Source organism: Sphingomonas flavida (assembly GCF_036663655.1).
Classification (GTDB): Bacteria; Pseudomonadota; Alphaproteobacteria; order Sphingomonadales; family Sphingomonadaceae; genus Sphingomonas.
Genome location: NZ_JAXOJH010000002.1, coordinates 169,272 through 282,376 on the forward strand (window position 1 = coordinate 169,272; position 113,105 = coordinate 282,376).

A 113,105-nucleotide genomic window follows, 5' to 3' on the forward strand; every position below is an offset into this window, starting at 1 on the left:
GGCGACTTTCGGCAACGGTGACGGGGCCAGGCTGGAGAGATTCGAACCGACGCCGACAAGTCAAGGTCGCCCAATGCCGGAGCAGACGAGCCGATGAGCCGCAAAATCCTGATCGTCGAAGATGACGCCTCCACCGCCGCCTATGTCGCCAAGGGGCTGGGCGAGGCGGGTTATGCCGTCGAACAATGCGGCGATGGCCGCGACGGCCTGTTCCTGGCCAGCGAGGGCATATTCGACCTCATCATCGCCGACCGGATGCTGCCGCGCCTGGACGGGCTGGCGATGGTCAGCGCGATCCGCGCGGCGGGTATCTCGACGCCGGTTCTGGTTCTATCGGCGCTGGCCACGGTCGACGACCGGGTGGACGGGTTGAAGGCGGGTGCGGACGATTATCTGTGCAAGCCCTTTTCCTTCGCCGAATTGTCGGCGCGGATCGAGGCGCTGGTCCGCCGGTCCGATCGTGCGGCCTCCGAGCCGACCCGTACCAAGTTGAGCGTCGGCGATCTCGAAATCGACCTGCTGGCACGCACCGTGACGCGGGCGGGCAAGATCATCCCGGTCGGCGCGCGCGAATTCAACCTCCTGGAATTCCTGGCGCGCCATGCGGGCCAGGTCGTCACCCGCACGATGATGCTGGAGAAGATCTGGAACTATCATTTCGACCCGGGTTCCAACGTGGTCGACGTCCATATCGGCCGTCTGCGCCGCAAACTTGAGGAAGGGTTCGGCAGCCCGATCCTGCATACCGTGCGCGGCGCGGGTTACAGGCTGGCCGTCGAAGGGTGAAGTCGCGGCTGACGATCTCGGCGCGGATCGCGCTGCTGTCGATCGCATTGGCGCTGGTATCCAATCTGGCGCTGGTGGGCTTCATCTGGAAGCAGACCAGCGCCGATGCGGTGGCGGCCCTCCACCGCGAGATCGTCGAGCAGGCCGACGCCCTGCGCGCGGTCTGGCGCACCGGCGCGCTGCCCGCGCTGGCCGATGCCATCAAGGAAGCGCGCGAGCCGGGCGACGTATCGCTGGTCCTCGCCATCTTCGATCCGCAGGGGCACCGGATTGCCGGTTATGCGCCCAGGCATCTGGCGGTGCCATTGTCCGACACGCCGTTTCGCATCGCGGTGCTGGGCCGCGAGGGCGTCTGGAACGCGCGCGAGGCCGGCTATACGCTCCACCCCATCGGCAAGGACTGGTTGCTGGTAGGCCGCCCGCTCGACCTGATCGAGGCGCAGCAGGTCGCGATCGAACGCGCGCTGGCGCTGGCGGTGTTCCTGTCGCTGATGCTGGGGGTGGGCACCGGGCTGGTGCTGGCCCGTTACGTCACCGGGCGGCTCAACACGATCGTCGCGGTGATCGACGCGGCGGGCGAGGGCGACCTGACCCGCCGTGTCCGGCTGGTGCGTGACGGCGACGACAAGGGCGACGCCTTCGACCGGCTGGCCGAGCGACTGAACGCGATGCTGGGCAAGATCGAGCAGTTGATGGCGGAATTGCGCGTCGTCACCGACAGCCTGGCGCACGACCTGCGCTCGCCGCTTGCCCGCTTGCGCACCAAGACCGAGCAGGCGGTGCTGATCGCCGACCCCGGCCAGCGCGAGGCGGCGCTGGGCGGCCTGCTGGTCGAGACCGACCTGATCATGCGGATGCTGACCATGGTGATCGAGATCAGCCGGTCCGAATCGGTGACCCGCGACCGCTTCACATTGGTCGCACCCGCCGAACTGGTCGAGGAGATCGGCGAACTCTATGCCCCGGTCGCTGAGGATGCGGGGCTGCGCTTCCTGATCGAGGTCGAGGCACGCCCCGCGCCGCTGCCCCTCCACCGCGAACTCATGAGCCAGGCGCTCTCCAACCTGATCGACAATGCGCTCAAGCATGGCGCGGCGGGCGGCCAGGTGACGTTGCGCCTGCGCGACGGGGCGGAGGGAATCCTGTTCCAGGTCGAGGATCACGGCCCCGGCATCGCCGAGGCCGACCACGCCCAGGCGCTCAAGCGTTTCGGACGACTCGATACGGCGCGCACCACGCCGGGTGCAGGGCTGGGCATGGCGCTGATCGAGGCGGTGGCCCGGCTGCATGGCGGCCGGTTCGAACTGGGCGACAATGCCCCCGGCCTGGTGGCACGGGTGGTGATTCCGTGAAGACGCTATTCCTCCCCCGCAAGGGGAGGAATAAGGTTTGCCCCTTTCCGTCAGGGCTCTACACCCCGCGTCATGGATAATCTCTCCCTGTTCGGCCTGGCCGCCGTATCGTTCACCCTGGTCTGCTATGCCATGGAGGCGGGGACGCACTGGTGGACGCTGGGGTTCGTGCTGGGCTGTATCGCGGGCTCGGTCTATGGCTTCATGCAGGGCGCCTGGCCGTTCGGGGTCGTCGAGATCGTCTGGGCGATCGTGTCGTTCCGCCGCTGGCTGACCCTGCGTCGCGTCCAGTCGGGCAGGTTTCGGGAACCGATCGCTTGACAGGGTGTTGCGCGGCCTTTAACGGACCGTCCTTCCAGTGCACCCGATGGACGACGCGCGACTTGCGTGCGTCGCGATCGTGCGTGGTGGAACCATCGCGTTGAGATGGAGCGTGTGCGGCCATGCCATGCTCCGTGGAGCTAGGAGAACAAGTTTCATGGCACGTATTGCGGGTGTCAACCTCCCGACCAACAAGCGCGTTCTGATTGCGCTGACTTATATCCACGGCATCGGTCCGACCAAGGCGAAGCAGATCACTGCCAAGCTGAACATCGCCGAAGATCGTCGCGTCCAGGACCTGTCGGATCAGGAAGTTCTCCAGATCCGTGAAACCATCGACGCCGATCATACGGTCGAAGGCGATCTGCGTCGCGAAACCGCGATGAACATCAAGCGCCTGATGGATCTGGCCTGCTATCGCGGCCTGCGTCACCGCAAGGGCCTGCCGGTCCGCGGCCAGCGCACGCACACCAACGCGCGCACCCGCAAGGGTAAGGCAAAGCCGATCGCGGGCAAGAAGAAGTAATTCGCCCCGGCGAATTACTCCGCCGGAGGGCAGGCTTGTGGCTGACCGCCCGCCGCTCTCCGCATCAGGATACCAGGTCAGGACTTTCATATAATGGCACGTGAACCGCAGCGCATTCGTCGTCGCGAGCGCAAGAACATCACCGCCGGCGTCGCTCATGTGAACGCCAGCTTCAACAACACCATGATCACCATCACCGACGCGCAAGGCAACGCCATTTCGTGGTCGTCGGCTGGTGCGATGGGCTTCAAGGGTTCGCGCAAGTCGACCCCGTATGCGGCGCAGGTCGCAGCGGAAGACGCGGGCAAGAAGGCCGCCGAGCACGGCGTCCGCACCCTGGAAGTCGAAGTGAAGGGTCCGGGTTCGGGCCGCGAGTCGGCACTTCGCGCGCTGCAGGCGGTCGGTTTCCAGATCTCCTCGATCCGCGACGTCACCTCGATCCCGCACAACGGCGTGCGGCCTTCCAAGCGTCGCCGCGTCTGATGCTTCCCATGGCCGGCTGACGAGTCGGCCATGCCTCTCTCCATGGCTGGAACCGTCCCCGTTCCGGCCCACAACTCAGGGGAACCACGTGTCTGTCAACGCAAAGAACTGGCAGGAACTGAAGAAGCCCAACGCGCTCGAGAAAAAGGGTGGCGATGGCAAGCGGAAGGCGACGTTCGTTGCCGAGCCGCTGGAGCGTGGCTTCGGCCTGACGCTGGGCAACGCGCTTCGTCGCGTGCTCCTCTCGTCGCTCCAGGGCGCGGCCGTGACCTCGATCAAGATCGAGAACGTGCTGCACGAATTCTCGTCGCTGGCTGGTGTGCGTGAAGACGTCACCGACATCGTCCTGAACGTCAAGCAGCTCGCCATCCGCATGCAGGGCGAAGGTCCCAAGCGGCTCCAGCTGTCGGCAACCGGCCCCGCCACCGTCAAGGCCGGCGACATCGCCGTGTCGGGCGACATCGAGGTCATGAACAAGGACCTGGTGATCTGTCATCTCGACGAAGGCGCGACGTTCAACATGGAACTGACCGCCGACATCGGGAAGGGCTATGTCCCCGCCGCATCGAACCGTCCGGCCGATGCGCCGATCGGTCTGATCCCGGTCGACGCGCTCTATTCGCCGGTCCGTCAGGTGTCGTACAAGGTCGATCCGACCCGCGTCGGCCAGGACCTCGATTATGACAAGCTGACGCTGTCGATCGAGACCGACGGCACCGTGACCCCGGAAGACGCCGTGGCCTATGCCGCGCGCATCCTCCAGGACCAGCTGGCGCTGTTCGTGCACTTCGACGACTCGGCGCTCACCCGCGCCGCGCCGGTCGGCCAGGCGGCGATCCCCGCCGCTGGTGGCGAGCCGCAGAGCGACGCGCAGCAGATCAACCGTTACCTTCTCAAGAAGGTCGACGAGCTGGAACTGTCGGTGCGTTCGGCAAACTGCCTCAAGAACGACAACATCATCTATATCGGCGATCTGGTCGGCAAGACCGAAGCCGAGATGCTGCGCACTCCCAATTTCGGTCGCAAGTCGCTGAACGAGATCAAGGAAGTGCTGTCGTCCATGGGTCTGCGCCTGGGCATGGAAATCCCCGGCTGGCCGCCCGAGAATATCGAGGAAATGGCCAAGAAGCTGGAACAGGAGATCATGGGCTGAGCCACGCGCGGATAGCATCGCTATCCGCGAGACGGCGAAAGCCCGGCCGGCGGGTCGCCCATGGGCGGCCCGTTCGACGTCAGGATCGCGGCTTCGCCGTGATCCGGTCCGGCCGCTCCCAGCTTTGCTGATCCGCTCCCCGGCTCATGCCGGAGAGCCACAAGACAGGCGAAGGTGACGGCCTTGACGGTCACCGGCTCTGGGGTTCCGTGACACGGCCCCTTAACGAACGAAGGAAATACCCATGCGTCATCGCGTCGGCGGCCGTAAGCTGCAGCGTACCTCGGCTCATCGTATCGCGCTGTTCCGCAACATGGCGGCAGCCCTGATCAAGCATGAGCAGATCACCACCACCGTCGCCAAGGCGAAGGAACTGCGTCCCTACGTCGAAAAGCTGGTGACCCTGGCGAAGAAGGGCGGTCTCTCGAACCGTCGTCTGGCCCATGCCCGTCTGCTCGACGACGCACAGCTGGTGAAGCTGTTCGACACCCTGGCGACCCGCTATGCGGACCGCAACGGTGGCTATACCCGCATCATCAAGGCCGGCATCCGCGCGTCGGACGCCTCGCCGATGGCGATCATCGAGTTCGTCGACCGCGACGTCTCGGCGAAGGGCCAGGATTCGGGTCCGGTCATGAACGACGAGGACTTCGACGAAGCCGCGTAAATCTACGCGTCTTTCGAGACACCTTCGAGAGGGGGTCGTGCCAGCGATGGTGCGGCCCCCTTTTCGTTGGGCCAAGCAGTTTTCTGCAGTGTCGCAGCATTGAACGCGGCCGGGATGCGATGCGATACACCGGAGCAGGCCAGAGGAGGGGACATATGCGGGGGTTGATGGCGGCGGTTTTGGCGATGGGGGTGACCCTGTCGCCCGCAATGGCGCAGAGTGGCGCGGTGCAGAGTGATGCGGCGCAGGCGGACACGGCACCGACCGATACGCAACGCACCAAGACCAGGGCCGCGTTCGTGCCGATGCTGCCCAGCGACGCCAATCGTCCCTGGCTGGGCCCGCAGATGCGCGAACAGGGTGGTGCCGCGACCACGGGCTTCGTGGCGGGGGCCGTGCTGTCCACGGCAGCGGCGCTGGTCAAGGGACGCAAGCCCGCATCCGGAGTCGGGCCGGTCGACCCGTCGCGACCGGTGCGTGCGGCCGAAGCGCCGTCCTCCTATCGTGCGGAAACCGACAGCGAGGCGGCCGTCCATGCCTGTGCCAAGGCGATCGAGGCGGAGGGGCGCCGCAGCTTCCCGCTGGCGCAGGTCGGGCAGGTGCACACCGCAAATCCGCTGGGCAATGGATATGACGTCCAGGGCGACGTGCTGCTGCGCGCCAACTACCGCGAGGCGGGGGTGGCGCACGGCTTCCGCTGTCGCGTCGACGCCCAGGCCGTACGAATGGTCGCGATCGAGTCGCTTCAAACCGGTCCGACCCGGTAGCTTTTCGCCAAAGACCTCGCTATCGGACCGCCATGGAGCACCCGGACAGCATCCTCATCGTCGATTTCGGCAGCCAGGTCACCCAGCTCATCGCGCGCCGCGTGCGCGAGGCGGGGGTCTATAGCGAGATCGTACCCTTCCAATCCGCCGCCGAGGCGTTCGCGCGGATCAACCCCGCCGCGGTCATCCTGTCGGGTGGCCCCGCCTCCGTCGTCGACGAGAATTCCCCGCGCATTCCGCAGGCGATCCTCGACAGCGGCCTGCCGATGCTGGGCATCTGCTATGGCCAGCAGGCGCTGACCGAGCAGCTTGGCGGCAAGGTCGAAAAGGGCGACAGCGGCGAATTCGGTGAGGCCTTCATCACCGTCGAGGGCGAATGCACGCTGTTCGACGGCCTGTGGGCGACGGGTGAGCGGCACCAGGTGTGGATGAGCCATGGCGACAAGGTCACGGCGCTGGCCCCCGGCTTCCGCGTCGTCGCGACCAGCCCCGGTGCGCCGTACGCGATCATCGCCAATGACGAGCGCCGCATCTATGCGATGCAGTTCCACCCTGAGGTCGTGCACACCCCCGACGGGGCCAAGCTGATCGCCAATTTCGTCCGCCATGTCGCCGGGCTTTCCGGCGACTGGACCATGGCCGAGTTCCGCGCCGCCAAGATCGCCGAGATCCGCGAGCAGGTCGGCACGGGCAAGGTGATCTGCGGCCTGTCGGGCGGGGTCGACTCGTCGGTCGCCGCACTTCTGATCCATGAGGCGATCGGCGACCAGCTGACTTGCGTGTTCGTCGATGGCGGCATCCTGCGCCAGGGTGAGGCGGAGCAGGTGGTCAGCCTGTTCCGTGGTCACTACAACATCCCGCTGGTCCATGTGGACGCGCAGGACCTGTTCATGGACGGCCTGGCGGGCGTCACCGACCCCGAGGCCAAGCGTAAGTTCATTGGCAAGACCTTCATCGACGTGTTCGAGGCCGAGGCCAAGAAGATCGGCGGCGCCGAGTTCCTGGCCCAGGGCACGCTCTATCCGGACGTGATCGAGAGCGTCAGCTTCACCGGCGGCCCGTCGGTGACGATCAAAAGCCACCACAATGTCGGCGGCCTGCCCGAACGCATGAACATGAAGCTGGTCGAGCCGCTTCGCGAGCTGTTCAAGGACGAGGTTCGCGTGCTGGGTCGCGAACTGGGGCTGCCCGACGTGTTCGTTGGCCGCCATCCGTTCCCCGGACCTGGCCTGGCCATCCGCATCCCCGGCGAGGTGACGCGCGAGCGCTGCGATATCCTGCGCAAGGCGGATGCCATCTATCTCGAGGAAATCCGCAAGGCGGGTCTGTACGACGCGATCTGGCAGGCCTTCGCGGTGCTGCTGCCGGTCCGTTCGGTCGGCGTGATGGGCGACGGTCGTACCTACGATTCGGTCCTGGCGCTGCGCGCGGTGACCTCGGTCGACGGCATGACGGCGCAGGCCTTCGACTTCCCCGGCGACTTCCTGCCGCGCGTGACCACCCGGATCATAAACGAGGTGAAGGGCATCAACCGCGTCGTCTATGACTATACCAGCAAGCCGCCCGGCACGATCGAGTGGGAATAACCAAGATTCGCGGCCCCGCGGGGCGGGGCTGCGGCTTGGTTATTCGGTGCCGCAAGGCACCGTTCACAGTATGATATGCGAGAAGCGCCTCGGCCCATGCCGGGGCGCTTTTTCATTGCGAATGGAAGAAATGGCGCGCCCGGAGGGATTCGAACCCCCGACCGAGGAGGTAGAAGCTCCTTGCTCTATCCAACTGAGCTACGGACGCGCGGATGACGGGCTCCCTAGCGTGGTTTGCTTGAGTTGGGAATGGCGATAAATGTCGCCCCTCACGGTGGAAGGGATGGGCATGGGCGTGGAACGGGTGGTGGCGAGCCGGGATGTCGGCCACGGGGCGTTCCGCTGGTTCGACTTCGTCATGGCGGCCTTCGTGACCATCCTGCTGCTGTCGAATGTCATCGGCGCTGGCAAGGTGGCGGTCATCACCTTGCCGCTGGTCGGCCAGTGGCCGTTCGGCGCGGGCATCCTGTTCTTTCCGCTGAGCTATGTGATCGGCGACGTGCTGACCGAGGTCTATGGCTATGCCCGTGCGCGGCGGGTGATCTGGGCGGGAACGGCGGCAGTGCTGTTCATGGCGTTCATGAGCTATGTTGTCGTGGCATTGCCGCCCGCGCCGACCTGGACCAACCAGGCGGCCTATGAGGTGATCTTCGGGCAGGTGCCGCGGATCGTGCTGGCCAGCGTGTGTGCCTTCTGGGCAGGCGAGTTCGCCAACGCCTATGTCATGGCGCGAATGAAGGTTTGGACCAGCGGGCGGCATCTCTGGTCGCGGACGATCGGTTCGACGCTGGTGGGGCAGGGGGTGGACAGCCTGATCTTCTATCCGCTGGCGTTTTGGGGCGCGGAGGGCTGGACGACGCATCTGGTGGTCGTGGTGCTGTTCACGCAATGGGCGTTGAAGGTGGGCTGGGAGGTGCTGCTGACGCCGGTAACGTATCTGATCGTCGGCTTTTTGAAGCGTGCCGAGGGTGTCGACGTATTCGACGAGGGCACGGACTTCACGCCATTCCGGGCGAAGGTTTGAGTTCGCGCGAAGCCGCGATGACGCGAAGGGTTCAAGGAAGATTTGTTCGCGCGGAGGCGCAGAGGACGCGGAGAGGGCGAATAAGGCGTCGGCTGCATGATCTCCCAAGCCGCCGTAGTGAGGCGGGAAATGCTCTTCGTGCGCGAAACGCCTCTGCGTCCTCTGCGCCTCTGCGCGAACCAGCCTTCTTGGCGCCATCGCGGCTTCGCGTGAATCCAAAATGAAAGGGGAGGCGAGTTGCCTCGCCTCCCCATAAATCGTCCTGTTCCCCTTCGACCGCCTGCCAGGGCAGGCGCTCAGGGTGGGCTAAAACGGACGGGGGTTTACGCCCCGACCATTTCCAGCAGCCCCTCGAACAGGCGGCGGCCATGGTCGCCGCCGTGCGCGGCTTCGATACGACGCTCGGGGTGGGGCATCATGCCCAGCACGTTGCGACGCTCGTTCAGCACACCCGCGATGTTCCGCGCCGAGCCGTTGACGTCCTCGGCATAGCGGAACGCCACGCGGCCTTCGCCTTCCAGCCGGTCCAGCGTCTCGACATCGGCGAAATAATTGCCGTCATGATGCGCGACCGGAATCCGGATCGTCTCGCCCTGCTTGTACAGCCGCGTGAAGGCGCTGTCGGTGTTGGCCACCTCCAGATCGACGTCGCGGCATACGAAGTTGAGCGAGCGGTTGCGCATCAGCGCGCCTGGCAGAAGCCCGGTTTCGGCCAGCACTTGGAAGCCGTTGCACACGCCGAACACCGGCGTGCCCTTGTTGGCCGAGTCCACGACCGCACGCATGATCGGCGAGCGGGCCGCGATCGCGCCGCAACGCAGATAGTCACCATAGGAGAAGCCGCCCGGCACGCCGATCAGCCCCAGTCCTTCGGGGAGTTCGCTGTCGCCGTGCCAGACCATGGCCGGCTTGACGCCCGTCACCGCCTCCAGCGCAACGGCGAGGTCGCGGTCGCAGTTCGAGCCCGGAAAGACGATCACGGCGGTCTTCATCAGGCGCGCTCCACCCGGTAATTCTCGATCACGGTGTTGGCCAGCAACTGGCGGCACATCTCGTCGATCTGGGCGTCGGTCGTCTCGTCGGCGACCTGCATCTCGATCAGCTTGCCCGCGCGCACGTCATCGACGCCGGCAAAGCCCAGGCTGCCCAGCGCGTGCTGGATCGCCTTGCCCTGCGGGTCCAGCACGCCGGGCTTCAGGGTGACGAAAATCTTGAGCTTCATTTACTTGCCCCGGCTCTTGCGGTGTTCTTCCAGATCGAGGACGGCGGTGTCGCCCCCCTCGGGCAGCAGGCCCAGACGGCGCGCCACTTCCTGATAGGCCTCGACCTCGCCGCCCAGGTCGCGGCGGAACCGGTCCTTGTCCAGCTTCTCGTTGGTGGTCATGTCCCACAGGCGGCAGCCATCGGGGCTGATCTCGTCGGCCAGGATGATGCGACCGAAGTCGTTGTCCCAGATGCGGCCGAATTCCAGCTTGAAGTCGACCAGGCGGATGCCGATCGCGGCGAACATGCCCGACAGGAAGTCGTTCACGCGAATCGCCAGGTCGGCGATGTCGTGCATCTCTTCCTGGCTGGCCCAGCCGAAGCAGGCGATATGCTCGTCGGTGACCATCGGGTCGCCCAGCGCATCGTCCTTGTAATAATATTCGATGATCGTGCGGGGCAGCTTCACGCCCTCTTCGATGCCCAGGCGCTTCGACAGCGAGCCTGCCGCCACGTTGCGCACCACGACCTCGATCGGCACGATCTCGACCTGGCGGATCAACTGCTCGCGCATGTTCAGGCGGCGGATGAAGTGGGTGGGAACGCCGATATGGTCGAGCATCGTGAAGACATGCTCGGAGATACGGTTGTTCAGCACGCCCTTGCCGTTGATCGTGCCCTTCTTCTGGGCATTGAACGCGGTGGCGTCGTCCTTGAAATACTGGATCAGCGTGCCGGGCTCGGGGCCCTCGTACAGGATCTTGGCCTTGCCTTCGTAGATTTGGCGGCGGCGAGCCATGCGGCGGTCCCCTGAAATGAGTACAGCCCCGGCGCCCCCATGCTGAGGCCCGAGGCGGGATGGCGCGGCCTATAATGGATGCGGCGCGGCGGCGCAATGGAAGCGTGCGGGCCACCGCGGCATGAGCAATGTGTTGGCATGGACAGTAAAGCCAACATTACGGCCATGTAATTATCCGTACATGATGGAAGAGATTTTAAGAGAGCATGAAAAAAATGTAAGGTGGAAAGAACAGGAAACCGATCTCCAAAGTCGTGGGTTTAGATGGTGCTTGCAAAGGAGGAAGTCATGAACAAGCTGATGATCGGTGTTGTTGGTGGGGCTCTGATGCTGACGGCGGGTGCTGCCGTTGCACGGCCGATGCACATGGCGCAGCAGCCGCAGATCTGGGAGCAGGCCCATGTGCCGCTCGCCAACGGCATGGAGGCCATCGCGGTGGTGAAGAACGGCAACAAGGAACGCACGGTCGCCTGCCGCGACACCGCGGACGTCCTTGCGACCTTCCGCCCCGAAGTCGTCGCCTTCGCACCCGGCCACACGGCCAAGGGCAAGGCGGTGACCGACGAGGAGGTCGCCGGGGTCGAGACCTTCACCCCCGTCGCCTTCCAGAACTGCACCGTCGCCGCGGGCGATCACTTCCAGCAGGATGTGAACCAGGCGCAGGCGAACCGGACGTAAGCCGACCGGTATCGCCGGACATGAAGCGGGCGCGATTCCCATCGCGCCCGCTTTGCTTTTCAGGGGCTCGCCTCAGAAATCGGCGAGCAGCCCCACGAACAGCGTCCGTCCATAGTTGACCGTGCCATAGGTCGCGTCGTCCAGCCGCTTGTCCGCGACATTGTACACGCCGCCCTTCAGCGTCAGGCCGCGCGTCAGACGCTGGGTCGCCAGCAGGTCGGCGGTGGCATAGGGCGGGGCGGGGGAGCCCGTCACGGTCGCCTCATATTCCTTTCCGTAATAGTTGAACGCGGTCCAGATCCGCGTGTCGGGCCCGGCATCCCAGTCCAGCCGCGCATTGCCCTTGAAGCGTGGGGTCAGCGCTAGCGGCGCACCCCTGTTGGGGCCGCTCTTCTGCTCGGAATCGAGATAGGTCAGGTTGCCCCGGATCGACAGCGTCGGATCGATCCGCCAGCGGCCCGCCAACTCGACACCCAGGATCGAGGCGCGGTTCAGATTGACCCGATCCATGATCTGCAGGCCCTGCCACCGCCGGGTGGTGGTGACGGTCGACAGCGCGTCGCGGAAGTCGTTGTAGAAGATGGTCGCGTTGGCGGAGATGCCCGAGCGGTTCGACCAGGCCAATGTCGCCTCGTAATTGACGCTGCTTTCGGGGCGCAGCGCCGGATTGCCGAACTGGACGAAGCGGTTGCGCCGGATCACGGCATAATCGGGAATCACCGCGCGCAGCTCGGGCGCCTTGAAGCCGCGCGCGACGCCGCCCTTCACCGTCCATTGGCTAGTCACATGCCACACGGCATAGGCGCGCGGGTTCAGGTGGCGACCATAGAATTGATGATCGTCCAGCCGGATGCCGCCGGTCAGGCTGAACCCCGGCAGCACCCGCCATTCATTCTCGGCGAAGATCGCCTTCTGCACCACCGAATAGCGTTCGTATTCGCGCTGGTTCGGGCGGCCGACATTGGCCTGGTTCCAGTCGCGCAGGCCAGTCTTCAGCCATTGTGCGCCGATGGTCGTGGTATTGTGCGCGGTCGGCAACACCAGCTTGCCGTCCGCCACGCGGTTGCGCACCTCGGGTCGACGGCCGAACACGTCGGTCTGGTCCGGCGTGGCCAGTCCCTCGCGGCTGGTATGCTCGTCCAGATAGGATAGCAGCGACGACAGCTTGCCCCAGCGGCCATTGTGCATCAGCGACCAATAGTCGCGGTTGTTGTCCTGTTGCCGCGTCGCCCAGTTGGGGCTCAGGCCCTCGCCGTTGCGGAGGCGCGACAGGCCACCCTCCAGGATCACCTCATGACCCTGGGCCGGCGTCAGGACCAGTCGGCCGGTCGCGTTGCGTTGGCGGGCGCGGGTAAAGCCGTTGGTGACGACGACATCGTCGTCCGCGCCGCGCGCCAGATAGCTGCCCCAGGCCTGCACGCCCAGCAGGCCGGGGACGACCGGGCCGCTGACAAAGGCTTGCGCGTTCAGGGCATTGCCCTGGTCGCCCGACGGGCGCAGCGACAGGTCATAGGACACGCTGCCGCTCCAATTTGGGGTGGGGCGGCGGGTGATGATGTTGATGACGCCGCCGATCGCATCCGATCCATAGAGCGAGGACATGGGTCCGCGCACCACCTCGACCCGCTCGATCGCGGCGGCGGGCGGGGTGAAGCTCTGCTCGTAGCCGCGATTGCCGTTGACGCGGGATTCGCGTCCGCTCTGGCGGCGGCCATCGACCATGATAAGCGTATAGTCGCCGGGCATGCCGCGAATCTGGATGTCGGTTTCGTTGGCGCTGCCGTTGACCGTCACGCCCTCGACGTCGCGCACCGCGTCGGCCAGGCTCTGGATCGAGCGGCGGCGCAGGTCGTCGCCGTCGATGATCGTGATGGACGCCGGGGCATCCTCCTGCTTCTGGCTGTAGCCGGTGGCGGTGACGACGATGTCACCGTCCGTGCTGCCGGCCTTTTCCGATCTGGTCGGCGCCGTGCTTTGCGCCCAGGCCGGCGTTGCCAGGATCAAAATGGAGAGCGGCGCGCAAAGCGACGGGACACGAAGGTGCCGCCGCCGCGACCCCATGGTCGAGACGTTGGTGAGCATGATTCCCCTTTTGGAAAAGACCTGCTGGCGAGGCCTGGGATCGAATTAGTTAGTAATGAGAATCGATTTCAACAGTGAAATCAGCTCGGAAATAGTATGTTACAAAGTCCCTGAAAAAAGGCCGTGAAAAGAATGGATCGCCCCATCACCCGGCTTTTGGGGCCAAGCCGATCAGATCGGCACCCGGCGGGCAGGGTAGGGTAAGTCCATACAATGTTCCTGATTTGATCCGAGTGATTGCCCCGGCTCCACGGGCTTGCTAGAAGCTGGGCTTCCATGGCGATCGATCTCCGCGACAATCCTCCCGTCGGCATCCTCGATGCCCCGTTCGACAGTGCGCTGTCCGAGCGGTATCTGGTCTATGCGCTGTCGACGATCACCGCGCGCTCGCTGCCCGATGTGCGCGACGGCCTGAAGCCGGTGCACCGGCGGCTGCTCTGGGCGATGCGGCTGCTCAAGCTCGATCCCGCCTCGGGCTATAAGAAGTGCGCGCGCGTCGTCGGCGACGTGATCGGTAAATATCATCCGCATGGCGACCAGTCGGTCTATGACGCCATGGTCCGCCTCGCGCAGGACTTCGCGCTGCGTTATCCGCTGGTCGACGGACAGGGCAATTTCGGCAATATCGACGGCGATAACGCCGCCGCCTATCGTTATACCGAGGCACGGCTGACCCAGGTCGCGATCGACCTGATGGACGGCCTGGACGAAGATGCCGTCGCCTATCGCCCGACCTATAATGGCGAGGAGCAGGAGCCCGAGCTGTTCCCGGGCCTGTTCCCCAACCTTTTGGCGAACGGCGCGAGCGGCATCGCGGTCGGCATGGCGACCAGTATCCCGCCGCACAACGCCGCCGAACTGCTGGAGGCCGCGATCCTGCTGGTCGATCAGCCCGAGGCGGACGACGATGCGATCCTGGCGCTGGTCAAGGGGCCCGACTTCCCGACCGGCGGCAGCGTCGTCGATGCACCCGCCATCCTGCGCGAAAGCTACACGACGGGGCGGGGCGGTTTCCGCGTCCGTGCCCGTTTCGAGATCGAGCGCGAAAAGGGCGGCGGCTGGCAGATCGTTATCAGTGAAATCCCCTACGGCGTCGCCAAGGGCAAGCTGATCGAACAGATCGCCACGCTGATCAACGACAAGAAGCTGCCGATCCTGGCCGATGTTCGCGACGAATCGGATGAACAGGTCCGCATCGTGCTGGAGCCGCGGGCGCGCACCGTCGATCCGCAGGTGCTGATGGACGGGCTGTTCCGCTTCTCCGACCTGGAGACGCGGGTCAGCCTGAACCTCAACGTGCTGGACAAGGACCGCACGCCGCGCGTCATGTCCCTGCGCGAGGCGCTGGCCGCCTGGGTCGAGCATCAGTTCGTCGTGCTGCGTCGCCGGTCCGAGCATCGGCTGGGCAAGATCGCCGACCGGATCGAATTGCTCGACGGTTATCTGGTCGCCTATCTCAACCTCGACCGGGTGATCGAGATCATCCGTACCGAGGACGAGCCCAAGGCGGTGATGATCGAGGAGTTTCGCCTGACCGACCGTCAGGCCGAGGCGATCCTCAATATGCGCCTCCGCTCGCTCCGCCGCCTGGAAGAGTTCGAGATTCGCGGCGAGCGCGACAAGCTGGACAAGGAACGTGAGCAACTGACCCTGCTCCTGGGTTCCGACCAGCGGCAGCGGACGCGGATGAAGAAGGATTTCGCAAAGCTCCGCGACCGCTATGGCCTGGAGACGCCGCTGGGCGCGCGCCGGACGCTGATCGAGGAAGCCGCGCCGACCCGCGACATCCCGCTGGAAGCGATGATCGAGCGCGAGCCGATCACCGTCATCCTGTCGCAGCGCGGCTGGATCCGCGCGATGAAAGGTCATGTCGACCTCGCCTCGGCCGACACCGCCAAGTTCAAGGAAGGCGACGGCCCCGCCTTCGCCTTCCACGCGCAGACGACCGACAAGCTGCTATTGGCCGCGGCGAACGGGCGGTTCTTCACGCTGGCCGCCGACAAGCTGCCGGGCGGACGTGGTTTCGGTGAGCCGGTGCGGGCGATGATCGATCTCGACGGTTCGATCGGCATCGTCGGCTTCCTGCCCGCCGCGCGCGCGCCCAAGCTGCTGGTCGCGGCATCGGACGGGCGCGGCTTCATCGTGCCGACCGCCGACACCATCGCCGAGACGCGCAAGGGCAAGACCGTGCTGACGCCGCGCGCGGGCTCCACCTTGAAGGTCGTGCGGCCGGTGGGCACGGACGACGACTATGTCGCGGCGATCGGGGACAATCGCAAGCTGCTGGTCTTCCCGCTGACCGAGTTCGTCGAGCTGTCGCGCGGCACGGGCGTGCAGTTGCAACGCTATCGCGACGGCGGGCTGTCGGATGCGACGACCTTCGTCTTCAAGGACGGGCTGAGCTGGCCGATGGGCGGCGATACCGGGCGAGTGCGGACCGAGCACGACCTGTCCGCCTGGCGCACGGCGCGCGGGGCGGCGGGACGCATGCCGCCGACCGGCTTTCCGCGCGACAACCGCTTCGGCTGATCGCACCGACTCGGCTTCGGTCTGGTCGGTGCGATGATGGTCCGACGGCGGGGCCACGACATTCCCTGCCAGGCGCTATTCGAATTGATGTATCGCAACCGTTTTCGGTCTAGATTTCTGCCCAAATTCAGAAGCCCTTAACGATCCTGCGCTACATCATATGAAGATGGCTTCGATCGCGTATCCGGCGCAACGCCCCCCAAACCATGCGGCTGCGTCGCTTACATCGTGCGCGATCGGAATCATGGCGATTCCCGCCGCCGAGGTCGCGCTGGTCGAGGGGCAGCCGGTGATCGGCACCGCCAACGATGCCTTCCGCCGCGCCTGCCTGAACGACCAGCTTTATCAGGCGATGCTGCTGGCCGAACTGACGGATCGGGTCGAATCGTTCCTGTCCTCCGGGCGGACGTCGATCGAGTTTCCGATGCAGTTGGGCGACGCCATCGACTGCCGCTATTTTCAGGCGACGCTGACCCGTTCGGCGGAGACGGCGGTCGAGGGGCAGGGCGAATCCTGTGTCCTGATGCTGGTCGACCAGACAGCGCAGCATCACACCGAACGCAGCCTGCGCCGGGAAATGACCACCGACAGCCTGACCGGCCTGCCGAATCGCCAGGGTTTCGGCGATCTGATCGAGGCCGCGATGGCGACCGGCCAGCGCCATGCGGTGCTGGTGATCGACATCAACCGCTTCGGGCGGCTGAACGCCTGCATGGGTTCGCTGGTCGGTGACGAGTTGCTGATCACGGTCGCGCGCCGCCTGAAGGGGGCGCTGCGGTCGCGCGACTCGATCGGGCGGATCGGCGGCAACGAGTTCGGCATCCTGATGATGCTCGACGGCTCCGAGGGCGAGGCCGAGGCGCTGGCCGATCGGATCGACCGGGCGTTGCGCGCGCCGTTCCGGCTCACCGATTACGAGGTGAATGTCGAGGGTTCGGTCGGCATCGCCTTTCACGATGGGTCGGACGACGACGCCGAGGAGCTGATCCGCCACGCCCAGTTTGCGGTCAAGCGCGCCAAGGCGCAGGGCCGCACCGAAATCTATCACCCCCAGGCCTTCACCATCGCGCGGGCGCAATTCGCGATGGAAACCGCGCTGCGCCGCGCGATCGAGAGGGACGAACTGCATCTCGCCTATCAACCGATCTGCGACCTGTCCTCGGGCAAGACCGTCGCGTTCGAGGCGCTGGCACGGTGGCGCGATGTCGAGGGGCGGGATCACTCGCCCGCCGATTTCATCCCGGTCGCCGAGGAATCCGGGCTCATCATGCCGCTCGGTCGCTGGGCGGTGAACAAGGCGCTGTCGCAGCTGGCGGCATGGGACCGGGCGGCGGGGGGGCATTGCGGCGTCCGCCTGTCGGTCAATGTCTCGGCCATCCAGTTGCAGCGCGACGACATCCCCACGATGATCCAGGCCGCGCTGGCGGACACGGGTATCGCGGGCGATCGCCTGACGCTGGAGCTGACCGAAAGCGCGATCGTCGGCGATGCCGCGCGCATGACCGCGATCATGGATGCCCTGAAGGCGGTGGGCACGACGATCGCCATGGACGATTTCGGCACGGGCTATTCCAGCCTCGCCTATCTTCAGAAGTTGCCGATCGACGTGCTCAAGATCGACCGCAGCTTCGTCTCGGGGATGCTGGCTGATCGCGACAAGATCGCGATCGTCCGCGCGATACTGGGCTTGGCGCAGGCGCTGGGCATGAAGACCACCGCCGAGGGGATCGAGGCGGTCGAGCTGGGCCAGACCCTGGCCGCGCTCGGCTGCACCTATGGCCAGGGCTATTATTATGCCCGTCCGCTCGACCCCGACGCCGCCTGGGCGATGATCGCGGCTCAGGCCTGAGCGACGGCGGCGTCGGCCAGTTCGCCGACCCGCGTGGCGTCGGGAAAGCCCTCGGCGATCCACTGCGTCTCGACCTGTCGCAAGAGCCGTGCGACCTCTGGCCCCTTGCTGATCCCGCGCTCGACCAGCGCGCCGCCGGTCAGGGGCAGGGCAGGGGGCGTCCAGTCGCGGATCGACTCGATCGATTCGCCCGCTAGCAGCAGCCGGTCGACCGCGCCGCCCACCCCGGTCCGATAGGCCAGCGCGCGCGCCCCTTCGTCACCCGGACCCGCTGTCGCGGCGATCAGCCGTTTGCGATCGGTGTTGGACAGCTTCAGCCGCGCGCCGACGGCTTCGGCGGCATTGGGCGGCAACATTGCGGCGAGGCGCCGGATCGCATCGGGTGCGACCCCGGCTTGCTCCTCTCGCTCGGCCAGGGCGCGCAGGCGCGCGACCCCCTCCATGTCGATCTCGGGCAGCACCGCGCGGAAGATACCATGTTCGACCATCAACGAGACGACCGAAACGGCGCGCGCTGCGACCAGCAGCTTGAGCAGCTCGGCCGCGATCCGCTCGCGCGACAGGGCCATCAGGTCGTTGGCGCGGGCGGCGCAGGCGGCCAGTCCCGCCTCGTCGATCGCCTGGCCGAACCGGGCGTGGAAGCGGAAGAAGCGCAGGATGCGCAGGTGATCTTCGGCGATACGCTGCAAAGGATCGCCGATGAAGCGGACGCGCCCGGCCTTCATGTCGTCCAGCCCCCCGAAATAGTCGAACAGCGCGCCCGTGGTCGGATCGGCATAGAGGGCATTCATCGTGAAGTCGCGCCGCGCCGCATCCTCGCGCCAGTCGTCGGTGAAGGCGACGACGGCATGGCGGCCATCGGTCGCCACGTCGCGGCGCAGCGTCGTGACCTCGACCGGACCATCGGGCAGGACGGCGGTGATCGTGCCGTGCGCGATCCCGGTGGGTACGGGCTTGAAGCCGCCCTCGCGCACCCGCTCGATCACCGTTTCGGGCGACAGCGGCGTGGCGAGGTCGATATCGGCGACCGCCAGCCCCAGCAGCATGTCGCGCACCGCCCCGCCGACGAACCGCGCGTCCAGCCGCCGGGCCAGCGCGATCAGTTCGGGCCGGTTCGCCCAGGGGGTGGCTTCCGGCGTCATGCCGCCCATTGCAGCCGCCGCGACAGGTTGACGATCATCGCGGCTGTCGCGCCCCAGATGCGCCGGTCGTTCCATAATATCTCGTAGAAATGGCGGGTCCGCCCGCGCCACGGCGCGCTGACCCGGTGGTGATGGGCAGGATCGAGCAGGAAGGACAGCGGCACCTCGAACAGGGCCGCGACCTCCGCCTCGGCGGCGGTCAGGGGCAGGTCGGGCGGGATGACGCCCAGGACGGGCGTCACCTCGAACCCCGTGACCGTGCGATACCGGTCGGCCAGCCCCACGACGGTGACCGCGCGTGCCGGCAGCCCGATCTCCTCCTCCGCCTCGCGCAGCGCGGTCGCGACCAGATCGATATCGCCCGGATCGGCGCGGCCGCCCGGAAAGGCCACCTGGCCCGCATGGTTGCGCAGGGTGTCGGTCCGCTGGGTCAGGATGACGCCGGGCTCGGCACGGTCGGTGACGGGGACCAGCACGGCGGCGGCGGTGGACGGACCGGTCACCTCATGCGGCTCGACACCATCGCCGGTCAAAAGGTCCTGCGCCGGGATCCGCGCCATCGCCTGAACCAGCCTTTCGGCCAGCGTCATGCAGGTTGGGCCGGGGCCAGGGGAAAGAAAAGGCCATCGCTCCAAAGGCCGGGCTGGGCATCGTCGCCGCTCAACGCGTGTTCGGCCAGTTCGTAATAGACCGGCCGGGCGATCAGGGCCTCCAGGCCGTCGCGCACGTGCAGATAGGGGCGCGGGCCGTCCTCACCCTCGACGAAGCGCAGGCCGTGATCGGGCCCGGCGGCGACCAGATCGCCGGTGTTGAGCTGGAACATCAGCCGCGCCGTCGAGCCTTCGCCCTCGATCTTGACCGCCGTCGCGACGAAGGGAGCGTCCTCGACCGCGATGTCCAGCTTCTCGACCGGCGTGACCAGCACATGGCGGCCATCGGGTTCACGGCGCAGGATGGTCGAGAACAGGCGGACCATGGCGGGGCGGGTGATCGCGCCGCCCTGATGATACCAGGTGCCGTCGCGGGCGATCCGCATCTCGCTGTCGCCGCAATGCGTCGGATTCCAAAGCGCGACGGGCGGCAGCTTCTGCGCCTCCATCGCCTGGACGATTTCGGCCAGGCTGAGCGCGGACAGGTCGGGGGGCGGAGCCATCGGCATGATCGGTCTGAGTTAGGGACGCCGCGCGCTCAGGTAAAGGTCGGCCATCATCCGTCCTGTCGAAGGGCCGCCGGATCGGGCCCCAGCATTCCCGCCAGCGCAGGCACGTCGGGCCCGCGCGCCAGCAGGCGGTGCCGCTCGACCGGGCCGGGCAACCGCCAGTCGGCGGTCCGCTCGGCGGAAAAACCGAAGAAGCGACCATAATATTCCGGATCGCCGATCAGCATCATCGCCCGGTCGCGCCCTTGCGCGGCGGCGGCGTCCAGCATGTGACGCAGGAGGTCGCGGCCGATCCCGCCCTGCTGGTGCGCTGGATCGACCGCCACCGGGCCGACCATCACCATCGGATGTGCCGTGCCCCGGTCGTCGATCAGCGCGACCGGCCAGCACTGGATCGAACCGATCAGCGTGTCGCCCGCCATCGCGGCGAAGCACAGCCCGGCGATCGGCGTGACGCGCCCGCGCACCTTGTAGGCGGTGCGGGTCTGGCGCCCCGGTGGAAAGGCGCGGTCGAGCAGTGCCTCGACCCTATCGGTGGCAACCGCGTCGAGCGGGGCGAGAGCAATTCTCAACGTCAAGCGGACGGTCCGGTGCCAGAGGAGGGGAGGGGGGACGCGCGCCCTTAGCCTGACGGCGGGGCGATGCAACCCCTCGTGCCTCACGGCCTTCCCCTTTTCTTGCGCGCCCGCTCTGCTAGGGGGGCTAGCATGGAAGACCGTCTCCAGCTCGAAGTCCACGACCTCGAAGTCCAGGTGCTCACCGGCATCTATTCCGAGGAAACCCATTTGCCGCAGCCGTTGCGCATCTCGCTGACCGTCGATCTCGACTGTCCGGCGCGGTACACGCCCGACAGCCCGCTGACCGAGTCGAAAAATTACCTCGACCTGAAACACGCCGCGACCCAGCTTCCCGAAGGCGTGCATTTCACGCTGATCGAGGGGGTTGCGGACCATATCTGCGACACGCTGTTCCTGCAGGACAAGCGCGTGACCCGCGTGCAGGTCAAGATCGTGAAGCTGGCCATTGCCGAGGATGGCGAGGCGATCGGCATCACCCTGGTCCGTCACCGGCGCTGAACCCATGACCGCGCGGCGAGTCGAGCTGACCCCCGACGACGATATCACGCGCGTCGTGGCGGATCATCCGGGCGTCGACCTGGTTCTGATCGTGCGGCCGGGGCGCGATCCGCTCGGCCAGGCGCTGGTCGAGGCGGCGGTGGGGCCGCTCGCCGTCGCCGCCGCGCCCGGCGCGCGGATCAATGCGATCCTGGTCAGGGATGGTGCCGAAGAAGCCGCCGTCGCGGCGGCGGCGGCCTATCTCGCCGCCGCGCACGCCGTCACCGGTCAGCTGCTCGCGGTCGGCACCTGACGTTCCCGCTGGCACGGACCCAGCTTTTGCAGGACGAAGCGATAATCCTCGCGTGCGGCCTCGGCATCCTCGGGTGACAGCGACGCGGTGCTGCGATCGGGGAGCGACGCCGGAAGCGCGCAGGCCAGACGATACCAAAGCAGTGTGTCGCGCGCCGGAGGGGCGGCCGACTCGTCCACGATCTCGCTCAGTGCAACCGCATAGCGGCGTTCCTCGCCCGGACGGCGCAGTACCGACAGCGAGACGGGGCGGTTGTTCGCCGTCGTCAGGAAAATCTGCGTCTCGCCCTCGCCGGGCAGGCTGCCGGGCACGAAAAAGGCGTTGCCGACCCCGGTGATTACCGGCGGCGCGTCCGCGGCCAGGGCGTCGCGCGCGATCGTGCGGCTGCGCTGTTCGGTATCGGGGGCCCAGGGAAGCTGGGCATCGGGGGCGACCAGCTGCAACTGGTCGGCGGCGTTGGGCACGCGCCGCGCATAGATCAGGACGCGCATCTTCTTCAGCCGGGGCGCGCGACCCCGCGCATCGACCGCCGCGTCGAACAGATAGCCGACCCGCGAGGGCAGGCCGCCCGCGCCACGGATCAACGCGCCGACATCCGCCTCGATATAGAAACGCTGGTGACCGGGGGCGACGCCCGCCGCTTCGGCACCCTTGATCGCGGTGGCCGATCGGATCGTCACATCGGCGATGACCGGCGCCGACAGGACCAGGTCGGCCAGGTCGGCGTAGGCCGGTCCTGTTTGCGCTAACACCGAATCACCCGGCCGGGTCGAGGGTGCGGTCTGGACCTGGGCGAAAACCGGGGTCACGAGCGTGGGGATCGCCAGCGTCAAAACGCAAGCGCGAGTGGCGTGGAGTAGCGAAAACATGCCTTTGCGCTACTCTTTCGACCGTTAACGGTACAGAAATAATTTCGTCATGTGTCGGTTGTACGTTTATTACGTCCGACAAACTGATTGCACCGCGCCACCCGTGACGATAGGGTTCAAGGCTCTGCCGCATGCCGAAAGAGCATGGCAGGAGTTTCCCACGTCCCCACGCTACGGCGAGGCGAAACTGGCAGACTGAGGAGTTTCGTTGCTGAATGGCCTATACTGACCAGAAGATGTCCGGGGGCAAGGTGGTCGCGATCGTTATCGTCGTGCTCATCCATGCTGCTCTGGGCTATGCCTTCGTCACGGGGCTGGCTTACCAGTACGTGAAGAAGGCGACCGAAAAGCTCAACACGTTCGACGTGCAAGAGCCCCCGCCCCCACCCCCGCCGGAGGAGCCGCCGCCCCCGCCGCCGCCGGAGCAGCCCAACCTGCCTCCGCCGCCGACCACGGTGGTGACGCCGCCGCCGATCGTCAACGTGCCCACCCAGGCGCCGACGATCGCGACGACGAGCGTGATTCCGCTGAGCCAGCCGACCGCGCCGCCGGCCCCGCCTGCGCCGCCGGCCCCGCCTGCGCCGCCGGCACCCGTGATCTCGAAGGCGGCTGGTCTTCGCGGTAACCCGGGCCAGTATTTCGGTCCCGACGCCTACCCGCCCTCGGCCCAGCGCGAAGGCGCGGAAGGTCGCGTGTCGGCAAAGCTGTCGATCGGTACCGATGGTCGCGTCACCGACTGTTCGATCCTGTCGAGCAGCGGCAACCGGGCCCTGGACGATGCGACGTGCCGCATCTCGAAGGCGCGCGTTCGCTTTACCCCGGCACAAGACACCGGCGGCAATCCGATCGCATCGTCTTACACGCTTAACATCCGTTGGCAGCTGCCACAGGAATAACGGCTAAACGCCGAAACAACCCAACGCTTTAGTCAGAGGACCTACCAACCATGCTCACCACCATCCTCGCCGCGGGCGGCGCCGCGGCCGGTGCCGAAAACCCCTACGGTCTCGGCCAGGCCCTGAAGGAAGGCGGCCTCATCTCGCAGTCGGTGTTCACCATCCTCTGCTTGATGTCGATCGTGTCGTTCTACATCCTGTTCTCGAAGCTCTTCGAGCAGCAGAAGATCATCAACCAGTCGAAGCGCGTTCGTCAGGGCTTCTGGTCGTCGAACTCGCTGCGCGAGGGCTCGGCCAAGCTCGAGAAGAACTCGGCGTACAAGCAGATCGTCGACGACGGTCTGGCCGCGCAGGACCAGCATTCGAAGCTGACCGATCCGGTCGAAGCGCATGACTGGCTGCACGGCTCGCTGGCGCGTTCGGAAGCCGCGATCAACTCGAAGCTGGGTGGCGGTCTGGCCTTCCTGGCGACCGTCGGTGCGACCGCGCCGTTCATCGGTCTGTTCGGTACCGTTATCGGCATCTACCGCGCGCTCATCAAGATCGGCTCGTCGGGCCAGGCCTCGATCGACGCCGTCGCCGGTCCGGTCGGTGAAGCGCTCATCATGACCGCTCTGGGTCTCGTCGTCGCGGTTCCGGCCGTGCTCGCCTTCAACTGGCTGCAGCGCCGTAACAAGGGCATTGCCGAAGACCTGTCGTCGTTCTCGAACGACGTGCTGGGCTTCCTGGCCTCGAACGGTGCGGTTCGTCCGGCCATTGCCGGTGCGGCCAAGCCGACCACCGTCAAGGCGACCCCGGCGACCACCACCGCCGGTCAGGCCGGTGGCGTTCAGACCCGCGCCTGAGCCTAAGGGGGCGGGGACCGGTCCTTCGGGACACGGCCCCGCCACCCCCCGCCGAGCCAATTCGGATCGGCGATAGAATGCATGGATAGGATAGCTCTCTCATGGCGATGAGCGTTGGCGGGGACTCCGCCGAGAAACCGATGTCGGAGATCAACACGACGCCCCTCGTGGACGTCATGCTCGTTCTCCTCATCATCTTCCTGATCGCGGTGCCGGTCGTGATTCAGACGGTCAAGCTGAAGCTGCCGGACGTCCGTTTCGACCCGACCACCACGAAGCCGGAAAACGTGTCGCTCTCGGTCACCAGCGAGAACGGCCAGTGCAAGGTGTACTGGAACCTGACTCCGGTCACGTCGACCGAGCTGCGCGATCGCGCCGTTCAGAAGCTGAAGGCCGAAGTCGAGCGTCTGGGTAACAACATCACGCCCGACCTGCTGCCCGAAGCGCATATCCGGGGCGACGTGAACACGCCGTACCGGTGCATCGGTGGCACGATCTATACGATGCAGTCGGCGGGTTTTGCCCGTGTCGGCTTCATCTCCGAGCCGCCTCCCGGCGGCAACCCCCGCGCCTGATCGGCCGGGCGGACAGAATAGGAGTTAGCACGCCATGGCAATGAGCGCCGGATCCGATGATGGCGAGCCGATGATGGACATGAACACGACGCCGTTGATCGACGTCATGCTCGTGCTCCTCATCATGTTCATCATCACCATCCCGATCCAGACTCACGCGGTGAAGGTCGACCTGCCCGTCAACTCGCCAAACAATCAGCCGATTGTGAACAGCGAGAAGAACAAGGTCGGCATCGACGCCGCCGGGATCGTCACCTGGAATGGTGCCCCGGTCGACGAAGTCACGCTGCGCCAGTATCTGGACCAGACCGCCGCAATGAACCCGGAGCCGGAACTGCACTTCCAGCCCGCGCCCGACGCGAAGTACGCCAAGGTCGACGAGACCCTGGCCGTCATCAAGCGTTCGGCGGTCAAGAAGCTGGGCTTCATCGGCAACGAGCAATATCGCAACGACTTCTGATCCTATCGGGATCACGATGTCGACGAAATCAGGCGGTCTCCCCGGAGGCCGCCTTTTTTCATGGCCGATGGGGCTGGTGATGATGGGTTGAGGGCGTAGCTTGCGACGCCGCTGTCGGGGAAGGGCTGCGAAACTCAGCCCGCTATTGTCGATGTCGCGACCGGGGTGGTGGGCTTGCCGTCCGGTTGCGTGACGCGCAGTCCTAGGTCGGGTCGGCATTCATTTCATTCCTCCCCTGGAAGGGGGGTGGTAGGGCGCAGCCCTGGCGGAAGGGTGTCCCGGTTGGAGATTTTGGGGATCACTCACCACTGGTGACACCCCTCCACCAGCTTTGCTGGTCCCCCTCCGCTTGCAGGGGAGGAATTATAGGGGACTGAATGTCGATCCGCCCTAGAGGGCGAGTCTGGCGTCATGGCAGTGCGTTCAGCGGGCCATCATTTGGGACTGGCATCGATACCAAATGCCGTTCAGCTTGAACGAAGTCGGAAGCCACGCCAAACGCGTCCGGACAGGCGTTTGAGGTCTACGCCATCATCGTGGCAAGAACGGCGCATGGCATCTCCGCAACCCGTTTGGCGGGCGAGCGCAATGCGACCATTCAGGCCGCTGATCCGTCGGTGGCCTATCAACTAAGCTGCAAGGCTCTGATGGCTTGGCGCATGTTGAGCGCGTCGCCGACGCTCCAGAACGCAATCTCATGAGGTGGATGCGCAGAAGGCCCCTCTTCTTCAGGCGAGGGGGCGGGGTGTGGCATCGCCCCGCGCTTGGCGTTTGCACAAGCGCCCCACTCCCGGAAGTGGAGGGGGGATCAAGCTGACGTCATCGCGCTCTCACCCGCCAAATCCAAGCGCGGCCAAAACTGCCGCCTGCCCCAAATCCGCGCATCTTTCCCCGCTTGCGCACGTTTCACAAAAGTGACACTCTCAAGTCACAAAAGTGAAATATAGGAGATTGGACATGCGTGGAGTGTTTTCGGTGTTCCTTGTGGCGGCGGCGGGCATGGCGGCCCCGGCCATGGCCCAGGATTCCTGGCCGCAGCGCACGGGGTTTCAAGAAATCGCAGCAGGCAATTTCGACGCCGCCGAGCGAACCCTTTTGCAGGAACGCCGCGCCGATCCGAACAGCCCGGAGCTGATGCTTAACCTGGCCGCGGTCTATGCCAAGACCGGCCGCACCGCCGATGCGCGCGCGCTTTATGATACCGTGCTTCAGGAAAAGGCGATCGCGATGGATATGCCGTCGGGCGCGATCTTGTCGTCGCACACCGTGGCCCGCACCGGCCTACGCCACTTGCCGCAGACGATCGCGGCACGCTGAATCCAAGAGGCAGGTCCGGGCGAATAGGCGTCTGGACTTGCCCCGCTGCCGGGGTGCGACGGACCATCACGTCGCGCCAGCTGATCCTTTTGCGGTAGCCCATCCGGTCCGGCGGAAATTCGGCCACTCGACGGGCAGATTCATCCTTAAAAGCGAGCCGTTCCTACCTCACAGGCGCGGCAGGGTCACTCCGCGCTGGCCCATATATTTGCCCGCCCGGTCGGCATAGCTGACCTCACAGGGCTCGTTGCCTTTCAGGAACAGGAACTGGCACGCGCCTTCATTGGCATAGATCTTCGCTGGCAGCGGCGTGGTGTTGGAGAACTCCAACGTCACATGGCCTTCCCAACCCGGCTCCAGCGGGGTGACGTTCACGATGATGCCGCACCGCGCATAGGTCGACTTGCCCAGGCAGATGACCAATATGTCGCGCGGCACCCGGAAATATTCGACCGTGCGGGCCAGCGCAAAGCTGTTGGGCGGGATGATGCAGACATCGGTCTTGCGGTCGACAAAGCTGTTCGACGCGAAATCCTTGGGGTCCACCACCGCGCTGTCGACATTGGTGAAGATCTTGAACTCGTCGGCCACGCGCGCATCATAGCCATAGGAAGACAGGCCGTAGCTGATGCAGCCGTCACGGCGCTGGTTCTCGACGAACGGTTCGATCATGCCTTGGGTCTGCGCGGCTTCGCGAATCCAGCGGTCGGACAGGATCGACATCTTCATTTCCTTCACGTTTGGCCGCTCATTGCCGGATCGCAGGGACAGGGCAAGCGCCAACGTCCAAAAAGGGGCTTGCGGTTGACGTAACGTCAAGCGGTACGGTGCCGCCATGACCATGATGCTCGACATTGCCGAGATCGCCCGCGCGACCGGGCTGAGCAGCCGGGCGCTGCGCTTCTACGAGGCGCGTGGCCTGATCCGGCCGCTGCGCAGCTAGGGCGGGCGGCGCATCTTCGGCGCGGGCGAGCTGGAGCGGCTGCACGCGATCGTCGCGCTGAAACGCGCCGGATTCACCCTCGCCGCGATCGGGCGGATGCTCGACCGGCCGAGCGCGGCACTGGGCCCGATGATCGCCGCCCAGACGCGCGTGGTCGAGGCGGAGCGCGCGGCGCTGGCGGAAACCGCCATGCTGCTCCGATCCATTCAGTCCCGCATCGATGCCGGCGAGCGCATCGACGTCGCGACGCTTTGCTCGCTGATTCGAAAAGGGAATGCCATGACGACGACACAGTGGAAATCGGTGGTCGACCGCCATTTTACCAAGGACGAACAGGCGCTTTGGGCGGAGCGGATGCAAGCGGTGGCTCCGGATTTCGACCAGAATGCGTATCAGGCGAGATGGGCCGATCTGGGCCAGCGCATCGCGGCAGCGTTGCCGATGGCCCCGGATTCGGAAACCGCGCGCGGCTTCGTGCGCGAATGGCATGCGCTGCTGGCGCCGTTTCGCGCGGTGGCGACGCCGGAAATGTTGGCGGGCGCGACCCGGCTGCACGAGAATCGGGCGGCATAGGATGGTCAGGCCGATCCCGGTTTCTCGTCCGAGGTCTGGCAATTCATCCAGGCAGCGGGCGCGGCCATGAAGGCGCGGGGGGAGTCGCCGGAGGGGTGATATCGTTCACGCGAAGCTGCGATGGTTTTTGAAGAAGAATGATGTTCGCGCGGAGGCGCGGAGGCGCGGAGAACGCGGAGGTGTCGTCTACTATGGCAGGCGGCGGCCGGTCATCGTCAGCGGTTCAGGGGCTTTCTGGCCTGAATCTCCTCTGCGTCCTCTGCGCGAACAGTCTCATGGTGCTTTCGCGGCTTCGCGCGAAGATGTCAGCCGATCCCCAGATCCGCCGGGCCGAACGCGTCGGGAAGCAATTCGGACAGGCGATAGGTGCGCACCGCATCGCCCTCGGCAGATCCGCAATGGACCGGCAGGTCGCGGCCGCCCATCTGCGCGGCTTCGTTGATGACCTGTCGACAGCGGCCGCAGGGGCTGACCGGGGTGTTGCCGGTGGGCACGCCATCGGCATCCATCGCGCCGCCGATCACCCCGATGGCCACGATCTCGCGCAGCCGCCCGGCGGCCGAGGCGGTGGCGATCGCGACCGTCTCGGCACAGAGCGACAGGCCGTAGCTGGCATTTTCGAAATTGGCGCCGGTGATGACCGATCCGTCCTGCATCAGCAGCGCCGCCCCGACCGCGAAGCGGCTGTACGGCGCATGAGCATGACGCGCGGCGTCGCGGGCGGCGGCGATCAGGTCTTGCGGCAGGACCTGTGGATCGGTGGTATTCATGGCGTGACGACGTCCCAGTTTACGGGGCCTTCCACCCCATCGACCCGGCGGAAATCGCTGGCACGCCACATGCGCCAGGGGCGCGCGGCATAATCGGGCTTGAACAGATTGCCGGTCGCCCAGACAGGGCGGGGCAGGGCGGCGGTGATGCTGTATTCCGACTCGAACGCCTTGGACACGCGCAGCATCACTGGCTTGGCGGTATGCGTCTCGACCATCGCCACGAACCGGGTCAGGTCGGCGATCAACTGCGCGCGGTCAGGCCGTGCGGTGCAGTCGTCGTGGAAGGACAGGTCGATCGCGGCGGGCAGGGCATCGCCGGTGCGCGGCACGAAGATGTTGAAGGCATCGGCCTGCGCCGCGGCGGGCTGGCACAGCGAATAGATATGGATCGCGCCGCGCCGCATCCCCGCCTCGGGCAGCGCGTCCCAATTGCCCTCGAACGAGGGATCGCGGCGATCGGCGCCCGAGGTCGCGACCAGATAGGCGAAGTCGGCCCCGTTCGCGCGCAGCGTTCGCCATTCGACGGCGGGCGGCTTTTCGGGCAGGTCGATGCCCTGCAACGCATAATGCTCGGGTGAGGGGTGCCAATGCGTGACCCAGTGCCGCCCGCCCGCACTGATCGCGCCAAGGGCCAGCAGCCCCGCGCCGATTTTCCAGAGAATCGCCATTAGTTGCGGATATGCAGGACGCAGAGCAGTGTGAACAGACGGCGCGCGGTGTCGAAATCGACCTCGATCTTGCCGGTCAATCGGTCCTTCAGCATCTGCGCGGCATCGTTGTGGATGCCCCGCCTGGCCATATCGATCGTCTCGATCTGTTGCGGGGTGGCGGCGCGGATCGCCTGGTAATAGCTGTCGCAGATCGCGAAATAATCGCGGATCGGCCGCCGGAAACGGCCGAGCGCCAGCACCAGCGTCTCGATATGCGTGCCGTCCTCGCGGTGCATGTGGATGCCGAGGCGGCCCTCTTCCGACTCCAGCTTGATGCGATAGGGCCCGGCATAGCCGTCCGCCTGCGGCCGTTGCGGCGCGAAATAGTTTTCCTCGATCAGGTCGAAGATCGCGATCCGCCGCTCCTGCTCGACATCGGCCGAGCGCCAGCCCAGGCTGCGCTCGTCCAGGTCGATAGAGATGATCCGCGGATCGGCCATCCGGCAGGGATAGTCGCGAAGCGCGTGCGCCGCAAATCCCTCGCTGATCGACGCAATGTGTTTTCATCCGGCGGCGCTCCGCGCTAACGCCAGAGGAATGGCCTCCCTCGCTTTTTCCAATCCCGCTGCCGCCACCGAGCCGCAGCAGCTCCCCCGCAATATCGAGGCGGAAGCCGCGCTGCTCGGCGCGATGATGATCGACAACCGGCTGGCCGACGATCTGGTCGACCGCATCGACGCCGACCATTTCTTCGAGCCGGTGCACGGTCGCGTGTTTGCCGCGATCAAGAATCTGCGCGCCACCGACATGCTGGCGACCCCCGTCACCCTGCGCCCGATGTTCGAAGCGGACGAGGGGATGAAGGCGCTGGGCGGCCCGTCCTATCTCGCCCAGCTGACCGGGTCCGGCGCGGGCCTGATCGGTGCGCGGCAATTCGCGACGCAGATCTATGACCTCGCCATGCTGCGCGCACTGGTGACGGTGGGGCGCACGCTGGTCGACCGGGCGATGGACACCTCCGAAGAGGTGAACCCGCGCGCGCAGATCGAGCTGGCCGAGAACGAGCTGTTCAAGGTCGCGGCGGACGGCGGTTCCGAGAATGCGGTGAAGAGCTTTGCCCAGGCCACGACCATGGCGGTCAAGAATGCCGAGCGCGCGCTGAATTCGGGCGGCCATGTCTCGGGCATCACCACGGGTCTCGACTCGGTCAATGCCAAGATCGGCGGTATGCACCGGTCCGACTTGATGATCCTGGCGGGCCGCCCGGGCATGGGCAAGACCTCGCTGGCGACCAACATCGCGTTCAACGCCGCGCGCCGCTGGATGCGCGACATGCAGGACGGCATCCCGCCTTCCGAGTCGGTGGGTGCCAAGGTCGCGTTCTTCAGCCTCGAAATGTCGGCCGACCAGCTGGCGACGCGTATCCTGGCCGAGCAGTCGGGGATCAGCTCCGAAGCGCTGCGCATGGGCAAGATCAGCCGCAACGAGTTCGCCCAACTCGCCGCCGCTGCCGCCGAACTGGAACAGTTGCCGCTGTTCATCGACGATACCGGCGGCCTGTCCATCTCGGCGCTGCACACCCGCGTCCGGCGGCTTCAGCGGCGGCATAACAACGAGATCGGGCTGGTCGTGGTCGACTATCTTCAGCTGCTGACCGGCTCGGGCAAGTCGTCCGAGGGCAATCGCGTGCAGGAAATCTCGGAGATTTCGCGCGGGCTGAAGACGCTGGCCAAGGACATGAACGTGCCGGTGCTGGCGCTGTCGCAGCTCAGCCGTGCGGTCGAGCAGCGCGAGGACAAGCGGCCGATGCTGTCCGACCTTCGCGAATCGGGCTCGATCGAGCAGGACGCCGACATGGTCTGGTTCGTGTTCCGCGAAGACTATTACATGATGCAGCGCGAGCCCAAGCGCCCGATGGAAGGCGATGACGGCAAGGTCTTCGAGGATCATGCCAAGTGGGCGACCGAGGTGGAGCGGGTCTATGGCCTGGCCGAACTGATCGTAGCGAAGCAGCGTCACGGCGCCACGGGCAAGGTCGTCATGAAGTTCGACCCGACGATCACGCGGTTCACCGACTTCGCGGGGTATTGATCCGCTGGCGGTCGGCGGAAGGCTTCGGGACGGGTGGCATAGCGTGCACTTCGACTTCGCTCAGTGCGAACGGAGGGTGGCGAGTGGGGCGTGGGCAAGGCACGACGCTTGCTCATCCCTCCGTTCAGCCTAAGCGCAGTCGAAGGCCACGCCCCAACATCTCATCCGGGTCGGTATATCTGCGCGATGGCCTCGCCCGGAAAACGTATCACCTCGACCAAATCCAACGCCAGCGGTGCATCCAGCTCCGAAAACAACGCCTCGCCGCGCCCCAGCGCCACGGGCACGACCAGCAGCGCGAACTGGTCCACCAGCCGCTGTTCGATCAGGCTGCGGGCGAAGCGCACCCCGCCATGCGCGATGATCGGTCCGCCAGGCTCGGCCTTCAGCGCCGCGATTTCTTCGCCCAGGTCGCCGCTCGCGACATAGGCATCGGCCCAGCTTTCGCCGCCCGGCGGCATGGTCACCGCGGACGGGGCGATCGAATCGCCTTCGCGTGAGAAGACGGCCTTGGGGATGGCGTTCATCGGCTCGGCGAACGGGTCGCTGGAGCCGGGCCAATGGTCCGCCATCGCGTGGAACGTCTCACGCCCCATGATGTGCAGCCCGGCCTGGCCGAGATAGTCGACGCTCCAAGCTTGGGCCGCCGGGTCCTGTCCGAACATCCAGCGGTTGTCGCCGTCCACGGCGCTGACAAAGCCGTCGAGCGACATCGTCATCTTCAGGATCAATTCGCGCATAGGCACCTCCGGTCAGGAGGCTCAACGGCTGGGACAGGCGGGAGTATCCCGAACGGCCCCGAACGGTAGGTGCGCGGTCAGCCCGCCGTGACGGGCCGGTGGATGCCGCATTCGACCTTCGCAAAACCACGCCAGCGGCCCGCGCGCGGATCCTCGCCGGGGGCGACCTTGCTGGTGCATGGCGCGCAGCCGATCGACAGATACCCCTCGGCCTCCAGCGGATGGCGCGGCAGGTCATGGGCGGCGAAATAGCCGTCCAGCGCCGCCTTGTCCCAATCGGCCAGCGGGTTCAGCTTCAACCGGCCATCCTCGACCTCGAAGCGCGGCAGGGCGCGGCGCGTGCCCGCCTGAAAACCTTTGCGACCCGAAATCCACGCCTCGAACGGCGCAAGGCCACGCGCCAGCGGCTCGACCTTGCGCAGGTCGCAGCAGCCATCGGGGTCATAACCGTGGCGGATGCCGTCCGGGTCTTTTGCCGCCAGGGACGCCGGATCGGGGCGGATAACCCGAACGTCGAGCAGGCCCAGCCGCGCGACCAGCGTGTCGCGGTAGAGCAGCGTTTCGGGAAACATCTTCAGCGTGTCGGTGAACACCACCGGCGTCGCCGGATCGGCCTGCGCGACCATGTGCAGCAGCACGGCGGACTCGGTGCCGAAGGACGACACCGCTGCGATCTGGCCGTGCAGTTCTCCGGTCAGCAGGGTGCGCAGCATCTCGGGCGCGGGCACGCCCGCGAACCGCGCCTCGTAAGCCGCGGCGTCCTCCGCCGTGTAGGCGGGACGCACGTTGATCCGGTCGAGTGCGCGCTCAGCCATGGCGCAGCTTCCACACCGGCACGCGGGCATCCGCCGCCTTCTGATAGGGTTGCGGGTAGAGGGCCAGCAACTTGGTCAGCGTGGGCTCGTCGATCGGCTTTTCCGGCGCGAAGCTGTCGAAGCCGCAGCGGCGCATGTGCGGGATCTGGTCGACCAGTACGTCGCCCGCCGCGCGCAACTCGCCCTCGAACCCAGCCTCGCGCAGGATGCGCGCCGCCGAATAGCCGCGCCCGTCGCGAAAGGTCGGGAAGCTGATCTCGACCAGCGCGATCTGCCCCAGATGTGCCAGCAGTTCGCGCGCGTCGTCGCCCGCCTCCAGCCGGACGGCGGTGGCATTGGTCTGGCCCAGAAACGCATCCAGCGTCACCGCCGGTTCGTCATGCACCACATCGTCTCGAAAGCGCAGCAGGGTCGCACCCGCATGGGTGTTCACGGTGATCGGCTCAACCATAAATGGCTTCCTTGAACGGCTGCATGCCGACGCGGCGATAGGTGTCGAGGAAGCGTTCGTCCGCCTCGCGCAGTTCGACGTAACGGTCGGTCACACGCTCGATCGCGTCGACCACGCCGTCTTCGTCGAAACCGGGACCGGTGATCTTGCCGAGCGACACATCCTCCGCCCCCGATCCGCCGAGCAGCAGCTGGTAATTCTCGGTCCCCTTCTTGTCGACGCCCAGGATGCCGATATGTCCGGCATGATGGTGGCCGCAGGCATTGATGCAGCCCGAGATCTTCAGCTTCAACTCGCCCAGTTCGCGCTGCCGCCCGGCGAAGCGCTCGCCGATCTTCTGCGCCAGCGGGATGGAGCGAGCATTAGCCAGGCTGCAATAATCCAGGCCGGGGCAGGCGATGATGTCCGAGATCAGGTCGAGGTTCGCCTCGGCCAGCCCGGCGTCGCGCAAAGCGGTCCAGATGGCGTACAGGTCGGCCTTGCGGACATGCGGCAGGACGATGTTCTGGGCGTGGGTGACGCGCAGTTCGTCATGGCCATGCCGCTCGGCCAAGTCGGCCATCAGGTCGATCTGGTCGGCCGAGGCGTCGCCGGGGATGCCGCCGATCGGCTTCAGGCTGATCGTGACGATGGCATGGCCGGGCCGCTTGTGCGCCGCGACATTCTGGTCCAGCCAGACCGCGAAGTCGGGGTCGGAGCGGTCAATCGTGTCGGGCGCATCGCTTGCGAAATCGGGCCCGGCGAACATCGCGGTGATCCGCGCCAATTCGGCGACCGGCGGGTCGATACCGAGGTCGCGGATCGCGGCGAACTCCGCCTCCACCTGGTCGCGATACGCATCGACGCCGATCTCGTGCAGCAGGATCTTGATCCGCGCCTTGTAGATGTTATCGCGGCGGCCATAGCGGTTATAGACCCGCAGGCACGCCTCCAGATAGCTCATCAGATGGTCGGCGGTGATGAAATCCTTCACCTCATGCGCGATCATCGGCGTGCGGCCCATGCCGCCACCGACGAAGATCTTCGCGCCGAGCACGCCGTTGCGCTCCAGCAGCTGGATGCCGATATCGTGCAGCCGCATCGCCGCCCGGTCCTCGTCCGCCGCGATCACCGCGATCTTGAACTTGCGGGGCAGGTAGGTGAATTCGGGGTGGAAGGTCGACCATTGGCGCAGCAATTCGGCCCAGGGGCGCGGATCGGCGACTTCGTCGGCGGCGGCACCGGCGAACTGGTCGGACGAGATGTTGCGGATGCAGTTGCCCGACGTCTGGATGGCATGCATCTGCACCGTCGCCAGCTCGGCGAGGATGTCGGGCGCATCGGCCAGCTTGATCCAGTTATACTGGATGTTCTGGCGCGTGGTGAAATGGCCGTACCCACGGTCATATTTGCGCGCGATATGGCCGAGCATCCGCATCTGGCGGCTGTCCAGCGTGCCATAGGGCACCGCGACGCGCAGCATATAGGCGTGAAGCTGCAAATAGAGGCCGTTCATCAGCCGCAGCGGCTTGAACTGGTCCTCGGTCATCGCGCCCGAGAGGCGACGGCTTACCTGGTCGCGAAATTCCTCGACGCGGGCATCGACGATGCCCTGGTCATATTCGTCATAGCGATACATGGCGGTCTCTCAAATCACGCGCTTCAGATTACCCAGGCACCGGCGTCCGCATCGGCGGGCTTCAGTGTCAGGTCGGGGCGCACCGTGGGGCCGAGCGCGCGGATACGGTCCTTGATATGGGCGGGGCGGGGGCCTTGTTCGGTGGCCTCGGCATCGATCAGATAGGGGACGTTGACCCGACGCGCGCCTTCCTCGGCCCGCAGGATCGCCTCGCCGGTCGCGCCGACATCGACCGCATCCTCGACATGGCGCGACCAGTCGCGGCCCGTCCACCAGACCACGTCGCCGGTCGCCAGATCATTGCCCGTCAGCAGTTTCATGCACCCATTCCTTCCGCCACGCGGGCCCAACGCGCGAGCTTGTCTTCGGCATCCGACAGGGTGACGACCTCGCCCACGACGATGATCGCCGGGCTCTTCACCGCTTCGCGCTCGACCATGGGGCCGAGATCGGCGAGCAGGGTGCGGATGGCGCGGTGGCCGTCCAGCGTCCCGCGCTCCAGCACCGCGACCGGCATGTCGGGGGCGACACCGTCCGCCATCAGCTTGTCGGCGATCCCGTTGGCGGTCGCCACGCCCATATAGATGACCAGCGTGCGGCCCTGGCCTGCCAGCCCCGACCAGTCCTGATCGGTCAGCCCCTTGCACTGGCCCGCGACGAAGGACACCGCCGAACTATGGTCGCGGTGCGTCAGCGGCAGCATGGCCTCCGCCGCGCAGCCAAGCGCGGCAGAGACGCCGGGGATCACCTCGACAGGGAGCCCGGCGGCACGCACCGCCTCCACTTCCTCGCCGCCACGCCCGAAGATGAACGGGTCGCCGCCCTTCAATCGCACGACGATCGCGCCGGTCTTCACATGCGCGACGATCAGGGCGTTGATCGCCTCCTGCGACAAGGTGTGCCGCGCGCGCCGCTTGGCGACCGAGATACGTTGCGCCTCTGGCGGCGCCAGGTCGAGGACGCGGCTGTCGATCAGCCCGTCATGGACCAGGACGTCGGCGGTCTTCAGCGCCTCGACGGCGCGGACGGTCAACAGGCCCGGATCGCCGGGGCCTGCGCCGACAAGGATCACGCGTCCGCGTGCGGTGGGATCGAGGAGACTGACCATGCCCTACAGATGATCCCGGCGGCCATCCTCCACAACCGAGCGATGCTTGGGGAGGCGGTAGATCAGCTTGGGACAGTCGATGCTGCAACGCATATAGTATAACATATTTGCCTATCCCCCCAATTTATGATTGAATGGATTCGCAAAAATCAAGGCGGGGAAGAGTCGAATGGGGGAATATCGTTACGCCAAGTGTCTGTTGGGGGCGTCGTTAATTGCGCTGGCATGGTCGGGCGTTGCATCGGCTCAGGTGGCGGATGGCAGAGTTGCCAATCCGGGCGTTCAGGACGACGCGCCCCTGACCGGTGTGGCCGCCTCGACCGACAAGATCGACGCCCGGCAAGACAAGCGCGATCCATCGGATGTCATCGTTACGGGCACGCGGATCGTCCGCCCCAACATGACCAGCAACGCGCCGATCACCACCATCGACTCGACCTATCTCAAGGAGCGGGGCCTTGCCCGGGTCGAAGATGCGCTGGCGCAACTGCCGCAGGTCACGCCGATGCTGGGCTTGCAGGGCCAGAACTGGACCTCGGGCGCCGCGCCGGTCGGCTTGCGCAACCTGGGAGCCGGGCGGACGCTGACGCTGCTCAACGGGCAGCGGATGGACAATGATGTCAACATCATCCCCGGTGCGCTGATCGAGCGGATCGACATCATGACCGGCGGCGCCTCGGCGGTCTATGGCTCGGACGCGATCGCGGGCGTGGTCAACTTCATCCTGAAGCGCAAGTTCAACGGCATCGCCTTCGATGGCGAGGTCAGCGGCTTCAACCACAATAACAACAACCCGCTGCTCGCCACAGCCGCGCAGAATGCGGGCTATACCTATCCGCGCGGCACCTATCTGGGGGGCGGCAACTATTTCGCATCGCTGGCGGCGGGAAAGAACCTGCTGGGTGATCGGCTGAACATCAGCGGTTTCGTGACCTATAAGAAAGCCGATCCGATCCAGTTTCGGAATATCGATACCGTCAACTGCCCGCTTCTGATGTTCGATCCCAATAATCGCGATGCGGGCAATACGAAATGGGCGTGCGACGGCACCACCTACAATCCGTATAATTATTTCAACATCAATGATCAGGACCGGACCAATGCGCGCGACGGTTCGCGCAGCTTTCGCCCCTACGACACGGCGGACGAGGTGCGTGTCCAGCGCGTCGACTCGATCCAGCGGCGCAGTGAAACGGTCAACAGCGGCGGCTTCCTGACGGCGGAACTGCCGCTGGGGATGCGGCTGAACGGCAGCTTCCTGTACAGCCGTATCGTGGAGACCGGGGCCAATTCGGTCAATGGCGGGCTGTGGACGCCTGCCGCGCCGGTCAATTGCGACAATCCGTTCCTCAGCGCGTCGCAGGCCCAGGAAATCTGCGGCGCAGCGGCGGGCAGCACCGCGCTCAGCAAGCCCATCGCGCTGTCGCTGTTCCGCCCCGGCATGATGGTGAACTTTCGCAACACGACCAACGATTGGCGCGGCTCGCTCAATTTGTCGGGGATGATCGTCGACAAGATCCGGTTCGAGCTCAGCTATCAGCAGACCCGCAACATCATGAATGGGTCGGCCGATCATCTGTATGTGCCCGATCAGGCCGATCGACTGGCACGCGGGCTTCAGGTTCGCAACGTCAACGGCGTGCCGACCTGTCTGTCGAAGATCAACGGCACGGACCCGAACTGCCAGCCGATCGATGCCTTTTCGTCAAACACCTCGATCAGCGATGCGGTCTATAACTGGGTGACAGGACCGGGCAGCCGACGCCAGCAGAACGACCTGCAGGTCATCAACGGCATCGTGTCCGGCACGCTGGAGGATTACGGGATCAAGAGCCCGTTCGCCACCAACGGCGTCGGTTTCGCGATTACCGGCGAATATCGGAAATATCGCAACCAGTCGCAGGGCTTCGGCTCATGGTCCAACTTCACGACCTTCGACGGGCGAACCAGCGTGAAGGAGCTGGGCGGCGAAATCGACATTCCGTTGGTCGAGGACAAGCCCTTCATCAAGGAACTGAGCATCAATGGCGGCTATCGGATTTCCGATTACGACGTCTATCAGAGCCTGATCCATAGCTGGAAGGCGGAGGCGAGCTGGGCGCCGGTGGACGGCCTGCGTTTCCGGGGCAGCTATAACCGCGCTGTGCGGGTGGGCGTGCTCCAGCGCCTGGAGGGTGAGAACCGCTATCCCAACACGCTGATGCTCGATCTATGCGCGCCGCCGCGCGCATCGAGCGACGGAAAGGGCGCGACGCGCTATACGTTCGATCGGTGCTCGATCGGCATGACGCGGGCGCAATATGATGCGCTGACCAGCTATACCGGCTGTGATTCCAACGGCTTCTGCCCGACGACGTTGGTCAATGGCGGCAATTCTGCCCTGCAGCCCGAACGCTCGCGCAGCAAGACGCTGGGCGTGGTGTTCCAGCCTCGCGCCATTCCGGGCCTGACCGCCTCGGCCGACTGGTACGACATCAACATCCAGGGCGCGTTCGAATGGACCCGCATCGGCATGGCGTTCAACCAATGCTATGACAACAAGGTCGAGTTCTTCTGCCAATTCTATAAGCGCGACCCCCAGACGGGGCAGCTTCTGATCGCCGACGCCCGCTATAACAATTCCGGCTATACCGCCACGCGGGGCATCGATTTCAGCACCAATTATGCGCTCGATCCGAAGCGGTTCGGCATGAAGGACAATATCGGCACCTTCGGCCTGAACTTCAACGGCACGCTGACCACCAAGTACGAACGCCAGTTCGCGCCAGGCAATACGCCCTGGTCGTGCCTGGGCTATTTCGGCTTTGCCTGCGGCGATCCGATGCCGCGCTGGCGCCATGTCGCGGGCGTCAACTGGCAGTTGCCGTGGATCAAGGGCGGTCTCGGCTTCACCTGGCGCTATACCGGCCCGACGAACAATTCGAAGCTGTCGACCAATACGGTTCTGGCAGCGGCACCGGGCCAGAGCTATCCTCTGGCCAATCGCATTCCGGGCTACAGCTATTTCGACTTCAACACCAACGTCACGCTGGTGAAGGGGATCGACGTGCGGTTCAACGTCCAGAATCTCTTCGACAAGGACCCGCCGCTGATCGGCGACGATCTGACATATAGCACTGGTCAGTTTTTCAATACCTTCCCGACCTATTACACGGTACGGGGACGGACCCTGCGGGTCGGCATCTCCGCCCGCTTCTAAACGACGGGATGGCCCGGAACCTCGGTTCCGGGCCATTTTCCTATCGGCGCACTCCGATCGGGATCGTCGCGGCGACCTGCTCCGTTTCCGCGCTGGCGACCGGATAGGCGCAGTAATCGGCGGCGTAATAGGCGCTGGGGCGGTGATTGCCCGACCAGCCGATGCCGCCGAACGGCGCGCTCGATGCCGCGCCGTTGGTCGGGCGGTTCCAGTTGACGATCCCGGCACGGATGCCGGTCCAGAACTGCTCGTACCGGTCGCGTGACGGTGAGATCAGCGAGGCGGACAGGCCGTAGCGGGTGGCATTGGCCTGTTCGATGGCCTGCGCGAAGTCGCGTGTGCGGCAGACTTGCAGGACGGGGCCGAACAATTCGTCGTCGGGGCGGTCGGCGACGGTGCTGACGTCGAGGATGGCAGGCGTCAGCAGCGGCAGGCCGGGCGTCACGCGCTCCAGCGGGCGAATGACCTTCGCGCCCAGATCGCCAACGGCCTTCAACAAATGGTCCGCCGCGGCATTGTCGATCACCGGCCCCATGAACGGCGCGGGGGCGTCGTGCGGCGCGCCGACGATCAGCCGGTCGATGAGGCGGGTCAGCGCCGCCATCAGCGGATCGAACAGCCGGTCCTCGACGATCAGCCGCCGCCCGGCGGTGCAGCGCTGCCCGGCGGTGGTATAGGCCGACTGGACGATCAGCGCGGCGGCGGCGTCCAGATCGGGATCGTCCCAGACGATGATCGGATTGTTGCCGCCCATCTCCAGCGCGAGGATCTTTTCCGGCCACTCGGCGAACTGGCGATTGAGCGCGAGGCCGGTCCGTGCCGAGCCGGTAAAGAGCAGCCCGTCGATCTCGTCATGCCCGGCGAGCGCACGGCCCTGATCGGGGCCACCGACCAGCAGCCGGACGGCCCCTTGGGGCACCCCCGCCGCATGATAGCATTCGACCAGGAACGCACCCGTCGCGGGTGTCTTTTCGGACGGCTTGAAGACCACCGCATTCCCGGCGAGCAGGGCGGGCACGATATGGCCGTTGGGCAAATGCGCGGGGAAATTATACGGCCCCAGCACCGCCAGCACGCCGTGCGGCCGGTGGCGCAGCGCCATGCGCCCGCCGCCCGGCTGATCGGTGAACCGCTCGCCGGCGCGCTCGGCCTGGGCGGTGATCGAGATGGCGACCTTGGCGATGACCGTGTCGACCTCGGTCTTCGCTTCCCAGAGCGGCTTGCCCGTCTCGCGCGCGATCAGGTCGGCAAAGGCGACGGCGCGGTCCCGCACGACCTCCGCGAAACGGCGCAGCATGTCGATCCGCCCGGCCAGCGGCGTCGTCGCCCAACCGGCCCATGCGGCGCGCGCGGCGGCCACTTCCCGGTCTGCGTCACCGATGGGAAGCTCGGCGATCAGCGCGCCGGTGGCGGGTTCATAGGTCGACAGACATTCGCTCATGAGGGAAGGCTAGGCCCCCGCCGCCGGGTCGGCAAGCGCCCGGCCCATCGCCCGTACGCGGGCGACCTTGTCATGGAGCAGGGTCCAGTCGTCACGCTCGGCGATGGGGGCCCAGATCGCCTCGACCTCGTCGATCAGCATCGATTCCGGGCTACCCTGCCAATAGGCGTCGTCGCGGGCGCGGCGTGGGTGATAAGGCTCGATCAGGTCGCGAAGCGGGTTCCAGCTTTCGTCATAGTGATCCGGCACCTGCCCGCCGAACAGGTCGAAATAGGTGCGGTCCAGGCCGGCCTGGCTGTCGCGCAGCGCGCGCTCGAAGGTCTGGACCAATGCGCGGTCCTCGGTGCCGCCGCGTGGGGTCAGTCCCAGCCGCCAGAGGATCGCGGTGACGATCTCCGCCTGATAGGTCGTGGCGAACCCCTCGAGCGCGGCGATCAGCGGATCGCTCTCCGCGATCAGGCGCAGGCTGGAGGCGAGTTGCATCACGTCCCACTGGATCGCCTCGGGCTGGCGGGCGAGGGCGTAGAGGCCCGTCTGGTCGAAATAGGCCGCGGTGAACTCCGGGTCCCAGGTCGGCGCGAACCGCCACGGGCCATAGTCGAAGCTTTCGCCCGTCACGTTGATATTGTCGGAATTGAGAACGCCGTGGACGAACCCGGCGGCCATGTAGCGCGCCGCCAGCGTCGCGGTCCGCTGCGCCACCAGGGTCAGCAGCCGGACGGGATCGTCCGAATCCTCGCCGTAAAAATGCCGGAGGACATAGGCGACCAGCCGCTTAATGCCCGCCTCGTCGCGCTCGAAGGCCAGACGCTGGAAACTGCCGATGCGGATATGGCCATGGCTCATCCGCACCATGACGGCCGAGCGGGTGGGGGAGGGTTCGTCGCCCCGGTGCAGCGCCTCGCCCGTCTCGATGATCGACAGCGTGCGCGAGGTGGGGACGTTCAGCGCCTCCAGCATCTCGGTCGCCAGGATTTCGCGCACGCCGCCCTTCAGCGTCAGGCGACCGTCGCCCGAGCGGCTGTACGGCGTCTGCCCCGACCCCTTGGTGCCGAGTTCGAGCAACCGGCCATCGCGCGCGGTCATCTGCGCGAAGGTGAAGCCGCGCCCGTCGCCCAGGTCGGAATTGTAATGGCGGAACTGATGCCCGTGATAGCGCATCGCGAACGGCCCTGGCAGCGTATCGGGCAAGGGGGCGAACCGGCCGAGATGCCGTGCCCATTCGTCATCGGTCAGCGTCTCCAGCCCGATCTCGGCCGCCGCGCGGTCGTTGCGGAAGCGGATGATCGTCTGCGGGAAATCGGCGGGCGCCACGGGATCGGCGATGAAATCGGCGATCTCGGTGAGTGCGGATGCGGGGCGATAGGCTTGCGGGGATACGGGCATACCGCGATATGGAGGTGGCACCGGAGGACCTTCAAGCATGATCCCTCATGAGAATCGTTATTGGTGGTCGAAGGACGGCCTGCGGCTCCATGCGCGCGACTATCCCGGTTCGGACGCATTGCCCCCGGTTATCTGCCTGCCCGGCCTGACCCGCAACGCCCGTGATTTCGAAGGGCTGGCGGAGGCGCTGGCGGGCCGCGCGCGGGTGATCGCGGTCAGCTTTCGGGGGCGGGGCGAGAGCGCCTATGCCAAGGACCCGATGACCTATGTGCCGCTGACCTATGTCCAGGATGTCGAGGCGATGCTGGACGAATTCGGCATCGGGCGCTTCGTCGCGGTCGGCACGTCGCTGGGCGGGATCGTGACGATGGTGCTGGCCGCGACCGCGCGCGGGCGGCTGGCGGGGGCGGTGCTGAACGATATCGGGCCGGAGATCGAGGCGGCGGGCCTGGGGCGCATCCGCGGCTATGTCGGCAAGGGGCAGAGCTTCCCCACCTGGCTGCACGCCGCGCGTTGCGTGCAGGAGACGAACGAGGACGTCTATCCCGGCTGGGGCATCGAGGACTGGCTGGCCATGGCCAAACGCACCCACCGCCTGACCAGCGCGGGGCGGATCGTGCTCGATTACGACCTGAAGATCGCCGAGCCGTTCCGCGTGCCCAATACGGAGGGCGGGCCGGACATGTGGGCCGCGCTCGACGCGCTGAACGGCGTGCCGACCCTGGTGGTGCGCGGCGAGCGCTCGGATATCCTGGGCGCGGGTGTCGCGGAGCGGATGGTCGAGCGGTTGGCCCCGTCCGAGCTGGTGACGGTGCCGAATGTCGGCCACACGCCGCTGTTGACCGAGCCGGAGGCACTGGCGGGGATCGAGCGGCTGCTCGACCGGGTGGCGGGATAGGAGAGAAACGCCTTCAACACCCCAGCGCCACCATCCCGGCGAAGGCCGGGATCCAGTTGGGGAAGCGCCAAAGATCTGCGCCCATCGAGCAGCAACTGGACCCCGGCCTTCGCCGGGGTGGTGCACGATTGGGGCATGGGTTGACCATTGCGATGACGCTTCGTGGTTCGGACAAAGGTGAGTGCGCGGAGGCGATGGCGGTTTTCAACACCGCCGCCGCCCGCTAATCCGGCGACCATGGCCCGTCCGCTCCACATCCTGCATCTCCACTCCTCCTTCTCGCTGGGCGGCAAGGAGGCGCGCGCGGTCGCGTTGATGAACGCGTTTGGCGACGCCGCGAAGCACACCATCGTATCGGGCATCCCCGATCAGCTCGGCGCGCGGCATGCCATCGCGAAGGGTGTTCGCTACGAGATCGCGCAGGATGCCCCGCCGCTGACCGGCAAGCCCTCGGTCAAACGCTATGAGGCGATCGCCGCCTATATGCGCCGTTTCGACCTGGTGCTGACCTATAATTGGGGGGCGATCGACGGCGTGATGGCGCGCCGCGTCTATGCCAAGGGCGCGCCGCCGCTGGTGCATCACGAGGACGGCTTCAACGCCGACGAGGCGCGCGGCCTGAAGCTGGAGCGCAACATCTATCGCCGCATCGCCCTGTCGGCGGCGGATGCGCTGGCGGTGCCGAGCCATATCCTGGAGGGCATCGCCCGCCAGACCTGGAAACAGCCCGCCGAGCGTGTTCACCGCATTCCCAACGGCATCGACACCCGGCTCTACACCCGCGATCCCGATCCCAAGGGCATTCCGGGTTTCGTGCGACAGCCCAAGGAGATCGTGGTCGGCGCACTGGCGGGCCTGCGCACCGTCAAGAACCTGCCGATGCTGGTCCGCGCGATGGGCGGCATTCCCAACCGTTTCCGCCTGGTGATCGTCGGCGAGGGGCCCGAGCGCGCGAATATCCAGCAGGCCGCCGCCGCCATGGGCATCGCCGACCGGCTGGTGATGCCGGGCTTCCTGGAACGGCCATATAATTACATCCGCCATTTCGACATCGTGGCGCTGTCCTCCATGTCCGAACAGGCGCCGATCTCGGTGCTGGAGGGGATGGCCGCGGGCCTGCCCATCGCCTCGCTGCCGGTGGGCGATGTGCCGATGATGGTGTCCGAGCCCAATCGCCAGTTCATCGCCGATGCGCCCAACGAGGTGCGCCTGCGCGACGTGATCCAGGCGTTGATCTCGCACCCCGACCTGCGCGCCGAGGCGGGGGCGGCCAACCAGGCGCGGGTGCGCGCCGAGTTCGACCAGGCGCAGATGGTCGCGCGCTACAAGGCATTGTACGAACAGGTCCTGGGGCGGCCCGGCGCTCTGGGCTGATCGTCCGCACCGGGGCGTGCTGTTAATTCCCCTCGCTAAGCGTTCCCAACACGCTATATGAGGCCCTTTCGGACAGACAAGGTAACGACGTGTTCAAAGGCTTGAGCCCCATCCTGTACAACGGCCGCGAAGTCTGGCCGCTGATCGAAGGTGGGAAGGGCGTCGCTGCGACCAATCACGCCTCGGCGGGAGCCTGGGCGGCGGCTGGCGGCGTCGGCACCGTGTCGGCGGTCAACGCGGACAGCTATGACGCCGAGGGCAAGATCATTCCGCAGATCTACCGTGCGCTGACCCGGCGCGAGCGGCACGAGGAACTGATCGAATACGCCATCGAGGGCGCGGTACAGCAGGTCAAGCGCGCTTGGGACATTGCCGGTGGCAAGGGCGCGATCAACATCAACGTGCTGTGGGAAATGGGCGGCGCGCAGCGGGTGCTGGAAGGCGTGCTGGCGCGGACCAAGGGCCTGGTCGCGGGCGTCACCTGTGGTGCCGGCATGCCCTACAAGCTGTCCGAGATCGCGGCGCATCACCAGGTCAGCTATCTGCCGATCGTCTCGTCGGGCCGCGCCTTCCGCGCGCTGTGGAAGCGCGCCTATTCCAAGGCGTCGGAATGGCTGTCGGCGGTGGTGTACGAGGACCCCTGGCTCGCCGGTGGCCATAACGGCCTGTCCAACGCCGAAGACCCGTTGCAGCCGCAGGACCCGTATCCGCGCGTGAAGGCGCTGCGCGACACGATGCGCGAAGGCGGGATTTCGGACGATGTGCCGATCGTGATGGCGGGCGGCGTCTGGTACTTACGCGACTGGAACGACTGGATCGACAATCCCGAGCTGGGCAAGATCGCCTTCCAGTTCGGCACGCGCCCCCTGCTGACGCAGGAAAGCCCGATCCCGGAGGACTGGAAGCAGCGGCTGATGACGATCGAGGAGGGCGATGTCCTGCTCCACCGTTTCTCGCCGACCGGTTTCTATTCCAGTGCGGTGCGCAATCCGTTCCTGCGCAGCCTGGAAGCGCGGTCCGAGCGCCAGATCGCCTTTTCGACCCAAGAAGCCGGCGACCATGTCTTCCAGCTCGACGTGGGCGTGAAGGGCAAGAATTTCTGGGTGACCAAGGGCGACCTGCTGCGCGCGCGCGAATGGTTCGGCAGTGGCTTCACCATGGCGCTGAAGACCCCCGACAACACGCTGGTCTTCGTGAGCCCCGAGGAAGCCAAGGAAATCCGCAAGGACCAGGCCGACTGCATGGGCTGCCTGTCGCAGTGCCTGTTCTCCAGCTGGGCGGACAGCGAGACCAATTCGACCGGCCGTCTGGCCGATCCGCGCAGCTTCTGTATCCAGAAGACGCTGCAGGAAATCGCCCATGGCGGTGACGTCGAGCAGAATCTGATGTTCGCGGGCCATGCCGCGTACAATTTCAAGCGTGACCCCTTCTACTCGAACGGCTTTGTGCCGACCGTGAAGCAGCTGGTCGATCGCATCCTGACCGGTGACTAAACGCGGATGATGACGCCGGAACTCTGCGGGACGCTGCGTAGCGTCGCGAGAGTGATGGCGTCATTTCCCGAAGGCTGGTCGATCATCGGCAGTGCGGCGATGGTCCTGCACGGCGTCGATGCGGGACCGGTCGGGGATGTCGACCTGCTGGTCGAACCCTGGCTGGCGGATGCGGTGTTCGAGCAGATGGGCGTGACGCCGCTGACACTGCCGCCCGACCCGTTGTTTCGCTCGGCCGCTTTTGCCAAATGGGATAAGCCGCCAGTCCCGGTCGAGGTGATGGCGGGGCTGCACGTTGCGGTCGCCGGGCAGTGGCAACCGGTCGCGCTGTCCACGCGCAAACGGATCGATATCGCCGGTCAGCGTCTGTTCGTGCCGGAGTCCTCGGAATTGCTGACGCTGTTCCGGCTGTTCGGTCGGCCCAAGGATGCGCCGCGCATTCGGGCTTTGGCGGCGGCGGAGGCGGCGGTACGACCGACCGCCTCCGCCTGACCCGATCAGTCGGCGACGGTGCCGACCACCGCGCCCGCCGTCCCGCCGACCGCTGCACCACGCTCGACGCTACCGCCGGTCGCCGCCGCGACGCCTGCACCACCCGCACCACCGATCGCGGCACCCTTCAGCGTCGAGCAGGCCGAGATCGACATGGCGGTGGCGGCGAGGGCAAAGGTAAATGCCAGCTTTTTCATGGTGGTAGCTCCCGTTGAAATGACAGGGAGGGAATGCAGACGCGCCGCCACGGTTCCGCACCGCAATATTTTGACATGGTTTCGGCGGCGCGCGACCATGCCGCAACGCATCATGACGGTGATGACAGGACATGGTTGATCCATGTCACCCGCTGTGTCAGGCAAAGGTCATGCAATCAGATATCCGTGCGATCGTCGCCGCCTCGTCCCATGCCCTCGTCACGGGCAACAAGGTGGCCGGACTCTACGACCAGTCGGCGGACCGGCATCTGCGCATCGCGGCGGAGGCGCGCGGCCAGCATCTCCAGGGGCTGGACGGAGACCGCGGCGTGAAGTTCGGCGGCACCCTGCCCGAGCTCAGGGAAACCGGGGCAGGGGGATCGATCTATATGGAGATCGGCGACGGCACCGCGCGCGGCTTCGACCGGACGACGTCGAGCCATTTCACCTGTCGCAGCGATGACGACGTGGTCCAGCTCTACGACCACTCGGTCAGCGCGTGGTTCAGCTACCGCGTGCAGACCGTCTGATCCAGACGGGGAGGGGGATTTTAGGGCGGATCAACATTCAGTCCCCTTCTAATTCCTCCCCTTTCAGGGGAGGAATGAAATGGATGTCGACCCGGCCTAAATCCATCCTTCCAGCACCTGGTCCGGCGGGCGATGGCCGTCGGCCCAGCTGCGGATATTGGCGATGACCCGCTCGCCCGAGGCGACCCGCCCCTCCAGCGTGGCGGAGCCCATATGTGGGGTCAGCACGACATTGGGCAGCGCCAGCAGACGGGGATCGATCTCGGGCTCGTGCCGCCACACGTCCAGCCCCGCACCCGCCAGGCGACCGCCCTCCAGCGCGTCGACCATCGCATCCTCGTCGACGATCCCGCCACGGCTGGCGTTGATCAGATAGACGTGCGGCCGCATCAGGGCGATGCGGCGGCGGTCGATCAGGTCGTGGCTGTCGGCGTTGAGCGGCGTGTGGATCGACACGATGTCGACCGTGCCCAGCATCGCGTCGAGATCGTCATGCCAGGTCGCGCCCAGTTCGGCCTCGATGCTGGCGGGCAGGCGGCGGCGGTTATGATAGTGGATCGTCAGGCCGAAGGCGCGCGCGCGGCGTGCGACCGCCTGTCCGATCCGCCCCATGCCGACGATGCCCAGCGCCTTGCCGCCGATCCGGTGGCCCAGCATCCCGCCGGGGCTCCAGCCCTTCCACGCGCCGGAGCGGACCAGCTTCTCGCCCTCGGCCAGGCGGCGCGGCACCGACAGGATCAGCGCCATCGTCATGTCGGCGGTATCCTCGGTCAGGACGCCGGGCGTGTTGGTGACGATGATGCCGCGCGCGCGCGCCGCCTTCAGGTCGATATGGTTCACGCCCGCCCCGAAATTGGCGATCAGCTTCAGGCGTGGGCCCGCACCTGCGATCAGGTCGGCGTCGATCGCATCGGTCACGGTCGGGACCAGTACGTCGCAATCCGCCATTGCCGCGGCCAGTTCGTCGGGCTGCATCTTCTCGTCGGATCGGTTCAGCCGCGTATCGAACAGCGCGGCCATCCGCGCCATGATCGGATCGGGCAGTTCGCGGGTGACGACCACCCTGGGGTTCAGGCAGCGGCGTGGATCGACCATGCGTCATGGATTGGGGCATGGCCGTGCGTCCGTCAACCGGCCCCGTCAACTCGGCAAGCCGCTTGCGAACATGGTTGAAGCGCCGCCCCGGCTCGGCGTAGAGGCGGGATGGGCGGGCAGGTAAAGGGATAATGGATGCGCAGGTCGATCGCCGGACTGGTACTGATCGCGACAATGCTGTCGACCGGCCTGGCCGCTCCCGCCGCCATGGCCGCGTCGGAAAAGCGCGCCATGCCCTATTACGGCTCGATCGGCGCGACGGTCGCCCGGATGCGGACCGGCCCGGCACGCGCCTATCCCGCCAGCTGGACCTATCGCCGTCAGGATTTGCCTATCAAGGTGCTGGCCGCGTTCAAGGAATGGCGCAAGGTGCAGGACCCCGACGGCACCGAAGGCTGGATGCTCGCGGTCCTGCTGCGCAACACCCGCACCGCGATCGTGCGCGGCACCGAACCACTGCCCATGCGCTCGGCCCCGAGCGAGGGCGCCAAGACGCTGTGGCGTGCGGCGCCGGGTGTCGTCGGGCGGATCAGCGAGTGCAACGGCGGCTGGTGTCGGCTTGACGTGAAGGGACAGGCCGGGTTCGTGCCGGTGGGGTCGATCTGGGGCGTCGAGCCGGGCGAGACGGTGCCGTAATTCGTTCTTGGGGCACCCTCAATCCCAGGCACGCCCCTCCCGCAAGCGGGAGGGGATGGGGGAGGGAAGGCCACAAGCGATGGTCTTGGTGAGACTCCTTGCCCTCCCCCGACCCAGCTTCAGGTAAACGATGCCCCGCATCGCTTAGAGTTTGATCCATCCAATCCGAAGCGCCACCCCGGCGGAGGCCGGGGCCCAGTTGCGAAAGCTTCATTGATGGAGCGCGCTGGACCATCACAACGGCACCCCCGACTGGACCCCGGCCTCCGCCGGGGCGGTAACGCAACAGGTCTGGTCTGGTGGATCAAACGCCAGGTCATGCCGGGGGCATGACCGACCTGAAACTCGCCTGCGGAAGGGGAGAAAAAGGGGGAGCGCGGCCTTAACGCCCAGGCACCGCCTTACATCAACTCCACCGCCATCGCGGTCGCCTCCCCGCCACCGATGCACAGCGACGCGACACCCCGCTTCGCGCCCTTCGTCTCCAGCGCCGACAACAGCGTCGCCAGCACGCGCGCGCCGCTTGCCCCGATCGGGTGGCCCAGTGCGCAGGCGCCGCCATGGACGTTCAGCCGGTCATGCGACAGGCCCAGGTCGTGCATCGCGATCATCGCGACCGCCGCGAATGCCTCGTTCACCTCATAGAGATCGGCATCGCCGGTCGACCAGCCCGCGCGCTCCAGCGCCTTGCGCATCGCAAAGACCGGGGCGGTGGTGAAGCGGGCGGGCGCATGGGCGTGTCCGGCCTGCGCCACGACCCGCGCGATCGGGGTCAGGCCCAGCCGCTCCGCGACGCTCAACCGCGTCATGACCAGCGCGGCCGCACCGTCCGAGATGGACGAGGCGTTGGCCGCCGTGATCGTGCCGTCCTTGGCGAAGGCGGGCTTGAGCGTCGGGATCTTGGCGGGATCGCCCTTGGCGGGCTGCTCGTCGAGCGTCACCTGTTCCTCGCCCTTGCGGGTCTTGACCGTGACGGGCACGATCTCGCGGTCGAACGCGCCTGACCCTTGCGCTGCCTTGGCGCGCTCCAGCGAGGCGATGGCGAAATCGTCCTGGGCGGCGCGCGTGAACTGATACTCCTGCGCCGCCTCTTCGGCGAAATGGCCCATCAGCCGTCCGCGTTCATAGGCGTCTTCCAGCCCGTCGAGGAACATGTGGTCGTACAGCGTATCATGGCCGATGCGCGCGCCGCCGCGATGCTTGTGGCTGAGATAGGGGGCGTTGGTCATGCTCTCCATGCCGCCCGCGACGATGATCTCGGCCGAACCCGCCGCCAGCGCCTCGGCCGCCATGATCGCGGCCTGCATGCCCGAGCCGCACATCTTGTTGACCGTCGTCGCCTCGACATGCTCGCCCAGCCCGGCAAAGATCGCCGCTTGGCGCGCGGGCGCCTGGCCCAGCCCGGCGGGCAGGACGCAGCCCATATGGATACGCTCGACCAGGGCGGGGTCGACACCGGCCCGCTCGACCGCGCCCTTGACGGCGGCGGCTCCCAGCTGGGTCGCCGACAGGCCCGACAGGCTGCCCTGGAACGATCCCATGGGGGTACGGGCATAGGACAGGATGACGATGGGGTCCGTCATGGCATACTCTCCGATAGGTCTGTTTTGATGTCGTTGTTTGCCGCGCGCCTTACGCCTTTTGCTTGAGGGCGCAAAGGGGGGTAGGGGCGGGCCATGACGTTCGGGGCGGCATCGGCGGCATGGGCCGCGATCTATGGCGGGGCGGGGGCGATCACGGGCTCGTTCGTCGCCGCGCTGGTGCTGCGCTGGCTCGACGATCGCTCGGTCCTGGTCGGCCGGTCGGCGTGCGACGGGTGTGGCGGCACGCTGCGCGCCTGGGAACTGGTCCCCGTGTTCAGCTTCGTCCTGCTGCGTGGTCGCTGTGCGCGCTGTCGCCAGCCGATCGACCCGGTGCACTGGCGGATCGAGGTGCTGGCGGCGCTGATCGGTGCGGTGGCGGGCTGGGTCACCGGGGCGGACGGATGGACCGGCGCGCTGTTCGGCTGGTCGCTGCTGGCGCTGGGCGCGCTCGATGCGCTGGCGCTCTGGCTGCCCGATCGGTTGACCGCGTGGCTGGCGGTGACCGGGCTGCTGACCGGCCTGGTCAGCCCCGTGCCCCCGCTGGACGACCGGATCATCGGCGGCGTGGTCGGCTTCGGCGCGCTATGGGGAATCGCGGCGGGCTATCGCTGGTGGCGCGGGCGCGAGGGCATGGGCGGCGGCGATCCCAAGCTGATGGGTGCGATCGGCCTGTGGCTGGGCTGGCGGATGTTGCCTGCCATACTGCTGGTGGCGTGCGTGATCGGGCTGGGCTTCGTCGCGTTCCGGCGGCTGCTGGGGCATCGAACCGGCGCGCAGGACATGGTGCCGCTCGGGCTGTTGCTGGCGCTGGCGGCTTACCCGGCCTGGGTGGTGATGATAGGAGGGATGCCATGATGCTGCTGTCGATGCTCGCCCTGGCGCAGGCCGTCGCGCCGCCCGTGCCGGGTGCGCTTCCTCCACAGGCGCTGCCGGACAAGGGCTGTGCCGCGTATCTCTGGGCGGTTCAGGACCAGCGTTTCGTGGCGATGGCCGAACCGGGACGGCTGCGCCTGGTGCTCGACGGCAAGCCGGTCGACCTGCCCGCCACCGAGGCCGGGGGCGTCGGAACTTTGGGGCTGGCCAGCACGACGCGTTATGCCGGGGCGGGCGTCGTCGCCACGTTGGACATGACCATCGTCCGCAGGGAAACGTTGCAGGATGGGGCAATGGTGTCGGAGGCGGCATTGCGCCTGACCCGCGGAAATCAGGACGAAATCATCGTGCCGGTCGGTGGTCTTGTCGGGTGCGCCGCCACATCGCGTTGATCCTGCAAGGGAACTTTGCGCCCTGTCCCGGCGTTTGCTGATCGTTGGGGGATCGTTCCGAATACGGAGGAGCCCTGTCGGAAAGGGGCTTTTGACAGCGTGGCGGAATGGAACGGTAGACACACCTGGCTTGCGTTCGCGCTGATTGCTCCCACCCTGTTTTCGTCGCCCGTGCATGCGCAGCTGGCCAAGCCGGGCACCGCGCCCGCCCAAGGTCCCAGCGTGCCGCAGGACCAGCGCGACGGTACGGCGGCGCAGGACAATGCCCCGATCGTTCCCGACGCGCAGTTCGACGCCGCCTTGCCGCCGCTGAGCGGCAACATCAACGCGCCGCTGGAATCCATGGCGACCATGGAGAAGAACCAGCCCCGCGCGCAGACCATTCCCGTACCGCAGGCCGCGCCCCCGCTGCCCAGTGCCCAGACCGCGCAGCCGCTGGCCACCGGCGATACCATCGGCCCGATCGCGCCGGAGGACCCGCAACTCGCCCAACCGCTGACCCCGCTGGCCAGTTTCGATACGACCCCGCTGGAAACCGCGACCGATCCCAAGAGCGGGCGGGCGCCCGAAATCCGCTACGACATCGACATACGCGGCCTGGCCGAGTTGAAGCTGGACGACGAGTTCAAGGGGCTGTCGGCCCTGCGCGAAGGCAAGGGCAAGGCCGCGAACGCCACCCAGGTCGCGGCCCGCGCGCGTGAGGACGAGCAGCTGGCGATCCGGCTGATGAAGTCGCTCGGCTATTACGACGCCACCGCCATCTCGACCCTGCAACGCGAAGGGGTGGGCGAGGATGCCAGCGGCGAGGCAGGCCGGTTGAAGGTCGTGCTGACCGCGACGCCGGGGCGGCTCTATCGCCTGTCCTCGTTGACGGTGAAGGCCGATCCCACGACGCCGGCCGATCTCGTCCGCAAGAACCTGCCGCTCAAGGTCGGCGATCCGATCGAAGCGGCGCGCATCCAGGGCGCGGAGGCCAATGTCAGCCTGGTGCTGCCGCAGCGTGGTTATCCCTTCGTCAAGGTCGGCGATCGCGACATCCTGCTGGAGGATCAGGGGCCTGAGCCCGTCGGCGCGTATACGCTGCCGGTCGACACCGGGCCGCGCTCGGCGTTCGGCAAGCTGACGACGACCGGTGATGCGGTGTTCGACCTGGATCACCTGAACGTCTTCCCGCGCTTCGACGAGGGGCAACTCTACGACTCGCGGCTCACCGACGATCTGCGTAACGCGCTGGTCGCGACGGGCCTGTTCAACGGCATCGCGGTCGAGCCCAAGCGAACCGGTCGCCTGAACCCCGACGGCACCGAGGCGATCGACCTGCAGGTGACCCAGACCAAGGGGCCGAGCCGGACCCTGTCGGGCGAGGGCGGTTATTCGACCGGTCAGGGCGTGCGCTTGCAGGGCAGCTTCACCAATCGCAACGCCTTCAAGCCCGAGGGCGCGCTGATCGCCTCGGTCATCGCGGGTACACAGGAACAGGGCCTGAGCGGCACCTTCCGCCGCTCCAACGCCGGGCGGCGCGACCGGACGTTCCAGGTCATCGCCTCGGCCAGCCACCAGAATTACGACGCGTTCGACGCCTTTATCGGCACCGTCGCCTTCCGCTGGAGCTACGATTCGACGCCGATCTGGCAGAAGAAATTCACCTATGCCTTTGGCGGCGAGCTGACCGGCACCAACGAAAGCGTCTATGATTTCGCGCGCGGCGAGCGGGTGCGCGGCACCTATGGCATCGCCGCCATTCCGGGACAGGTGGTGTTCGACCAGTCCAACGACCTGCTCAACCCGACGCGCGGCTATCGCCTGAAGCTGAACCTCAGCCCCGAAACCTCGGTGCGCGGCGCGGTGCGGCCTTATGCGCGGACCATGATCGAGGGGACGTTCTACTATCCCTTCAACGACAGCCTGGTCATTGCGGGCCGGGCGCGGGCGGGCGCGATCTTCGGGATCGAGCGCGACGATCTGGCTCCGTCGCGGCGCTATTATGGCGGCGGCGGCGGCTCGGTGCGCGGCTATGGCTTCCAGCGGCTGGGGCCGTTCGATCCGCAGGGCAATCCGGTCGGCGGGCGCAGCCTGAACGAGTTCGCGCTGGAGGCGCGCTACCGCTTCGGCAATTTCGGCATCGTGCCGTTCGTCGATGCGGGCAACAGCTATGAGAGCACCTTGCCGACGGGTAAGGACCTGCGCTTCGGCGCGGGCATTGGCGGGCGCTTCTATACCAATTTCGGTCCGCTGCGCGTCGACGTCGCGACCCCGCTCAACCCGCGTCCGGGTGACGGCAAGGTCGCCCTCTATATCTCGATCGGGCAGGCCTTCTGATGGCGGACGAACAGACCATGTCGCCCGAACCCGCGAACGAAACGGTGATCGTGCGCCGCCCGCTGTGGCAGCGCGTGCTGAAATGGATCGGCATCACGATCCTGGGCCTGATCCTGCTGGTCGGGGTGGTCCTGCTGGGCATCAATACCGATCCGGGGCGGCGCTTCGTCGCGGACCAGCTTGGCGGCTATACCACCGCCTCGGGCCTGAACATCAAGGTCGGGCGGATCGAGGGTTCGCTCTATGGCCGGATGCGCCTGGTCGACCTGCGGGTCAGCGATCCCAAGGGCGTGTTCCTGTCCAGCCCACGCCTCGACGTGGACTGGCGGCCCTTTGCCTATACCAAGAACCATGTCGACGTCCGTTCGCTGAACGCCGACCTGGTCACGCTCGCGCGGCGGCCCGAACTGAAGCCGACGCCCAGCGACCCGAACGCGCCGCTGCTCCCCGATCTCGACATCGATGTGAACCGGCTGACGTTGAAGCGTTTCGTGATCGGTGCGCCGGTGACGGGGCAAAAGCATGTGCTGGCCATCGACGGCAAGGTGCATATCGCCGACCGGCGTGCGCAGGTGACGGCCAGCGCCGATGCCCTGCGCGGCCCCGGCGTGGCGGGCGGTGACCGGCTGCGCCTGGTCCTCGACGCGGTGCCCGATGCCGACCGGCTGGCAGTGGACGTCAAGCTGACCGCGCCGGCCGGCGGCGTGGTCGCGTCGATGGCGGGGCTGAAGGCGCCGCTGACCATGACGGTCGACGGGCGTGGCGGGTGGAAGGCCTGGAGCGGCCGCGCGATCGCCACGCTGGGCGGCGGGCAGCTTGCCAATCTCAACGCCACCGCGCGTGACGGGCATATCGAGGTGCGAGGCGTGACCCGGCCGGGCCTGTATCTGGAAGGACCGGTCGAGCGTCTGACCGCGCCCGCGCTGCAGGTGGCGATCGATACCACGCTGAACGAGCGGCGTGCCGACACGCGGATGAAGCTGCGCTCCTCGGCGCTGATGGTCGATGCGGGTGGCCTCATCGATCTGGCGAACAGCCGGTTCGGCAATTTCGCGGTCGATGCCAAGCTGCTGACCCCCGGCGCCATCGCACCGAACCTGCGCGGCCGCGACGTGCTGGCGCGGGTGGTGCTGGACGGCGCATTCGCGACGCCGACCGTGGATTACAAGATTCGCGCCGCCGCACTGGGCTTTGGCGAAACCTCGGTCGAGAACCTCTATGCCGAGGGGCTGGCCAAGGTGAATGCCGACCGCATCCTGGTGCCGGTCAAGGCGAAGGCGAAGCGGATCGCGGGGTTGAACGCCGCGGTGGGAGGGCTGACCAACAACGTCGCGATCCAGGGCGACTTTGCGATCGCCATGCCCAACATCCTGTCGGACAATCTGCGCATCCGTTCGGACAATATCGATGCGACCGCGGTGGTCGTCGCGAACCTGAACACCGGGCGCTATACCGGCGCGCTGAAGGGCCGGGTCAACAATTACCGGGTCGAGAGCATCGGCATCATCAACCTGACCACCGACGCCAATCTGGTGGCGACGCCGGGTGGCTTCGGGATGAAGGGCCGGGTGGTCGCGCGGACGCAGCAGATCTTCAACGAAGGCGCGCGCAACTTCCTGGGCGGCAACGCCGTCATCCGCGCGGATGTCGAGTACAGCCCGCAAGGCATCGTGACGTTCAGCGGCCTGCGCATGGCCGCGCCCCAGTTCCGCGTGATGCGCGGCAGCGGGCGCTACAACCCGGCGAACGGCGCATTGGCGGTCGAGGCGGATGCCTATTCCAGTCAGTATGGCCCGATCACCGCGCGGGTGACGGGTTCGCAGACCAATCCGGTGGTCGTGCTGCGCGCGGCCAGGCCGGGGGTCGGCGTGGGGCTGGCCAATCTTCAGGCCCGGATCATCGGCCGGAATGGCGCCTATGCCGTCAACGCTCGTGGCGATACCAATTACGGTCCCTTCACCGCCGATGTGCTGGTCAGCACCGGGCGGCAACTGGCGGTCGACATTCGCAGCCTGGTCTTTGCCGGGATCAACGCGAGCGGTCGGGTGGTCCAGACGGCGGCGGGGCCGTTCGCGGGCGCGCTGCAATTCGCCGGGCAGGGGATCAACGGCCGGGTGCAACTGGCCGATCAGGGCGGCAACCAGCGTGCCGACATCGCCGCGCGCGCTTATAACGCCCGCGTGCCGGGCATGGTCGACTTCACGATCGGCCGCGCCATCGTCAACGCCAGCGTCGTCATGGCCCCGAACGCGCCGCAGATCGTCGCCGACGCGCAACTGGCGGACACCCGCTATGGCGAGGTCGTGATCCAGTCGGCACGGGCGAAGGTCAACTATGCCGGTGGGCGTGGCACGGCGCAGGCGGTGCTGACCGGATCGTCGAGCATCCCGTTCAACGTCGCGCTGAATGCGCAGCTGTCCCCCAACAACTATCTGGTGGCGGCAAAGGGGCAGGCCAACGGCATTCCCTTCCGCACCGCTAATCCGGCGCGCGTCCAGAATGCCAAGGGCGAGTGGCAGCTGTCGCCGACCCGGATCGACTTCGGTCGCGGATCGGTGCTGATGGCGGGCACCTATGGCAATGGCCTGAAGGTGCAGACGCGGCTCGACAAGTTGCAGCTGTCGATTCTCGACGCCTTCGTGCCGAACCTGGGCATCTCGGGCCAGGCGAGCGGTGCGCTCGACTTTGCCCAGGCGCGCGACGCCAGCTTCCCGGCGGCCGAGGCGCGGCTGACCATCGCCAATTTCCGGCGTACCGGGCTGGCGGCGGTGTCGGAGACGGTCGACATCGTGTTCGCCGGACGGCTGGTCTCCGACGGCGGTGAGGCGCGCGCGCTGATCCGGCGTGGGCAGATGGTGGTCGGCCGGATGGTCGCCAACCTGCGGCCGTTGCCGCCGGGCAATGGCGGCTGGGTCAATCGGCTGATGCAGGCGCCACTTTCCGGCGGCCTGCGCTATAACGGCCCGTCGGCGGTGCTGTTCTCCTTCGCTGCGCTGCCCAACCAGCAGCTTAACGGCCCGATCGCGGTCGCCGCCGATTTCGGTGGTCGGGTTTCCGCGCCGCAGCTGAACGGCCTGATGCGCGCCGACAACCTGACCTATGACAACGAGGCGTATGGCACCCGCCTGACCAACATGCAGCTGGCGGCCCGGTTCAACAACGACCGGCTCGAGATCACCCGCCTGCAGGCCAAGGCGGGCGAGGGCACCATCCAGGCGCAGGGCTCGATCGGGCTGGCGGCGGATAGCGGCTATCCCGTCGACATCCGCGCGCAGCTCAACAACGCCCGGCTGGCCGACAGCGATGCGCTTGCCGCCACGACCAGCGGCACGGTGCGCCTGACGCACAACCGCGATGGCGGGTTGATCCAGGGCGACCTGACCGTGCCCAACGCCCGCTATCAGATCATCCGCCAGGGCCAGGCCGAAGTGCCCGAGCTGACCGGCGTGCGCCGTCGCAGTGAGATCCGCACGCCGCGTCCGACCGACCGGCCCGCACCGGCCGCACCGTCGGGACTGTTCCGCCTCGACCTGCGGGTGCGTGCGGCCAACCAGCTGTTCGTGTCCGGCATGGGGCTGGAGTCGGAATGGGAGATGGACCTGCGCATCGGCGGCACCAGTGCGGCGCCGACGATCAATGGTGGCCTCGACCTGGTGCGCGGTACGTACAGCTTTGCGGGCAAGCGGTTCGACGTGAATCGCGGCACCATCCGCTTCCGTGGCGGCGCGCTGACCGATCCGGACATCAATATCCAGGCGACGACGACCACCGACGGCATCACCGCGGTCATCAACGTCACCGGCACCGGCCAGCGTCCGCAGATCAGCTTCACCTCGACACCGACCCTGCCGCAGGACGAGGTGCTCAGCCGCCTGTTGTTCGGGACCAATCCGGAGAATCTGTCGGCGACCGAGGCGATCCAGCTGGCCGCTGCGCTCAACTCGCTGCGCGGGTCGGGTGGCGGTGGGCTGAACCCGTTGGGCAAGCTGCGCTCGGCGACGGGAATCGACCGGCTGCGCGTGCTGGGGGCGGATGACGCCACCGGCCGGGGCACCAGCCTGGCGGCGGGCAAATATCTGACCGACAATATCTATGTCGAGATCGTCACCGACGCGCGCGGCTTTACCGCGACCCAGTTGCAGATCGCGCTGACCCGCACGCTCAGCCTGCTGACCCAGACCGGCTCGTTCGGCGGATCGGCGGCGAGCCTGCGTTACTCGCGCGACTTCTGACCGAAGCTGATGCCCTCATCCTCCCTTTCCCCATGTGGCAGTGCGGGTGGGGGCATCAATCGGGGTTTCGCCAAACTGTAACATCCGGCAGTGTGGTCGCATGACCCCGGACCAGCTCGCCGCCCAAGCCACTACCATCCTGGCCGACCTGATCGCGATCGACACCACGTCGCGCGAGTCGAACCTGGACCTGATCGCCTATGCCGAACAGTATCTGGGCAGGATCGGCGTGACCGGGCGCAGGGTCTTCAACGACGATGGCCGCAAGGCCAATTATTACGCCACGGTCGGCCCGATGGAGCCGGGCGGCGTCGTCCTGTCGGGGCATAGCGACGTGGTGCCGGTCGACGGCCAGCCTTGGACCAGCGATCCCTGGCAACTGACGCGGCGGGGGGAGCGGCTGTTCGGGCGGGGTACGTGCGATATGAAGGGCTTTCTGGCGCTGTCGCTCGCGCTGGCCCCGCACGTCGCGCGCAACGGCGCGGTGCGTCCGCTGCATCTGGCCTTTTCCTATGACGAAGAGGTGGGTTGCCTGGGCGCACCGTCGATGATCGCCGAAATCGTCCGTGAAGTCCCGTCCCCCGCCGCCGTCGTGGTGGGCGAGCCGACCGAGATGGTGGTGGTCAGCGGCCATAAGGGGATCGCGACCTGGATCGTGACGGTCACCGGGCACGAGGCGCATTCCAGCCTGATCCATCTGGGGGCCTCCGCCAACATGGTCGCGATACGGCTGATGCAACAGCTTGCGGACCTGGCCGATCGGCTGGCGGGGGAGGGTGATCCGCACGGACCCTTCTGTCCGCATCATGCCACGCTGACCGTCGGACAAGTGAACGGCGGCACCGCGGTCAACATCCTGGCGCGCGAATGTCGATTCGCCTTTGACCTGCGCACGCTGCCGGGGCAGGAGCCCGAGGCGATCCTGGCACCGTTCTTTGCCGCGTGCGACGCGGCCGACGCCGCACTGCGCGCCCGTTTTCCGCAGGTCGGCGTGCGGGTCGAGCGTCGCTCGCGCACGCCCTCCTTCGCGCCCGAGGCGGACGGCATGGCAGAGCGGCTGGCGCGCCGCTGGGCAGGCGACAATGGCCCGGCGCGCGCCGTCCCCTATGCCGCGGAGGCGGGGCAGTTCCAGGGGGCGGGGTTTTCGACCGTCATCTGCGGTCCGGGCTCGATCGCCCAGGCGCATCAGCCGGACGAGTATATCGAGATTGCGCAGATCGAGCGCGGCGCCGCTTTCATGCTGCGGCTGGCGGACGATCTGGTCTGCTGAGGCCGGGGGCGGGGCCCGGCCTTTCAAAAAATCACGGGGCGGTGGGACGGCTTTCGCACGTCACACCGCCCCGTGACGTAACTGGAATTACCAGGGGCGGATCGACTCGCCGTAGATCAGCGCCAGAATGAACTTCAGCATGGGGTTTCTCCCTCGTACACGCCGTTACCCGGCGCATGCCAATGGTTAATAGCCTATTAACCAATCCGCAATGGGCAGGTGTTTCGCTTGGATTAGGTTTGTCCGTCTCGCCAAAAAGGCCTGCACGGGCGATACTTACGGGGTTAATACCTTGTTTAACGCTGCCCCCTAATCTGGGGGAGTGAAGAACGGCCTCCCTCGAATCGCCTCTGGTGACCCGTCGCCAAATGGTGCGGTCGATGCCGCCGCGACGGCTGTCGGGGCGCAGTGGCAGTTGCTCGTCCTGGTCGGGCTGGCGAATTTCACGGTACTGCGCCGCCATCTCGGTCGGGCGGTGGTCGGCAAGCTGATCGATGCGGTCGCGGGTCGGGTCGCGCACGTCATTCCCGATGCGGTCGCGCGCGCCGCGTCGCCGTCCGAGGTCGAGGTGATGATCCGCGCAACGTCGCGCGAAGCACTGGACGCACATCTGCTGACGCTGGGCGAGGCGCTGCGCTATCCCTTCCTGCTGCCCGAGGGCGAGTGTCGAATCGATCCCGTGCTGGGTGCGGCCTTGGCCACCGTGCCGCATGACGACGATATGCGTCTGCTCGAAGAAGCCGAGCAGGCGCTGGCCGATGCGCAGATGGAGGGACGGGTGGTCGTTCGCGAACTCGCCGCCCGCGCCGATCGGCTCGACCGGATCGCCCTGGCGCGCGAGCTGACCCGTGCGATCGAAGAAGGCGGCCTGTCGGTCGACTATCAGCCCAAGGTCCATGTCCGCCAGCAGCGCGTCACGAGCGTCGAAGCGCTGCTGCGGTGGCGGCATCCCTATCATGGGCCGATCAGCCCGGTGGAATTCATCCCGGTGGCCGAGGAGGCGCGGATCATCGGCCCGCTCACTTTGTGGGTGTTGCGCCGGGTCATCGCCGATCAGCGGGTACTGGCCGATGCCGGGCATGACCTGCGTGTGTTCATCAATATCTCGGGCATGTTGCTCGGCGATCAGGACTTCGTGCGCGAAGCCTGCGCGATCGTGATCGACAGCGGTGCCAGGATCGGATTCGAGATCACCGAAACGTCGGTCATCCACGACCCCGAAAGCGCCATCGCCAATCTGAAGTCCGTGGTCGACATGGGCATCGCGGTGGCGATCGACGATTATGGCTCGGGCCTGTCCTCGCTGGCCTATCTCAAGCAGCTTCCCGCCTGCGAATTGAAGATCGACAAGCTGTTCATCACCCAGCTGACCAGTTCCAACCGCGATCCGTTGATCGTGCGCTCGACGATCGATCTGGCTCATGCCCTGGAGATGGAAGTGGTGGCAGAGGGCGTGGAAACGCCCGCCACGCTCGCTCTCCTGACCGTCATGGGTTGCGACATGATCCAGGGCTATCTGATCAGCCGCCCGATCGGGCTGGAGGCGCTGCTCACATTCCTGAGCGAGCAGGCGCATCAGGGGATCACGGCACTGGCTGCGCCGACGCCCTTCGCCCGCCTGGTTGCCAGTGCGCGCGGTTAGGTTCGCGCTGATCTTCATCGCGCTCGTCATGGCGGGTGCGCAGCTTCGCGCTGCCTCCGAACCCGCGATGCCCATAGCCTATATGCGGGCGATCGACGCGGCGAAGGGCGACATGCTTCGCGATCCCGCCATGGCGATGCGCAGGGCCGACACCGCACGAGTAGCGGCGCGCGGAATCGCGGATGGACGTCAACGGGCGCTGGCGCTCGCCACCGCCGACTGGCTTCACGGCGAGGGGGCGGTTCGCATAGGGCGGCCCGACGACGCGAAAGACGTCATCGCCGGAGCGCTCAAGAGCGTGCAGGCGCTGGCACCGAAATCCGATCTGATGGCCAATCTCCTGCTTTCGCAAGGCGGGCTGAACCGCACCGATGGCAAGATCGCCGAGGCGCTGAGTTCCTATCAATCCGCACACCGGGTTTTCCAGCAGCTGAACGACACACGCGGACAGGCCAAGGCACTGGTGCAGATCGCGGACCTGTACAATGACGGCAAGGACTTCACGTCGGCCCTCCGCTATCTGGAACAGGCCAGCAGCACCTACCGTGGTGATGACAGTTTTCGACTGGCGATCCTGAACAACCGCTCGCTCACGCTGGCTGAATTGGACCGTCCGGGCGAGGCGCTGGTCCAGCTACGCGAGGCGATGCGACTGGCGCGGGAGATCGACAGTCCCGCCCTGCAAGCGGTCATCGGCCGCAATATCGCGCGCGCCCAGTTGCGCATGGGGCGGATCGCCGATGCCGAGGGAACGATTGCCCAGGTCCGGCGGGTCGATCCTCGTCCGGGCGATGAAGACACGCGCGCCCTGCAAAGTGTAGCGGCGCAGGCCGCCTTTCAGCGTGGCCGCAAGGTCCAGGCCGCCCAACTGATCGACCAGAGCTTCAAGGGCGTCGATCTGGCGACGACCACCGTGTTGCAGCGGGATGCGCATCGCAGCGCGTATGAAATCTATAGCGCCGTCGGACGTACAGATGACGCACTGCGCCACCTCCAGGCGCTGAAGCGGATCGACGACGAATCGACCCGGCTGGCGACATCGACCGGCCTTGCGCTGATGGGGGCGCGGTTCAATTTCGCCAATCAGGAACTGCGGATCGCGCGGATGAAGGCGGCCGACCTGCAACGCAACATCGCGTTTGAACGGGAGCAGCTTCGCACCGAGCGTGTCATCCTGATCGGCTCGGTCGGTGCGATCATCATCGTGCTGGCGCTGCTGGGCATATGGCTGGTGACGCTGGGGCGCAGCCGCAACCGGATCCGCGCGGCGCATGGCGAACTGGCGGTGACCAACGACCAGCTCGAGCGCGCGCTGGCGGTCAAGACCGAGTTCCTTGCGACCACCAGCCATGAGATCCGCACCCCCCTGAACGGCATATTGGGGATGACCCAGGTCATGCTGGCCGATACCGGCCTGCCCGCGCCGCAGCGTGAGCGGGTCGAGGTGATGCATGGCGCGGGCCTGACGATGCGCGCTCTGGTCGACGACCTGCTCGACGTCGCCAAGATCGAGAATGGCCGCCTGACCCTGGAGGAGGCACCCTTCGACCTCGCCGCGACGATCCACGGCGCGTCCCGCCTGTTCGAGGATCAGGCGGCGGCCAAGGGGATCGCCTTTGTCCGCGACCTGGCCGATTGCCCGGCGATGGTGGTCGGGGACTCGGCGCGAATTCGTCAGATCGTCTTCAACCTGCTGTCCAATGCCCTGAAATTCACGAGCACCGGCGAGGTCCGGCTGGACGCGCGGCGGACGGCGGACGGCGTCGCGGTGCGGGTCACAGACAGCGGCATCGGCATTTCCCCCGACAAGTTGGAGGAGATTTTCGAGGCCTTTCGCCAGGCGGATGCCAGCACGACCCGGCAGTTCGGCGGCACCGGCCTGGGCCTCGCCATTTGTCGCCGTCTGGCCCGCGCCATGGGGGGCGACGTGACGGTGGTGAGCGAACCGGGGCGCGGTTCGTGCTTTACGCTGACGCTGCCATTGACCGAACTTGCCGTGGAACCTGCACCGGAACGGCCGACCCTGTTGATCCTCGAGCGCAATCCGATCCGCCGTGCCATGTGGACGAAACTATGCGCCGACCATGCCGTCCCCCTTTTCGCGGGGCAAGCGGAGGAAGCGGTGACCAGGCTGGGCGAGGGGGGAATCGCGCAGGTGCTGGTCGACGACGGCGCGATCCGCGATGAGGGCGTTGCAACCGCCCTGGCCGCCATCGTTCGTGCGGCGGGGCCGACGATCCCGGTCCACGTGTTATGGCCGCAAGCGGAGTCATTGGAAGGGAACGATTTTTTCGACAGCGCATTGGTCAGCTTCATCGGAAAGCCTGTCGCAGGGAGCGAGGTGATGAGTAAGTTGTTCGGCTACTCATCGCAAACCGCCAACACGGCACTTGTAACGCAAGCGGCATGATCGTTAGGGCGGAACCATGACCTGCGCCTCGAATGCCACGACATGCACGATGCGGAAGGGGCGGCGATGAACGTCCTTTTCATCGAGGACGATCGTATGAACCGGCGGGTCGTTCGCGACATGCTGGACGTCGCAGGGGCGCAGATGGCCGAGGCGGAAAATGCCGAGATCGGCCTCCAGATGATCGACCGCGACGATTATCACATGATCCTGATCGACCTGCGCATGCCCGGCATGGACGGGATCACCGCCATCCGCCACATCCGCGCGCGCAACGATGGGAAGGCCGAACTGCCGATCATCGTCGTGACTGCCGACAGCGGCGTGGACTTGCGCGAACGCTGCCTGACCGCAGGCGCGGACGATGTCATCGTCAAGCCGGTCGCGATGGATCAGCTGTTCGAGGCGATCGGCCGTATCCTGGCGGGCGACCGCGGCGGCGCGATCATCGGCTGATCATTTCGCGTCGGGCGGGGCTGCCTCGGGCTTCACGCGCAGCGCGTCGGCCAGCGAAGTGGTGGCACTGCCGCGCTTGGCGGGCAGGGGCTGTGACGGGTCCGGGGCCCAGCCGGTCAGGAAGACCAGGTTGAACTGCTCGGATACGCGGCCATCGGGATCGGCCATGTCGGCAAAGGCCGCCGCCGCCGTCGCCAGTGCTTCACGCGTGATCGGCCGCCGCTCGGCCAGCAGATTGTTCGCCGCCATGCCACGCAGATCGCCCAGCAACCGGCCGAAGTCGCGGTAGCGCACCGCCAGCGTCTCGATATCCGCGACCGGCAGGGTAAAGCCCGCCCGCATCAGCAGGTCGCCCGCCGAGCGCACATCGACCTGTGGATGCAGCCGCGCGACCGGCCGCTCGGCCTCCGCCACCCGCAACGCCGCACGCAGGCGGGGCAGCGATCCGCCACCGACAAAGGCGCCCAGGAACAGGCCATCGGGCCGGAGCACGCGGCGGATCAGTGTCAGCGCGCCGGGCAGGTCGTCGATCTGGTCGAGGACGCCTGCGCTCACCACCAGGTCGAAGCTGCGATCGGCGAAGGGCAGGCGATCCTCGTCTCCCTGCACACCGCGCGCGCCCCGCGCAAAGGCGAAGCCGGGGTCGAGCCGCGCTACCTTGGCGCTCGGCGGGGGCAGGAAGCCGCCATCGAAACAGCCCAGGTCCAGGATGTGGCGAAACGGCCGCGTCACCGCGTCCAGCCGCTCGGCAATGCCGTCGAGCATGGCCGCGCGCAGGAAATCATGCTCGGCATAAGCGGGCTGGGCGCGGTCGCGACGCAGGCGGCGCGCATGACGGTCGAAGATGGTGGGGCTGCTCACCCCGGCGCTTGTGCGCGTTCGCGCGATCGGGAACAAGGCAAAGCCGATGGGGGCTCGCACGAAATGGCCGGGATTTGCGATGGAGCGGGCCGGACCGGCCGCGTTCGCCATCCTGGCGGGCGTGGTCCGCTGGGCTTTGCCGCCGCGCTGCCCCGGATGCGCCGAGCCGGTGGAGGCGGACCATCGCTTCTGCGCCTGCTGCTGGGGACAGTTGCGCTTTCTGGACGATGCGGGCTGTGCGCGGTGCGGCATACCGCTGGACGGCGACGCGATCGGCGAGCGCTGGTGCGGGCCCTGCCTGGCCCGACCGCCGCGCCATGCGGGTATCCATGCGGCGGTCGCCTATGGTGCGATTGCGCGGCAACTGCCGATCCGGCTGAAACATGGCGGGCGGATCGGCGTCGCCCGGACCATGGCCGGGCCGATGGCGCGGCGCTTGCCGCCGGATGCCGACCTGCTGGTGCCGGTGCCGCTCCACCGCTGGCGCTTGTGGCGGCGTGGCTTCAACCAGGCGGTGTTGATCGGCGAGGGCGTCGCACGGCTCGGCGGGGTGCCGATCGCTCGCGATGCCCTGGTTCGCGTCCGTGCCACGGCGCTGCTGCGGGGGCTGTCGCCGCGACAGCGGCGCGATGCGGTGACCCGGGCCTTTCGCGTCGCCGATCCGGCGGCGGTGAAGGGGCGGCGCATCGTGCTGGTCGACGATGTCTATACCACCGGGGCGACGGCGGGGGCGTGCGTCCGCGTGTTGCTGGCGGCGGGGGCGGCGTCGGTCGCCATCCTGTGCTGGGCGCGGGTGATCGACGGGGCGGGCGATTGACAAGCCGCCCCGCGCGCCACACCTGAGAGGGATGGCAAAGGTTGAAATCTACACCAAGGCGTTCTGCCCCTATTGCACTCGGGCCAAGGCGCTGCTCGCCTCCAAGGGCGTCGAGCCCCAGGAGTATGACATCACCATGGGTGGCCCCCAGCGTGCCGAGATGATCGACCGCGCGAACGGCCGCACCACCGTGCCGCAGGTCTTTATCGACGGGCAGCATATCGGCGGGTCGGACGATCTGGCCGCGCTCGACAAGCGGGGAGGGCTCGACCCGCTGCTGGCGGCATGACCGCCGTCGCGGTGTTGCAGATGACGGCGGGGATCGATCCCGCCGCCAATGCAGCCACGCTGGAACAGGCGATTGCCCGCGCGGCGGCGGGCGGCGCGGCGATGCTGTTCACCCCCGAAATGTCCGGCTTGATCGACCGGGATCGTAGCCGCGCCGCGCCGCATCTGGTCGGCGAGGACAAGGATCCGGTGCTGGCCCGCGTCCGGGCCGCGGCGGCCGAGCATCGCCTATGGGTGAATCTGGGATCGCTGGCCGTGCGCGAGGCGGACGGGCGGCTCGCCAATCGCGGCTATGTCATCGACGATACCGGCGCGATCCGCGCCCGGTACGACAAGATGCACCTGTTCGATGTCGACCTGCCCAGTGGCGAAAGCTGGCGCGAGTCGGCGTCCTATGGGCCCGGTGAGCGGGCGGTGGTCGTCGACACGCCCGTCGGGCGGCTGGGGCTGGCCATCTGTTACGATCTGCGCTTCCCGGCGCTGTTCGCCGCGTTGACCGAGGCGGGAGCGACGATCCTGTCGGTGCCCGCCGCCTTTACCCGACCGACGGGGGCGGCGCACTGGCACATCCTGCTGCGTGCCCGCGCGATCGAGGCGGGTGTCCATCTGGTCGCCGCGGCGCAGACCGGCGAGCATCAGGACGGGCGCACCACCTATGGCCATTCGCTGGTCGTCGGGCCATGGGGTGATGTGCTGCTCGACATGGACGATCCTGCGGGGCTGGGCTTCGTGACGATCGACGCGGGCCAGGTCGATGCGGTGCGTGAGCGTCTGCCCGCCATCCGCCATCGCCGCGCCATTCCGCCGGTGGAGCGGGCATGATCGTCTTCGACCTTCGCTGTACCAGCGGCCATGTGTTCGAGGCCTGGTTCGCCTCGTCCACCGCCTATGCCGATCAGCGGGACGGCGGGCGGGTCGAATGTCCGCTGTGCGGCGACCGGCAGATCGAAAAGGCGGTGATGGCGCCGCAGATCGCCGCCAAGGGCAACCGCAAGCCCGACACGCCCAACCTCCCGTCGCCCGATCGTCGGTCGGTGGACCCCGTGGCGATCAAGGCCGCGCTGGAGCATCTGGCCCAGGCGCAGGCCAGGATGCTGGAAAAATCGACCTGGGTCGGGACCGGCTTTGCCGATCAGGCGCGCGCGATGCACGACGGCGACACGCCGGTCGCCCCGATCCATGGTCAGGCGAGCCTGGCCGAGGCCAAGGCGCTGGTCGAGGAAGGCGTACCGGTCGCGCCGCTACCCTTTCCCGTGGTGCCGCCCAAGCTGACGAACTGATCCGCACGGGCGGACGCCAAACCGCTCTGGACCCCATCGCCTCTGCCGGTTATCACCGCGCTCGCGTGGGGCCCCGTAGCTCAGCAGGATAGAGCATCAGATTCCTAATCTGGGGGCCACTGGTTCGAATCCAGTCGGGGTCACCACGCGTTTGCAGGCATCAGCGAACGGTATCGCCCGCGTCGAACGGGCCACTTGCGCGCCATTCCGGGTCGCGGGCGTCGGCGCGCTGTTCGATACCGAGTTCGGAACGCTCCGTCGCCATGCTCTCGCTCTCACGTGGCATGGCCGGGCACCCCGAAGCTGGAGCGGGCGAAAGTGCGTTCGTCACAGTCGCCCGATCACCTCTCCTGCCCGGATCGCCTGCCCCTCGACCAGCGTCTCGGCCAGCGCCATGCCCTTGGGAAGGAACAGGAGGATCGTCGAGCCATGTTCGAACCAGCCCATCTCCTCGCCCTTGCCGATCCGCGCCGAACAGGTGGTGCGGCCCGGGCCATGTTCGCGCAGGGTTCGGACGGTGTCCACGCAGTGGAGACGGATGCTGGCAACCAGGATCGCGGCGACCGGCACGATCAGTAGCGGATGGCCCGACATCAATGTCCGCGCCTCGATCACCGCGCGCTCGTTGCGGCAGAACAGCCGCTCGACCCGCTTGAGCGCGATCGGGTTCACGTTCCAGCAGTCGCCCGACAAATAGGTCACGCCCTCGACCACGATATCGGTCGGCGCGTGGAAGCGGTGGTACATACCCGCCGTCAGCCGTAAGGTCAGGAAAGACCCGTCGCGATACCGCTCGACCAGTGCGGGGTCGGGGATCAGGTCGCCCAGCGTGTAGGGAAACCCCTTCACCTGATAGAGCCGATCATCGTCAATCCGGCCATGCGCGCCGACCAGTGCGTCGCAGGGGCTGGCGATGCTGTCGGGATCGGCGTCGAACTCGCGCGCGCCGTCACGCAGCGGGCGGACAAAGCCGTCGCGCAGCGACCGGAACCGCGTGGTGCGCGCGTCGGACAGGTCGACCCCGGCAAAGAATTTCCACAGGCTAAGGCTGGGTTTCGCGATCAGCGGATGCTCGATCCGGGCGATCCGCCCGACCGCCTTCGTCGCGAAGCGGCGCGGCAGGCGGTTGGTCAGGAGGAAATTGATGTCCTCGTTCAGCAAGAACCGCATGATGGGTCCGCGCATTGTCATGCCTCCGTCATGGGTACGCGGTCAAAGGCCGCATGAACCCGATTCTCACTGGCCTGCTGGCCGCTTCCGCCGGTGCCGTTGCCCTGACGAAGGGGCATCGGCGACTGACCCTGTCGCGCGCCAAGCATCCGGGGCTGGGCGGCCATGTCCGCATGGCCAAGCGCATCGCCGGGCAGATCCCGTTCTACAGCTATGACGAGGATCGCTTCTTTTGCGTCGACGATGCGCCCGACACCGTCGCGGCCCGGCGGCGTGCCGGGTTCGAGCGGCTGGGCGGCCTGTTCGCGGAGCGATATGCAAAGACCCTGGCGCTGACCCGCGAGACGCGGCCCGGCCTGTCCGACCTGCAGTTCACTGGTGCGTACCGCGTGCCGTTCCAGTTTCGCGAGAAGGTTCGCACGACCCTGGCGACGGGCGCCTTTTACGAGCGCTGCGAGGGGCCGATCCTGATCGACCTGGACGGCAACCACCTGATCGACCTGACCGGTTCCTACGGCGTCAACCTGTTCGGCAACGACTTCTACAAGCAGACCATGGCCGAGGGCGCGGCGATGGTGAGCGATCTGGGCGGGGTGCTCGGCTCGTTCCACCCGGTCGTCGCCGACAATGTCCGCCGCCTGACCGCGCTGTCGGGGATGGACGAGGTGTCCTTCCACATGTCGGGCACCGAGGCGGTGATGCAGGCGGTGCGGCTGGCGCGCTACCATAGCAAGCGGCCGCGCCTGGTGCGGTTCGCGGGCGCCTATCATGGCTGGTGGGGCGATGTGCAGCCCGGCATCGGCAACCCGGTCCCCGCCGACCGCACGCTGACGCTGGCCGACATGTCCGAGCGGACGCTGAAGGTGCTGGCGACGCGCAAGGACATCGCCTGCGTGCTGGTCAATCCGCTCCAGGCGATGCACCCCAATGGCTCGGCCCCGTCCGACGGTCAGCTGGTCGATGGCGGGCGCAAGGCGGGGGCGGATATGGCCGCCTATCGCGACTGGCTGCACCGGTTGGTCGAGACCTGCCGCGCGAACGGCATCGTCCTGATCTTCGACGAGGTGTTCATGGGCTTTCGCCTGGCGAAAGGTGGGATGCCCGAATATTTCGGGGTGACGCCCGACCTGATCACCTACGGCAAGACGCTGGGCGGCGGTCTGCCGGTCGGCGTGCTGTGCGGTCCGGCACATCTGATGAAGCGCTGGCGTGAGGATCGCCCCGTCGACATCTGCTTCGCGCGCGGGACCTTCAACTCGCACCCCATGGTGATGGGGGCGATGAACGCATTCCTGCGGCGGCTGGAAACGCCCGAGGTGACGGCTCTGTATGACGGGCTGGACGCGCGTTGGAACGCGCGCGCCGCGATGTTCAATGTGCGCATGGCGGAGGCCGGCCTCCCGCTGTCGGTCGCGCATGTCCAGACGATCTGGACCATCCTCTACTCGGTCGCCTCGCCCTATAACTGGATGCTGCAATATTATCTCCGGGCGAACGGTCTGGCGTTGAGCTGGGTCGGGACCGGGCGGCTGATCTTCAGCCTCGACATCGACGACCCCCTGTTCGCCGATATTTGCGACCGCTTCGTTGCAGCGGGACAACAGATGCGTGACGATGGCTGGTGGTGGACCTCGCCAGATGCGCCCGCCGACCCGAAGCAGGCGAACAAGGCGATCCGGCGGCGGATATTGAAGGAGTCGCTGGCGGTGCGGTTGGGGCGGGGCAGGTAAGTCCCCTTTTCCTGCTAAAGCCCCTCCCGCAGGCGGGAGGGGTTTTGGGAGGGCGGGACGTCTCACCGAGACCAGCGCTTGTGGCCTTGCCCTCCCCCGACCCCTCCCGCCTGCGGGAGGGGAGCAAAAAGAAGGGCGGCGGTCCTTCTCGAACCGCCGCCCCGTCCGTCAAACCAAGGTCGACCTTACGCGGCCTTCAGATCCTCGAAATCATCGGCATCGTGATGATCCATCCGCTCGCCCTTCATCAGGCGGCGCGGCGCGCTCTTGTACATCTTGAAGTCGTTGAACGGGTCGGTAACGATCTTCGTCGCCCAAACCAGCCCGGTTTCCAGATCGCGCTGCACCCAGAGCTGCATGACCCGCACGAAGATCGCGCTGACGCCCAGGCCAAGCCAGCCGATGCCGACATGGCGCAGATAGCCCATGAAGCCATCCGGATATTCCAGCGTCCCGAACAAGGTGGGCTGGAACAGCAGCACGACCGGGATCGCGCCCCAGATGGCCATCAGCACATATTTGCGGGCCAGGTTATAGCCGACCTTGATCTCTTCCTTATGCTCATGCGTCGCCTTGTTCACATGGTCATAGCCCTTGGGCTCGAAGAAAAAGTGGCCTGCCTGGCGGCTGGTCATCGCGACGCCCCAGGCGAGCAGGCTGGCGACCGCCGGGTCGATGAACAGCAGCACATACGCGGTCAGGAAGGTGCAGGCGCTGACGAAGTGAAGGCTCTGGTTGACCAGGCTGTGGTGGTAATAACGATGATCGTCCCACCGCTGTTCGGCGAGCTGCGCGCGAAAACCCGTCATTGCACATGTCCTTGGAGGATGGGCTGGCGCTTGGCGAAGCGGACCAGCGAGAAATGGCCGAGCGGGGGCAGGGGGCGGCTTTCGACCAGCTCCACATCGCCACGCGTCGCGGCCCAGTCGGTATAGCGTTCGAACGGGAAGTCGGTGCGGAAGCCCAGGCGGCTGGTGACCGGCATCAGCGTCTTCTCGATCCGCCCGCGCAGGCCGTCGCCCGCGCCGACGCGCGTGGTGATGACGATCTCGCCACCGGGGCGGCAGATACGTGCGAACTCGTCCAGCGCCTTTTCGGGGTTGGGCACGGCGGTAATGACATATTGCGCCACCACCACGTCGAAGCTGTTGTCGGCGAACTGCAGCGCCTCGGCATCGCCGTAGGCGATCTGCTCGACATGGGTCAGCTTGCCGCTGCGCACCCGTTCGCGCGCCTTGTCCAGCATCGGCTCGGACAGGTCGACGCCGACGATGCGGTTCCGGTTGGAATACTGGGGCAGCGAGATGCCGGTGCCGACCCCTACCTCGATGATGCGGCCGCCGATCCGTTCGGCGGCGACGATGGCGGCGGAGCGGCCCTTCTTGAAGACGGGGCCGAAGACCAGATCATAAACCGGGGACCAGCGATCATAGGCCTTGGTGACGCTGGCGGTACTCATCTGCGTTGCCATCGAAGGGGCATCCCGTTGTGCGACGATGCCAATCCTGTTCGCAGCAGGCGGTGACATTTTCGCGACAAAGCCTGCTTGCCATGCGAGAATTTCTCAATAGCGAAACCAATATGTCATCATCCCGGCATGAATTTGTCGTATCAAGCCGCTACATATTATTGTGTCGGTATCCGACCAAAATGGATTTAGCCTGCAAGGCAAGGTTATGCCTTGTCGGCGATGGTCCTGTTTACTGTTAGACATTTCCTTTGAACTTGGAGTTGGCGCCTGAGGATTCGGGATATCCGGCCTTGCGCCTTTTGTATCACTCGTCCGGCAGGCGGTCTCGGGGAACGCGTGAAACAGCGCAGCGATGTGCGCCGCGCAGGCATCGCATCGGTGATAATATGCCAAGCGATCGGTGAAATTTCCCAGACTATGGCGATTCATGCCTAACCCTAAATCGCTAAGTGGCTGAAAACATACATTCGAAGTGTGTGGCACGACTAATGCAGTAACTCACATGCCGGGGTCATCCGGCACCAGGGAGTTACCACCATGTTGCTGACACTGCTGATCGCATCGACCGTATCGACCGCCGCTCCGGTCCGGGAGGCCCCCACCGTCACGCTGGAGGCCGTCGCCGTTGTAACTGACCTTCGCGGCCGTCCCGCCGCGCCCGATGCCAAGACCCGTTACTGCATCGTCGATCGTCTGCCCGGATCGCTGATCCCGACCCGGTTCTGCCACACGGCCAGCGAGTGGATCGCCATCGACGGTGCGGTTCCCACCGGCCGTATCGCGCGCCGCTGATCCTACCTCATTCCGATTTCTGGAGACGTCCCATGATCCTCGCCCTGCTCGCCGCCACCGCCGCCCTAACCGCCGCATCGCCGCGCGATGACGTCGTCAAGCCCGCCGCTGCTCCCGTCGCCGCCACCGCCGACGCCACCGCTCTGCCGACCGCGCCGGCCGCCGCCAAGCCGACCCGCTACTGCTTCCTGAATGTCGAGGAAGACCACATCATGCGTGGCAAGGTGTGCAAGACGCGCAAGGCCTGGCTGTGGAACGGCGTCGACCCGCTCAACTATATCGGCCGCAACAAGTGAGGAAAAAGGGTGGGGGCCGTCCATGCCGGGCAGCCCCGCCCGCCGCGATCAGACCAGATCGCGCGAATAGACGTTATAGGTCTTGTTGACGTTGCTGTTGATGGTCTCGGCGATCGAGCGCATCCCCTGATTGTCGTCGAGGATCCAGCCGATCTCGCCGCGCGACGCGCCATATTTGGTGATCGAGGCGCGGCGGATATATTCGATCATCATGAAGGCCAGTTGGCTGGCCATGCGCGACGACTGCAATTCCTTGACCACCCCCATCAACGGCACGCGCATCGTGCGCACCTTGGGCGCGCGCAGCCATAGCAGCAGCTTGGCCCAGCCGAAGGGAAGCAGGCTGCCGTTCAGTGGCTTGATCGCCTCGTTCAGGTCGGGGAGCGTGATCATGAACGCCACCGGCTTGCCGTCCAGCTCGGCGATGCGGATCAGGTCGTTAAAGACGATCGGCTTCAGCTTGACGCCGACATCCTTGATTTCGGGCGGGGTGATGGGAACATAACCCCAATTATCCGCCCAGCTGTCGTTGAAAATACCCAGGATGATCGCGGCCTCTTCGTCGAACTTGGCCTTGTTCACCTCGCGGATGCGGATGCGTTCGTTCTTCTCGCCCGACTTGATGATGCGCTGGACGATCGGGGGAAATTCCTGCGTGATGTCCAGCTCATAGGTGAAGAGCTGCTTGACGACGCCGTACCCCGCCGCCTCGATCCAGCCCTGATATTCGGGGCGCGCATGGCCCATCATGATCGTCGGGTCCTGATCGAAGCCCTGGACCAGCAGGCCCGGTTCTTCCCACACCGATTGCGACACGGGGCCGATCGCCCGCGTCATGCCCTGTTCGCGCAGCCAGCCCTCGGCGGCGGCAAGCAGGCTGCGGAACACGTCCTGGTTCGTCGCATCCATCAGGCCCCAGAAGCCGACACCGGGCCCGAAGCCCTTGGCCGGGTCCATCTCCAGCGCCAGCGTGTCGAGATGCGCGGAGATGCGGCCGACGACCGTGCCATTGTCCTCCGCCAGGAAAAGCTGCGCCTTGGCATGGCTGTACCAGCCATTCTTTTCCGGCGTGATCAGGCCCAGCGCCTCGCCCTTCAGCGGCGGAACCCAGTGGGGGTCGTTGGCGTAGAGCGAAAACGGGAAGTCGACGAACGCCTTGCGATCGCGCTTCGACGAGATGGGACGGATGGAAACGGTCATGGAATGCGGTCCGGCAATGATTTTGCCGTCATTCCTAACCGTCTCGCTCGATCATAGCGAGTGAGGATTCCGTCATGGCGGGGCGTGGGAATGCCACCGTGTCGCCACTATGTGGGGGCAAAGGATAAACCATGGATTCGACGCTTTCTTTCGACCGCGCCTCGGCCCCGAACGCCGCCGTTGCCACGCCCCGTGTCCCGATCATGGACGACAAGGCCATGCTGCGGGCGGCCGCCGAGCTGACCCGCGACCTGATCGCGCCGCGCCCCAGGCTCTATTGGGCCGACATGGCGGGCAGCGCACTGCTCGGTTACGTGGCGCTCGGCGTCGCGGTGACGGCGTCGTCGACTGGCGTGATCGTCGTGGCTTCGGTCGTGGCGGTGCTGGCGCTGTATCGTGCGCTCCTGTTCATCCATGAAGTCAGCCATATGAAGCATTCGGCGCTGCCGCGCTTCCGCGAGGGCTGGAACGCGCTGGTCGGCGTGCCGCTGCTGACCCCCGCCTTCATGTATGAAGGGGTGCACAATCTGCACCATGCCAAGACGCGTTACGGCACAGCGGAGGATCCCGAATATCTGCCGCTGGCGCTGATGAAGCCGTGGACGCTGCCGGTGTTCATCCTGGTGTCCACGCTGGCGCCGCTGGGCCTGCTGATCCGGTTCGCGATCCTGTCGCCGCTGTCGTGGGTGATTCCGGGCCTGCGCAAGATCGTCGTCGAGCGTTATTCGGCACTGGCGATCAACCCGAATTTCCGTCGCCGCATGCCCGAGGGAGAGGCGCTGGTGCGCTTCAACCGCACCGACGCGGCGGCCTCGATCTGGGCGATCGCGCTGGTGGCGATGGTCGTGACCGGCGTCATTCCGGTGCGCGGCTTTGCGATCGGGTTCGCGATCGGTTCTGCGGTGGCGGTGCTCAACCAGGTCCGCACGCTGGTCGCACATCTGTGGGAGAATGAGGGCGAGCAGATGACTGTCACGGCCCAGTATCTCGACTCGGTCAACGTGCCGCCGCCCGCGCTGCTGCCGGGGCTGTGGGCGCCGGTGGGTCTGCGGTATCACGCGCTGCACCACTTGCTGCCGTCGCTGCCCTATCATGCGCTGGGTGAGGCGCACCGCCGGATCAGTGCGGCGCTGACGCCGGACTCGCCCTATCACAAGGCCAGCTACAAGGGCCTGCCGGGGCTGGTCGCCAAGATCGGTCTGAGCACGATCCGTCGGGGGAAGTAATTTTCTCCAGACCGAGCGAGGCGCGGGGCGTGCGCTTCGACCCCGCTCGGTGCGATCGGAGGTCAGGTATTCCTCAACTCTCGTTCAGCCTGAGCGAAGTCGAAGGCCAAGGGAACACCGCCGTCCAGCCGCCATGCCTGGACCGTGCACTTCGACGTCGCTCAGTGAGACGGGGACCAAGGTAGAGGGCTAATCGCCCTCACTCCTCCGTCCGGAACAGCACCGCTTCCCCGATCAGGAAGAACAGCAGGATCGGTGCCCAGGCGGCCAGAAACGGCGGGTAGGCGCCAAGATCGCCCATCGCCATCGAAAAATTGTCCGCCACGAAATAGGCGAAGCCCAGCGCCATGCCGACCACCGCGCGGAGGAACAGCTTGCCCGACCGCGCGACGCCGAAGGCCGCGACCGCGCCCAGCAGCGGCATGAGCATCGCCGACATCGGCGCGGACAGCTTGTGCCAGAGCGAACCCTCCAGCGACTTGGTCGGACGGCCCGCCTCCTGCAGGTCGGTGATCGCGCTGGACAGCGCGCCGAAGGACAGATTGTCGGCGCTGACGCTGGCGAGCGTCAGCTGTTCGGGCGTAACCCCGCGCCCGACGATCAGCGAGGGATAGCGGGTCAGCTTGCCCGACTGCACCTCGAACCGCGTCGCAGGACCGATCTGCCAGCCATCGCCGGAGCGAATCCCGCGCGGCGCGCGAACGATCGCCCGCAGGCTGCCGCCCTCGCGGTCATAGAGGGTCACGCCGCCCATTTGGGTCTTAGCCCCGCGGCCCTGGATCAGGTCGACCGAGATCAGGTCGTCGCCGTCGCGTACCCAGACATTGGCCCGGTCGCCGCTGTCGATGGGCAGGGGGCCATATTGCACCTTCTGCCAGGCGCTGAGCGTCGCGCTGGCACGCGGGACGATGCGGTCGTTGAAGACGAAGCTGAACGCCGCCACGCCCGCGCTGGCGATCAGCAGGGGGGCGAGCACCTGATGCGCCGACATGCCCGCCGCCTTCAACGCGATGACCTCGGAATTCTGGTTCATCGTGAAGAAGGTCAGGATCGTGCCGAGCAGCACCGAGAAGGGCAGCAGGAACGAGATGATCTGCGGCGCGCGCAGCGAGACGTAGCGCCACACCTGCGCCTGCCCGTTGCCGGGTGCGGCCAGCACCGCGCCGGACTCGCTGAGCACGTCGAGCGTCTGGAGCACCAGCGCCACCGCGAACAGGATGGCGAAGGTACGGACCAGGAACATCTTCGCCATGTAGATGGCGATCGTCCGGGACGGGAAGATATTAGACAGGCTCATGCCGTATGCGCCTTCTTGCGGCGGCGGCCGGGCAGCCAGCGGCCGATCGCCTTGGCGGTCTTGGCCACCCCACGCTCCAGCGCGCCGATCGGCTGGCCGCCGGGGACATAGGCGGTGACGTAATACATCCACAGCACCAGCCCGGCGAAGACCGCAAACGGCCCCCATAGCGCCAGCACCGGGTTCACCCGGCCCAGCGCACCGATATCCGCGGCATATTGGTTCACCTTGAAATAGGTGACGAGCATCACGATCGACAGGAATACGCCCAGCGCCGAGGTCGATCGCTTGGGCGGGATGCCCAGCGACACCGCCAGCAGCGGCAGCAGGAACATCGTCACCACCTCGACCACGCGAAAGTGGAATTCGGACCGGCTTCCCGCACGCGCCTCGGCGCTTTGTGCGTCCTGCCCATGGCGGGCCAGTTCGGGCAGGGTGAACTCCAGGTCGCGGCCGCCGCGCTGGCGGAAATTGTCGAACTTGGGCAGGTCGATGGGCAGATCGTGGCTGGAGAAGGTCAGCACGCGCGGTGCCTTGAACTCGGGCCGGTTGTGGATCAGCGTGCCGTTGGTCAGGCGGAAGATGATGACGTTGGGATCATCGGTCGCCAGGAAGCGCCCGCGCGCCGCCGTCACGCCGATCCAGTCGCCCTTGGACGTGTTGGCGTGGACGAAGATGCCCGACAGGTCGCGGCCATTCTCGCGGCTTTCCTCGATGCGCAGGGTCATGCGGTCGCCCAGATGGGTGAACTCGCCGACCTTGATCGACGCGCCCAGCGCACCGGTGCGCAACTCGTAGCGCAGCCCTTCGTAATAATAGCGGGCGACCGGCTGGATATAGCCGACGATCGCGAAGTTCAGCGCGGCCAGCACGATCGCGTACATGTACGGCACGCGCAGCAGGCGGGTATAGCTCATGCCCACGCCGCGCATCACGTCCAGCTCGGACGAGGTGGCCAGGCGACGAAAGGCGAGCAGGATGCCCAGCATCAACCCGATCGGAATGCCCAGCCCCAGATATTCGGGCAGCAGGTTGGCGAGCATCCGCCACACCACGCTGATCGGCCCGCCCTCGGTCGCGACGAATTCGAACAGGCGGCGGATGCGATCGAGCACGAGCAGCATCGCAGAAATGAGCAGCGTCGCGAACAGCGGCAACGCGATCAACCGGGCCATGTAGCGATCGATTGATTTCATGCGGGGGACTTCATGCCGGGGACATCACTCGCGCGCTAAAACGGCCATGGCTATACGAGGGCGGGCAGGGCGCGTCACCCCTTGATTGCGATGGATTTCCGTGGCCTTCGACTTCGCTCAGGCTGAACGGCTTCTGGTATCAAGCCCCACGCCTCTGCCTCCGTTCCGCCTGAGCGAAGTCGAAGGCCATGCCCCAAGCTCAAGCCGCCGCGCAGACCAGCCCTTCGCAACGCTTCAACGCCGCCGCCACCGCCCGCTCCAGCCCGGCGAGCGTGAACGGCTTGCGCAGGACCTCATGCCCCTCGAACCCCGCCGCCTGCACGTCACCCGCAAAGCCGGTGACGAACAGCACCGCCACATCCGGGTGGCGGGGGCGCAGCGTGGCGATCAGTTCGGGCCCGGTCAGATGCGGCATCAGCACGTCGGACACGATCAGGCGCACGCCCGGATGACGCGCCAGCAGCCCCTCGGCCTCGCGCGGGTCGCTGCAGGGGATGGGGTCGTGGCCCAGTTCGCGCAAGGCCTCCAGCGTCGCGGCCAGCACCCGTGGATCGTCCTCGACCAGCAGGATGCGCAACATGCCCGTATCGGCGGCCTCGACGGGTGCAGGCGCCTGTGCCTCGACCGGCGCGGCCACCGCTCTGGCTACATGGCGCGGCAGGTACAGGTTGACCGTGGTGCCCTCGCCCGGGGCGGTGCGGATGGTCACGTCGCCGCCCATCTGGCCGACCAGTCCGAAGATCTGGCTGAGCCCCAGGCCGGTGCCCTTGCCCGCGGGCTTGGTGGTGAAGAAGGGTTCGAACACGCGCTCGACGATGTCGGGCGTCATGCCAGCGCCCGTATCGGTGACGGACAGGATGACATAGTCGCCCGCGCCCGCGCGGGGCAGCGTGTCGACGGCAACCGTCGCTTCGCTGGTGGTGATAGTCAATTCGCCGCGCCCGTCCATCGCGTCGCGGGCATTGACCGCCAGGTTCAGGATGGCATTTTCCATCTGCGTCCGGTCGCCGAACAACAGCCAGTCGGTGGTCGCGTCCTCGACCGTCACCTTCACCCCGTCGCCCAGCGTCCGGTCGAGCAGGTCGCGCATGTCCGCGACCAGCTGGCGCGGTTTCAGCGATTCCGGCGTCAGCGCCTCCTCGCGGCTGAACATCAGCAGGCGGCGGGTCAGTGCGGCGGCGCGGTGCGCGCCCTCGGTCGCGCTCTCGAGATGGCGGCCAAGATCCTCGGCCTTGCCGGTGCGCCGGGCAAGCTCCAAGCCGCCCAGAACAACCGCCAGCATGTTGTTGAAGTCGTGCGCGATGCCACCGGTCAGCTGGCCCAGCGCATCCATCTTCTGCGCCTGGCGCAACCGGGCTTCCTGAACCTTCAGTTCCTGGGTCGCGGCCTCGACCGCGCTGGCCAGTTCCTCGGCCCGCGCGCGTTCGGCCCGCGCCTCCGCCCGCGCCTCGGCCCGTTGGGACACCGCGCGCAGGATCAGCCAGCCCAGCACCATGCCGCCGAATGCCAGCGCGATGACGAACAGCGCCAGCCCCCCCGCTATCCGGTTGGAATGGAGGACGGTGTCGCGCGCGACCGTGCTGCGTTGATCGAGGAGGATGCGTTCGCCGTCGATCAGCGCATCGAGCGTCCGCCCGATCTGCACCAGCGCCCGCGCCTGTCCCGCCTGATAGAACAGCGCATAGGCCTGGCGATTGTGGTGATAGGTGGTCGACAGTGCGATCGTGGCCAGTTGCTTGCCGCGTTCGTCATAGACCCGGCGCAGCCGGTCGATCAGCCGTTGCTGCGCGGGGTCCTCGACCAGCTGGTCCAGCCGGTCGAGCTGTGCGCCCGCCAGCGTCCATTCGTCCGAATAGATCTGGCCCGGCTTGTTGTCGCCCGAGATGACATAGCGGCCCAGCGACGCTTCCGACCGGGCGATCGTGCCCGCCAGCGTGCGCGCCAGGATCATCACGTCGTAACTGCGCCGCTGCCGCTCCAGCGCGCTGTCGCGTTCGCGATTGGCGTGGCCCAGCGTGAGGATGAGCATGACCAGCGTGATCGCACCGGCCAGCGCCACCGCGATCAGGGCCAGGGTCTGCCACCGGCTCCCCTCTCGCTGGTCTTCCTGCTCGGTCACGGTCGCCACGCTAAACCCAAGCCCCCCCGTTTGCCAAGCGGGTCAGGGGAGATCAGCCGATGACGCCCACCGCCTGTCCCGCCGCGCGGAACATGCCCAGCACCGTCTGGATCTGCTCGGGCGTATGCTCGGCACAGATCGAACAGCGCAGCAGATAGGTGCCCGCCGGGGTCGCGGGCGGACGCGCCATGTTCACGTACAGCCCGCCATCGAGCAGCGCCTGCCACATGACGACCGCCTGTTGCTGGTCGTCCAGGATGACGGCGACGATCGCGCTGTCGCAATTCTCGGTGCCCAGGCGGAAGCCCATGTCCTTCAGACCGCTATGCAGCGCGCGCGCGTTCGACCATAGCCGCTCGCGCTTGTCATGGGCGGTCATCAGCTTGCGGATCGATGTCGTCGCGGTCGCGACCACCGAGGGCGGCAGCGAGGCGGTGAAGATATAGGGACGGCAAGCGAGACGAACCGCCTCGAACTTCGGATGGTTGGACACCACGAAGCCGCCGACCGTGCCGACCGACTTGGAGAAGGTGCCGACGACGAAATCGACCTGGCCTTCCAGCCCCTGCGCCTCGTACACGCCGCGCCCGTTGGGTCCGAAAAAGCCCATCGAATGCGCCTCGTCGACCAGCACCATGCAGCCATGCTTCTTGGCGACCGCGACCATTTCGACCAGGGGCGCGATGTCGCCCAGCATCGAATAGACGCCCTCCAGCACGACCAGCTTGGCAGGCTCCTTGGGCAGGCGACCGAGCCGCTTGTCCAGATCCTCGACCGAATTGTGGCGGAAGCGGACGATCTCGGCATTGCCCTGCTGGCAGCCGTCATAGATCGACGCATGGCTGTCGGCGTCGAGGATGACATATTCGCCCTTGCCCGCCAGCGTCGAGATGATGCCCAGGTTCGCCATGTACCCGGTCGAAAAGACGATCGCGCCGGTCATGCCGTAGAAATCGCGCAACGCCTGTTCGACTTCCATATGGTCGTGGAAGGTGCCGTTGAGCATCCGGCTGCCATTGGTGCCCGAACCGAACTGCTCCAGCGCGGTCTTGCCCGCCGCGATGACGTCGGCGTCGAACGTCATGCCCATATAGTTGTACGTGCCGAGCAGGATCGTGTCCTTGCCGCGGATCACCGCCTCGGTCGGCGATTTCACCTGTTCCATCACGATCGCGAAGGGATCGGTGACGCCCGAGTCGAGAAGCGCCTGCCGTTCGGCGATCAGGCCGTCGAACTTGGAAAGCAGGTCGCGTTCCGGCGCGATTTCGGGCGCGTCGGTGGGCAGGGCGTGGGGCTGGGCAGCGGCTTCGGTCATGGGAAAGTCCGTCTCGGGCGCTTCAGGGTCAGGCTTGCTTCAGCTTTTCGACCGCGTCGACCAGCTGGCCGACATTCTCGATCTCGGCCTGCATGTTCATCGTGATGATGATGTCGAATTCGTCCTCGATCGCGGCGACGAAGTCCATCACGGTCAGGCTGTCCCACTCCAGGTCGCCCTGGAAGGTCGTCGCCTCGGTCAGCGCCACGCCCTTTTTGTTGAAGGGCGCGATCTGGGCCGCGACGGTGTCGAAAATGGCTTGGCGGTCGCTCATGGTGATCCTTTCAGTCGGGGGCCCAGTGGCACCCAAATGCGGCGGCTTTTCGACCGCGCGTCTATGTGTCTGCTATAGCAAGCCGTTGGCGCGATACCACCGCGCCGTATCCGCCAGCCCCTTGGGCAATGATATGGCGGGCTGCCACAGCGCCGGATCGGGCCGCAGGGCGGGGTCGGCGGTCCAGTCGGGGTGGCAGAGATAGCCGACCCGGTCTGCGGTCAACTTGGCGCGGGGCCCGCGCAGGCGGCGGTCGATCCTGGCGCCCAGGCTCAGCAACCCCTTGGGCAGATGCAGCGTCATCACCCGCCGCCCGACCGCCGCACCCATCGCGGCGGCCAGTTCGGCATGGGTCAGGACCTGGCCGTCATCGACCTCCAGCACCGCGCGCGGGCCGTCGGTTGCGACCAGCGTGGTCAGCAGCCGCGCGAAATCCTCGACCGCGATCAGCGAAAGCCTGCCCGGCGGCGGCATGAAGGCGAGGCCGAGCTTCGCGGTACGAAACACGTCCAGCCATTCGGTGTCATGGGGGCCGTAGATGCCGCTCGGCCGGACGATAGTCCAGTCGAGGCCGCTATCTGTCACCACATCCTCGGCCTGGCGCTTGGACCAGCCATAGACGGACAGGTCGGGCTCGCGCGCGGACAGCGAGGACACGTGGACGAAGCGGCGGATGCCCGCCGCCTTCGCCGCCTCGACCATCGCGCGGGTGCCGTCGATATTGCCAGAGACGAAGCCCGCCCGGTCGGGCGCGTTCACCACGCCCGCGATATGCAACACCGCGTCCGCGCCCTCGACCAGCGTGGCCAGGCTGTCCGGCCTGTCGAGCGCGCCCGCGATCCAGGTGATGCCAGCCCGCGACGGCTGGGCACGGCGGGTCAGCGCCCGCAGCGACAATCCCGAACCGGCGGCACGATCGACCACCGCGCGACCGACAAAGCCGGTCGCTCCCGTCACCGCCACGATCATAGCAGGGCCAAATGGTTGCGATGGATCAGCGCGGCGCGCGGTGCATGGCCCAGAATTTCGGCCTGCTGGTCCGACCGCGTGCCCACCAGCGCGCGTGCCTCGGTCGAGTCATATTCGCTGAGGCCGCGCGCGATCGTGCCGTCCGGCCCCTCGACGGTGACGAGATCGCCGCGCGCGAAATGCCCCTGCACGGCGGTCGCGCCCGCCGCGAGCAGGCTGTTGCCTTCGGCCAGTGCCTTCGCCGCGCCCGCATCCACGGAGATCGCCCCGCGCGCGGTCAGGCCGCCCGCCAGCCATGCCTTACGGGCAGGGGCGCTCTTTTCGGCGACAAAGATGGTGTGGCGTGCGGACGTCGACAGCGGATGGTCGATCCGGCCCGACGCGATGGCGAGGTGCGCGCCCGCGCTGACCGCAATACGCGCGGCGGCGATCTTGGACACCATGCCGCCCGAACCCATGCCCGAGGCGGAGCCGCCATCGGCCATGCCACTGACCGCCTCGATCCGCTCGACGCGTTCGATATGCCGGGCGGTCGGATTGGTGTGGGGATTCGAATCGTACAACCCGTCGACGTCGGAGAGCAGCAACACGCCGTTCGCCCCGGCCGCCTGACCCACCCGCGCGGCGAGTCGGTCATTGTCGCCGAAGCGGATTTCCTCGGTGGCGACGCTGTCATTCTCGTTGATGACCGGCACCACGCCCAGGCCCAGCAACCGCCCCAGCGTCGCGGCGGCGTTCAGATAGCGGCGGCGATCCTCCAGATCGTCCAGCGTCACCAGCATCTGCGCGGCGGTGAGGTTTTCGGCGTGGAGCAGCTCGGCCCAGGTCTGGCTGAGCGCGATCTGGCCGGTGGCGGCGGCGGCCTGTGCATCCTCCAGGCTGGCGCGACCGCCCTTGGGCAGGCCCAGGCGACGCGCGCCGAGCGCAATCGCGCCGGACGAGACGATGGCGATCTGCTGCCCCTGCCGCACGCGCGCGGCGATGTCGGCGACCAGACCGGTCAGCCAGTCGCGGCGCACATCGCCTTCGGGCGTGACGAGCAGGGCCGAGCCGACCTTGACGATCAGGCGCTGGCAAATGGTGGGGGGGAAGATCATTGTGAGGGGAAGCACCACGATTGTCGGTCTCTGCGAGGCTCTTTTCCCTCCCCCATCCCCTCCCGCTTGCGGGACTGGCGTGATTGGGGCGAACGGCCCGCCAGGTATCGCTCCCCTCCCGCAGGCGGGAGGGGATGGGGGAGGGCCGGATGTCTTACCGAGCCCATCCCCCGACACCTCAGGACAAGGGCGACCACGTAATCTCGTCCTCGCCCACGTCCCCCTCGGGCACGGCGTCCGGCCCCGGGCCCATCTGCTCCAGCAGCTTGTCGAGCACCCAGTCGATGCCGGTGCCCGCCGCGCCCGACAGCGGGATCACGTCCGCGCCGCTCGCCTCGGCCAGTTCGGCCGACAGCGCCTCGATCAGTTCGTCGTCGAGCGTGTCGATCTTGTTCAGGGCGATGATATGCGGCTTGTCGATCAGGCCCGCGCCATAGGCCTCCAGCTCGTCGCGGACGATGCGGTAGCTCTCGGCCACATCCTCGTCATTGGCGTCGACCAGATGGAGCAGCACGCGGCACCGCTCGATATGCCCCAGGAAGCGATCGCCGATCCCCGCGCCGTCGGCGGCCCCCTCGATCAAGCCGGGGATGTCGGCGACGACGAACTCGCGGTCGTGATGGCGCACCACGCCCAGCTGCGGGCGGGTGGTGGTGAAGGCATAGGCGCCGACCTTGGCCTGCGCATTCGTCACCGCGTTGATGAAGGTCGACTTGCCCGCATTGGGCAGGCCCACCAGGCCCGCATCGGCCAGCAGCTTCAGGCGCAGCCAGACCCACGCCTCTTCGCTGGGCCAGCCGGTGCCGTGCTGGCGCGGCGCGCGATTGGTCGAGGTCTTGTAGGTGGCATTGCCCCGCCCGCCGTCACCACCGCGCAGGAACACCTCGCGCTGGCCGACCTTCGTGAAGTCGAGCAGCACCTCTTCCTTGTCCTCGGACAGGACCTGGGTGCCGACCGGCACCTTGATGACCAGATCGTCGCCGCCGCCGCCGGTACGATTCGACCCCGACCCGCCCGAACCGCGTGGTGCCCGGAAATGCTGGGTGTAGCGGAAGTCGATCAGGGTGTTCAGGCCTGCGACCGCCTCGAAGATGATATCGCCGCCCTTGCCGCCGTTGCCGCCGTCGGGACCACCATATTCCATGAACTTTTCGCGGCGAAAGGACACTGCGCCGGGGCCGCCCGAGCCGGAGCGGACGAAAATCTTGGCCTGATCGAGAAAATGCATGGGGTCGCCTTTACCGCTGACCGCCGCCACTGACCAGCCTTGCTGCGCTCAGGCGACCAAGGTAGCCCCGCCGCAGCGCACGCCGTTGACGGTCAGGTCGGCCTGCCCGACATGCAGGCCCAGCAGATCGGTCAGGTTGCCGATCATCAGGTCCAGCGCGGGCGCGACCGGGGTCAGCGCCGCACCGACCGTGCCGGACAGGCCGCCCAGGCCAAGGCCGAGGCCCAGAATCTCGGTGCGCAGGCTGACCTGCCCGATCAACGCGCTGGCGATTCCCCGCACGGCGGAATTGGCGGTCACGGTCTTGGACGTCAGGTTGGTGATGTCGTTCTGGCTGAAGCTGACCCGCTGCCATGCGCTGTCGGCGGCCAGGTTGATCCTGGCATAGCCCTGCACATTGGCCAGCGGCACCTGGAGCAGCGGTACCTCGCCACCGATCGGCGAACGGCTCATGTCGTTGAAGCGGCTGCGGTCGATCTGCGCGATGGCGATCGTACCGGGGGAGGGGAGTACGTCCAGGCTGACGCTCGGGATGCCTGCCGTACAGGTGACGCTGTTCAGGCGCGCCTGGGCCGAGGCGGTCTCGACGAAGATCGGCAACTGGACATTGGCGACCAGCGGTACGCCGATCTGGGTCTCGATCAGCAAACGCTGCTGCGCGGTGCGGACGATCGCCGATCCGTTCGGCGCGACGGCCAGCCAGGGCGAATTGACTGGCCGCTGGCCGATCGCCAGCAGCACCTTGGTCGAGAGGAGGCCGGGCACCGACGCGCCCAGGTCCAGCGCGACCTGACGCTGGCCATTGGCGACCGACAGCGATTCGCGCAGCATCGAGTAAGCATCCATGGTGATGACATCGCGCGAGTTCGACTTGGTCAGGTCGCCCAGCGGCCCCAGGTCGATTAGCCGGGTCAGCGGCACCGTCGATCCCGGCAGGCGGGTCGACAGGTTGCGCAACAACGCGGCCGTTCCCGCATTGCCGGCGGCATCGGCCATCGCATTGACCAGCGAGGGCAGGGCGACGTCGGTCGCCAGGATCGTGTCGAAGCTCGCCCCCGTCAGCCCGATCCGGGTGCCGAGCGACTCGCTCATCTTCAACAGGTCGATCCGGCCGCTGATCAGCGCCTGATAATCGCCCAGCGACAGTGACAGGTCGCTGCCCGCCAGCCCGTTGAGCAGCGCGCCGGGCAGACCGCCCGATACGCTGGCCAACCGCGTCCCCATCGAGAAGGAAGCCAGGTCGATCCGCCGCGCCGTGGCGCTGGCGGCGACGGGCGTGCTGTTCTGGCCCGTCAGCAGCCGGCCGAAGAACAGGGGCACCGGGCGGCTGAGCCGGACGCGCAACGCACCCGCATCGGTTCCGGCCACGAATCGGTTGGCGGGCGCGATGCCGGTGTTGGCCTGATAGCTGCCGGTGGTGATCGTGGCGGTCACATCGCTCAGGCCATTGGCGGCGATCAGGCGGTTGATCGCCTCCGCCCGGCGATCGACGGACGATGCGACGGCGGCAAGCGCGGCTTGGTCGGCAATTCCCTGCAACCGGCGTTGCGATAGTGACATCATGCCGACGTCGATGCCTAGCGCGGCAAAGCCGATGATCGCCATCGCGGCGATCGCGGTCAGGATGCTGACCGCCCCGCGCCGATCCCCCCAGAGACTGGGCATCACAGGCCCCCGATCATCGCGACACCGCGCGCGGTCAGGGTGGTGCCGGGAGAGGGCACGAAGGGCAGGCTGAGCAGGGGGTCGGCGGATGCATCATAGCGGACCGACACGGTGATCAGATTGTCGACCTCGACCGTGTCCACCTGTCCCCGATCGCGGTGCAGGACGCCGGTCGAATCGAGCATCCGCTTGGCGGTGTCGACCGCGATGCTCTTGCGCTCGGTGGCATTCATGCCGGCAAGCGACGCGCGGGCCGCGTCATGCGCCGCCTGCTGGACCAGATGGGCGGTCAGGAAATAATCGCCATAGCTGACGATGCCCATCAACAATGCCAGCAGGAAGGGCAGCACCAGCGCCATCTCGACCGCAGCGACACCGCGAGGGCATCGTGTCACGCCACCCGGGCCATGGGGGCGGCAGATTCGAAAGGGGCACGACGCGACGACGCGAACGGACATAAGGGCCACCGGACAATCCCCTGCGGCAGTGAGCACGACAGAAGAAAGCGGTTTCAAACCTTATCAATTTCCTAATAATTCCGCATGCATTCGTATACTGTCATTTTAAAATAAAAGCATGACCAGAATGGTCGGTGCACCCAAATTCAACGGCATGCATCCTGCCCAATTCGAGCAGGACCGTGCGACAGAGCCATGTCGTGCAGTACTGTGCGAAATGGGGCTCGTACGAGTCGCGAGACGTTGGCTGATGCGATTCGATCCGCAGATTTGGGACCGATCGCCATTCAAACTGCAAAGTCCTTATTCTTCCCCCTGTAAGGGGAGGGGGACCATGCAAAGCATGGTGGAGGGGTGTCCCCGGCTGCGAGCTTTTACTGCCCTTTCCTATCGGGACACCCCTCCGTCAGGCCTTCTGCCTGCCACCTCCCCTTACAGGGGAGGAATGGAGTAAGTATCGATTTTAGAGCACGATGACGTCAGTTCGACCCACCCCTCCCCTTCAGGGGAGGGGCCGGGGGTGGGGCGCTTCCACAAACGACAAGCCTTGGGGTGATGCCCCACTCCAACTCCTCCCCTAAAGGAGAGGGGCTTTCTTCGGATCAACCTCATGTCATCGCGTTCCAGGACCGCGCAACGAACGCGGTCCCGTCAGGGTCAGGCGGCCAGCGGCATCATCGTCCGTCGTTCGCTTTCCAGGTCGAGTGCATAGTGCAGGCTGGGCGACAGGCCCGACCGTCCAGCCGACGCCCGCGCCATGCGCTGTCCGGTGGCGCGAAAGCCCAGCTTGCCCAGGACGCGCCCGGATGCCGGGTTGTCGACGAAGTGCCACGCGCCCAACCGGCTGATCGGCAGGGCATCGCGTGCCATGGCGACGACGGCGCGGCCCGCCTCGGTCGCATAGCCGCGACCCCAGGCCGATGGGGTCAGCCAATAGCCGAGTTCGTGGCCGGTATCGCCCGCGATGATCGCGATGCCGCCGATCAGGTCCGGCGCACCACCACGATCGAGCGCGGTGATCAGGAAGCGCGGCTCGGTCGGTCCGCAGGACTGGGCCAGCCAATGCTCGGCATCGGCGCGGGTATAGGGATAGGGGACACGCGCCGCCATCCGGGCGACGTCTTCATGGCCGATGGCCTGGGTCAGGGCGGCGGCATCTTCCGGCCAGGCTGGCCGCAACAGCAATCTTGGTGTCCGCGCGAACATCACTCGACAACTCCTCGTCACGCCCGGCGCCTCTGGCACACGCCCATGACGGGACGGAGACAGACGCCGCAAGCGGTGGAGGGAGCATGAAAAAAGGGAGCCGGGGTGACCCGTCTCCCTTTTTTGCTGGTTCCTGCGCGGAACCCGGGTCACCCTGGTGGGCAACCCGGCGCGGTTGCCCGATTATTCGGCCGCTACGGCCAGTTCGACCGAGCAGAATTTACGGCCCAGCTTGCCCTCGTGGAACGCGACGCGGCCATCGACGAGCGCGAACAGGGTATGGTCCTTGCCCATGCCCACGTTGCGACCCGGATAGAACTTCGTCCCGCGCTGACGCACGAGGATGTTGCCGGCGATGGCTTCCTGGCCACCGAACTTCTTCACGCCAAGGCGACGGCCGGCCGAATCACGACCGTTACGCGACGAACCGCCTGCTTTCTTATGTGCCATTGCGAACTACTCCTGGATTTCGTTGGGGTGGCGCGGCTGAAATTCAGGCGCCGACCGACACGATCTTCAGGATCGTGTGCTGCTGACGGTGGCCGTTGCGGCGGCGATAGTTGTGACGGCGACGCTTCTTGAAGACGATGACCTTGTCGGCCTTCGCCTGAGCGATGATCTCGGCGGCGACCGTGATACCGTCGACGGCCTTCAGCTCCGAGCCTTCGCCCGCCAGCAGGACGTCACCCAGCGTCACCGACGCGCCGGCTTCGCCCTCGATCTTCTCGACGACGATCTTATCTCCGGCGGCGACGCGATACTGCTTGCCGCCCGTGCGCACGACTGCGAACATGGCTCTCATCACTTCCCAAATGCATGGCTCCCGCGCGGGGATGCCCGTCGGGAAAGAAGGGTCAGCTAGGCAAAGGGGCGGCGATTGTCAACCGGGGAATCCGGTTTTCGCCCCTGTCAGGCGATCCCCATGCCCCTCAATGGCGGTGTTCGCGCCGCAAGAGGTAGCGGCCATCGGCGTAGCCGGTGAACAGGCCGGGGATCGCGGGATGCTCGATCGGCTCGTCGCTGTCGTCGCGCAGCAGGTTCTGCTGGCTGACATAGGCGACATAGCTCGATTCGGCGTTCTCGGCGAGCAGGTGGTAGAAGGGCTGGTCCTTGGCGGGCCGGATATCCTCCGGGATCGCGTCATACCATTCGTCGCTGTTGGCGAAGACCGGGTCGACGTCGAAGATCACGCCGCGAATATCGAACATCCGGTGACGCACGACGTCCCCGATCGCGAACCGGGCGGTCGCAACCATCGGCGCCTCCACATCCAGGCGCGAGGTGAGAGGCAGTGTGTCGATACGATCCATGCAGCCGATTTAATGTCTTTGTCGCGTTGCACAAGTTTAGGCGCTTGCAATGCATAAAAAGCTGATCTAACAGCGCGCCTCCAATCGATCAGCCCCAGCGGTTTTCCACCGCTCGGACGTCCTCGCGGAGAGGTGGCAGAGTGGTCGAATGCACCGCACTCGAAATGCGGCGTACCGGCAACGGTACCGAGGGTTCGAATCCCTCCCTCTCCGCCACTTACCCTGCTGACGATCGGGACACGGATGGAAATCCCGGTTCCCCAAGCTTCATGACCATCACCCCGTCATCTTGCGCCCATGCGCCTTTTTCCCGGTGCGATGCGTATTGGAGAAGGGGTGGCGCGATCACCCGGCCATCATGAGGTTTCCGCAATGACCCACATTCCTTTCGCCCTGGGTGCCGCCCTGCTGATCCTGTCGCCGGGTATCGCGGCGGCGCAAGGGACCCCCGATCAGGGCAAGAAGGCCTGTGTCGCCGAGGCGCGGCGGCTGTGTCCGATGGAAATGAAGTCGATGAGCCGCAAGAAGGTCGAGGGCTGCATGATCCAGAAGATCGAGCAGACCTCGCCGACCTGTCATGCCGCCATGTTGCGGATCAAGGCCGAGCGTGAGGCGGCGTCGCCCCGGCGTTGAGCCCCAGCGCGCGGTTCTCCGCGCCGATCCGGACATAGAGCATCGCCGCGTTGAGTATCGTGAACAGCGCGGCGATGCCGACCAGCCCGAAGGTCAGCGGCAGGACCGCGATCTCGGCGGTGACGACGGCGTAATTGGGATGGCGCAGAAAGCGGAACGGCCCCTTGGCGACCAGCGAGACGCCGGACAGGACGATGATCCGCGTGGTCCAGCGCGGACCCAGTGTCGCCAGCACCCAGATTCGCATCCCCTGCAACACCACGAAGACCATTAGCAGCGGCCAGGATACCGGCTGGTCACCGACGCTGAACCACAGGGCGAGCAGCCAGGCGGTGTGCATGGCCACCATCACCGGATAGTGATTCGCACCATATTCGCGCGCGCCCGCCGCCATCAGCCGTGCGGTATTGCGCCTGGCGATGACCAGTTCGCTCAGGCGCTGAAGCGTGACGAACGCCATGATGGCATAGGGCAGGATCATCGGTCGCACTCCAGCACCAGCGAGGAGGCGGTGAAGCCCGGCCCCAGCGCGCTCAGGACCGAACGGGGCGGCAGGCCCCGTCGGCGATACCGGTCCAGCACGAACAACACGGTCGGCGCGGACATGTTGCCGTGATCGTGAAGGACCGTGCGTTCCTCTGCCAGCGCACCGCGTTCCAGTTCGAGCGCGTTTTCCAACGCCTCCAGCACGCGCGCGCCGCCGGGGTGGCAGATGAAGCGATCGACGTCGGACAGCGCCAGCCCCTGAGCGCCCAGCATCTCGGTCACCGCCTGGCGCATCTCGCGCTCGACAAAGGCGGGGATGGCGCGGTTCAGGACGACGGCCAGACCGGTTTCCTCGGTGCGCCAGCCCATGATGTCGAGCGTGTCGTTCCACGTCTTCTCCGCACTGCCGACCAGGCGAGCGAAGCCCTGCGCACCGGTTCGCAACACACAGGCCGCCGCGCCGTCGCCGAACAGCGCTGTCGAGATCAGGTCGGCCTTGTCCGCGCCGTTGGTCCGCAAGGCGAGGCTGCACAGTTCGACCGTCACGAACAAAACGGTCGATCCCGGCCGCGCCCGCGCCAGATCGGCGGCCAGCGCCAGCCCGGTGGCACCGCCCGCACAGCCCAGGCCGAAGACCGGCACGCGGCGGACATCGTTCCGAAACGCCAGCCGCGCCATGGCGCGCGCCTCCAGGCTGGGCGTCGCGATCCCGGTCGACGAGACGGTGACGATCGTATCGACCTGATCCGCCGTCACGCCCGCTTCGTCCAGCGCTGCACCGGCCGCCGCGACGAACAGGTCGAGCGCCACGTCGAGATAGGCGGCGCTGCGCTCCTCGAACGAGCGGGGGGTGCGATACCAGTCGAGCGGCATGGCCAGCTGACGCTCGGCAATGCCCGCATTGGCGAAGACCGGGGCAAGCCGATCGAAATCGGTGAAGCGATCGCCGATCAGTTCACGTGCGGTGGCGAGGGCCTGATCCTGGGAGAGTCGATGGCGGGGCGTGCGCGTCGCAAGCGACAAAAGGGCAACCGGTTGAGACATGCACCGTCCGAGTAGCCGGGCGACCGGCGGAAATGGATACTGGTGCGCAACGATCCGCGTCGCGGCTGGTTCATCCTGTCGCGAAATAGAGGAGCGGACCGAGGGTATGCGAAGCGACGACAGGACAGCGGCGGTCGCATCGCCCATCGCCGAACCGCAAAAGACCGGGCTGGCCTCCTGGGCGGGCTTCACCTTCATGTGCCTGGGCATGTTCATGGCGATCCTGGACGTGCAGATCGTCGCGACCTCGCTTCCCACGATCCAGGCCGCGCTGCGGATTCCGACCGACCAGATGGTGTGGATCCAGACCGCGTACCTGACCGCCGAGATCGTCGCGATTCCGCTGACCGGTTATCTCACCGACGTGCTGGGGATGCGGCGGCTGTTCGTCGGCGCGGTCAGCCTGTTCACGCTCGCCTCGATCGGTTGTGCGATGAGCGACCATTTCGAGAGCCTGATCCTGTGGCGCGTCGTCCAGGGCTTTTCGGGCGGCACTTTGATCCCGATCGTGTTCTCTGCGGTGTTCCTGCTGTTTCCGGTGCGGGTGCAGGGGCTGGCGACGACGATCGCCGGGGTGGCGGCGGTGCTGGCGCCCACCATCGGGCCGATCGTCGGCGGTTGGGTGACGCAGTCCTTTTCCTGGCACTGGCTGTTCCGCATCAACATCGTGCCGGGCATCGCCGCGGCGATCGGCGTCGCTTGGCTGTTGCGAGGGCAGGCGGCGGTCGAGCGATCGGGGGGCGCCCGGGCGATCGATATCGTGGCGCTGGTCCTGCTCGCCGGGGCGCTCGTCGCGTTGCAGATCGGGTTGAAGGATGCGCCGACGCGGGGGTGGGGCGATGCGCGGGTGCTGGGCCTGCTGGCGGTCTTCATCGCGTGCGGCATCGGCTTTGTCGTGCGGACGTGGCGTGCGGCGTCGCCGCTGGTCGAGTTGCGGTGCTTTGCCGACCGCAATTTCGCCATCGGATGTTTGTTCAGCTTCGTCCTGGGCTTCGGCCTGTTCGGTTCGACCTATCTGATGCCCTTCTTCCTGGGGCTGGTGCGCGGGCACGGCGCGCTGCGCATCGGGGAGATCATGCTGGTCACCGGCATCGCGCAACTCGTGACCGCGCCGATCGCGGTGTGGGCGGAGCGGCGCTTCGATCCGCGCTGGCTGACCGCCTTCGGCTTCGCGTTGTTCGCGGCCGGCCTGCTGATGAGCATGGGGCAGACGGCGCAGACCGACTTTCATGCGATGATCCTGCCGCAGATCGTGCGTGGGGCGGCGATCATGTTCTGCCTGTTGCCGCCGACCCGCATGGCGCTGGGCCGCCTGCCACGCACATTGGTCGCCGATGGCAGCGGGCTGTTCAACCTTATGCGCAATCTGGGCGGCGCGGTCGGACTGGCGCTGGTCGATACGATGATCTTCAGCCGGGCGGCGACCGAGGGCCGCCACATCGCCGGCCGGCTTCAGGCGGGCGACCTCGACACCGCGTTGCGCATCGGCATTCCTAAGGACGCCTTTCTGGAGCAGCGCGGACAGCCGGTCGACGACTTCGCCATGGAGATGGTGCGGCCGCTGGTGGAAAAGGCCGCGCTGGTGCCATCGATCAATGCGGCCTGGGCGATGTGCGGGATATTGACCGCGATCGCCCTGATCGCGGTCTTCTGGGTACGCCGCACGCCGACCGAATGAGTGGCCGGAAACGCGGAGTCCCCGGCCTTTCCCATTACCGGCCCGCCGCCAGGAACCGGTCGGCGGTGCGCAGGCTCATCGCCATGATCGTCAGCGCGGGGTTTGCGGCCAGCGCGCTCGGGAACACCGAATTGTCGCAGATCAGCAGGTTGGGGATGTCGAAGCTGCGGCCATCGGCATCCACCACGGCCTCGTCGCCATTGTCGCCCATGCGGCATGTGCCGATGGTGTGCGCCGAGCGGTCGACCGCGAAGATGTCGCTGGCGCCCGCCGCTTCCCAGATCGCGGTCATCGTGTCGCGCGAATGGCGGTCGATGGCGCGTTCGTTGGCGTGATAGCTGAAATCGATCCGCGCCTTGCGCTGGCCGAAGGCGTCGGTTTCGTCCGACAGGGTCAGGCGGTTGTCGGGATGCGGCAGGCAGTCGCCGTTGATCCCGATCCCCGCCATGCGGTTATAGCCGTGGAGCAGGTTCTGAAGCCGCTGGCCCCACATGCCCGCACCGCGCGCCAGCCCGGTCGCCAGATTGACCGGCAGGACGCCCAGGCTCTGGATCAGATAGCCGCCGACGAAATCGGCATCCTCGGGCCGCATCAGATCCTCGGTGATCAGCGACGAGGGGTAGCCCCGGTTCATCCGCATCTCGGCCTCGAACCGGCCCCAGACCTGGGTGGCGACATGCGCCATGAAGTTGCGGCCGACCTGCCCGCTGGAATTGGCGAGCCCCAGGTTCAGCAGCAGGCGCGGGCTTTCCACGCCGCCCGCGCACAGGAACACCGCCTTGCACCGCTGGCGGTGTTCCTGGCCGTGCTGGCGATAGACGACGGCGGTGATCCGCCCTTGCTGGTCCTGTTCGAACGACACGACGCGCGCCTCTGGTCGAATCTCGGCACCGTGCGCGATGGCCATGGGCAGATAGCTGGTATCCATGCTGGTCTTGGCGGCGTTGCGGCAACCCTGGTGACAGGTGCCGCAACTCACGCACGCCTGGCGCTGGCCCCAATGCGGCTGGTCCCGATCACGCGAAACCAGCGCGGCAGGCGCGTCGGTGGCGGTGATGCCCAGCGCCGCGCACCCGCGCGCCATCGCATCGGCCGAGGCATTGCGCGCGACCGGTGGATAGGCATAGCGGCGGCTGTCGTCCCATGGATAGCGGGCGGGGCCGGACACGCCGGTAAACCCTTCGACCTCCTTGATATAGGCGATCAGCTCGGCATGGGGGATCGGCCAGTCCGCACCCTGGCCGGTCAGCGTCCGCAATTGCAGGTCGCGCGGATCGGGGCGGGGACAAAAGGCGCCCCAGTGCAGCGTCGAGCCGCCGACCCCCATGCCCGAATTGTTCGAGCCAAAGGCGGTCGGGTCCGCGCCGCCGCTCAGCCGCTCCTCCATCCAGTAGATGTCGGCCGCCATCTCGTCGGCGACATGCTCGTCGGGGCGAAAGGCGCGCCCGGCCTCCAGCGCCACGACGGACAGGCCCGCCTCGGCTAGACGCGCCAGCAGGGGCGCACCGCCCGCACCGGTGCCGATGACCACGGCATCGACGACGTCCTGCTCGGCATAAGGGGGGCGGGTCATGCGGTCGTCTCCGGGGCGTGCTGCCATTGTTCGATGTCGTCGGCGGCGGTGCGGGTGTAACCCTGTTTGCGCGGGCCATCGCCGCCGACCGCGAAACCGTCATAGCCGATCGCGGCCATGGCGGCCGGGGTGGCCATCCACTGGCGAACGATCTCGGCGCGGACATCCTGGAACCACAGCATCATCTGGTGGGCCGAAAGCCGCGTGTCGTCCTCACTTCCCGCATCCCCGGCGGCGATGCGTTCCAGCAGTGCGGCCTGCGCGGCGTGATCGAGGGTCGTGAAACCGCCGCCCAGCGAATCCAGCGTCGCCAGCCCGCGCGTCCATGCCTCGCGGTCGGGGGGCAGGTCGGCAAAGCGCCAACCGTCGCCCGCGCCGTTCAGGCCCGCGCCGATCCGGCGGGCCAGGTCACGGGCATCGCGACAACCGGGCAGGACATGCGCCACGAGCGCGACGACGGTGGTCAACTCGGTATCGGTCCACCCTGCGTCACGATCGGCGACCGGGCGCGTGCGTGCCAGCATCGCGGTGCGTGTCCGCTGGCTGACCCGGTCGGAACCCAGCAAGCGGACGAAACCCGGCGGCAACAGAGTCGGCGACAGCGCCGCGACATGCCCGCCGATCAGCTCGGCCAAAGCTTGGGGCTGTTCATAGGGGATCAGATGCGCCGCACCCTCGACCACGCGCACCTCGCCCGCCGCATAATGGGGCAGGTTCAGCCGCCGCTGCGCATCCTCGCCCAGATCGCCGTCCTCGCCGCCTGCCACGATCAGGGCGGGCATCGCGATGGTCCCGGCCTGCCTGCTCCAATCCTCGCGGCTGCCCCGTTCCAGCCAGCCGAGCCAAGCCTGGCGGCTGGACCGCTGGACATCGGCGATCGCATGTTCGCGAAGCGGCTCGGGCAGTGGCGCGGCGGTGTTGGCGTCGACAAAGGTTTCGGCGTCCGTGCGTTCGACCGGACCATCCGCGACCCAGCCGATCATCTGAGCGCGCCGGTCATCCTCGATCGGCTCGGGCGAGGGCGGGGAGGCGGCGACCAGCACCACGCCGACGACACCCGCCAGTCCGGCTTCGCCCGCCTCGGCCCGTGCGGCGACCAAGGTGGCGATCTTGCCGCCCATGCTGTGCCCGACCAGGACGCACGCCGTCAGCCGGTGTTCGCGGATCGTGTCGGCCAAGCCGTCGGCCATCGCCATCACATCCCGGTAACCCTGATCGGCACTGTCGCCGAAGCCGGGCAGGTCGATCGCGATGGCGGGCAGGTCGGGCAGGTGACGGCGCACCAGATCCCATTCCCGGCCACTGGCGCCAAGAGCGTGAAGAAAAACCAGGGTTGGTTGGGTCATGCGGCCTCGTCCGGGGGAAAATCCCATGCTGGACGCCCGCCGGAGCGGGAGCGTTCCCGTCCGTGACCGCTGTATTGAAATTAATTTGCATCATGATCGGCTGAGCAGGGTCCGATACCGCTATCGCCGAATTTATGGAACATCACGCATCATCATGCGCTTCGCCACCCGATCCCTTCATGAACCTCATAGGAACGGAGTGACGTCATGGCCGATACTGATCAGGCACAGCCGCAATACAATATCGAATATCGCGAGATTCAGGCGTTCGGGACGTTGAAGGACCTGCCGCTCGGCCTGTCCGACAATGCCCGCAAGCAGAGCGTGTCGATCCTGAACCAGGTTCTGGCCGACACCATGATGCTGCGCGACCTGTACAAGAAGCATCACTGGCAGATGTCGGGCGCGACCTTCTACCAGCTGCATCTGCTGCTCGACACGCACTACGAAAAGCAGGCCGAACTGGTCGACATGGTGGCCGAGCGTATCCAGTCGCTGGGCGGCATCAGCATCGCCACGCCGCACGACGTGGCGGAAATGACCAAGATTCCACGCCCGCCGCGCGGCCGCGAAGACGTGCCGACGATGCTGGCGCGCCTGCTCGAGGCGCACAAGATCGTCCTCGAGGAAGCACATGAGGGTGCCAAGACCGCCGACGAGTCGGGCGACGACGGCACCAACGACCTGCTGGTCAGCGACATCATCCGCACCGGCGAGCCGCAGGTATGGTTCATCGGCGAGCATCTGGCCGCCACGGCGCTCCAGCGCGCGGACTGACAAGCGGAAATTTTCGGGCAAGAGGTGAGGCGGCGATGGCGGAACGTGATCTGGCGGACGGCATCGCCTCCACCGAGCTCGAGGAAGGGCGCATCGTCGCCGGGATGCTGGACGGGCAGGATGTGGTCCTGGTCCGCCATCAGGGCCGCGTCTGCGCGCTGTCGGGCATCTGCACCCATTTGAAGGCGCCGCTGGCCGATGGCATCGTGGCGGATGGCACCATCCGCTGTCCGTTCCACCATGCCCGGTTCGACCTTGCGACAGGCGAGGCGGTCGACGCCCCCGCCTTTGCCCCGCTCGACCGTTTCGACGTGGTCGAGGAGGATGGCAAGGTGCGGGTTGCGGCCGCCGCGACGGGCGAACCTTCCGCCTCCGGGGCTACTCCGCCAGTCGGTCGGGTGGTGATCATCGGTGCGGGTGCGGCCGGTCATGCCTGTGCCGAGATGCTGGCCCGTCACGGTGCGGGGGCGTCGGTCACCATCCTCGATGAAGAGGCCGATGCGCCCTACGACCGCACCTTCTGTTCGAAACAATATCTGGCGGGCAAGGCGGAGCGCGACGACCTGACGCTGCCGGGCCTGGACGGCGTCGATCTGCGCACCGGCGTCTCGGTGTCGAAGATCGATCGCGATGCCAAGTCGGTCTTGCTCGGCACGGGCGAGCGGGTGCCTTACGGCACGCTGGTCCTGGCGACCGGTGCGGAGGCGATGCGGCCCGATTTCTACGGCGCGGACCGACAAGACGTGCATGTCGTGCGCAGCCTGGCGGACGCCGACCGTGTGATCGCTGCGCTGGACCAGGCAGGGTCCGCCGTGGTGATCGGATCGAGCTATATCGGGCTGGAGGTCGCGGCGTCGCTCATCGGGCGGGGTTTGACGGTTTCGGTTGTGTCGGATGCCGATCTTCCGTTGGAAAAGACCGCCGGACCCGAAGTCGGCGGCATGATCCAGGCGCTGCACGAGTCGAAGGGCGTGACCTTCCATCTCGGTCGGCGCGTCGCCCGGTGGGACGGGCATGGTGCGATGCTGGATGACGGCAGCCAGGTGGCGGGTGACATTCTCGTCGCCGGGTTGGGGGCAAAGCCGCGAACCATGCTGGCGGAGGCGGCCGGGCTGATCCTGGCGGACAAGACGGCGGGCGGCGGCGTTCAGGTCGATGCGATGCTGCGCACCTCCGATCCTGCCATCCACGCCATCGGCGATATCGCTAATGCGCCCGATCGCCGGCTGGGTCATCCGATCCGCGTCGAGCATTGGGTCGTCGCGCAGCGTATGGGCCAGTGGCTGGCGCGGCATCTGTTGGGCCAGACGGACGATGCCTATGATGCGGTGCCGTTCTTCTGGTCGGGACATTATGACCTCAGCCTGCGCTATGTCGGCCATGTCGAAAGCCCCGAGGACCGCCATATCGACGGCAAGATCGCCGATCGCGACTTTGCGGTGACCTTTGCCGAGGACGGCCGTGATCAGGCGGTGCTGACCGCCGGGCGCGATGTCTTCGCACTGGAGCAGGAGCATCGTTGGGAACGCGATTGACCTGTCCGGCCGACGCTAGTCCGCCAGGGGTGCTTCACCGCGCCGCTGGCAGACATGGTTCAGGAAGTTGACGATCTCCCGCCGCCGCAGGCGTTTCTCCGCGAATTCACCATCCACCCCGAGCGACCAGCGCAGTGACCGGCTGTCGGGATAGTCATGCAGCGCGTCGATCTCGGCGGCGCGAGCTTCGACATCGCCTTCATGCCGGGCCAGCCCCGCCTCGACCAGTTCGGTGGCCTGCGCGGCAACCGCGATGGCGATCTCGCGCAGGGCCAATTCGGGATGATATTGCACCCCCCAGAAGACGCCGCGATCGTGGCGGATCTCGGCGGCCTGGACGCGGGTGATGGCGTTGCTGGCGAGCAGGGTGGCACCCGGCGGCAGCTCGCAGACCTCGTCGCTATGGATGGCGGGCGCGTCCCAACTGGGCGGGCGACCGGCGAGCAGCGGATGGTCGCGCCCGTCGGCCGTGGCGCTGATCCGACGCGCGATCGCCGCCTCCATCCGCTGCGGCATCTTTCGCACCCGCCCGCCCGCTGCCGTCACCGCGATCTGCAGCCCCGCGCACGAGCCGAAGGACGGCACGCCCGCCGCAAAGACGCAGCGCATGAAGGCGATCTGGCGACGGACCGGGGCGGTGTCCTCATAGACGTGCATGGGCGAGCCGGTCAGGAAGACCGCATCGAAGCTGCCGAGCCGCTCGACCGACATCGGCTCGGCATCCTCGTCCGCCGGAGACACGATGGTCGTCGCGATGCCGGGCTCCAGCTGGCGAAGCGTCGCGGCATAGGTTTCGCCCGAACTCTTGCCTGCGCGGGCGCGGCGGGCTTTGCGTTCGTCGGGGCGTTCGCTCTGGGCGATGAGGTAATGGGGCACGGGCACCTTTCGATCGGGAACGCCCCCAACGCATGCCGGACACGATCGGCCGAAAGACGGCGACGATTTGCTCCACGGCCAAGGCTCCATCGCGCCCGTGGTGCGTTCCCCCGAGCGACATGACCGAAAACCACAAACAGGGTCCCGCACCGGACGTCCGCCCCGATCCCGACGACGGCGTTCGGCCGGATCAGGCTGCGTCCGCGCCGCCGGTCGACCCCGAACGGGTCGAGGACGAAGCCGCCAAATTCGGCGATTTCGCCTGAGATTTTTCAGAGATTTTTAACGGGAGAGAATGTGATGGACGACGATCGCCTTTGGAACTTCGAAGAGAGCCTGTGGACCGAGGGGCCCGACAATTACCGTGAAAAGGTCGACGCCGAAGTCGTCATGGTGCTGCCGCAGCCGCCCTTCGTGCTGACCGGCCAGGACGCGATCGCGGCGGTTGCCGACACGCCCGTCTGGGACAGCGCCGAGCTGACCGAGCGGACGGCATCGCGGCCGCAGGAAGGGTTGATCGTGATCGGCTATCACGTCGCCGCGCAGCGGGGCGACGAGCGTTACGAGGCGCATTGTACCTCGACAATCCGTCGCCTGGAGCATGAGGTCTGGCGCGTCGTCCAGCATCAGCAGACCCCGGCGCTGACCAAGGCCATGACCCACGATTGAGGCCATGCGGGTCCGGTGCGCCTGTGATCGGCGCACCGGACCACCGGTCAATGCGGGGTCAGGCCCATCTCGACCCCGGTCTTGTCGTGCAGCGCGAAACGGTCGATCAGGTCGGCGCTGGCCCGATTGTAACCGACGACTTCGACCGTCCGCCCGTCACGCCGCAGCCGCGCGACGATCCGGTCCAGCGCGCCGACCCCCGAAATGTCCCAGAAATGCGCCGCGCCGACGTCGATGACGACATGGCGCGCGGGCTCGTCCGACCGAAAGGCGCGGGTGAAACGCTCGACCGAGGCGAAGAAGATCTGGCCGGTCACCCTGTAGGTCGCCCGCTCGGCCGTGGCGTCGCGCTCGACCGCGAACATGCGCTGGACCTTGCCCGCAAAGAAGATGCCCGACAGCAGTACGCCCGCCAGTACGCCCAGCGACAGGTCGCGGGTGGCGACGACGACCGCGACCGTGGTCAGCATGACCACCGACGAGGTGGGGGGATGACGGCGCAGGTTGCGTATCGAGCTCCAGCTGAAGGTGCCGATCGACACCATGATCATGACGGCAACGAGCGCGGGCATCGGCACCCGTCCGACCCATGGTCCTAGCACCGCCAGCAGAAACAGCAGAAAGGCACCCGCGACAAAGGTCGACAGTCGACCGCGCCCGCCGGACGTGACGTTGATCACCGACTGGCCGATCATCGCACAGCCGCCCATGCCGCCGAACAGCGCGGCAACGATGTTCGCCCCCCCTTGCCCGGCACATTCGCGTCGCTTGTCGCTGTCGGTGTCGGTCATGTCGTCGACGATCTGCGCGGTCAGCAGCGACTCGAGCAACCCGACCGCCGCCATCGCCAGCGAATAGGGCAGGATGATGCGCAGCGTGTCGAGGGTCAGCGGCACCTGCGGCAGCGCCAGGCTGGGCAGCCCTTGCGGCAGTGCGCCCATGTCGCCGACCGTGTTGACCGGCACGCCCAGCCCGATGCTGATCGCGCTCAACACCAGGATCGCGATCAGCGGCGAGGGCACGGCGCGGGTGATTCGCGGCAGGCCATAGATGACGGCCAGGCCGCCCGCGACCATGGCATAGGTCTGCCACCCGACATGGGTCAGCTGGGGCAGCTGCGCCATGAAGATCAGGATGGCGAGTGCGTTGACGAAGCCGGTGATCACCGATCGCGAGACGAACTGCATTACGAGGTCGAGGCGCAGCAGCCCGGCGAGGATTTGGAACAGGCCCATCAGGATGGTGGCGGCGAACAGATATTCCACGCCGTGCTGGCGCACCAGCGGGCCGACCAAGACGGCGACGGCGGCGGTCGCGGCGGAGACCATGCCCGGTCGCCCACCGATCAGCGCGATGACGATCGCGATCGCGACCGAGGCATAAAGGCCGACGCGCGGGTCGACGCCCGCGATGATGGAAAAGCCGATGGCTTCGGGAATCAGCGCGAGCGCGACGACGATGCCCGCCATGATGTCGCGCCTGGCGGCGGCGGCATCGGTAAACCATTGGCGACGATAGGTCGAAAGATCGAATGTCATTGGAAATCCACAACAGGGAACAGCACGCCGTTGGGCGTTTGAAGCGTTCGTGCATGTTGTTGTCCGGCGGATCGGCGGCCGGAATAGCCACCCGGAATTTCACCGGGTCCTTGCGAATGGGCCGGTCCATAGGCGAGGGGAGGGGGCTGGCGCAAGTCATGTGGCGGGTGATGCTGCGCCGCTGCTCCTGTTCTTTAGAGGCCATGCCCAAGGAGAGCGACCATGGCCGATCCGATCAAGCCGACCACCGAAACCCGCGCCCCATTTTGTCGACGGAGTATCAGCGCGACGGCGATGCCCGCCGCCCCAGCCACACGTTGGACAAGGGCCAAGACAGCACCAAGGGACAGGATGCGCCGAAACGCAAATCCTCGCTAACCTGATGATGTATGGGGGCGTCAGGGACGCCCCGCCCAATCCGTAGTGACACTAGCTTGAGCGGGGCGTCGAGGACGCGCGGAAGCTCGACCTCGCGGCCCCATTAACGCGGTTTGCCGCAAAAGGCTTCGCCAAACTTGTCGCGACGCACAAAATCTTCTGTCGGCGGCACCCAAGCATGTCCGCCGGTTTCACAAAACTGACGCAGTATTGTCACCAAAGTTTCTTCCAAACTGCATCTTGGCGTCATGAGACGCGCCTAACGCCCGAGCTGGGATCGACGGGGGGACTTGTCTTTGAGTCGGTCATCGGGCGGCGTTCGCCCGGCTTAGCAACGATAAGATCGGGAGTTTTTCGGCGATGGGCAGCTTCAAGCGCTTCGGCCTCGTACTCATGACCAGTTCGGCCTGCGCGGCCCTTGCCGCGTGCGGCGGTGCCGACAGCGTGGCCTCGCCCGGCGCGGGCAGCGTCGTGATCGTCCAGCCGCAGCCGACGGCCAGCGCGTCGCCGACGACCCCGCCGACCGCCAACATCACCGCCGCGAAGTTCGCCGCCGTCACCGCCGTCAACAATGTGTCGGTTACCGCCGATGAACAGCTGGCAATCGTCAATGCGGGCTCGAATAATAACGTCAACGGCACTGGCGGCGTGTTGAACGGCTTCTATCCGACCACTGCGACGTCGCTGACGACGGCAACCGACCCGTCGATCATCAACGGCTTCTTCACCTCGACCAACTATGTCGGCGCGCTGAATGGTCCGAACGACACGGCCTTCCAGGGCTGGACCTGTAACGCGCCGGGCCTGGACTTCGGTGGCGGCGGCAGTTCCTGTTCTTCGAATTCGGCGCTCGCGGCCTATATCGGCACGACAGCCGAAGCCTCTGCGGCATCGTGCCCGGCGGGCACGCTCGACGACGGCCTGGTGCAGAATCGTAAGGCCTGCCGCCTGCCGCAGAACATCACGTCGAATCTGACCCTGCCCAAGGTCGCAGGCGTCTTCTACCGCCTGCGTGGCCAGACCGAGGTGGGCACCGATCTGGGTTCGTCCGGCGGGTCGGGTGTTACGCTGACGATCGAGCCAGGCGTGGTCGTTCTCAACGATTCGAGCGAAGCCACCAACGATCTGCTGCTGGTCAACCGGGGCTCGAAGATCCAGGCGGTCGGCACGCGCACGCTTCCCATCATCTTTTCGGGCCAGTTCAATCTGGGCGGGAACGCCAATTTTGGCGATAACACGCAAGGCCTGTGGGGCGGCATCATCCTGCTCGGCCGCGCACCGACCGCCGTGTGCGCCACCGGCACCGGCCCGAACAACGCCGCCGGTTCGTCGACCAGCTGTCAGCTGGCGATCGAAGGCGTGACCGGGCGCTTCTATGGCGGCGCGAACCAGGCCGACTCGTCGGGCCAGATGTCCTATGTCCAGATCCGCTATTCGGGCATCGCCATCTCGGAAGGTAACGAATTGCAGGGCTTGACCCTGGGCGGTACGGGTTCGGGCACCGTGCTGGATCATATCCAGAGCCACAATTCGGCCGATGACGGCATCGAGATCTTTGGCGGAACGTCCAACCTGAAATATATCGCGATCACCGGCGCCGACGATGACGGCTTCGATATCGACAATGGCTATCGCGGCTTCATGCAATTCATGATCGCGGCGCAGCGTCCATCGGGTGCGACCGCCGACAGCTTCTCGACAGAGATCGATTCGAACAATGCCGAGGAACTGCTGCCGCGCACGTTCGGTCGCTATGCCAACTTCACGTTCGTCCAGACGGCGGCGGCCCCGGCTGCGATCCGCCTGCGCGGCGGTGCGGACATGACCTTTATCAACGGCATCGTGAAGTCGACCCAGTCCGGTGTGGCCTGTGTTAACATTATGGCAGGAGCCGGTTCGGGTGAGGATCGCACCACGATCCGTGCGGCGGGTCGTGGCCCGACGGACAACAACGGACCGCAGGAAGCGGGCCCGCCGGTCTTCACCTCGGTCTATTTCAGCTGCGACGGCCGCTAAGGCCCGGCTCGACCCTGCGCCCGGCCGTGACCGGGCGCTGACGGCAGGCCGGGGTGGCGTTCGATGCCACCCCGGCTTTTCCCCATAGAATCTGATACGGGATGACCCGGCCATGCAGCGACGCCTCGCTTATGCCTCCCTCCTTCTGCTGACCTCGCAACTCGTCGCGCCCGCGCTGCTCGCGCAGACGGCGGGCGGGGCGACGCCTGCCCCCGCGCAGACGAGCACCACCGCGACCAGCCCGGACGGGCAGGCCACTCCCCAGAGCCAGACCCCGACCGGGCAGGATGGCCAGTCGGCGGAAGAGCCGGTCGAAATCTCGGCCCCCGGCGTCGATGCCTCGTCCAGCAACGAGATCGTGGTCGTCGGCCGCAACATCCCCAACACGATCCGCGCCACGCCGCAGATCGTCTCGGTCCTGTCCGCCGCCGACATCGCGCGCACGGGCGAGGGCGACATTGCGGGCGCGCTGACTCGCGTCACCGGCCTGTCGGTCGTGGGTGGCGGCTTCGTCTATGTCCGTGGCCTGGGTGACCGTTATTCCTCGTCGCTGCTCAACGGCTCGCCGCTGCCCAGCCCCGAGCCGCTGCGCCGTTCGGTGCCGCTCGACATCTTCCCGACCACCATCGTCGGCTCGGCGCTGGTCCAGAAGACCTATTCGGTCAATTATCCTGGCGAGTTCGGCGGCGGCGTCATCAACCTGACGACCAAGGCGATCCCGGCCAAGAACTTCATCTCGGGCGGCTTCACGGTCGCGGCCGACGATGCGACGACCAGCGAGCTGGGTTACACCTATCGCGGCGGCGACGCCGACTGGCTGGGCTTCGACGACGGCACGCGCGGCGTGCCGCAGTTCGTGCGCGACGTGCAGGCGGGGCGCGGTTCGGGTATCGTGCCCGCGTCGCAGCTGCTCGGCCTGTCCAACGCCTCGACCACACTGCTCCAGCGTAACAACCAGCTGCCCGCCAACCTGTCGGGCGAGCTGTCGGCCGGTTCGGTGTTCGACATCGGCAGCGACCGGCTGGGCGTGATCTCGTCGCTCTCGCTCTCCAACACCTTCCGCACCCGCTCGGCGATCCAGCAGGACTCGGTGTCGGCGGACGGCACGCTGCGCAACGATTATCGCACGCTGCTGACCGACAACCGCATCGTCGCCAACGCGCTGGTCGGCCTGGGTTACGAGTTCGGCGACAACACGGTGCGCTGGACCAACGTCTATATCCACGACACGCTAAAGCAGGGTCGCGGTTCGGCGGCCGAAGTCTATAACAACGCCAGCGGCCTGCGCTTCCAGCAGAACACCAACTGGTTCGAGCGCCAACTGATCGAAAGCCAGCTGGTCGGCGAGTTCAAGCTGACCGACGCGCTGAAGTTCGACGCGCGCGGCGCCTTCGCCAATTCGAAGCGCAACGCGCCGTACGAACGCCAGTTCGACTATCTGTGCTCGGCACGCACGACCAACGGCCTGCCGATCAGCTATGACGGCGCGAACGGTGCGGGCGGGTTCCAGTGCAACGGCGCATATCAGGTGACGCAGCGCTTCACCCCGTTCGCCTCGATCATCTTCTCGGAATTGAACGAGAATCTGTGGACCGGTCAGGCCGACCTTTCCTACAAGATCGACAGCGATCGTCCGATTACGCTGAGCACCGGCTATTTCTACCAGGGCACGGACCGCTATTCGAGCCGTGTCCAGTTCAACTACCAGACCAGCGACGGTGCGGGCACCGCGCCGGGCTTCCCGTACAATCTCTATCGTCCCGACTATCTGCTGAGCCCGGACGTCGTGAACAATGCCTGTCCGCTGCGTGGGCAGGGGGCGTGTACGCTCCAGCTGCAATTCTCGACGCAGGCGGGTGCCTATGCCTACGACGCCAAGCTGAACGTCCATGCCGGTTACGTGCAGGCGGAATCGGAAGTGGCCGACGGTCTGCGCGCGGTGGCGGGTCTCCGCTACGAAACGGCGATCGAGACGGTGACGCCGGTGCAGAGCGCGACGACGCGGTTGAAGAACAACTATTTCCTGCCAGCGGGCACGCTGACCTGGAACTTCGCCGCCGACATGCAGCTTCGCGCGAGTGGCGCGAAGACCATCTCGCGCCCGCAGTTCCGCGAACTCGCGCCGCAGCAGTTCCGCGATCCGGACTCGGACCGCCTGTTCTTCGGTAACCCAAACCTGCGCGACAGCGAGTTGTGGAACCTCGAAGCACGCTACGAATGGTTCTACGCGCGCGACCAGCGCTTCACGCTGGCGGGCTTCTACAAGCGGATCAAGAACCCGATCGAGCAGGTCGGCTTCTACACCGGCGCGGACGACCGGTTGCAGACGGGCTTCACCTATCTGCCCTCGGCCACGCTCTACGGCGCGGAAGTCGAGTTGCAGAAATATGTGCCGCTGGCGGGCCTGGGCGGCGATTTCTTCGCCACCCGCCGCCTCGTCGCGATCGCGAACTACACCTACACCAAGTCGCAGATCAAAGCCGACGCGTCCTGCGTGCCCAACCCGGCGGCGGCGCAAGGGTCGCCGGGCCTGGCGGGCTGCGCCTCGGGCTTCGGCCCGGCGCGGCTGCTGTTCCGCGACGGCGCATCGCTGACCGGCCAGTCGGACCATCTGGTCAACCTGCAGCTGGGCGTCGAGGACACCGCCGCGCTGTCGCAGGTGACGGTGCTGTTCAACTATGCCAGCAACCGCGTGACCAATCGCGGCCCGTCCAACCTGTCGGGCAACGGGTTTCAGCCCGATATCGTCGAAGTACCGGGCATCCGCCTGGACGTCGTCGCACGCCAGGGCTTCGAGCTGATGGGCGGCAAGTTCGAACTGAAGGCCGAAGCCCGCAACCTGACCCGCACGCGCTATAACGAGCGGCAGGACTTCGGGAATGGCCGGTTCGTGTATCTCAACCGGTACAATCTGGGCCGCATCTTCTCGCTGGGGATCAGCACGACCTTCTGACCCTTTTGGGGATTGGTGCGAGACGGCCGTCTTCCGGAGCGATCCGGGCGGCGGCCTTTTCGTTTTGCGGGGAGGGGGCCGGGCGTAGGCTTCGACTTCGCTCAGCCTGAACGGAGGTTGGGGGTGGGGCTCAATCCAATACGCCGTTCGGCCCGAGCCGAGTCGAAGGCCATGGGATGGGCTCCGCCAAGCCGCACAGGTACGGCGTGGACTTCGACGCCGCTCAGTGCGACCGGAGAGGCCCTCACCCCTGCCAGGGCAACTCGCGATACCATTTCGTGATGACGTACTTTGCCCCCGCGCGCACCTTCATCGCCTGATGCAGGGTGGCAGGGTTGGGCGAGCCGTCGGCGCGGCGATTGCTCCAGGCGACCATCTTGCCGGGTTCGGGCTGGATCACCTTGTCCACCACCTTGAAGCGCGTGGCGCCACCGGCACCCGGCGTGTTGAGGTACAGCATCACGGTCCAGGTCCGGTTGCCCGACACGCCGCAGTAACGATGATAGTCCAGGCCCTGGGGCTCGAAATAATCGGTATGCTGCTTGAATTCCTGGCCGACGGCATAGCGCTGGCCCTGGATCGGTTCGCCATATTCGCCCGACAGGCCGGTCAGCATCGCGATCAGCCGCTCGGTTTCCATCACCGCCGGATCGTCGGTGGGCAGGTCGCCCGTCTCGCTGGTGCGATAGGCGGCATCGCCATTGGCGTCGGCGATGGTCGAGGGACGGCGGACCGCATCGATTCGGGTCATCAGCGCGGCGCACAGGTCTGGCGGCAGGACGTCGCGCTTCACGAACAGCGTCAGCCGGGGATCGGGCAGTCGCTGCACGCCCGGCGTCGCGGCCAGCCGCTGGATGATCGTTGTCGGGTCGAGGCCGTTGTCCAGCATCGGCATGGGGTCGGAAGAGGTGTTCATCGGTCCATCCCTGCAAAACCCCTGTGACGATCATGTTTCGAGGTGACGAACATGTTTCGAGGCTTTGACGCAGGACTGTAACATGCCATGCCTAGGGCCTGAAAATGCGGACGGGGTGTATTTCATGCGGTTGAGGCTCGACGCGCGCGGACGTCGCTGGTTGCGACGCCTGCCGGTCGTGAATGTCTATTCGGTGGCCGAGCTGGCGCTGATGGCGGTTCTCGCCGTTCAGGGCGCGCGGCTGCTATGGGTGATCGCCACCCCCGTCTCGCCGCTGGGCGAATGGCGCCCGCTCGCCCCGGCCATCGCGGGGTCGCCCGCCGCCATCCTGGAGGGCTTCGACCCATTCTTCCGGTTGCAGGGGCAACAAGGCGCCCCCGCTGCCGTCACTACCCTGCAATTGACGCTGTTCGGCACGCGCATCGACGAGGCGTCGGGGCGTGGTTCGGCGATCCTGGCGGGGCCGGACGGCGTGCAGCGATCGGTTTCGGTCGGTGACGAGATTCAGCCCGGCGTGACGCTCAAGTCGGTCGCGTTCGATCATGTCACGATCGATCGGGGCGGTGCGACCGAGGATCTGTACATCGATCAGTCGGACGCCCCACCCGCCGCCGCCACTGGCGCAGGCGCGCCCCCCGCACCGCCAGCCGGGACCGTTCCGGCGCAGGGCGGCGTGGCGATCGCGCAGGTGCGCAGCGATATCGGCTTCATCCCCCGGCTCGACGGCGGCCGTATCTCGGGCCTTGTCGTCCGGTCGCAGGGTTCGGGCGCGGCGTTCCGTGCGGCGGGCCTGCGCGAGGGCGATATCGTCACCGCGCTTGGCGGACGTCCCGTCACGGGGCCGGGCGACCTTGACCGTCTGGCGGCGGATTTCGCACAGGGCGGTTCTCTTTCCATCACGGTCGAGCGGGGCGATCAGACGCTGCCGCTCTCCCTTCAGATTGCGGCACCACGGCCATGAAGAAGCTCGTCCCCGGTTCGGTCCTCGCGCCAGTCCTGGCCATCGCGCTCGCCGCGGGTGCGCATGCCCAGACCACGCTGAACGTCCGCGACGCCGATATCCGCGCCTTCATCGCCGATGCCGCGAAGGTGACGGGGCGGACCTTCATCATCGACAGCCGGGTGAACGGCAAGGTGACGGTGGTGACCGACCGGCCGCTGTCCCGGTCCGAATATTTCGAGATTTTCCTGTCGACACTACGCTCCAACGGCCTCGTCGCGGTGCCGACTTCGGGCGGGGCGTTCCGCGTCCAGCCGATCGACAACGCCGCGTCGCAGCCCAGCCGGATCGGCTCGGCGGGTGCGAACCGCAATTCTTACGTGACCGAGATCATCCGCCTGCGGGCGATCGACGCGCCGAGCGCGCTGGAGACGGTGCGCCCGCTGGTCAGCGCGCAAGGGTCGGTGACGGCGAACCGCGCGGGCAACAGCCTGGTCGTGGTCGACTTCGCCGACAATATCCGCCGTATCCGCGAAGTGGTCCGCCGGATCGACGCCGACAATGCCTCGACCCGCGTCATCGCGTTGCGCAATGCGGGCGCGCGGGAGATCGCGACCGCGCTGCAGACGCTGGCGGGCGGTGCGGGCGGCGGCGCGCAGGGCGGCGGTGCTGCGCCGGGCGGGACCGGCGTGTCGGTGGTCGCCATCGACAGCTCCAACTCGATCGCATTGCGCGGCGATCCGTCGAGCGTGTCGCGCTTCGCCCAGATCGCGATCGACCTGGACAACAAGGCCAAGAGCGGCACCGAGATCCGCGTCGTCTTCCTGGAAAATGCCGATGCCGAGCAGCTTCTGCCCGTGCTTCAGCAACTGGTCGGCCAGACGCCCGATCCGGTCCAGGAAACCACCCTGTCGCGCGGCAGCTTTACCCAGACCAATTCCCAGGCGGGATCGGCGGCGGGCACCTCGATCGCGCAGCGCATCCAGCCGGTGGCCCAGCCGCAATCGGCGAACGCACCGGGGGCGGGCGGCCAGAACGGCCAGCCGCCCGCGATCAGCACGCAAGGGGGACGGACGGCGGCGGTCGTGACCCGCTTCGTCGGCGCCAATGCCATCGTGATCGCCGGTCCCGCCGACATCCAGCGCCAGATCAGCGAAGTCGTGCGCCAGCTCGACGTGCGCCGCGAACAGGTGCTGATCGAGGCGATCGTGGCCGAGGTGTCGGACCAGACCGCGCGGCGGCTGGGCGCGCAATTCCTGCTCGGCAGCCTGTCGGGCGGGGCCTTCGCCGCCTCGACCTATGGCAACACCGCGCCCAACATCCTCCAGATCGCGGGTGCGGTGGGCGCGCAGACGCTGGGCGGCAACCGCACCGTCGTCGTCGCCCCCGACGGCACGCGCACCGAGACGAATGTCCCCAACGCCTCGTTCAACCAGCTGACCCAGTCGGCGGTGCAGTCGATCCTGGGCACCACCGGCGGCTTTGCGGGCTGGGGCGGGCAGGTCGGCGACACGGTGTTCGGCGCGATCATCAACGCGGTGAAGAGCGACACCACGTCGAACCTCCTGCAAGTGCCGCACATCATCACGCTGGACAACCAGCAGGCACACAGCCTGGTCGGCCAGGAAATTCCGGTGACGACCGGTCAGGCGCTGTCGAACAATTTCGACAACGCCTTCCGCACCGTGCAGCGCCAGAATGTCGGTATCCAGCTCGACGTAAAGCCGCAGGTGAACGCGGGCGGCTCGCTGAAACTGTACGTGCGACTGGAGGTCAGCTCGATCGCCGGGCCGGTGTCGAGCAACAATAGCGAACTGATCCTCAACAAGCGCGCGTTCGAGAATGTCTTCACCCCCGACGACGGCCAGATCACCGTCATCGGGGGCTTGCTGGACGATAACGAGCGGCGCACGATCGAGAAGATCCCGCTGCTCGGCGACATTCCGGGCCTGGGCGCGCTGTTCCGGTCCAAGGCGCGCAGCCGGTCGAAGACCAATTTGATGGTCTTCATCCGTCCGACCATCCTGCGCACGCCCGAGGACAGTCGCCGCGTCACCGAACAGCGTTATGGCTATCTCCGCCAGTTGCAGGGTTATGCCCAGCCGGGCGTCGAGCCGTCGATCGACGAACTGGTCCGCGATTATATGAACGCCGCGCCGCCGATCCCGCGCGCGCCGATGCCCGGCAATATCGAGGACCCGCGCATCGCCGTTCCCATCGCCAAGTCGGTCGAACCGATCAAGCGCCGTGACTGAACAGGAACAGCCCATCACCACGGGAGATACCGTGCCCCTGCCGCTGGGCACACCCCTCCCGCAGGCGGGAGGGGATGGGGGAGGGCCCGCCGCGCTCCCCCTGCCATCCGCCAGCGATGTGCCCGAAACGCTCGAACTGGTCGCCCCGCTGACCATCCCCTATGGTTTCGCGCGCAAGTTCGGAACCGTCGTCCACACCGCCGATCCGCTGACCATCGCCCTTCGCGAAGGCGCCGACCCGCGCGCGCTGATCGAGCTGCGCCGCCATATCGGCCGCCCCTTCGCCATCACCCGTGTCGAGGCCCCCGCCTTCGACCGCCTTCTGTCCGACGCCTATGCGATGGACGGACAGGCGACCGCGATCGCGGCGGTCGGCATGGGCGACGAGCTGGACATGCTGGCCGACGGCATCCCGACCGCCGAGGACCTGCTCGACACCGCCGACGATGCACCCGCCATCCGCCTGATCAACGGCATCATCGCCGACGCCGCGCGCAACGGCGTGTCGGACATCCATATCGAGCCGTACGAAACGGGCCTCGTCATCCGGATGCGCATCGACGGCATGCTGCGCGAGACGCTACGGATGCCGCCGCATGTCGCGCCCGTGGTGGTCAGCCGTATCAAGGTCATGGCGCGGCTCGACATCGCCGAGCGGCGCGTGCCGCAGGACGGTCGCATGGCGCTGACCCTGGGCGGCAAGCTGCTCGACGTGCGCGTCTCGACCTTGCCCAGCCGGGCGGGCGAGCGCGTGGTGCTGCGTATCCTGGACAAGGACAATGCGGGCATCGACCTCGACGCGCTGGGCATGAACCCGGCGATGTATGCTCTGCTGAGCGAGGCGTTGAGCGAGCCTAACGGCATCATTCTGGTCACCGGGCCGACCGGCTCGGGCAAGACGACCAGCCTCTATGCCGCGCTGCGCCTGCTGAACGATGGCAGCCGCAATATCCTGACCGTCGAGGACCCGGTCGAATATGCGGTCGAGGGCGTGGGGCAGACTCAGGTCAATGCGAAGGTTGGCCTGACCTTCGCGGCCGGTCTGCGCGCGATCCTTCGCCAGGACCCCGATGTGGTGATGGTCGGCGAAATCCGCGACCGCGAAACCGCCGAGATCGCGGTGCAGGCCTCGCTGACTGGCCACCTCGTCCTGTCGACCGTCCACACCAACGATGCGGTCGGCGCGATCACCCGGATGCGGGACATGAAGGTCGAGCCGTTCCTGCTCGCCTCGACGCTGCGCGCGGTGATCGCGCAGCGGCTGGTGCGGCGGCTGTGCCCGGCGTGCAAGCGCCCGGTCGAGGCGAGGGAGACCGTCGCGCCGCTGCTCGGCATCGATGCCCATGCCACCGTGTACGAGGCGGTCGGCTGTCCGCAGTGCAACGGTAGCGGCTATAAGGGCCGGACCGGCGTCTACGAGGCGGTGCGCGTCGACGACACGATCCGGCGGCTGATCAACGAAGGCGGCGACGAACAGGCGATCGCGTCGCACGCCTTTGCCCGGCAACAGCCGCTGGCGACGGTGGCCCGTGCGCTGGTGCTGGAGGGCGTGACGACGGCCGAGGAAGCCATCCGCGTATCCCGCCGCGACTCGGAAGCGGGGTGAGGGAGGTGAATGCTCTCACCACCCCCCGTCCCCCCGCAAAGGCGGGGGCCCAGTGCCTATGCCGTATCACGCTGAACGCTGTCGGTTGTCATGGCATGGGTTCACGCGGAGACGCGGAGACGCGGAGAAAAGGTTGTTCGCGCAGAGGCGCAAAGGGCGCAGAGGGTTTTCGCGCGCGGCAGCGAACCGCTTTTGCAAACGGCCGAAACAGGAGGGCCGCTGGCGCGGCAAGAACACGATCTCCGCGTCCTCTGCGCCTCTGCGCGAACCCACTCTTTCTCCGCGTCTCCGCGTCACCGCGTGAGATAAGACTTCCGTCCTGCACGTCGCCAGGAAACTGGGCCCCCGCCTTCGCGGGGGAACGGGCTGGCCATGGGGCGGGGCGCTGACATGGCCGGGTTCGACTATGTCGCCATTGATACCAGGGGCGCGGAAAAACGCGGTTTCATCCCCGCCGAGACGAGTGACGCCGCGCGCGCCGCCCTCGAAAAGCAGCGCCTCTACG

At 66.7% G+C, this 113,105-nt stretch carries 108 protein-coding genes, 3 tRNA genes, 1 pseudogene and 1 other annotated feature (1 of these 113 only partly in view); of the genes and pseudogenes, 60 read left to right on the forward strand and 52 right to left on the reverse strand.

The features are described 5' to 3' along the window. Positions 1-93 precede the first annotated feature (93 nt). The 9 genes from U1703_RS02935 (at position 94) to guaA (ending at position 7,641) form a co-directional block, all read left to right on the forward strand. Positions 94-786 carry a response regulator transcription factor gene (locus U1703_RS02935; protein WP_320452729.1) on the forward strand — a complete coding sequence of 231 codons (693 nt, stop codon included), beginning with the start codon at positions 94-96 and terminating at the stop codon, positions 784-786. After that, positions 783-2,138: a sensor histidine kinase gene (locus U1703_RS02940; RefSeq protein WP_320452728.1), complete on the forward strand. Its 1,356-nt coding sequence runs from the start codon at positions 783-785 to the stop codon at positions 2,136-2,138. Before U1703_RS02935 ends, U1703_RS02940 begins: the two co-directional genes overlap by 4 nt. 72 nt (positions 2,139-2,210) lie before the next feature. Further along, positions 2,211-2,459 (forward strand): hypothetical protein, encoded by a 249-nt coding sequence (locus U1703_RS02945; protein WP_320452727.1) that lies wholly within the window; start codon positions 2,211-2,213, stop codon positions 2,457-2,459. A 157-nt stretch (positions 2,460-2,616) separates the two neighbouring features. Next, positions 2,617-2,985 (forward strand): 30S ribosomal protein S13, encoded by a 369-nt coding sequence (gene rpsM / locus U1703_RS02950; RefSeq protein ID WP_320452791.1) that lies wholly within the window; start codon positions 2,617-2,619, stop codon positions 2,983-2,985. Between the two features lie 93 nt (positions 2,986-3,078). Continuing rightward, positions 3,079-3,468: a 30S ribosomal protein S11 gene (gene rpsK, locus U1703_RS02955; protein ID WP_204195567.1), complete on the forward strand. Its 390-nt coding sequence runs from the start codon at positions 3,079-3,081 to the stop codon at positions 3,466-3,468. A gap of 88 nt (positions 3,469-3,556) precedes the next feature. Continuing rightward, entirely contained in the window at positions 3,557-4,621 is a 1,065-nt protein-coding gene (locus tag U1703_RS02960) for a DNA-directed RNA polymerase subunit alpha (RefSeq protein WP_056430549.1), read from the forward strand. A 244-nt stretch (positions 4,622-4,865) separates the two neighbouring features. After that, a complete protein-coding gene (rplQ, locus tag U1703_RS02965) occupies positions 4,866-5,288 on the forward strand; it encodes a 50S ribosomal protein L17 (RefSeq protein ID WP_320452726.1) in 423 nt (140 codons plus the stop codon). 155 nt (positions 5,289-5,443) lie between these two features. Beyond that, positions 5,444-6,055 (forward strand): hypothetical protein, encoded by a 612-nt coding sequence (locus U1703_RS02970; protein ID WP_332784521.1) that lies wholly within the window; start codon positions 5,444-5,446, stop codon positions 6,053-6,055. Positions 6,056-6,087: 32 nt separating this feature from the next. Further along, positions 6,088-7,641, forward strand: coding sequence for a glutamine-hydrolyzing GMP synthase (gene guaA, locus U1703_RS02975; RefSeq protein ID WP_320452724.1), 1,554 nt, complete (start codon positions 6,088-6,090; stop codon positions 7,639-7,641). A 131-nt stretch (positions 7,642-7,772) separates the two neighbouring features. Here the strand turns inward: guaA and U1703_RS02980 are convergent. Continuing rightward, positions 7,773-7,849, reverse strand: a tRNA-Arg gene (locus tag U1703_RS02980). A gap of 75 nt (positions 7,850-7,924) precedes the next feature. On the opposite strand from U1703_RS02980, the gene U1703_RS02985 reads away from it, so the two are divergent. Further along, positions 7,925-8,665 carry a queuosine precursor transporter gene (locus tag U1703_RS02985; RefSeq protein WP_332784714.1) on the forward strand — a complete coding sequence of 247 codons (741 nt, stop codon included), beginning with the start codon at positions 7,925-7,927 and terminating at the stop codon, positions 8,663-8,665. 323 nt (positions 8,666-8,988) lie between these two features. On the opposite strand, the gene purQ is transcribed toward U1703_RS02985, so the two are convergent. Genes purQ through purC form a run of 3 tightly spaced genes read right to left on the reverse strand, consistent with a single transcriptional unit; the run spans position 8,989 to position 10,667 of the window. Further along, positions 8,989-9,657 carry a phosphoribosylformylglycinamidine synthase subunit PurQ gene (gene purQ, locus U1703_RS02990; protein WP_332784522.1) on the reverse strand — a complete coding sequence of 223 codons (669 nt, stop codon included), beginning with the start codon at positions 9,655-9,657 and terminating at the stop codon, positions 8,989-8,991. Beyond that, a complete protein-coding gene (purS, locus tag U1703_RS02995; protein WP_175313981.1) occupies positions 9,657-9,887 on the reverse strand; it encodes a phosphoribosylformylglycinamidine synthase subunit PurS in 231 nt (76 codons plus the stop codon). The genes purQ and purS overlap by 1 nt, the downstream gene beginning before the upstream one ends. Further along, complete coding sequence (purC, locus tag U1703_RS03000; protein ID WP_007405170.1) at positions 9,888-10,667, reverse strand: phosphoribosylaminoimidazolesuccinocarboxamide synthase; 780 nt, start codon at positions 10,665-10,667, stop codon at positions 9,888-9,890. 288 nt (positions 10,668-10,955) lie between these two features. Here purC and U1703_RS03005 point away from each other — a divergent pair, with 288 nt between their 5' ends. Next, entirely contained in the window at positions 10,956-11,345 is a 390-nt protein-coding gene (locus tag U1703_RS03005) for a hypothetical protein (protein ID WP_320452721.1), read from the forward strand. Between the two features lie 72 nt (positions 11,346-11,417). Here the strand turns inward: U1703_RS03005 and U1703_RS03010 are convergent, their stop codons facing one another. Beyond that, positions 11,418-13,349 carry a TonB-dependent receptor domain-containing protein gene (locus tag U1703_RS03010; RefSeq protein ID WP_332784523.1) on the reverse strand — a complete coding sequence of 644 codons (1,932 nt, stop codon included), beginning with the start codon at positions 13,347-13,349 and terminating at the stop codon, positions 11,418-11,420. A 354-nt stretch (positions 13,350-13,703) separates the two neighbouring features. Between U1703_RS03010 and parC the strand changes: the two genes are divergently transcribed. Then, positions 13,704-15,956 (forward strand): DNA topoisomerase IV subunit A, encoded by a 2,253-nt coding sequence (parC, locus tag U1703_RS03015; protein WP_320452719.1) that lies wholly within the window; start codon positions 13,704-13,706, stop codon positions 15,954-15,956. 244 nt (positions 15,957-16,200) lie between these two features. Beyond that, positions 16,201-17,805 carry a putative bifunctional diguanylate cyclase/phosphodiesterase gene (locus tag U1703_RS03020; protein WP_320452718.1) on the forward strand — a complete coding sequence of 535 codons (1,605 nt, stop codon included), beginning with the start codon at positions 16,201-16,203 and terminating at the stop codon, positions 17,803-17,805. On the opposite strand, the gene U1703_RS03025 is transcribed toward U1703_RS03020, so the two are convergent. Genes U1703_RS03025 through U1703_RS03040 form a run of 4 tightly spaced genes read right to left on the reverse strand, consistent with a single transcriptional unit; the run spans position 17,796 to position 20,684 of the window. Next, the gene (locus U1703_RS03025) at positions 17,796-18,956 is read right to left on the reverse strand and encodes a CCA tRNA nucleotidyltransferase (RefSeq protein WP_332784715.1); all 1,161 of its coding nucleotides are present in this window, start codon (positions 18,954-18,956) and stop codon (positions 17,796-17,798) included. The genes U1703_RS03020 and U1703_RS03025 overlap by 10 nt on opposite strands. After that, positions 18,944-19,537, reverse strand: a complete 594-nt coding sequence (locus tag U1703_RS03030; RefSeq protein ID WP_332784524.1) for a CoA pyrophosphatase — start codon at positions 19,535-19,537, stop codon at positions 18,944-18,946. Before U1703_RS03030 ends, U1703_RS03025 begins: the two co-directional genes overlap by 13 nt. Continuing rightward, the gene (locus U1703_RS03035; RefSeq protein WP_332784525.1) at positions 19,534-20,106 is read right to left on the reverse strand and encodes a DUF1285 domain-containing protein; all 573 of its coding nucleotides are present in this window, start codon (positions 20,104-20,106) and stop codon (positions 19,534-19,536) included. The genes U1703_RS03030 and U1703_RS03035 overlap by 4 nt, the downstream gene beginning before the upstream one ends. A gap of 47 nt (positions 20,107-20,153) precedes the next feature. Continuing rightward, the gene (locus U1703_RS03040) at positions 20,154-20,684 is read right to left on the reverse strand and encodes a GNAT family N-acetyltransferase (protein ID WP_332784526.1); all 531 of its coding nucleotides are present in this window, start codon (positions 20,682-20,684) and stop codon (positions 20,154-20,156) included. A 129-nt stretch (positions 20,685-20,813) separates the two neighbouring features. Between U1703_RS03040 and U1703_RS03045 the strand changes: the two genes are divergently transcribed. Together U1703_RS03045 and U1703_RS03050 are read left to right on the forward strand one after the other, a co-directional pair. Continuing rightward, positions 20,814-21,182, forward strand: a complete 369-nt coding sequence (locus U1703_RS03045; RefSeq protein WP_058744545.1) for a dihydroneopterin aldolase — start codon at positions 20,814-20,816, stop codon at positions 21,180-21,182. Between the two features lie 4 nt (positions 21,183-21,186). Further along, positions 21,187-21,474 carry a Rossmann fold domain-containing protein gene (locus tag U1703_RS03050; RefSeq protein WP_332784527.1) on the forward strand — a complete coding sequence of 96 codons (288 nt, stop codon included), beginning with the start codon at positions 21,187-21,189 and terminating at the stop codon, positions 21,472-21,474. Here the strand turns inward: U1703_RS03050 and U1703_RS03055 are convergent. After that, positions 21,450-22,343, reverse strand: coding sequence for a hypothetical protein (locus U1703_RS03055; RefSeq protein ID WP_443025749.1), 894 nt, complete (start codon positions 22,341-22,343; stop codon positions 21,450-21,452). The two genes, U1703_RS03050 and U1703_RS03055, sit on opposite strands and share 25 nt — an antisense overlap. Positions 22,344-22,558: 215 nt before the next feature. Here U1703_RS03055 and U1703_RS03060 point away from each other — a divergent pair, with 215 nt between their 5' ends. The 5 genes from U1703_RS03060 to U1703_RS03080 all read left to right on the forward strand — a co-directional run bounded on the left by U1703_RS03060 (position 22,559) and on the right by U1703_RS03080 (position 26,436). Further along, on the forward strand, positions 22,559-23,239 hold the full coding sequence (locus tag U1703_RS03060) for an energy transducer TonB (RefSeq protein WP_320452710.1): 681 nt from the start codon (positions 22,559-22,561) through the stop codon (positions 23,237-23,239). A 50-nt stretch (positions 23,240-23,289) separates the two neighbouring features. Next, positions 23,290-24,084, forward strand: a complete 795-nt coding sequence (locus U1703_RS03065) for a MotA/TolQ/ExbB proton channel family protein (RefSeq protein ID WP_320452709.1) — start codon at positions 23,290-23,292, stop codon at positions 24,082-24,084. Between the two features lie 101 nt (positions 24,085-24,185). Continuing rightward, complete coding sequence (locus tag U1703_RS03070) at positions 24,186-24,659, forward strand: ExbD/TolR family protein (RefSeq protein WP_320452708.1); 474 nt, start codon at positions 24,186-24,188, stop codon at positions 24,657-24,659. A gap of 34 nt (positions 24,660-24,693) precedes the next feature. After that, on the forward strand, positions 24,694-25,119 hold the full coding sequence (locus U1703_RS03075) for an ExbD/TolR family protein (protein ID WP_320452707.1): 426 nt from the start codon (positions 24,694-24,696) through the stop codon (positions 25,117-25,119). A 957-nt stretch (positions 25,120-26,076) separates the two neighbouring features. Beyond that, on the forward strand, positions 26,077-26,436 hold the full coding sequence (locus U1703_RS03080) for a tetratricopeptide repeat protein (RefSeq protein ID WP_332784529.1): 360 nt from the start codon (positions 26,077-26,079) through the stop codon (positions 26,434-26,436). Between the two features lie 168 nt (positions 26,437-26,604). Here U1703_RS03080 and dcd read toward each other — a convergent pair whose 3' ends face one another. Continuing rightward, on the reverse strand, positions 26,605-27,159 hold the full coding sequence (gene dcd / locus U1703_RS03085) for a dCTP deaminase (protein ID WP_320452705.1): 555 nt from the start codon (positions 27,157-27,159) through the stop codon (positions 26,605-26,607). Between the two features lie 121 nt (positions 27,160-27,280). On the opposite strand from dcd, the pseudogene U1703_RS18960 reads away from it, so the two are divergent. Then, positions 27,281-27,952 (forward strand): annotated as a pseudogene (locus U1703_RS18960) (MerR family transcriptional regulator). A gap of 305 nt (positions 27,953-28,257) precedes the next feature. On the opposite strand, the gene U1703_RS03100 reads toward U1703_RS18960, so the two are convergent. Genes U1703_RS03100 through U1703_RS03110 form a run of 3 tightly spaced genes read right to left on the reverse strand, consistent with a single transcriptional unit; the run spans position 28,258 to position 29,875 of the window. Further along, a complete protein-coding gene (locus U1703_RS03100) occupies positions 28,258-28,722 on the reverse strand; it encodes a cytidine deaminase (RefSeq protein ID WP_332784530.1) in 465 nt (154 codons plus the stop codon). Further along, the gene (locus U1703_RS03105; RefSeq protein ID WP_332784531.1) at positions 28,719-29,393 is read right to left on the reverse strand and encodes a GH25 family lysozyme; all 675 of its coding nucleotides are present in this window, start codon (positions 29,391-29,393) and stop codon (positions 28,719-28,721) included. The genes U1703_RS03100 and U1703_RS03105 overlap by 4 nt, the downstream gene beginning before the upstream one ends. After that, on the reverse strand, positions 29,393-29,875 hold the full coding sequence (locus tag U1703_RS03110; protein WP_332784532.1) for a UPF0262 family protein: 483 nt from the start codon (positions 29,873-29,875) through the stop codon (positions 29,393-29,395). The genes U1703_RS03105 and U1703_RS03110 overlap by 1 nt, the downstream gene beginning before the upstream one ends. A 97-nt stretch (positions 29,876-29,972) precedes the next feature. Between U1703_RS03110 and U1703_RS03115 the strand changes: the two genes are divergently transcribed. Continuing rightward, entirely contained in the window at positions 29,973-31,466 is a 1,494-nt protein-coding gene (locus U1703_RS03115) for a replicative DNA helicase (RefSeq protein ID WP_320452700.1), read from the forward strand. A gap of 161 nt (positions 31,467-31,627) precedes the next feature. On the opposite strand, the gene U1703_RS03120 is transcribed toward U1703_RS03115, so the two are convergent. The 6 genes from U1703_RS03120 to cobA form a co-directional block, all read right to left on the reverse strand. Further along, positions 31,628-32,206, reverse strand: a complete 579-nt coding sequence (locus tag U1703_RS03120; protein WP_332784533.1) for a dihydrofolate reductase family protein — start codon at positions 32,204-32,206, stop codon at positions 31,628-31,630. Positions 32,207-32,283: 77 nt separating this feature from the next. Next, positions 32,284-33,021, reverse strand: coding sequence for a phosphoadenylyl-sulfate reductase (locus U1703_RS03125; RefSeq protein ID WP_332784534.1), 738 nt, complete (start codon positions 33,019-33,021; stop codon positions 32,284-32,286). Next, a complete protein-coding gene (locus U1703_RS03130; protein ID WP_320452697.1) occupies positions 33,014-33,472 on the reverse strand; it encodes a DUF934 domain-containing protein in 459 nt (152 codons plus the stop codon). The genes U1703_RS03125 and U1703_RS03130 overlap by 8 nt, the downstream gene beginning before the upstream one ends. Continuing rightward, the gene (locus U1703_RS03135; protein WP_332784535.1) at positions 33,465-35,090 is read right to left on the reverse strand and encodes a nitrite/sulfite reductase; all 1,626 of its coding nucleotides are present in this window, start codon (positions 35,088-35,090) and stop codon (positions 33,465-33,467) included. The genes U1703_RS03130 and U1703_RS03135 overlap by 8 nt, the downstream gene beginning before the upstream one ends. Before the next feature lie 23 nt (positions 35,091-35,113). Further along, positions 35,114-35,410: a DUF2849 domain-containing protein gene (locus tag U1703_RS03140; RefSeq protein ID WP_320452695.1), complete on the reverse strand. Its 297-nt coding sequence runs from the start codon at positions 35,408-35,410 to the stop codon at positions 35,114-35,116. Then, entirely contained in the window at positions 35,407-36,198 is a 792-nt protein-coding gene (cobA, locus tag U1703_RS03145; RefSeq protein ID WP_332784536.1) for a uroporphyrinogen-III C-methyltransferase, read from the reverse strand. Before cobA ends, U1703_RS03140 begins: the two co-directional genes overlap by 4 nt. Positions 36,199-36,448: 250 nt before the next feature. Here cobA and U1703_RS03150 point away from each other — a divergent pair, with 250 nt between their 5' ends. Beyond that, a complete protein-coding gene (locus U1703_RS03150) occupies positions 36,449-39,397 on the forward strand; it encodes a TonB-dependent receptor domain-containing protein (RefSeq protein ID WP_332784537.1) in 2,949 nt (982 codons plus the stop codon). A gap of 40 nt (positions 39,398-39,437) precedes the next feature. Here the strand turns inward: U1703_RS03150 and astD are convergent, their stop codons facing one another. Together astD and U1703_RS03160 are read right to left on the reverse strand one after the other, a co-directional pair. Next, positions 39,438-40,838, reverse strand: coding sequence for a succinylglutamate-semialdehyde dehydrogenase (astD, locus tag U1703_RS03155; protein WP_332784538.1), 1,401 nt, complete (start codon positions 40,836-40,838; stop codon positions 39,438-39,440). Positions 40,839-40,847: 9 nt separating this feature from the next. Next, positions 40,848-42,224: a protein adenylyltransferase SelO family protein gene (locus U1703_RS03160; RefSeq protein WP_332784539.1), complete on the reverse strand. Its 1,377-nt coding sequence runs from the start codon at positions 42,222-42,224 to the stop codon at positions 40,848-40,850. Between the two features lie 37 nt (positions 42,225-42,261). Between U1703_RS03160 and U1703_RS03165 the strand changes: the two genes are divergently transcribed. The 4 genes from U1703_RS03165 to U1703_RS03180 all read left to right on the forward strand — a co-directional run bounded on the left by U1703_RS03165 (position 42,262) and on the right by U1703_RS03180 (position 46,481). Further along, positions 42,262-43,122 carry an alpha/beta fold hydrolase gene (locus U1703_RS03165; protein WP_332784540.1) on the forward strand — a complete coding sequence of 287 codons (861 nt, stop codon included), beginning with the start codon at positions 42,262-42,264 and terminating at the stop codon, positions 43,120-43,122. A 237-nt stretch (positions 43,123-43,359) separates the two neighbouring features. Then, positions 43,360-44,496 (forward strand): glycosyltransferase family 4 protein, encoded by a 1,137-nt coding sequence (locus U1703_RS03170; protein WP_332784541.1) that lies wholly within the window; start codon positions 43,360-43,362, stop codon positions 44,494-44,496. An 89-nt stretch (positions 44,497-44,585) separates the two neighbouring features. Then, on the forward strand, positions 44,586-45,989 hold the full coding sequence (locus U1703_RS03175) for an NAD(P)H-dependent flavin oxidoreductase (protein ID WP_320452688.1): 1,404 nt from the start codon (positions 44,586-44,588) through the stop codon (positions 45,987-45,989). A 54-nt stretch (positions 45,990-46,043) separates the two neighbouring features. Continuing rightward, positions 46,044-46,481, forward strand: coding sequence for a hypothetical protein (locus U1703_RS03180; RefSeq protein ID WP_332784542.1), 438 nt, complete (start codon positions 46,044-46,046; stop codon positions 46,479-46,481). 5 nt (positions 46,482-46,486) lie between these two features. On the opposite strand, the gene U1703_RS03185 is transcribed toward U1703_RS03180, so the two are convergent. Then, the gene (locus tag U1703_RS03185; RefSeq protein WP_320452686.1) at positions 46,487-46,678 is read right to left on the reverse strand and encodes a YMGG-like glycine zipper-containing protein; all 192 of its coding nucleotides are present in this window, start codon (positions 46,676-46,678) and stop codon (positions 46,487-46,489) included. A gap of 170 nt (positions 46,679-46,848) precedes the next feature. Between U1703_RS03185 and U1703_RS03190 the strand changes: the two genes are divergently transcribed. Beyond that, entirely contained in the window at positions 46,849-47,208 is a 360-nt protein-coding gene (locus U1703_RS03190; RefSeq protein WP_332784543.1) for a hypothetical protein, read from the forward strand. A 96-nt stretch (positions 47,209-47,304) separates the two neighbouring features. On the opposite strand, the gene U1703_RS03195 is transcribed toward U1703_RS03190, so the two are convergent. Further along, a complete protein-coding gene (locus tag U1703_RS03195; RefSeq protein ID WP_332784544.1) occupies positions 47,305-48,303 on the reverse strand; it encodes a 2-hydroxyacid dehydrogenase in 999 nt (332 codons plus the stop codon). A gap of 135 nt (positions 48,304-48,438) precedes the next feature. Here U1703_RS03195 and U1703_RS03200 point away from each other — a divergent pair, with 135 nt between their 5' ends. Continuing rightward, positions 48,439-48,939: an SH3 domain-containing protein gene (locus U1703_RS03200; protein ID WP_332784545.1), complete on the forward strand. Its 501-nt coding sequence runs from the start codon at positions 48,439-48,441 to the stop codon at positions 48,937-48,939. 401 nt (positions 48,940-49,340) lie between these two features. Here U1703_RS03200 and U1703_RS03205 read toward each other — a convergent pair whose 3' ends face one another. Next, complete coding sequence (locus U1703_RS03205; protein WP_332784546.1) at positions 49,341-50,522, reverse strand: acetyl-CoA C-acyltransferase; 1,182 nt, start codon at positions 50,520-50,522, stop codon at positions 49,341-49,343. 93 nt (positions 50,523-50,615) lie between these two features. On the opposite strand from U1703_RS03205, the gene U1703_RS03210 reads away from it, so the two are divergent. From U1703_RS03210 to U1703_RS03245, 8 genes are all read left to right on the forward strand, one after another. Next, on the forward strand, positions 50,616-51,377 hold the full coding sequence (locus tag U1703_RS03210; protein WP_332784547.1) for a prepilin peptidase: 762 nt from the start codon (positions 50,616-50,618) through the stop codon (positions 51,375-51,377). Beyond that, entirely contained in the window at positions 51,374-51,787 is a 414-nt protein-coding gene (locus U1703_RS03215) for a hypothetical protein (protein ID WP_332784548.1), read from the forward strand. The genes U1703_RS03210 and U1703_RS03215 overlap by 4 nt, the downstream gene beginning before the upstream one ends. 171 nt (positions 51,788-51,958) lie before the next feature. Next, positions 51,959-54,106 carry an autotransporter assembly complex protein TamA gene (locus U1703_RS03220; RefSeq protein ID WP_332784549.1) on the forward strand — a complete coding sequence of 716 codons (2,148 nt, stop codon included), beginning with the start codon at positions 51,959-51,961 and terminating at the stop codon, positions 54,104-54,106. Continuing rightward, positions 54,106-58,338 (forward strand): translocation/assembly module TamB domain-containing protein, encoded by a 4,233-nt coding sequence (locus tag U1703_RS03225; RefSeq protein ID WP_332784550.1) that lies wholly within the window; start codon positions 54,106-54,108, stop codon positions 58,336-58,338. Before U1703_RS03220 ends, U1703_RS03225 begins: the two co-directional genes overlap by 1 nt. A gap of 100 nt (positions 58,339-58,438) precedes the next feature. Beyond that, entirely contained in the window at positions 58,439-59,608 is a 1,170-nt protein-coding gene (gene argE, locus U1703_RS03230) for an acetylornithine deacetylase (protein ID WP_332784551.1), read from the forward strand. Between the two features lie 322 nt (positions 59,609-59,930). Continuing rightward, entirely contained in the window at positions 59,931-61,250 is a 1,320-nt protein-coding gene (locus U1703_RS03235; protein WP_320452677.1) for an EAL domain-containing protein, read from the forward strand. Further along, a complete protein-coding gene (locus U1703_RS03240) occupies positions 61,237-63,660 on the forward strand; it encodes a tetratricopeptide repeat-containing sensor histidine kinase (RefSeq protein WP_332784552.1) in 2,424 nt (807 codons plus the stop codon). Before U1703_RS03235 ends, U1703_RS03240 begins: the two co-directional genes overlap by 14 nt. A 66-nt stretch (positions 63,661-63,726) precedes the next feature. Further along, positions 63,727-64,116 (forward strand): response regulator, encoded by a 390-nt coding sequence (locus tag U1703_RS03245; RefSeq protein WP_320452675.1) that lies wholly within the window; start codon positions 63,727-63,729, stop codon positions 64,114-64,116. On the opposite strand, the gene U1703_RS03250 is transcribed toward U1703_RS03245, so the two are convergent. Continuing rightward, positions 64,117-64,977, reverse strand: coding sequence for a class I SAM-dependent methyltransferase (locus U1703_RS03250; protein ID WP_332784553.1), 861 nt, complete (start codon positions 64,975-64,977; stop codon positions 64,117-64,119). Between the two features lie 46 nt (positions 64,978-65,023). Here U1703_RS03250 and U1703_RS03255 point away from each other — a divergent pair, with 46 nt between their 5' ends. The 5 genes from U1703_RS03255 to U1703_RS03275 all read left to right on the forward strand — a co-directional run bounded on the left by U1703_RS03255 (position 65,024) and on the right by U1703_RS03275 (position 67,508). Then, positions 65,024-65,794 carry a ComF family protein gene (locus U1703_RS03255; RefSeq protein ID WP_332784554.1) on the forward strand — a complete coding sequence of 257 codons (771 nt, stop codon included), beginning with the start codon at positions 65,024-65,026 and terminating at the stop codon, positions 65,792-65,794. A 31-nt stretch (positions 65,795-65,825) separates the two neighbouring features. Next, positions 65,826-66,083: a glutaredoxin 3 gene (gene grxC, locus U1703_RS03260; protein ID WP_320452672.1), complete on the forward strand. Its 258-nt coding sequence runs from the start codon at positions 65,826-65,828 to the stop codon at positions 66,081-66,083. Next, complete coding sequence (locus U1703_RS03265; RefSeq protein ID WP_332784555.1) at positions 66,080-66,904, forward strand: carbon-nitrogen hydrolase family protein; 825 nt, start codon at positions 66,080-66,082, stop codon at positions 66,902-66,904. The genes grxC and U1703_RS03265 overlap by 4 nt, the downstream gene beginning before the upstream one ends. Continuing rightward, complete coding sequence (locus U1703_RS03270) at positions 66,901-67,362, forward strand: DUF1178 family protein (RefSeq protein WP_332784556.1); 462 nt, start codon at positions 66,901-66,903, stop codon at positions 67,360-67,362. The genes U1703_RS03265 and U1703_RS03270 overlap by 4 nt, the downstream gene beginning before the upstream one ends. Positions 67,363-67,431: 69 nt before the next feature. Then, positions 67,432-67,508: transfer RNA gene (locus tag U1703_RS03275), tRNA-Arg, on the forward strand. A gap of 14 nt (positions 67,509-67,522) precedes the next feature. Here U1703_RS03275 and U1703_RS03280 read toward each other — a convergent pair. Continuing rightward, on the reverse strand, positions 67,523-67,648 hold the full coding sequence (locus U1703_RS03280) for a hypothetical protein (protein WP_332784557.1): 126 nt from the start codon (positions 67,646-67,648) through the stop codon (positions 67,523-67,525). 41 nt (positions 67,649-67,689) lie between these two features. Further along, the gene (gene asd, locus U1703_RS03285) at positions 67,690-68,532 is read right to left on the reverse strand and encodes an archaetidylserine decarboxylase (protein WP_332784558.1); all 843 of its coding nucleotides are present in this window, start codon (positions 68,530-68,532) and stop codon (positions 67,690-67,692) included. A gap of 53 nt (positions 68,533-68,585) precedes the next feature. On the opposite strand from asd, the gene U1703_RS03290 reads away from it, so the two are divergent. Then, a complete protein-coding gene (locus tag U1703_RS03290) occupies positions 68,586-70,262 on the forward strand; it encodes an aminotransferase class III-fold pyridoxal phosphate-dependent enzyme (protein ID WP_332784559.1) in 1,677 nt (558 codons plus the stop codon). A gap of 185 nt (positions 70,263-70,447) precedes the next feature. Here the strand turns inward: U1703_RS03290 and U1703_RS03295 are convergent, their stop codons facing one another. After that, a complete protein-coding gene (locus tag U1703_RS03295; RefSeq protein WP_320452667.1) occupies positions 70,448-71,071 on the reverse strand; it encodes a hypothetical protein in 624 nt (207 codons plus the stop codon). Beyond that, the gene (locus U1703_RS03300; protein ID WP_332784560.1) at positions 71,068-71,721 is read right to left on the reverse strand and encodes a class I SAM-dependent methyltransferase; all 654 of its coding nucleotides are present in this window, start codon (positions 71,719-71,721) and stop codon (positions 71,068-71,070) included. The genes U1703_RS03295 and U1703_RS03300 overlap by 4 nt, the downstream gene beginning before the upstream one ends. 549 nt (positions 71,722-72,270) lie before the next feature. Here U1703_RS03300 and U1703_RS03305 point away from each other — a divergent pair. Next, the gene (locus U1703_RS03305; RefSeq protein WP_332784561.1) at positions 72,271-72,525 is read left to right on the forward strand and encodes a hypothetical protein; all 255 of its coding nucleotides are present in this window, start codon (positions 72,271-72,273) and stop codon (positions 72,523-72,525) included. A gap of 32 nt (positions 72,526-72,557) precedes the next feature. Beyond that, positions 72,558-72,821: a hypothetical protein gene (locus U1703_RS03310; protein WP_332784562.1), complete on the forward strand. Its 264-nt coding sequence runs from the start codon at positions 72,558-72,560 to the stop codon at positions 72,819-72,821. Between the two features lie 48 nt (positions 72,822-72,869). Here U1703_RS03310 and U1703_RS03315 read toward each other — a convergent pair whose 3' ends face one another. Continuing rightward, on the reverse strand, positions 72,870-74,021 hold the full coding sequence (locus U1703_RS03315; RefSeq protein ID WP_332784563.1) for an N-acetyltransferase: 1,152 nt from the start codon (positions 74,019-74,021) through the stop codon (positions 72,870-72,872). Between the two features lie 131 nt (positions 74,022-74,152). Here U1703_RS03315 and U1703_RS03320 point away from each other — a divergent pair, with 131 nt between their 5' ends. Next, positions 74,153-75,247 (forward strand): fatty acid desaturase family protein, encoded by a 1,095-nt coding sequence (locus U1703_RS03320; RefSeq protein ID WP_332784564.1) that lies wholly within the window; start codon positions 74,153-74,155, stop codon positions 75,245-75,247. A gap of 199 nt (positions 75,248-75,446) precedes the next feature. On the opposite strand, the gene lptG is transcribed toward U1703_RS03320, so the two are convergent. From lptG to hspQ, 14 genes are all read right to left on the reverse strand, one after another. Beyond that, positions 75,447-76,544 carry an LPS export ABC transporter permease LptG gene (gene lptG / locus U1703_RS03325; protein ID WP_320452661.1) on the reverse strand — a complete coding sequence of 366 codons (1,098 nt, stop codon included), beginning with the start codon at positions 76,542-76,544 and terminating at the stop codon, positions 75,447-75,449. Next, a complete protein-coding gene (gene lptF / locus U1703_RS03330; RefSeq protein WP_332784565.1) occupies positions 76,541-77,719 on the reverse strand; it encodes an LPS export ABC transporter permease LptF in 1,179 nt (392 codons plus the stop codon). Before lptF ends, lptG begins: the two co-directional genes overlap by 4 nt. A gap of 220 nt (positions 77,720-77,939) precedes the next feature. Next, complete coding sequence (locus tag U1703_RS03335; RefSeq protein ID WP_332784566.1) at positions 77,940-79,859, reverse strand: ATP-binding protein; 1,920 nt, start codon at positions 79,857-79,859, stop codon at positions 77,940-77,942. A 52-nt stretch (positions 79,860-79,911) separates the two neighbouring features. Next, positions 79,912-81,174, reverse strand: a complete 1,263-nt coding sequence (spt, locus tag U1703_RS03340) for a serine palmitoyltransferase (RefSeq protein WP_332784567.1) — start codon at positions 81,172-81,174, stop codon at positions 79,912-79,914. A 28-nt stretch (positions 81,175-81,202) separates the two neighbouring features. After that, on the reverse strand, positions 81,203-81,448 hold the full coding sequence (locus U1703_RS03345) for an acyl carrier protein (RefSeq protein WP_058718202.1): 246 nt from the start codon (positions 81,446-81,448) through the stop codon (positions 81,203-81,205). Positions 81,449-81,520: 72 nt separating this feature from the next. Then, on the reverse strand, positions 81,521-82,417 hold the full coding sequence (locus tag U1703_RS03350; protein WP_332784568.1) for an SDR family oxidoreductase: 897 nt from the start codon (positions 82,415-82,417) through the stop codon (positions 81,521-81,523). Further along, complete coding sequence (proB, locus tag U1703_RS03355; protein ID WP_332784569.1) at positions 82,414-83,514, reverse strand: glutamate 5-kinase; 1,101 nt, start codon at positions 83,512-83,514, stop codon at positions 82,414-82,416. The genes U1703_RS03350 and proB overlap by 4 nt, the downstream gene beginning before the upstream one ends. A 178-nt stretch (positions 83,515-83,692) precedes the next feature. After that, the gene (gene obgE, locus U1703_RS03360) at positions 83,693-84,742 is read right to left on the reverse strand and encodes a GTPase ObgE (protein WP_320452655.1); all 1,050 of its coding nucleotides are present in this window, start codon (positions 84,740-84,742) and stop codon (positions 83,693-83,695) included. Between the two features lie 48 nt (positions 84,743-84,790). Then, positions 84,791-86,407: a pilus assembly protein TadG-related protein gene (locus tag U1703_RS03365; RefSeq protein WP_332784570.1), complete on the reverse strand. Its 1,617-nt coding sequence runs from the start codon at positions 86,405-86,407 to the stop codon at positions 84,791-84,793. After that, entirely contained in the window at positions 86,407-86,802 is a 396-nt protein-coding gene (locus tag U1703_RS03370) for a TadE/TadG family type IV pilus assembly protein (RefSeq protein ID WP_320452653.1), read from the reverse strand. Before U1703_RS03370 ends, U1703_RS03365 begins: the two co-directional genes overlap by 1 nt. Before the next feature lie 720 nt (positions 86,803-87,522). Further along, entirely contained in the window at positions 87,523-88,071 is a 549-nt protein-coding gene (locus tag U1703_RS03375) for a GNAT family N-acetyltransferase (RefSeq protein WP_332784717.1), read from the reverse strand. 183 nt (positions 88,072-88,254) lie between these two features. Continuing rightward, complete coding sequence (gene rpmA / locus U1703_RS03380) at positions 88,255-88,521, reverse strand: 50S ribosomal protein L27 (RefSeq protein ID WP_332784571.1); 267 nt, start codon at positions 88,519-88,521, stop codon at positions 88,255-88,257. A gap of 43 nt (positions 88,522-88,564) precedes the next feature. Continuing rightward, the gene (gene rplU / locus U1703_RS03385) at positions 88,565-88,864 is read right to left on the reverse strand and encodes a 50S ribosomal protein L21 (protein WP_007405484.1); all 300 of its coding nucleotides are present in this window, start codon (positions 88,862-88,864) and stop codon (positions 88,565-88,567) included. Between the two features lie 136 nt (positions 88,865-89,000). Next, positions 89,001-89,327, reverse strand: coding sequence for a heat shock protein HspQ (gene hspQ / locus U1703_RS03390; RefSeq protein ID WP_332784572.1), 327 nt, complete (start codon positions 89,325-89,327; stop codon positions 89,001-89,003). A gap of 180 nt (positions 89,328-89,507) precedes the next feature. On the opposite strand from hspQ, the gene U1703_RS03395 reads away from it, so the two are divergent. Together U1703_RS03395 and U1703_RS03400 are read left to right on the forward strand one after the other, a co-directional pair. After that, positions 89,508-89,597 (forward strand) — tRNA-Ser (locus U1703_RS03395). A gap of 156 nt (positions 89,598-89,753) precedes the next feature. After that, complete coding sequence (locus U1703_RS03400; RefSeq protein ID WP_332784573.1) at positions 89,754-90,014, forward strand: hypothetical protein; 261 nt, start codon at positions 89,754-89,756, stop codon at positions 90,012-90,014. Here U1703_RS03400 and U1703_RS03405 read toward each other — a convergent pair. Both U1703_RS03405 and U1703_RS03410 read right to left on the reverse strand, forming a co-directional pair. Beyond that, on the reverse strand, positions 89,977-90,495 hold the full coding sequence (locus U1703_RS03405) for an isoprenylcysteine carboxyl methyltransferase family protein (RefSeq protein ID WP_332784574.1): 519 nt from the start codon (positions 90,493-90,495) through the stop codon (positions 89,977-89,979). The genes U1703_RS03400 and U1703_RS03405 overlap by 38 nt on opposite strands. Then, the gene (locus U1703_RS03410; RefSeq protein WP_332784575.1) at positions 90,492-91,544 is read right to left on the reverse strand and encodes a type III polyketide synthase; all 1,053 of its coding nucleotides are present in this window, start codon (positions 91,542-91,544) and stop codon (positions 90,492-90,494) included. The genes U1703_RS03405 and U1703_RS03410 overlap by 4 nt, the downstream gene beginning before the upstream one ends. Positions 91,545-91,650: 106 nt before the next feature. On the opposite strand from U1703_RS03410, the gene U1703_RS03415 reads away from it, so the two are divergent. Then, positions 91,651-93,222 (forward strand): DHA2 family efflux MFS transporter permease subunit, encoded by a 1,572-nt coding sequence (locus U1703_RS03415; protein ID WP_332784576.1) that lies wholly within the window; start codon positions 91,651-91,653, stop codon positions 93,220-93,222. 34 nt (positions 93,223-93,256) lie between these two features. On the opposite strand, the gene U1703_RS03420 is transcribed toward U1703_RS03415, so the two are convergent. Next, positions 93,257-94,795: a GMC family oxidoreductase gene (locus U1703_RS03420; RefSeq protein WP_332784577.1), complete on the reverse strand. Its 1,539-nt coding sequence runs from the start codon at positions 94,793-94,795 to the stop codon at positions 93,257-93,259. Further along, positions 94,792-96,141 carry an alpha/beta hydrolase gene (locus U1703_RS03425; protein WP_332784578.1) on the reverse strand — a complete coding sequence of 450 codons (1,350 nt, stop codon included), beginning with the start codon at positions 96,139-96,141 and terminating at the stop codon, positions 94,792-94,794. The genes U1703_RS03420 and U1703_RS03425 overlap by 4 nt, the downstream gene beginning before the upstream one ends. A gap of 207 nt (positions 96,142-96,348) precedes the next feature. Here U1703_RS03425 and U1703_RS03430 point away from each other — a divergent pair, with 207 nt between their 5' ends. Together U1703_RS03430 and U1703_RS03435 are read left to right on the forward strand one after the other, a co-directional pair. Next, entirely contained in the window at positions 96,349-96,918 is a 570-nt protein-coding gene (locus U1703_RS03430; protein WP_320452645.1) for a Dps family protein, read from the forward strand. A gap of 35 nt (positions 96,919-96,953) precedes the next feature. Continuing rightward, positions 96,954-98,453, forward strand: a complete 1,500-nt coding sequence (locus U1703_RS03435) for an FAD-dependent oxidoreductase (RefSeq protein ID WP_332784579.1) — start codon at positions 96,954-96,956, stop codon at positions 98,451-98,453. 15 nt (positions 98,454-98,468) lie between these two features. On the opposite strand, the gene U1703_RS03440 is transcribed toward U1703_RS03435, so the two are convergent. Beyond that, positions 98,469-99,329 (reverse strand): type 1 glutamine amidotransferase, encoded by an 861-nt coding sequence (locus tag U1703_RS03440; RefSeq protein ID WP_332784580.1) that lies wholly within the window; start codon positions 99,327-99,329, stop codon positions 98,469-98,471. A 32-nt stretch (positions 99,330-99,361) separates the two neighbouring features. On the opposite strand from U1703_RS03440, the gene U1703_RS03445 reads away from it, so the two are divergent. Next, positions 99,362-99,595, forward strand: coding sequence for a hypothetical protein (locus U1703_RS03445; protein WP_332784581.1), 234 nt, complete (start codon positions 99,362-99,364; stop codon positions 99,593-99,595). Between the two features lie 34 nt (positions 99,596-99,629). After that, complete coding sequence (locus U1703_RS03450) at positions 99,630-99,998, forward strand: DUF4440 domain-containing protein (protein WP_332784582.1); 369 nt, start codon at positions 99,630-99,632, stop codon at positions 99,996-99,998. A gap of 47 nt (positions 99,999-100,045) precedes the next feature. Here the strand turns inward: U1703_RS03450 and U1703_RS03455 are convergent, their stop codons facing one another. Continuing rightward, a complete protein-coding gene (locus tag U1703_RS03455; protein ID WP_332784583.1) occupies positions 100,046-101,536 on the reverse strand; it encodes a SulP family inorganic anion transporter in 1,491 nt (496 codons plus the stop codon). Here U1703_RS03455 and U1703_RS03460 point away from each other — a divergent pair. The 3 genes from U1703_RS03460 to U1703_RS03470 all read left to right on the forward strand — a co-directional run bounded on the left by U1703_RS03460 (position 101,530) and on the right by U1703_RS03470 (position 106,883). After that, positions 101,530-101,919: a hypothetical protein gene (locus U1703_RS03460; protein ID WP_332784584.1), complete on the forward strand. Its 390-nt coding sequence runs from the start codon at positions 101,530-101,532 to the stop codon at positions 101,917-101,919. The genes U1703_RS03455 and U1703_RS03460 overlap by 7 nt on opposite strands. After that, positions 101,594-101,649, reverse strand: a sequence feature (sul1 is cis-regulatory element that is thought to sense ions involved in sulfur or methionine metabolism; They are found in Alphaproteobacteria). It overlaps the preceding gene by 56 nt. Positions 101,920-102,274: 355 nt before the next feature. Continuing rightward, the gene (locus tag U1703_RS03465) at positions 102,275-103,930 is read left to right on the forward strand and encodes a beta-helix domain-containing protein (protein WP_332784585.1); all 1,656 of its coding nucleotides are present in this window, start codon (positions 102,275-102,277) and stop codon (positions 103,928-103,930) included. Between the two features lie 112 nt (positions 103,931-104,042). Then, positions 104,043-106,883, forward strand: a complete 2,841-nt coding sequence (locus U1703_RS03470; protein ID WP_332784586.1) for a TonB-dependent receptor domain-containing protein — start codon at positions 104,043-104,045, stop codon at positions 106,881-106,883. A gap of 244 nt (positions 106,884-107,127) precedes the next feature. On the opposite strand, the gene U1703_RS03475 is transcribed toward U1703_RS03470, so the two are convergent. Next, positions 107,128-107,799 carry a prolyl hydroxylase family protein gene (locus tag U1703_RS03475; protein ID WP_332784587.1) on the reverse strand — a complete coding sequence of 224 codons (672 nt, stop codon included), beginning with the start codon at positions 107,797-107,799 and terminating at the stop codon, positions 107,128-107,130. A 124-nt stretch (positions 107,800-107,923) separates the two neighbouring features. On the opposite strand from U1703_RS03475, the gene U1703_RS03480 reads away from it, so the two are divergent. The 4 genes from U1703_RS03480 to gspF all read left to right on the forward strand — a co-directional run. Continuing rightward, complete coding sequence (locus U1703_RS03480; protein ID WP_320452635.1) at positions 107,924-108,760, forward strand: type II secretion system protein N; 837 nt, start codon at positions 107,924-107,926, stop codon at positions 108,758-108,760. Further along, positions 108,757-110,994: a type II secretion system secretin GspD gene (gene gspD / locus U1703_RS03485; protein ID WP_332784588.1), complete on the forward strand. Its 2,238-nt coding sequence runs from the start codon at positions 108,757-108,759 to the stop codon at positions 110,992-110,994. The genes U1703_RS03480 and gspD overlap by 4 nt, the downstream gene beginning before the upstream one ends. 118 nt (positions 110,995-111,112) lie before the next feature. Beyond that, entirely contained in the window at positions 111,113-112,600 is a 1,488-nt protein-coding gene (locus U1703_RS03490) for a GspE/PulE family protein (protein WP_443025757.1), read from the forward strand. Between the two features lie 390 nt (positions 112,601-112,990). After that, a protein-coding gene (gene gspF, locus U1703_RS03495) for a type II secretion system inner membrane protein GspF (protein ID WP_320452786.1) crosses the window boundary here: on the forward strand, positions 112,991-113,105 show its 5' portion. The gene runs 1,109 nt beyond the window's last position; 115 of the gene's 1,224 nt are visible here — the first part of the coding sequence; the start codon lies at positions 112,991-112,993; the stop codon falls past the right edge of the window.

Bases quoted from the DNA above. Each gene is read 5' to 3' on its own strand.
- U1703_RS02935 (WP_320452729.1), top strand. From the start codon at position 94: ATGAGCCGCAAAATCCTGATCGTCGAAGATGACGCCTCCACCGCCGCC.
- U1703_RS02945 (WP_320452727.1), top strand. From the start codon at position 2,211: ATGGATAATCTCTCCCTGTTCGGCCTGGCCGCCGTATCGTTCACCCTG.
- rpsM (WP_320452791.1), top strand. From the start codon at position 2,617: ATGGCACGTATTGCGGGTGTCAACCTCCCGACCAACAAGCGCGTTCTG.
- rpsK (WP_204195567.1), top strand. From the start codon at position 3,079: ATGGCACGTGAACCGCAGCGCATTCGTCGTCGCGAGCGCAAGAACATC.
- rplQ (WP_320452726.1), top strand. From the start codon at position 4,866: ATGCGTCATCGCGTCGGCGGCCGTAAGCTGCAGCGTACCTCGGCTCAT.
- U1703_RS02970 (WP_332784521.1), top strand. From the start codon at position 5,444: ATGCGGGGGTTGATGGCGGCGGTTTTGGCGATGGGGGTGACCCTGTCG.
- guaA (WP_320452724.1), top strand. From the start codon at position 6,088: ATGGAGCACCCGGACAGCATCCTCATCGTCGATTTCGGCAGCCAGGTC.
- U1703_RS02985 (WP_332784714.1), top strand. From the start codon at position 7,925: ATGGGCATGGGCGTGGAACGGGTGGTGGCGAGCCGGGATGTCGGCCAC.
- purQ (WP_332784522.1), bottom strand. From the start codon at position 9,657: ATGAAGACCGCCGTGATCGTCTTTCCGGGCTCGAACTGCGACCGCGAC.
- purS (WP_175313981.1), bottom strand. From the start codon at position 9,887: ATGAAGCTCAAGATTTTCGTCACCCTGAAGCCCGGCGTGCTGGACCCG.
- purC (WP_007405170.1), bottom strand. From the start codon at position 10,667: ATGGCTCGCCGCCGCCAAATCTACGAAGGCAAGGCCAAGATCCTGTAC.
- U1703_RS03005 (WP_320452721.1), top strand. From the start codon at position 10,956: ATGAACAAGCTGATGATCGGTGTTGTTGGTGGGGCTCTGATGCTGACG.
- parC (WP_320452719.1), top strand. From the start codon at position 13,704: ATGGCGATCGATCTCCGCGACAATCCTCCCGTCGGCATCCTCGATGCC.
- U1703_RS03020 (WP_320452718.1), top strand. From the start codon at position 16,201: ATGGCGATTCCCGCCGCCGAGGTCGCGCTGGTCGAGGGGCAGCCGGTG.
- U1703_RS03025 (WP_332784715.1), bottom strand. From the start codon at position 18,956: ATGGGCGGCATGACGCCGGAAGCCACCCCCTGGGCGAACCGGCCCGAA.
- U1703_RS03030 (WP_332784524.1), bottom strand. From the start codon at position 19,537: ATGACGCTGGCCGAAAGGCTGGTTCAGGCGATGGCGCGGATCCCGGCG.
- U1703_RS03035 (WP_332784525.1), bottom strand. From the start codon at position 20,106: ATGCCGATGGCTCCGCCCCCCGACCTGTCCGCGCTCAGCCTGGCCGAA.
- U1703_RS03045 (WP_058744545.1), top strand. From the start codon at position 20,814: ATGGAAGACCGTCTCCAGCTCGAAGTCCACGACCTCGAAGTCCAGGTG.
- U1703_RS03050 (WP_332784527.1), top strand. From the start codon at position 21,187: ATGACCGCGCGGCGAGTCGAGCTGACCCCCGACGACGATATCACGCGC.
- U1703_RS03055 (WP_443025749.1), bottom strand. From the start codon at position 22,343: ATGTTTTCGCTACTCCACGCCACTCGCGCTTGCGTTTTGACGCTGGCG.
- U1703_RS03060 (WP_320452710.1), top strand. From the start codon at position 22,559: ATGGCCTATACTGACCAGAAGATGTCCGGGGGCAAGGTGGTCGCGATC.
- U1703_RS03065 (WP_320452709.1), top strand. From the start codon at position 23,290: ATGCTCACCACCATCCTCGCCGCGGGCGGCGCCGCGGCCGGTGCCGAA.
- U1703_RS03070 (WP_320452708.1), top strand. From the start codon at position 24,186: ATGGCGATGAGCGTTGGCGGGGACTCCGCCGAGAAACCGATGTCGGAG.
- U1703_RS03075 (WP_320452707.1), top strand. From the start codon at position 24,694: ATGGCAATGAGCGCCGGATCCGATGATGGCGAGCCGATGATGGACATG.
- U1703_RS03080 (WP_332784529.1), top strand. From the start codon at position 26,077: ATGCGTGGAGTGTTTTCGGTGTTCCTTGTGGCGGCGGCGGGCATGGCG.
- dcd (WP_320452705.1), bottom strand. From the start codon at position 27,159: ATGTCGATCCTGTCCGACCGCTGGATTCGCGAAGCCGCGCAGACCCAA.
- U1703_RS03100 (WP_332784530.1), bottom strand. From the start codon at position 28,722: ATGAATACCACCGATCCACAGGTCCTGCCGCAAGACCTGATCGCCGCC.
- U1703_RS03105 (WP_332784531.1), bottom strand. From the start codon at position 29,393: ATGGCGATTCTCTGGAAAATCGGCGCGGGGCTGCTGGCCCTTGGCGCG.
- U1703_RS03110 (WP_332784532.1), bottom strand. From the start codon at position 29,875: ATGGCCGATCCGCGGATCATCTCTATCGACCTGGACGAGCGCAGCCTG.
- U1703_RS03115 (WP_320452700.1), top strand. From the start codon at position 29,973: ATGGCCTCCCTCGCTTTTTCCAATCCCGCTGCCGCCACCGAGCCGCAG.
- U1703_RS03120 (WP_332784533.1), bottom strand. From the start codon at position 32,206: ATGCGCGAATTGATCCTGAAGATGACGATGTCGCTCGACGGCTTTGTC.
- U1703_RS03125 (WP_332784534.1), bottom strand. From the start codon at position 33,021: ATGGCTGAGCGCGCACTCGACCGGATCAACGTGCGTCCCGCCTACACG.
- U1703_RS03130 (WP_320452697.1), bottom strand. From the start codon at position 33,472: ATGGTTGAGCCGATCACCGTGAACACCCATGCGGGTGCGACCCTGCTG.
- U1703_RS03135 (WP_332784535.1), bottom strand. From the start codon at position 35,090: ATGTATCGCTATGACGAATATGACCAGGGCATCGTCGATGCCCGCGTC.
- U1703_RS03140 (WP_320452695.1), bottom strand. From the start codon at position 35,410: ATGAAACTGCTGACGGGCAATGATCTGGCGACCGGCGACGTGGTCTGG.
- cobA (WP_332784536.1), bottom strand. From the start codon at position 36,198: ATGGTCAGTCTCCTCGATCCCACCGCACGCGGACGCGTGATCCTTGTC.
- astD (WP_332784538.1), bottom strand. From the start codon at position 40,838: ATGAGCGAATGTCTGTCGACCTATGAACCCGCCACCGGCGCGCTGATC.
- U1703_RS03160 (WP_332784539.1), bottom strand. From the start codon at position 42,224: ATGCCCGTATCCCCGCAAGCCTATCGCCCCGCATCCGCACTCACCGAG.
- U1703_RS03165 (WP_332784540.1), top strand. From the start codon at position 42,262: ATGATCCCTCATGAGAATCGTTATTGGTGGTCGAAGGACGGCCTGCGG.
- U1703_RS03170 (WP_332784541.1), top strand. From the start codon at position 43,360: ATGGCCCGTCCGCTCCACATCCTGCATCTCCACTCCTCCTTCTCGCTG.
- U1703_RS03180 (WP_332784542.1), top strand. From the start codon at position 46,044: ATGGCGTCATTTCCCGAAGGCTGGTCGATCATCGGCAGTGCGGCGATG.
- U1703_RS03185 (WP_320452686.1), bottom strand. From the start codon at position 46,678: ATGAAAAAGCTGGCATTTACCTTTGCCCTCGCCGCCACCGCCATGTCG.
- U1703_RS03190 (WP_332784543.1), top strand. From the start codon at position 46,849: ATGCAATCAGATATCCGTGCGATCGTCGCCGCCTCGTCCCATGCCCTC.
- U1703_RS03195 (WP_332784544.1), bottom strand. From the start codon at position 48,303: ATGGTCGATCCACGCCGCTGCCTGAACCCCAGGGTGGTCGTCACCCGC.
- U1703_RS03200 (WP_332784545.1), top strand. From the start codon at position 48,439: ATGCGCAGGTCGATCGCCGGACTGGTACTGATCGCGACAATGCTGTCG.
- U1703_RS03205 (WP_332784546.1), bottom strand. From the start codon at position 50,522: ATGACGGACCCCATCGTCATCCTGTCCTATGCCCGTACCCCCATGGGA.
- U1703_RS03210 (WP_332784547.1), top strand. From the start codon at position 50,616: ATGACGTTCGGGGCGGCATCGGCGGCATGGGCCGCGATCTATGGCGGG.
- U1703_RS03215 (WP_332784548.1), top strand. From the start codon at position 51,374: ATGATGCTGCTGTCGATGCTCGCCCTGGCGCAGGCCGTCGCGCCGCCC.
- U1703_RS03225 (WP_332784550.1), top strand. From the start codon at position 54,106: ATGGCGGACGAACAGACCATGTCGCCCGAACCCGCGAACGAAACGGTG.
- argE (WP_332784551.1), top strand. From the start codon at position 58,439: ATGACCCCGGACCAGCTCGCCGCCCAAGCCACTACCATCCTGGCCGAC.
- U1703_RS03245 (WP_320452675.1), top strand. From the start codon at position 63,727: ATGAACGTCCTTTTCATCGAGGACGATCGTATGAACCGGCGGGTCGTT.
- U1703_RS03255 (WP_332784554.1), top strand. From the start codon at position 65,024: ATGGGGGCTCGCACGAAATGGCCGGGATTTGCGATGGAGCGGGCCGGA.
- grxC (WP_320452672.1), top strand. From the start codon at position 65,826: ATGGCAAAGGTTGAAATCTACACCAAGGCGTTCTGCCCCTATTGCACT.
- U1703_RS03265 (WP_332784555.1), top strand. From the start codon at position 66,080: ATGACCGCCGTCGCGGTGTTGCAGATGACGGCGGGGATCGATCCCGCC.
- U1703_RS03270 (WP_332784556.1), top strand. From the start codon at position 66,901: ATGATCGTCTTCGACCTTCGCTGTACCAGCGGCCATGTGTTCGAGGCC.
- U1703_RS03280 (WP_332784557.1), bottom strand. From the start codon at position 67,648: ATGCCACGTGAGAGCGAGAGCATGGCGACGGAGCGTTCCGAACTCGGT.
- asd (WP_332784558.1), bottom strand. From the start codon at position 68,532: ATGCGGTTCTTGCTGAACGAGGACATCAATTTCCTCCTGACCAACCGC.
- U1703_RS03290 (WP_332784559.1), top strand. From the start codon at position 68,586: ATGAACCCGATTCTCACTGGCCTGCTGGCCGCTTCCGCCGGTGCCGTT.
- U1703_RS03295 (WP_320452667.1), bottom strand. From the start codon at position 71,071: ATGACGGGTTTTCGCGCGCAGCTCGCCGAACAGCGGTGGGACGATCAT.
- U1703_RS03300 (WP_332784560.1), bottom strand. From the start codon at position 71,721: ATGAGTACCGCCAGCGTCACCAAGGCCTATGATCGCTGGTCCCCGGTT.
- U1703_RS03305 (WP_332784561.1), top strand. From the start codon at position 72,271: ATGTTGCTGACACTGCTGATCGCATCGACCGTATCGACCGCCGCTCCG.
- U1703_RS03310 (WP_332784562.1), top strand. From the start codon at position 72,558: ATGATCCTCGCCCTGCTCGCCGCCACCGCCGCCCTAACCGCCGCATCG.
- U1703_RS03315 (WP_332784563.1), bottom strand. From the start codon at position 74,021: ATGACCGTTTCCATCCGTCCCATCTCGTCGAAGCGCGATCGCAAGGCG.
- U1703_RS03320 (WP_332784564.1), top strand. From the start codon at position 74,153: ATGGATTCGACGCTTTCTTTCGACCGCGCCTCGGCCCCGAACGCCGCC.
- lptG (WP_320452661.1), bottom strand. From the start codon at position 76,544: ATGAGCCTGTCTAATATCTTCCCGTCCCGGACGATCGCCATCTACATG.
- lptF (WP_332784565.1), bottom strand. From the start codon at position 77,719: ATGGCCCGGTTGATCGCGTTGCCGCTGTTCGCGACGCTGCTCATTTCT.
- spt (WP_332784567.1), bottom strand. From the start codon at position 81,174: ATGACCGAAGCCGCTGCCCAGCCCCACGCCCTGCCCACCGACGCGCCC.
- U1703_RS03345 (WP_058718202.1), bottom strand. From the start codon at position 81,448: ATGAGCGACCGCCAAGCCATTTTCGACACCGTCGCGGCCCAGATCGCG.
- U1703_RS03350 (WP_332784568.1), bottom strand. From the start codon at position 82,417: ATGATCGTGGCGGTGACGGGAGCGACCGGCTTTGTCGGTCGCGCGGTG.
- proB (WP_332784569.1), bottom strand. From the start codon at position 83,514: ATGATCTTCCCCCCCACCATTTGCCAGCGCCTGATCGTCAAGGTCGGC.
- obgE (WP_320452655.1), bottom strand. From the start codon at position 84,742: ATGCATTTTCTCGATCAGGCCAAGATTTTCGTCCGCTCCGGCTCGGGC.
- U1703_RS03365 (WP_332784570.1), bottom strand. From the start codon at position 86,407: ATGCCCAGTCTCTGGGGGGATCGGCGCGGGGCGGTCAGCATCCTGACC.
- U1703_RS03375 (WP_332784717.1), bottom strand. From the start codon at position 88,071: ATGTTCGCGCGGACACCAAGATTGCTGTTGCGGCCAGCCTGGCCGGAA.
- rpmA (WP_332784571.1), bottom strand. From the start codon at position 88,521: ATGGCACATAAGAAAGCAGGCGGTTCGTCGCGTAACGGTCGTGATTCG.
- rplU (WP_007405484.1), bottom strand. From the start codon at position 88,864: ATGTTCGCAGTCGTGCGCACGGGCGGCAAGCAGTATCGCGTCGCCGCC.
- hspQ (WP_332784572.1), bottom strand. From the start codon at position 89,327: ATGGTTGCGACCGCCCGGTTCGCGATCGGGGACGTCGTGCGTCACCGG.
- U1703_RS03400 (WP_332784573.1), top strand. From the start codon at position 89,754: ATGACCCACATTCCTTTCGCCCTGGGTGCCGCCCTGCTGATCCTGTCG.
- U1703_RS03405 (WP_332784574.1), bottom strand. From the start codon at position 90,495: ATGATCCTGCCCTATGCCATCATGGCGTTCGTCACGCTTCAGCGCCTG.
- U1703_RS03410 (WP_332784575.1), bottom strand. From the start codon at position 91,544: ATGTCTCAACCGGTTGCCCTTTTGTCGCTTGCGACGCGCACGCCCCGC.
- U1703_RS03415 (WP_332784576.1), top strand. From the start codon at position 91,651: ATGCGAAGCGACGACAGGACAGCGGCGGTCGCATCGCCCATCGCCGAA.
- U1703_RS03420 (WP_332784577.1), bottom strand. From the start codon at position 94,795: ATGACCCGCCCCCCTTATGCCGAGCAGGACGTCGTCGATGCCGTGGTC.
- U1703_RS03425 (WP_332784578.1), bottom strand. From the start codon at position 96,141: ATGACCCAACCAACCCTGGTTTTTCTTCACGCTCTTGGCGCCAGTGGC.
- U1703_RS03430 (WP_320452645.1), top strand. From the start codon at position 96,349: ATGGCCGATACTGATCAGGCACAGCCGCAATACAATATCGAATATCGC.
- U1703_RS03435 (WP_332784579.1), top strand. From the start codon at position 96,954: ATGGCGGAACGTGATCTGGCGGACGGCATCGCCTCCACCGAGCTCGAG.
- U1703_RS03445 (WP_332784581.1), top strand. From the start codon at position 99,362: ATGCCGGACACGATCGGCCGAAAGACGGCGACGATTTGCTCCACGGCC.
- U1703_RS03450 (WP_332784582.1), top strand. From the start codon at position 99,630: ATGGACGACGATCGCCTTTGGAACTTCGAAGAGAGCCTGTGGACCGAG.
- U1703_RS03460 (WP_332784584.1), top strand. From the start codon at position 101,530: ATGTCATTGGAAATCCACAACAGGGAACAGCACGCCGTTGGGCGTTTG.
- U1703_RS03455 (WP_332784583.1), bottom strand. From the start codon at position 101,536: ATGACATTCGATCTTTCGACCTATCGTCGCCAATGGTTTACCGATGCC.
- U1703_RS03465 (WP_332784585.1), top strand. From the start codon at position 102,275: ATGGGCAGCTTCAAGCGCTTCGGCCTCGTACTCATGACCAGTTCGGCC.
- U1703_RS03470 (WP_332784586.1), top strand. From the start codon at position 104,043: ATGCAGCGACGCCTCGCTTATGCCTCCCTCCTTCTGCTGACCTCGCAA.
- U1703_RS03475 (WP_332784587.1), bottom strand. From the start codon at position 107,799: ATGAACACCTCTTCCGACCCCATGCCGATGCTGGACAACGGCCTCGAC.
- U1703_RS03480 (WP_320452635.1), top strand. From the start codon at position 107,924: ATGCGGTTGAGGCTCGACGCGCGCGGACGTCGCTGGTTGCGACGCCTG.
- gspD (WP_332784588.1), top strand. From the start codon at position 108,757: ATGAAGAAGCTCGTCCCCGGTTCGGTCCTCGCGCCAGTCCTGGCCATC.